132 protein-coding genes (1 of these 132 only partly in view) are annotated in these 113,757 nt (G+C 29.2%); 82 read left to right on the top strand and 50 right to left on the bottom strand.

What is annotated here, in order from left to right:
• From AC5SLT_RS04560 to rpsF, 8 genes are all read right to left on the bottom strand, one after another.
• Positions 1-390, bottom strand: partial view of a glutamate--cysteine ligase gene (locus AC5SLT_RS04560; protein WP_494591346.1) — the 5' end (the start) only. Its footprint begins 906 nt before the window's first position; 390 of the gene's 1,296 nt are visible here — the first part of the coding sequence; it begins with the start codon at positions 388-390; its stop codon lies off the left edge, out of view.
• Between the two features lie 81 nt (positions 391-471).
• Positions 472-1,953: an amidophosphoribosyltransferase gene (purF, locus tag AC5SLT_RS04555; RefSeq protein ID WP_271741427.1), complete on the bottom strand. Its 1,482-nt coding sequence runs from the start codon at positions 1,951-1,953 to the stop codon at positions 472-474.
• Positions 1,907-2,452: a CvpA family protein gene (locus AC5SLT_RS04550; RefSeq protein ID WP_271564321.1), complete on the bottom strand. Its 546-nt coding sequence runs from the start codon at positions 2,450-2,452 to the stop codon at positions 1,907-1,909. The genes purF and AC5SLT_RS04550 overlap by 47 nt, the downstream gene beginning before the upstream one ends.
• Before the next feature lie 7 nt (positions 2,453-2,459).
• Positions 2,460-4,844 (bottom strand): efflux RND transporter permease subunit, encoded by a 2,385-nt coding sequence (locus AC5SLT_RS04545; protein ID WP_494591343.1) that lies wholly within the window; start codon positions 4,842-4,844, stop codon positions 2,460-2,462.
• A gap of 21 nt (positions 4,845-4,865) precedes the next feature.
• The gene (locus tag AC5SLT_RS04540) at positions 4,866-6,284 is read right to left on the bottom strand and encodes a replicative DNA helicase (protein WP_271564279.1); all 1,419 of its coding nucleotides are present in this window, start codon (positions 6,282-6,284) and stop codon (positions 4,866-4,868) included.
• A 67-nt stretch (positions 6,285-6,351) separates the two neighbouring features.
• On the bottom strand, positions 6,352-6,810 hold the full coding sequence (rplI, locus tag AC5SLT_RS04535) for a 50S ribosomal protein L9 (protein WP_006997210.1): 459 nt from the start codon (positions 6,808-6,810) through the stop codon (positions 6,352-6,354).
• Positions 6,811-7,089, bottom strand: a complete 279-nt coding sequence (gene rpsR / locus AC5SLT_RS04530; protein ID WP_006997209.1) for a 30S ribosomal protein S18 — start codon at positions 7,087-7,089, stop codon at positions 6,811-6,813.
• A 2-nt stretch (positions 7,090-7,091) separates the two neighbouring features.
• Positions 7,092-7,457: a 30S ribosomal protein S6 gene (gene rpsF, locus AC5SLT_RS04525; RefSeq protein ID WP_271625803.1), complete on the bottom strand. Its 366-nt coding sequence runs from the start codon at positions 7,455-7,457 to the stop codon at positions 7,092-7,094.
• Between the two features lie 86 nt (positions 7,458-7,543).
• Here rpsF and fabD point away from each other — a divergent pair, with 86 nt between their 5' ends.
• Genes fabD through gmk form a run of 4 tightly spaced genes read left to right on the top strand, consistent with a single transcriptional unit; the run spans position 7,544 to position 10,134 of the window.
• Positions 7,544-8,476, top strand: coding sequence for an ACP S-malonyltransferase (gene fabD / locus AC5SLT_RS04520; RefSeq protein ID WP_494591341.1), 933 nt, complete (start codon positions 7,544-7,546; stop codon positions 8,474-8,476).
• On the top strand, positions 8,469-9,206 hold the full coding sequence (gene fabG, locus AC5SLT_RS04515; protein ID WP_011281882.1) for a 3-oxoacyl-[acyl-carrier-protein] reductase: 738 nt from the start codon (positions 8,469-8,471) through the stop codon (positions 9,204-9,206). Before fabD ends, fabG begins: the two co-directional genes overlap by 8 nt.
• Before the next feature lie 48 nt (positions 9,207-9,254).
• Positions 9,255-9,494 carry an acyl carrier protein gene (locus tag AC5SLT_RS04510; protein WP_006997205.1) on the top strand — a complete coding sequence of 80 codons (240 nt, stop codon included), beginning with the start codon at positions 9,255-9,257 and terminating at the stop codon, positions 9,492-9,494.
• A 7-nt stretch (positions 9,495-9,501) separates the two neighbouring features.
• Positions 9,502-10,134, top strand: a complete 633-nt coding sequence (gmk, locus tag AC5SLT_RS04505; RefSeq protein ID WP_271486705.1) for a guanylate kinase — start codon at positions 9,502-9,504, stop codon at positions 10,132-10,134.
• Here gmk and rsmA read toward each other — a convergent pair.
• The 7 genes from rsmA to AC5SLT_RS04470 form a co-directional block, all read right to left on the bottom strand.
• Entirely contained in the window at positions 10,123-10,911 is a 789-nt protein-coding gene (gene rsmA / locus AC5SLT_RS04500; RefSeq protein ID WP_494591339.1) for a 16S rRNA (adenine(1518)-N(6)/adenine(1519)-N(6))-dimethyltransferase RsmA, read from the bottom strand. The genes gmk and rsmA overlap by 12 nt on opposite strands.
• Entirely contained in the window at positions 10,912-11,877 is a 966-nt protein-coding gene (locus AC5SLT_RS04495) for a 4-hydroxythreonine-4-phosphate dehydrogenase PdxA (RefSeq protein WP_494591338.1), read from the bottom strand. It lies immediately after the preceding gene.
• On the bottom strand, positions 11,867-12,799 hold the full coding sequence (locus AC5SLT_RS04490; RefSeq protein WP_494591336.1) for a peptidylprolyl isomerase: 933 nt from the start codon (positions 12,797-12,799) through the stop codon (positions 11,867-11,869). The genes AC5SLT_RS04495 and AC5SLT_RS04490 overlap by 11 nt, the downstream gene beginning before the upstream one ends.
• Positions 12,799-14,304 (bottom strand): LPS-assembly protein LptD, encoded by a 1,506-nt coding sequence (locus AC5SLT_RS04485; protein ID WP_494591334.1) that lies wholly within the window; start codon positions 14,302-14,304, stop codon positions 12,799-12,801. Before AC5SLT_RS04485 ends, AC5SLT_RS04490 begins: the two co-directional genes overlap by 1 nt.
• 80 nt (positions 14,305-14,384) lie before the next feature.
• Positions 14,385-15,188 (bottom strand): hypothetical protein, encoded by an 804-nt coding sequence (locus tag AC5SLT_RS04480; RefSeq protein ID WP_494591332.1) that lies wholly within the window; start codon positions 15,186-15,188, stop codon positions 14,385-14,387.
• A complete protein-coding gene (locus AC5SLT_RS04475) occupies positions 15,178-16,257 on the bottom strand; it encodes an LptF/LptG family permease (protein WP_494591330.1) in 1,080 nt (359 codons plus the stop codon). Before AC5SLT_RS04475 ends, AC5SLT_RS04480 begins: the two co-directional genes overlap by 11 nt.
• Positions 16,257-17,360, bottom strand: a complete 1,104-nt coding sequence (locus AC5SLT_RS04470; RefSeq protein WP_494592574.1) for an LptF/LptG family permease — start codon at positions 17,358-17,360, stop codon at positions 16,257-16,259. Before AC5SLT_RS04470 ends, AC5SLT_RS04475 begins: the two co-directional genes overlap by 1 nt.
• A 76-nt stretch (positions 17,361-17,436) precedes the next feature.
• Between AC5SLT_RS04470 and AC5SLT_RS04465 the strand changes: the two genes are divergently transcribed.
• Both AC5SLT_RS04465 and ndk read left to right on the top strand, forming a co-directional pair.
• The gene (locus tag AC5SLT_RS04465) at positions 17,437-18,894 is read left to right on the top strand and encodes a leucyl aminopeptidase (RefSeq protein ID WP_494591328.1); all 1,458 of its coding nucleotides are present in this window, start codon (positions 17,437-17,439) and stop codon (positions 18,892-18,894) included.
• Positions 18,887-19,297, top strand: a complete 411-nt coding sequence (ndk, locus tag AC5SLT_RS04460) for a nucleoside-diphosphate kinase (protein ID WP_494591327.1) — start codon at positions 18,887-18,889, stop codon at positions 19,295-19,297. Before AC5SLT_RS04465 ends, ndk begins: the two co-directional genes overlap by 8 nt.
• Here the strand turns inward: ndk and purN are convergent.
• Together purN and purM are read right to left on the bottom strand one after the other, a co-directional pair.
• Positions 19,294-19,872 carry a phosphoribosylglycinamide formyltransferase gene (purN, locus tag AC5SLT_RS04455; protein ID WP_494591325.1) on the bottom strand — a complete coding sequence of 193 codons (579 nt, stop codon included), beginning with the start codon at positions 19,870-19,872 and terminating at the stop codon, positions 19,294-19,296. The genes ndk and purN overlap by 4 nt on opposite strands.
• The gene (purM, locus tag AC5SLT_RS04450; RefSeq protein ID WP_494591323.1) at positions 19,850-20,878 is read right to left on the bottom strand and encodes a phosphoribosylformylglycinamidine cyclo-ligase; all 1,029 of its coding nucleotides are present in this window, start codon (positions 20,876-20,878) and stop codon (positions 19,850-19,852) included. Before purM ends, purN begins: the two co-directional genes overlap by 23 nt.
• A gap of 11 nt (positions 20,879-20,889) precedes the next feature.
• Here purM and AC5SLT_RS04445 point away from each other — a divergent pair, with 11 nt between their 5' ends.
• From AC5SLT_RS04445 to aspS, 3 genes are read left to right on the top strand one after another with little or no spacing between them, the layout of a single operon-like run.
• Positions 20,890-21,969 (top strand): hypothetical protein, encoded by a 1,080-nt coding sequence (locus AC5SLT_RS04445; RefSeq protein WP_494591321.1) that lies wholly within the window; start codon positions 20,890-20,892, stop codon positions 21,967-21,969.
• Positions 21,966-22,628, top strand: coding sequence for a P-loop NTPase family protein (locus AC5SLT_RS04440; protein WP_271487277.1), 663 nt, complete (start codon positions 21,966-21,968; stop codon positions 22,626-22,628). The genes AC5SLT_RS04445 and AC5SLT_RS04440 overlap by 4 nt, the downstream gene beginning before the upstream one ends.
• Positions 22,629-24,413, top strand: coding sequence for an aspartate--tRNA ligase (aspS, locus tag AC5SLT_RS04435; RefSeq protein ID WP_494591320.1), 1,785 nt, complete (start codon positions 22,629-22,631; stop codon positions 24,411-24,413).
• A 2-nt stretch (positions 24,414-24,415) separates the two neighbouring features.
• Here aspS and AC5SLT_RS04430 read toward each other — a convergent pair whose 3' ends face one another.
• Positions 24,416-25,237: a TSCPD domain-containing protein gene (locus AC5SLT_RS04430; protein WP_006997190.1), complete on the bottom strand. Its 822-nt coding sequence runs from the start codon at positions 25,235-25,237 to the stop codon at positions 24,416-24,418.
• A gap of 115 nt (positions 25,238-25,352) precedes the next feature.
• Between AC5SLT_RS04430 and AC5SLT_RS04425 the strand changes: the two genes are divergently transcribed.
• Complete coding sequence (locus AC5SLT_RS04425) at positions 25,353-25,712, top strand: NADH-ubiquinone oxidoreductase subunit NDUFA12 family protein (RefSeq protein ID WP_006997189.1); 360 nt, start codon at positions 25,353-25,355, stop codon at positions 25,710-25,712.
• Complete coding sequence (locus tag AC5SLT_RS04420) at positions 25,672-26,079, top strand: DUF2155 domain-containing protein (protein ID WP_494577636.1); 408 nt, start codon at positions 25,672-25,674, stop codon at positions 26,077-26,079. The genes AC5SLT_RS04425 and AC5SLT_RS04420 overlap by 41 nt, the downstream gene beginning before the upstream one ends.
• Here AC5SLT_RS04420 and accC read toward each other — a convergent pair.
• Genes accC through aroQ form a run of 3 tightly spaced genes read right to left on the bottom strand, consistent with a single transcriptional unit; the run spans position 26,076 to position 28,275 of the window.
• Complete coding sequence (gene accC, locus AC5SLT_RS04415) at positions 26,076-27,413, bottom strand: acetyl-CoA carboxylase biotin carboxylase subunit (protein ID WP_494591318.1); 1,338 nt, start codon at positions 27,411-27,413, stop codon at positions 26,076-26,078. The two genes, AC5SLT_RS04420 and accC, sit on opposite strands and share 4 nt — an antisense overlap.
• Positions 27,413-27,838: an acetyl-CoA carboxylase biotin carboxyl carrier protein gene (locus AC5SLT_RS04410; RefSeq protein WP_020169232.1), complete on the bottom strand. Its 426-nt coding sequence runs from the start codon at positions 27,836-27,838 to the stop codon at positions 27,413-27,415. Before AC5SLT_RS04410 ends, accC begins: the two co-directional genes overlap by 1 nt.
• Positions 27,835-28,275 carry a type II 3-dehydroquinate dehydratase gene (gene aroQ / locus AC5SLT_RS04405; RefSeq protein WP_494576347.1) on the bottom strand — a complete coding sequence of 147 codons (441 nt, stop codon included), beginning with the start codon at positions 28,273-28,275 and terminating at the stop codon, positions 27,835-27,837. Before aroQ ends, AC5SLT_RS04410 begins: the two co-directional genes overlap by 4 nt.
• Positions 28,276-28,291: 16 nt before the next feature.
• On the opposite strand from aroQ, the gene thiS reads away from it, so the two are divergent.
• Both thiS and AC5SLT_RS04395 read left to right on the top strand, forming a co-directional pair.
• Positions 28,292-28,510: a sulfur carrier protein ThiS gene (gene thiS, locus AC5SLT_RS04400; protein WP_494591316.1), complete on the top strand. Its 219-nt coding sequence runs from the start codon at positions 28,292-28,294 to the stop codon at positions 28,508-28,510.
• Between the two features lie 2 nt (positions 28,511-28,512).
• Positions 28,513-29,286: a thiazole synthase gene (locus AC5SLT_RS04395; protein WP_494591315.1), complete on the top strand. Its 774-nt coding sequence runs from the start codon at positions 28,513-28,515 to the stop codon at positions 29,284-29,286.
• Here the strand turns inward: AC5SLT_RS04395 and AC5SLT_RS04390 are convergent.
• Entirely contained in the window at positions 29,283-31,139 is a 1,857-nt protein-coding gene (locus tag AC5SLT_RS04390) for an Rne/Rng family ribonuclease (protein ID WP_494591313.1), read from the bottom strand. The two genes, AC5SLT_RS04395 and AC5SLT_RS04390, sit on opposite strands and share 4 nt — an antisense overlap.
• A gap of 102 nt (positions 31,140-31,241) precedes the next feature.
• On the opposite strand from AC5SLT_RS04390, the gene AC5SLT_RS04385 reads away from it, so the two are divergent.
• From AC5SLT_RS04385 to AC5SLT_RS04375, 3 genes are read left to right on the top strand one after another with little or no spacing between them, the layout of a single operon-like run.
• On the top strand, positions 31,242-33,575 hold the full coding sequence (locus AC5SLT_RS04385) for a penicillin-binding protein 1A (RefSeq protein WP_494591311.1): 2,334 nt from the start codon (positions 31,242-31,244) through the stop codon (positions 33,573-33,575).
• A 45-nt stretch (positions 33,576-33,620) separates the two neighbouring features.
• Positions 33,621-34,670: a peptide chain release factor 2 gene (gene prfB / locus AC5SLT_RS04380; RefSeq protein WP_494592572.1), complete on the top strand. Its 1,050-nt coding sequence runs from the start codon at positions 33,621-33,623 to the stop codon at positions 34,668-34,670.
• The gene (locus tag AC5SLT_RS04375; RefSeq protein WP_494591309.1) at positions 34,670-36,862 is read left to right on the top strand and encodes a hypothetical protein; all 2,193 of its coding nucleotides are present in this window, start codon (positions 34,670-34,672) and stop codon (positions 36,860-36,862) included. The genes prfB and AC5SLT_RS04375 overlap by 1 nt, the downstream gene beginning before the upstream one ends.
• Here AC5SLT_RS04375 and tyrS read toward each other — a convergent pair.
• Positions 36,859-38,088, bottom strand: coding sequence for a tyrosine--tRNA ligase (tyrS, locus tag AC5SLT_RS04370; protein ID WP_494591307.1), 1,230 nt, complete (start codon positions 38,086-38,088; stop codon positions 36,859-36,861). The two genes, AC5SLT_RS04375 and tyrS, sit on opposite strands and share 4 nt — an antisense overlap.
• 44 nt (positions 38,089-38,132) lie before the next feature.
• Between tyrS and AC5SLT_RS04365 the strand changes: the two genes are divergently transcribed.
• Entirely contained in the window at positions 38,133-39,266 is a 1,134-nt protein-coding gene (locus AC5SLT_RS04365) for an anhydro-N-acetylmuramic acid kinase (protein WP_494591305.1), read from the top strand.
• Here the strand turns inward: AC5SLT_RS04365 and AC5SLT_RS04360 are convergent.
• Complete coding sequence (locus AC5SLT_RS04360; RefSeq protein ID WP_420887574.1) at positions 39,263-39,907, bottom strand: alpha/beta hydrolase; 645 nt, start codon at positions 39,905-39,907, stop codon at positions 39,263-39,265. The two genes, AC5SLT_RS04365 and AC5SLT_RS04360, sit on opposite strands and share 4 nt — an antisense overlap.
• Positions 39,908-40,055: 148 nt before the next feature.
• On the opposite strand from AC5SLT_RS04360, the gene AC5SLT_RS04355 reads away from it, so the two are divergent.
• Genes AC5SLT_RS04355 through AC5SLT_RS04315 form a run of 9 tightly spaced genes read left to right on the top strand, consistent with a single transcriptional unit; the run spans position 40,056 to position 46,449 of the window.
• Entirely contained in the window at positions 40,056-40,481 is a 426-nt protein-coding gene (locus AC5SLT_RS04355; protein ID WP_494591303.1) for an RrF2 family transcriptional regulator, read from the top strand.
• 1 nt (position 40,482) lies between these two features.
• Positions 40,483-41,925 (top strand): Fe-S cluster assembly protein SufB, encoded by a 1,443-nt coding sequence (sufB, locus tag AC5SLT_RS04350; RefSeq protein ID WP_006997174.1) that lies wholly within the window; start codon positions 40,483-40,485, stop codon positions 41,923-41,925.
• Positions 41,925-42,659: a Fe-S cluster assembly ATPase SufC gene (sufC, locus tag AC5SLT_RS04345; protein WP_494591301.1), complete on the top strand. Its 735-nt coding sequence runs from the start codon at positions 41,925-41,927 to the stop codon at positions 42,657-42,659. Before sufB ends, sufC begins: the two co-directional genes overlap by 1 nt.
• Positions 42,660-43,904 (top strand): SufB/SufD family protein, encoded by a 1,245-nt coding sequence (locus AC5SLT_RS04340; RefSeq protein WP_494591299.1) that lies wholly within the window; start codon positions 42,660-42,662, stop codon positions 43,902-43,904. It begins immediately after the preceding gene.
• Entirely contained in the window at positions 43,901-45,118 is a 1,218-nt protein-coding gene (locus AC5SLT_RS04335) for an aminotransferase class V-fold PLP-dependent enzyme (RefSeq protein ID WP_494591297.1), read from the top strand. The genes AC5SLT_RS04340 and AC5SLT_RS04335 overlap by 4 nt, the downstream gene beginning before the upstream one ends.
• Positions 45,118-45,588 (top strand): Fe-S cluster assembly sulfur transfer protein SufU, encoded by a 471-nt coding sequence (sufU, locus tag AC5SLT_RS04330; RefSeq protein ID WP_018413975.1) that lies wholly within the window; start codon positions 45,118-45,120, stop codon positions 45,586-45,588. Before AC5SLT_RS04335 ends, sufU begins: the two co-directional genes overlap by 1 nt.
• Positions 45,589-45,591: 3 nt before the next feature.
• Positions 45,592-45,888, top strand: a complete 297-nt coding sequence (locus AC5SLT_RS04325; RefSeq protein ID WP_011281910.1) for an iron-sulfur cluster assembly protein — start codon at positions 45,592-45,594, stop codon at positions 45,886-45,888.
• Positions 45,888-46,220 carry a HesB/IscA family protein gene (locus AC5SLT_RS04320; protein ID WP_006997168.1) on the top strand — a complete coding sequence of 111 codons (333 nt, stop codon included), beginning with the start codon at positions 45,888-45,890 and terminating at the stop codon, positions 46,218-46,220. The genes AC5SLT_RS04325 and AC5SLT_RS04320 overlap by 1 nt, the downstream gene beginning before the upstream one ends.
• 58 nt (positions 46,221-46,278) lie before the next feature.
• Positions 46,279-46,449: a hypothetical protein gene (locus tag AC5SLT_RS04315; protein ID WP_006997167.1), complete on the top strand. Its 171-nt coding sequence runs from the start codon at positions 46,279-46,281 to the stop codon at positions 46,447-46,449.
• Between the two features lie 6 nt (positions 46,450-46,455).
• Here the strand turns inward: AC5SLT_RS04315 and glnA are convergent, their stop codons facing one another.
• Positions 46,456-47,862: a type I glutamate--ammonia ligase gene (glnA, locus tag AC5SLT_RS04310; protein WP_494592570.1), complete on the bottom strand. Its 1,407-nt coding sequence runs from the start codon at positions 47,860-47,862 to the stop codon at positions 46,456-46,458.
• 146 nt (positions 47,863-48,008) lie between these two features.
• Between glnA and AC5SLT_RS04305 the strand changes: the two genes are divergently transcribed.
• Genes AC5SLT_RS04305 through AC5SLT_RS04295 form a run of 3 tightly spaced genes read left to right on the top strand, consistent with a single transcriptional unit; the run spans position 48,009 to position 49,530 of the window.
• Complete coding sequence (locus AC5SLT_RS04305) at positions 48,009-48,488, top strand: YbaK/EbsC family protein (protein ID WP_494591295.1); 480 nt, start codon at positions 48,009-48,011, stop codon at positions 48,486-48,488.
• Positions 48,485-49,369, top strand: a complete 885-nt coding sequence (locus AC5SLT_RS04300; protein WP_271498882.1) for a DMT family transporter — start codon at positions 48,485-48,487, stop codon at positions 49,367-49,369. The genes AC5SLT_RS04305 and AC5SLT_RS04300 overlap by 4 nt, the downstream gene beginning before the upstream one ends.
• Positions 49,366-49,530, top strand: a complete 165-nt coding sequence (locus AC5SLT_RS04295) for a hypothetical protein (protein WP_494576323.1) — start codon at positions 49,366-49,368, stop codon at positions 49,528-49,530. The genes AC5SLT_RS04300 and AC5SLT_RS04295 overlap by 4 nt, the downstream gene beginning before the upstream one ends.
• Here AC5SLT_RS04295 and AC5SLT_RS04290 read toward each other — a convergent pair.
• The 3 genes from AC5SLT_RS04290 to AC5SLT_RS04280 form a co-directional block, all read right to left on the bottom strand.
• Positions 49,527-50,072, bottom strand: coding sequence for a hypothetical protein (locus AC5SLT_RS04290; RefSeq protein ID WP_271498877.1), 546 nt, complete (start codon positions 50,070-50,072; stop codon positions 49,527-49,529). The two genes, AC5SLT_RS04295 and AC5SLT_RS04290, sit on opposite strands and share 4 nt — an antisense overlap.
• A 149-nt stretch (positions 50,073-50,221) precedes the next feature.
• Positions 50,222-51,580, bottom strand: a complete 1,359-nt coding sequence (locus AC5SLT_RS04285; RefSeq protein WP_494591293.1) for a glycine cleavage T C-terminal barrel domain-containing protein — start codon at positions 51,578-51,580, stop codon at positions 50,222-50,224.
• Positions 51,573-52,301, bottom strand: coding sequence for a methylenetetrahydrofolate reductase (locus AC5SLT_RS04280; protein ID WP_494577615.1), 729 nt, complete (start codon positions 52,299-52,301; stop codon positions 51,573-51,575). The genes AC5SLT_RS04285 and AC5SLT_RS04280 overlap by 8 nt, the downstream gene beginning before the upstream one ends.
• A gap of 101 nt (positions 52,302-52,402) precedes the next feature.
• Here AC5SLT_RS04280 and AC5SLT_RS04275 point away from each other — a divergent pair, with 101 nt between their 5' ends.
• From AC5SLT_RS04275 to AC5SLT_RS04245, 7 genes are read left to right on the top strand one after another with little or no spacing between them, the layout of a single operon-like run.
• On the top strand, positions 52,403-53,596 hold the full coding sequence (locus AC5SLT_RS04275; protein ID WP_494591291.1) for an aromatic ring-hydroxylating oxygenase subunit alpha: 1,194 nt from the start codon (positions 52,403-52,405) through the stop codon (positions 53,594-53,596).
• Position 53,597: 1 nt separating this feature from the next.
• Positions 53,598-54,005 carry a P-loop nucleotide/nucleoside kinase family protein gene (locus AC5SLT_RS04270; protein ID WP_494576315.1) on the top strand — a complete coding sequence of 136 codons (408 nt, stop codon included), beginning with the start codon at positions 53,598-53,600 and terminating at the stop codon, positions 54,003-54,005.
• On the top strand, positions 54,005-54,379 hold the full coding sequence (locus AC5SLT_RS04265; protein ID WP_006998022.1) for a hypothetical protein: 375 nt from the start codon (positions 54,005-54,007) through the stop codon (positions 54,377-54,379). Before AC5SLT_RS04270 ends, AC5SLT_RS04265 begins: the two co-directional genes overlap by 1 nt.
• Entirely contained in the window at positions 54,363-55,148 is a 786-nt protein-coding gene (locus AC5SLT_RS04260) for an enoyl-CoA hydratase (protein WP_494591289.1), read from the top strand. The genes AC5SLT_RS04265 and AC5SLT_RS04260 overlap by 17 nt, the downstream gene beginning before the upstream one ends.
• Positions 55,148-55,585: a CoA-binding protein gene (locus AC5SLT_RS04255; RefSeq protein ID WP_494577609.1), complete on the top strand. Its 438-nt coding sequence runs from the start codon at positions 55,148-55,150 to the stop codon at positions 55,583-55,585. Before AC5SLT_RS04260 ends, AC5SLT_RS04255 begins: the two co-directional genes overlap by 1 nt.
• Positions 55,586-56,005 carry a YeeE/YedE family protein gene (locus tag AC5SLT_RS04250; protein ID WP_494591288.1) on the top strand — a complete coding sequence of 140 codons (420 nt, stop codon included), beginning with the start codon at positions 55,586-55,588 and terminating at the stop codon, positions 56,003-56,005. It begins immediately after the preceding gene.
• On the top strand, positions 56,002-56,424 hold the full coding sequence (locus AC5SLT_RS04245; protein WP_271626195.1) for a DUF6691 family protein: 423 nt from the start codon (positions 56,002-56,004) through the stop codon (positions 56,422-56,424). Before AC5SLT_RS04250 ends, AC5SLT_RS04245 begins: the two co-directional genes overlap by 4 nt.
• On the opposite strand, the gene AC5SLT_RS04240 is transcribed toward AC5SLT_RS04245, so the two are convergent.
• Positions 56,382-56,579 (bottom strand): hypothetical protein, encoded by a 198-nt coding sequence (locus AC5SLT_RS04240; RefSeq protein ID WP_006998027.1) that lies wholly within the window; start codon positions 56,577-56,579, stop codon positions 56,382-56,384. The two genes, AC5SLT_RS04245 and AC5SLT_RS04240, sit on opposite strands and share 43 nt — an antisense overlap.
• Positions 56,580-56,617: 38 nt before the next feature.
• Here AC5SLT_RS04240 and AC5SLT_RS04235 point away from each other — a divergent pair, with 38 nt between their 5' ends.
• The 6 genes from AC5SLT_RS04235 to AC5SLT_RS04210 all read left to right on the top strand — a co-directional run bounded on the left by AC5SLT_RS04235 (position 56,618) and on the right by AC5SLT_RS04210 (position 63,469).
• A complete protein-coding gene (locus tag AC5SLT_RS04235) occupies positions 56,618-57,187 on the top strand; it encodes an NAD(P)H-dependent oxidoreductase (RefSeq protein ID WP_494591286.1) in 570 nt (189 codons plus the stop codon).
• A 97-nt stretch (positions 57,188-57,284) separates the two neighbouring features.
• Positions 57,285-57,632, top strand: a complete 348-nt coding sequence (locus AC5SLT_RS04230) for a hypothetical protein (RefSeq protein ID WP_230454324.1) — start codon at positions 57,285-57,287, stop codon at positions 57,630-57,632.
• Positions 57,633-57,691: 59 nt separating this feature from the next.
• On the top strand, positions 57,692-60,124 hold the full coding sequence (locus tag AC5SLT_RS04225) for a GcvT family protein (protein WP_494591284.1): 2,433 nt from the start codon (positions 57,692-57,694) through the stop codon (positions 60,122-60,124).
• Positions 60,124-60,873, top strand: coding sequence for an electron transfer flavoprotein subunit beta/FixA family protein (locus AC5SLT_RS04220; protein WP_018414290.1), 750 nt, complete (start codon positions 60,124-60,126; stop codon positions 60,871-60,873). The genes AC5SLT_RS04225 and AC5SLT_RS04220 overlap by 1 nt, the downstream gene beginning before the upstream one ends.
• Positions 60,873-61,826, top strand: coding sequence for an electron transfer flavoprotein subunit alpha/FixB family protein (locus tag AC5SLT_RS04215; protein WP_494591282.1), 954 nt, complete (start codon positions 60,873-60,875; stop codon positions 61,824-61,826). The genes AC5SLT_RS04220 and AC5SLT_RS04215 overlap by 1 nt, the downstream gene beginning before the upstream one ends.
• Positions 61,827-61,849: 23 nt before the next feature.
• A complete protein-coding gene (locus AC5SLT_RS04210) occupies positions 61,850-63,469 on the top strand; it encodes an electron transfer flavoprotein-ubiquinone oxidoreductase (protein ID WP_494591280.1) in 1,620 nt (539 codons plus the stop codon).
• Here the strand turns inward: AC5SLT_RS04210 and AC5SLT_RS04205 are convergent, their stop codons facing one another.
• The gene (locus AC5SLT_RS04205) at positions 63,470-63,688 is read right to left on the bottom strand and encodes a hypothetical protein (RefSeq protein WP_494587151.1); all 219 of its coding nucleotides are present in this window, start codon (positions 63,686-63,688) and stop codon (positions 63,470-63,472) included.
• Positions 63,689-63,792: 104 nt separating this feature from the next.
• Between AC5SLT_RS04205 and AC5SLT_RS04200 the strand changes: the two genes are divergently transcribed.
• Positions 63,793-64,764 (top strand): hypothetical protein, encoded by a 972-nt coding sequence (locus tag AC5SLT_RS04200; protein WP_494591279.1) that lies wholly within the window; start codon positions 63,793-63,795, stop codon positions 64,762-64,764.
• A gap of 5 nt (positions 64,765-64,769) precedes the next feature.
• Here the strand turns inward: AC5SLT_RS04200 and AC5SLT_RS04195 are convergent, their stop codons facing one another.
• Positions 64,770-65,144, bottom strand: coding sequence for a DUF2237 family protein (locus AC5SLT_RS04195; RefSeq protein WP_011282250.1), 375 nt, complete (start codon positions 65,142-65,144; stop codon positions 64,770-64,772).
• Positions 65,145-65,612 carry a phosphoribosyl-AMP cyclohydrolase gene (gene hisI / locus AC5SLT_RS04190; RefSeq protein ID WP_494591278.1) on the bottom strand — a complete coding sequence of 156 codons (468 nt, stop codon included), beginning with the start codon at positions 65,610-65,612 and terminating at the stop codon, positions 65,145-65,147.
• Positions 65,613-65,689: 77 nt separating this feature from the next.
• On the opposite strand from hisI, the gene folE reads away from it, so the two are divergent.
• Genes folE through AC5SLT_RS04175 form a run of 3 tightly spaced genes read left to right on the top strand, consistent with a single transcriptional unit; the run spans position 65,690 to position 68,210 of the window.
• On the top strand, positions 65,690-66,298 hold the full coding sequence (folE, locus tag AC5SLT_RS04185; protein ID WP_494591277.1) for a GTP cyclohydrolase I FolE: 609 nt from the start codon (positions 65,690-65,692) through the stop codon (positions 66,296-66,298).
• Between the two features lie 20 nt (positions 66,299-66,318).
• Positions 66,319-67,320, top strand: a complete 1,002-nt coding sequence (locus AC5SLT_RS04180) for an oxidoreductase (RefSeq protein ID WP_494591276.1) — start codon at positions 66,319-66,321, stop codon at positions 67,318-67,320.
• On the top strand, positions 67,320-68,210 hold the full coding sequence (locus AC5SLT_RS04175) for a LysR family transcriptional regulator (protein WP_494591275.1): 891 nt from the start codon (positions 67,320-67,322) through the stop codon (positions 68,208-68,210). The genes AC5SLT_RS04180 and AC5SLT_RS04175 overlap by 1 nt, the downstream gene beginning before the upstream one ends.
• On the opposite strand, the gene AC5SLT_RS04170 is transcribed toward AC5SLT_RS04175, so the two are convergent.
• Positions 68,211-69,644, bottom strand: coding sequence for an XRE family transcriptional regulator (locus AC5SLT_RS04170; RefSeq protein ID WP_018414281.1), 1,434 nt, complete (start codon positions 69,642-69,644; stop codon positions 68,211-68,213).
• Positions 69,645-69,755: 111 nt separating this feature from the next.
• Between AC5SLT_RS04170 and AC5SLT_RS04165 the strand changes: the two genes are divergently transcribed.
• From AC5SLT_RS04165 to AC5SLT_RS04120, 10 genes are all read left to right on the top strand, one after another.
• A complete protein-coding gene (locus AC5SLT_RS04165) occupies positions 69,756-69,923 on the top strand; it encodes a hypothetical protein (RefSeq protein ID WP_018414280.1) in 168 nt (55 codons plus the stop codon).
• Positions 69,924-69,988: 65 nt separating this feature from the next.
• Positions 69,989-71,266: an isocitrate lyase gene (aceA, locus tag AC5SLT_RS04160; protein ID WP_494591274.1), complete on the top strand. Its 1,278-nt coding sequence runs from the start codon at positions 69,989-69,991 to the stop codon at positions 71,264-71,266.
• Between the two features lie 436 nt (positions 71,267-71,702).
• Complete coding sequence (locus tag AC5SLT_RS04155) at positions 71,703-72,722, top strand: extracellular solute-binding protein (RefSeq protein WP_494591273.1); 1,020 nt, start codon at positions 71,703-71,705, stop codon at positions 72,720-72,722.
• A gap of 74 nt (positions 72,723-72,796) precedes the next feature.
• The gene (locus AC5SLT_RS04150; RefSeq protein ID WP_494591272.1) at positions 72,797-74,413 is read left to right on the top strand and encodes an ABC transporter permease; all 1,617 of its coding nucleotides are present in this window, start codon (positions 72,797-72,799) and stop codon (positions 74,411-74,413) included.
• A 4-nt stretch (positions 74,414-74,417) separates the two neighbouring features.
• Positions 74,418-75,476 (top strand): ABC transporter ATP-binding protein, encoded by a 1,059-nt coding sequence (locus AC5SLT_RS04145; RefSeq protein WP_020169555.1) that lies wholly within the window; start codon positions 74,418-74,420, stop codon positions 75,474-75,476.
• A gap of 19 nt (positions 75,477-75,495) precedes the next feature.
• The gene (locus AC5SLT_RS04140) at positions 75,496-76,194 is read left to right on the top strand and encodes an AzlC family ABC transporter permease (protein ID WP_027307051.1); all 699 of its coding nucleotides are present in this window, start codon (positions 75,496-75,498) and stop codon (positions 76,192-76,194) included.
• Positions 76,194-76,511 (top strand): AzlD domain-containing protein, encoded by a 318-nt coding sequence (locus AC5SLT_RS04135; protein WP_006996661.1) that lies wholly within the window; start codon positions 76,194-76,196, stop codon positions 76,509-76,511. The genes AC5SLT_RS04140 and AC5SLT_RS04135 overlap by 1 nt, the downstream gene beginning before the upstream one ends.
• Entirely contained in the window at positions 76,481-77,428 is a 948-nt protein-coding gene (locus tag AC5SLT_RS04130) for a DMT family transporter (RefSeq protein ID WP_494591271.1), read from the top strand. The genes AC5SLT_RS04135 and AC5SLT_RS04130 overlap by 31 nt, the downstream gene beginning before the upstream one ends.
• A 44-nt stretch (positions 77,429-77,472) precedes the next feature.
• Positions 77,473-77,841 carry a TlpA family protein disulfide reductase gene (locus AC5SLT_RS04125; RefSeq protein WP_006996663.1) on the top strand — a complete coding sequence of 123 codons (369 nt, stop codon included), beginning with the start codon at positions 77,473-77,475 and terminating at the stop codon, positions 77,839-77,841.
• A 138-nt stretch (positions 77,842-77,979) separates the two neighbouring features.
• Positions 77,980-78,405, top strand: a complete 426-nt coding sequence (locus AC5SLT_RS04120; RefSeq protein ID WP_006996664.1) for a hypothetical protein — start codon at positions 77,980-77,982, stop codon at positions 78,403-78,405.
• A 9-nt stretch (positions 78,406-78,414) separates the two neighbouring features.
• Here the strand turns inward: AC5SLT_RS04120 and AC5SLT_RS04115 are convergent, their stop codons facing one another.
• Genes AC5SLT_RS04115 through AC5SLT_RS04105 form a run of 3 tightly spaced genes read right to left on the bottom strand, consistent with a single transcriptional unit; the run spans position 78,415 to position 81,738 of the window.
• A complete protein-coding gene (locus tag AC5SLT_RS04115; RefSeq protein WP_020169551.1) occupies positions 78,415-79,428 on the bottom strand; it encodes an MBL fold metallo-hydrolase in 1,014 nt (337 codons plus the stop codon).
• 36 nt (positions 79,429-79,464) lie between these two features.
• Complete coding sequence (locus tag AC5SLT_RS04110) at positions 79,465-80,784, bottom strand: MATE family efflux transporter (protein WP_494591270.1); 1,320 nt, start codon at positions 80,782-80,784, stop codon at positions 79,465-79,467.
• Complete coding sequence (locus AC5SLT_RS04105) at positions 80,785-81,738, bottom strand: ADP-ribosylglycohydrolase family protein (RefSeq protein WP_494591269.1); 954 nt, start codon at positions 81,736-81,738, stop codon at positions 80,785-80,787.
• A 51-nt stretch (positions 81,739-81,789) separates the two neighbouring features.
• Between AC5SLT_RS04105 and AC5SLT_RS04100 the strand changes: the two genes are divergently transcribed.
• Both AC5SLT_RS04100 and AC5SLT_RS04095 read left to right on the top strand, forming a co-directional pair.
• Positions 81,790-82,503, top strand: a complete 714-nt coding sequence (locus tag AC5SLT_RS04100; protein WP_494591268.1) for a class I SAM-dependent methyltransferase — start codon at positions 81,790-81,792, stop codon at positions 82,501-82,503.
• On the top strand, positions 82,479-83,183 hold the full coding sequence (locus tag AC5SLT_RS04095; protein WP_494591267.1) for a formylglycine-generating enzyme family protein: 705 nt from the start codon (positions 82,479-82,481) through the stop codon (positions 83,181-83,183). The genes AC5SLT_RS04100 and AC5SLT_RS04095 overlap by 25 nt, the downstream gene beginning before the upstream one ends.
• 3 nt (positions 83,184-83,186) lie before the next feature.
• Here AC5SLT_RS04095 and AC5SLT_RS04090 read toward each other — a convergent pair whose 3' ends face one another.
• Entirely contained in the window at positions 83,187-83,714 is a 528-nt protein-coding gene (locus AC5SLT_RS04090; protein ID WP_494591266.1) for a cytochrome b, read from the bottom strand.
• A gap of 18 nt (positions 83,715-83,732) precedes the next feature.
• Between AC5SLT_RS04090 and AC5SLT_RS04085 the strand changes: the two genes are divergently transcribed.
• Both AC5SLT_RS04085 and AC5SLT_RS04080 read left to right on the top strand, forming a co-directional pair.
• The gene (locus AC5SLT_RS04085; protein ID WP_494591265.1) at positions 83,733-84,176 is read left to right on the top strand and encodes a c-type cytochrome; all 444 of its coding nucleotides are present in this window, start codon (positions 83,733-83,735) and stop codon (positions 84,174-84,176) included.
• Positions 84,177-84,226: 50 nt separating this feature from the next.
• Positions 84,227-86,656, top strand: a complete 2,430-nt coding sequence (locus AC5SLT_RS04080; RefSeq protein WP_494591264.1) for an FAD-dependent oxidoreductase — start codon at positions 84,227-84,229, stop codon at positions 86,654-86,656.
• Here the strand turns inward: AC5SLT_RS04080 and AC5SLT_RS04075 are convergent.
• The gene (locus tag AC5SLT_RS04075; protein WP_271499606.1) at positions 86,653-86,877 is read right to left on the bottom strand and encodes a DUF2798 domain-containing protein; all 225 of its coding nucleotides are present in this window, start codon (positions 86,875-86,877) and stop codon (positions 86,653-86,655) included. The genes AC5SLT_RS04080 and AC5SLT_RS04075 overlap by 4 nt on opposite strands.
• Positions 86,878-86,940: 63 nt before the next feature.
• Here AC5SLT_RS04075 and AC5SLT_RS04070 point away from each other — a divergent pair, with 63 nt between their 5' ends.
• From AC5SLT_RS04070 to AC5SLT_RS04055, 4 genes are all read left to right on the top strand, one after another.
• Entirely contained in the window at positions 86,941-87,456 is a 516-nt protein-coding gene (locus AC5SLT_RS04070) for a hypothetical protein (protein WP_494591263.1), read from the top strand.
• Between the two features lie 108 nt (positions 87,457-87,564).
• On the top strand, positions 87,565-89,013 hold the full coding sequence (locus AC5SLT_RS04065) for a sodium:solute symporter family transporter (protein ID WP_494591262.1): 1,449 nt from the start codon (positions 87,565-87,567) through the stop codon (positions 89,011-89,013).
• A gap of 49 nt (positions 89,014-89,062) precedes the next feature.
• Entirely contained in the window at positions 89,063-89,998 is a 936-nt protein-coding gene (locus AC5SLT_RS04060) for an ABC transporter ATP-binding protein (RefSeq protein ID WP_494591261.1), read from the top strand.
• On the top strand, positions 89,988-90,755 hold the full coding sequence (locus AC5SLT_RS04055) for an ABC transporter permease (protein ID WP_494591260.1): 768 nt from the start codon (positions 89,988-89,990) through the stop codon (positions 90,753-90,755). Before AC5SLT_RS04060 ends, AC5SLT_RS04055 begins: the two co-directional genes overlap by 11 nt.
• Positions 90,756-90,783: 28 nt before the next feature.
• On the opposite strand, the gene AC5SLT_RS04050 is transcribed toward AC5SLT_RS04055, so the two are convergent.
• The gene (locus AC5SLT_RS04050) at positions 90,784-91,188 is read right to left on the bottom strand and encodes a carbonic anhydrase (RefSeq protein WP_494576249.1); all 405 of its coding nucleotides are present in this window, start codon (positions 91,186-91,188) and stop codon (positions 90,784-90,786) included.
• 118 nt (positions 91,189-91,306) lie between these two features.
• Between AC5SLT_RS04050 and rseP the strand changes: the two genes are divergently transcribed.
• From rseP to AC5SLT_RS04035, 3 genes are all read left to right on the top strand, one after another.
• Positions 91,307-92,440, top strand: coding sequence for an RIP metalloprotease RseP (gene rseP, locus AC5SLT_RS04045; protein WP_494591259.1), 1,134 nt, complete (start codon positions 91,307-91,309; stop codon positions 92,438-92,440).
• A 140-nt stretch (positions 92,441-92,580) separates the two neighbouring features.
• The gene (locus tag AC5SLT_RS04040) at positions 92,581-92,856 is read left to right on the top strand and encodes an HU family DNA-binding protein (protein WP_006997102.1); all 276 of its coding nucleotides are present in this window, start codon (positions 92,581-92,583) and stop codon (positions 92,854-92,856) included.
• A gap of 146 nt (positions 92,857-93,002) precedes the next feature.
• The gene (locus AC5SLT_RS04035; RefSeq protein WP_271499448.1) at positions 93,003-94,304 is read left to right on the top strand and encodes an ammonium transporter family protein; all 1,302 of its coding nucleotides are present in this window, start codon (positions 93,003-93,005) and stop codon (positions 94,302-94,304) included.
• A gap of 52 nt (positions 94,305-94,356) precedes the next feature.
• On the opposite strand, the gene bcp is transcribed toward AC5SLT_RS04035, so the two are convergent.
• Together bcp and AC5SLT_RS04025 are read right to left on the bottom strand one after the other, a co-directional pair.
• Positions 94,357-94,824, bottom strand: coding sequence for a thioredoxin-dependent thiol peroxidase (gene bcp / locus AC5SLT_RS04030; protein WP_271499451.1), 468 nt, complete (start codon positions 94,822-94,824; stop codon positions 94,357-94,359).
• Complete coding sequence (locus AC5SLT_RS04025) at positions 94,817-95,818, bottom strand: glycosyltransferase family 2 protein (protein ID WP_494591258.1); 1,002 nt, start codon at positions 95,816-95,818, stop codon at positions 94,817-94,819. Before AC5SLT_RS04025 ends, bcp begins: the two co-directional genes overlap by 8 nt.
• 32 nt (positions 95,819-95,850) lie before the next feature.
• Here AC5SLT_RS04025 and AC5SLT_RS04020 point away from each other — a divergent pair, with 32 nt between their 5' ends.
• Positions 95,851-96,234 (top strand): rhodanese-like domain-containing protein, encoded by a 384-nt coding sequence (locus AC5SLT_RS04020; protein WP_271499457.1) that lies wholly within the window; start codon positions 95,851-95,853, stop codon positions 96,232-96,234.
• 1 nt (position 96,235) lies between these two features.
• Here AC5SLT_RS04020 and AC5SLT_RS04015 read toward each other — a convergent pair whose 3' ends face one another.
• Both AC5SLT_RS04015 and AC5SLT_RS04010 read right to left on the bottom strand, forming a co-directional pair.
• Positions 96,236-96,814: a 2-hydroxychromene-2-carboxylate isomerase gene (locus AC5SLT_RS04015; protein ID WP_494591257.1), complete on the bottom strand. Its 579-nt coding sequence runs from the start codon at positions 96,812-96,814 to the stop codon at positions 96,236-96,238.
• On the bottom strand, positions 96,807-97,280 hold the full coding sequence (locus AC5SLT_RS04010; protein WP_271499464.1) for an ABA4-like family protein: 474 nt from the start codon (positions 97,278-97,280) through the stop codon (positions 96,807-96,809). Before AC5SLT_RS04010 ends, AC5SLT_RS04015 begins: the two co-directional genes overlap by 8 nt.
• Before the next feature lie 37 nt (positions 97,281-97,317).
• Between AC5SLT_RS04010 and AC5SLT_RS04005 the strand changes: the two genes are divergently transcribed.
• Positions 97,318-97,872: a regulatory protein RecX gene (locus AC5SLT_RS04005; RefSeq protein WP_271766274.1), complete on the top strand. Its 555-nt coding sequence runs from the start codon at positions 97,318-97,320 to the stop codon at positions 97,870-97,872.
• On the opposite strand, the gene AC5SLT_RS04000 is transcribed toward AC5SLT_RS04005, so the two are convergent.
• Genes AC5SLT_RS04000 through AC5SLT_RS03990 form a run of 3 tightly spaced genes read right to left on the bottom strand, consistent with a single transcriptional unit; the run spans position 97,864 to position 98,947 of the window.
• Positions 97,864-98,010, bottom strand: coding sequence for a hypothetical protein (locus tag AC5SLT_RS04000; RefSeq protein ID WP_494576238.1), 147 nt, complete (start codon positions 98,008-98,010; stop codon positions 97,864-97,866). The two genes, AC5SLT_RS04005 and AC5SLT_RS04000, sit on opposite strands and share 9 nt — an antisense overlap.
• Positions 98,010-98,780 (bottom strand): 3'(2'),5'-bisphosphate nucleotidase CysQ family protein, encoded by a 771-nt coding sequence (locus AC5SLT_RS03995; RefSeq protein ID WP_271499472.1) that lies wholly within the window; start codon positions 98,778-98,780, stop codon positions 98,010-98,012. Before AC5SLT_RS03995 ends, AC5SLT_RS04000 begins: the two co-directional genes overlap by 1 nt.
• Positions 98,777-98,947 (bottom strand): DUF3553 domain-containing protein, encoded by a 171-nt coding sequence (locus AC5SLT_RS03990; RefSeq protein ID WP_271499474.1) that lies wholly within the window; start codon positions 98,945-98,947, stop codon positions 98,777-98,779. Before AC5SLT_RS03990 ends, AC5SLT_RS03995 begins: the two co-directional genes overlap by 4 nt.
• 42 nt (positions 98,948-98,989) lie before the next feature.
• Here AC5SLT_RS03990 and mnmA point away from each other — a divergent pair, with 42 nt between their 5' ends.
• Positions 98,990-100,105 carry a tRNA 2-thiouridine(34) synthase MnmA gene (gene mnmA, locus AC5SLT_RS03985; RefSeq protein ID WP_494591256.1) on the top strand — a complete coding sequence of 372 codons (1,116 nt, stop codon included), beginning with the start codon at positions 98,990-98,992 and terminating at the stop codon, positions 100,103-100,105.
• Here the strand turns inward: mnmA and AC5SLT_RS03980 are convergent.
• Entirely contained in the window at positions 100,102-100,800 is a 699-nt protein-coding gene (locus AC5SLT_RS03980) for a hypothetical protein (RefSeq protein ID WP_494591255.1), read from the bottom strand. The genes mnmA and AC5SLT_RS03980 overlap by 4 nt on opposite strands.
• Before the next feature lie 166 nt (positions 100,801-100,966).
• Between AC5SLT_RS03980 and AC5SLT_RS03975 the strand changes: the two genes are divergently transcribed.
• From AC5SLT_RS03975 to AC5SLT_RS03920, 12 genes are all read left to right on the top strand, one after another.
• Entirely contained in the window at positions 100,967-102,142 is a 1,176-nt protein-coding gene (locus AC5SLT_RS03975; protein ID WP_271499483.1) for a trans-sulfuration enzyme family protein, read from the top strand.
• On the top strand, positions 102,139-103,359 hold the full coding sequence (locus AC5SLT_RS03970; RefSeq protein WP_494591254.1) for an MFS transporter: 1,221 nt from the start codon (positions 102,139-102,141) through the stop codon (positions 103,357-103,359). Before AC5SLT_RS03975 ends, AC5SLT_RS03970 begins: the two co-directional genes overlap by 4 nt.
• Positions 103,360-103,362: 3 nt before the next feature.
• A complete protein-coding gene (locus AC5SLT_RS03965) occupies positions 103,363-104,526 on the top strand; it encodes a chorismate-binding protein (protein ID WP_494576227.1) in 1,164 nt (387 codons plus the stop codon).
• Positions 104,523-105,080: an aminodeoxychorismate/anthranilate synthase component II gene (locus tag AC5SLT_RS03960; RefSeq protein ID WP_011281980.1), complete on the top strand. Its 558-nt coding sequence runs from the start codon at positions 104,523-104,525 to the stop codon at positions 105,078-105,080. Before AC5SLT_RS03965 ends, AC5SLT_RS03960 begins: the two co-directional genes overlap by 4 nt.
• Positions 105,043-105,813, top strand: a complete 771-nt coding sequence (locus AC5SLT_RS03955) for an aminotransferase class IV (protein WP_494591253.1) — start codon at positions 105,043-105,045, stop codon at positions 105,811-105,813. The genes AC5SLT_RS03960 and AC5SLT_RS03955 overlap by 38 nt, the downstream gene beginning before the upstream one ends.
• On the top strand, positions 105,782-106,216 hold the full coding sequence (locus tag AC5SLT_RS03950) for an HIT family protein (RefSeq protein ID WP_011281982.1): 435 nt from the start codon (positions 105,782-105,784) through the stop codon (positions 106,214-106,216). Before AC5SLT_RS03955 ends, AC5SLT_RS03950 begins: the two co-directional genes overlap by 32 nt.
• A gap of 104 nt (positions 106,217-106,320) precedes the next feature.
• Positions 106,321-107,115: an adenylyl-sulfate reductase gene (locus AC5SLT_RS03945; RefSeq protein ID WP_271564759.1), complete on the top strand. Its 795-nt coding sequence runs from the start codon at positions 106,321-106,323 to the stop codon at positions 107,113-107,115.
• Between the two features lie 21 nt (positions 107,116-107,136).
• Positions 107,137-107,607, top strand: coding sequence for an adenylyl-sulfate reductase subunit beta (gene aprB / locus AC5SLT_RS03940; RefSeq protein WP_494591252.1), 471 nt, complete (start codon positions 107,137-107,139; stop codon positions 107,605-107,607).
• The gene (aprA, locus tag AC5SLT_RS03935; RefSeq protein ID WP_494591251.1) at positions 107,607-109,466 is read left to right on the top strand and encodes an adenylyl-sulfate reductase subunit alpha; all 1,860 of its coding nucleotides are present in this window, start codon (positions 107,607-107,609) and stop codon (positions 109,464-109,466) included. Before aprB ends, aprA begins: the two co-directional genes overlap by 1 nt.
• An 18-nt stretch (positions 109,467-109,484) precedes the next feature.
• Positions 109,485-109,835 (top strand): hypothetical protein, encoded by a 351-nt coding sequence (locus tag AC5SLT_RS03930; protein WP_494591250.1) that lies wholly within the window; start codon positions 109,485-109,487, stop codon positions 109,833-109,835.
• Positions 109,836-109,902: 67 nt separating this feature from the next.
• A complete protein-coding gene (locus tag AC5SLT_RS03925) occupies positions 109,903-110,037 on the top strand; it encodes a hypothetical protein (RefSeq protein WP_494591249.1) in 135 nt (44 codons plus the stop codon).
• Between the two features lie 28 nt (positions 110,038-110,065).
• The gene (locus AC5SLT_RS03920; protein WP_494591248.1) at positions 110,066-111,148 is read left to right on the top strand and encodes a sulfite exporter TauE/SafE family protein; all 1,083 of its coding nucleotides are present in this window, start codon (positions 110,066-110,068) and stop codon (positions 111,146-111,148) included.
• On the opposite strand, the gene AC5SLT_RS03915 is transcribed toward AC5SLT_RS03920, so the two are convergent.
• Genes AC5SLT_RS03915 through AC5SLT_RS03905 form a run of 3 tightly spaced genes read right to left on the bottom strand, consistent with a single transcriptional unit; the run spans position 111,145 to position 113,693 of the window.
• The gene (locus AC5SLT_RS03915; RefSeq protein WP_494591247.1) at positions 111,145-112,218 is read right to left on the bottom strand and encodes a YeiH family protein; all 1,074 of its coding nucleotides are present in this window, start codon (positions 112,216-112,218) and stop codon (positions 111,145-111,147) included. The two genes, AC5SLT_RS03920 and AC5SLT_RS03915, sit on opposite strands and share 4 nt — an antisense overlap.
• 18 nt (positions 112,219-112,236) lie before the next feature.
• Complete coding sequence (locus AC5SLT_RS03910; protein ID WP_006997075.1) at positions 112,237-113,403, bottom strand: UxaA family hydrolase; 1,167 nt, start codon at positions 113,401-113,403, stop codon at positions 112,237-112,239.
• Between the two features lie 5 nt (positions 113,404-113,408).
• Entirely contained in the window at positions 113,409-113,693 is a 285-nt protein-coding gene (locus AC5SLT_RS03905; RefSeq protein ID WP_006997074.1) for a UxaA family hydrolase, read from the bottom strand.
• Positions 113,694-113,757: the final 64 nt, after the last annotated feature.

The following is a 113,757-nucleotide window of genomic DNA, read 5'->3' as shown; positions in this document are numbered from 1 at the left end:
GGATGAAATCGGATCAAAACCAGCACTAACAATTTTTAAATTTAATTTTTTTGTTACTTGCTGTAACTCAAATAAATAATCATGAGATTCAGCGCAAGCTTCATGGATATTATTTAGTTTATCACCTGATAACTCAATTTGATTTCCTGGTTCAAGAGTAATACTTTTTCCTTGTTTCTGTAATCCAATAATATTTTCTTTTTCCATTATTGGCTTCCAACCAAATTCGCTTAGAAGTGAAAACATTTTAAGGACAGTTGGGTAATCTACTCTTTTGTTTGTTTTTTCATCAAATAAAAATTTTTCATGCTCAATGCCAATTTTAAAATTTTTAACATCTTTAATTCCAGACTCAAAATATTTGATTATATGTTCTTTATGAGTGATCATTGATTTATATATAAGGATTTAAAGTTTATTTTAAAGTCTTTATGTTTAACGCTTCTGTTTAAAAGTTTTGTATTGATTGCTTTAGTTGTTCGAAGCGGTGCTTAGTAATGATAATTGAGTAATTTTATCATCCCCTAATTCATCTATAGGTTTAACAGGATATTCACCTGTAAAATAATGATCTGTTAATTGAGGATAATTATTATCTCTTTTGTTAAAACCCATTGCTCTATAAACACCTTCTAAAGATAAAAAATCTAATGATTTAGCACCAATATATTCACAAATTTCGTCATTAGTTTTATTTGCAGCAAGTAACTCTTTTTTAGTAGGAGTATCCACACCATAAAAATCAGGAAACCTAATTTCCGGACAGGCAATTTTTACATGAACTTCTTTGGCTCCTGCATCATATAACATTTTTACAATTTTATGAGAAGTTGTCCCTCTTACAAGCGAGTCATCTATTAAAATAATTATTTTATCTTTAATAGTAGATTGATTTGCATTTAATTTTAATTTCACACCAAGACTTCTAATTTTTTGACTGGGTTCAATAAAAGTTCGACCAACATAATGATTTCTAATCAAACCTAATTCAAAGTTAATTCCTAAGTGTTGAGCAAAACCAAGGGCTGCTGCATTACCAGAGTCTGGTACAGGAACTACAATATCTGCTTTGATTTTGTTTTCTTTTGCAAGTTCAATTCCAAATTGCTTTCTATGTTCATAAGCAGATTTACCATTTAGTAAACTGTCTGGTCTTGCAAAATAAATATACTCAAAAACACACGGACGAACTTCTCTAGCAGGGAAGGGTTTAATGCTTTTTAGTTCATTATTTTCTATATAAACAACCTCACCATTTTCTACATCTCGAATATATTTTGCACCAATTATATCTAGCGCACATGTTTCAGAAGCAAAGACATAGCTATCTTTGATTTTCCCAATCACTAATGGTCTGATACCATGAGGATCTCTTACACCAATTAAAGTATTTTGTGTTAGCATGACAAGCGCGTAACCACCTTGTATTTGGAATATGGCATCTATAACTTTATCAATTGTTTTGTTTCTTTTTGATTTAGCAATTAATTGAACAATTGTTTCTGTGTCAGATGTAGTATGAAATATTGCACCATCTTGAACCAATCTATTTCGAAGAGTTATTGAATTAGTTAAATTTCCATTATGAGCTACACCGATACCTCCAGCATTTGTATCTGCAAAAAAAGGCTGTATATTTCTTAAAGTGTTTTCACCAGTTGTACTATATCTGTTATGACCAATAGCATAATCACCAGGCAAACTATTTAATACTTTCTCTTTATTAAAATTATCTCCAACTAAGCCAAATCTTTTTTCAGAGTAATATTTTTTTCCATCAAATGTAACTATTCCACAACCTTCTTGACCTCTATGTTGTAGAGCATGCAATCCTAAAGCGGTCAGTGCGGCTGAATCTTTATTGTTACTTACACCGAAGACACCACATTCTTCTTTTAATTTGGGATTATAAATCTTGAATTTTTTCTTTAGAATCTTGATAGTTTTTTTCATTTGGAAACTCTTTCAACAAATAATTACTACCTTTTTCAATATATGGGAAGGCGTATGATTTATCAGTATTAATTGGCCATTTACTATAATTATACACAATATCTACAGCTGAAAATAAACAAATGCAGATTACATAACTTCGGATAAATCCAAAAAATAACCCAAATAAGGAATCGAGTCTTCCAAGACCAACAAATTTTACCGTCTTACTAATGGCTTTATTTGTAATAAGAATAACAAAGATCACTAAAATAAAGATAGTTATGCCGAGCGCAATATCTAAAACATATTCACTATCAATTATATTTTTAAAATAAGGCTTAGCTTTTGGAAAAAGAAGTAAAGTTACAACATAAGCCAATACCCATTTTGAAGCTGACAATAAACTTAAAACAAAACCTTTACTATAACACTTGATAACTGAAAAAATTGTAATGATTAGAAATATTAGATCTATTAAAGACACCGCTTGATAAAAATCTTTTAAAGCATCAAGCATAATAATGTTATTTTCCGAATGGTTTACTAATTAGTAGAAGAGAGGGCAGTAAAGTTAATACTGAAATCATTGCAAGTAACATTGCTAAACCAGTAAACACACCAAAGTAAATTGTGGGTATAAATTTAGAGAAAACTAAAATTGAAAAACCAAAGACAATGGTTATTGAAGTATTGAGGATTGCAACACCCACTGTTGAGTGACAAACTTTTAGTGTTTTATTATAGTCTTTAATTTTTAAAAACTCTTCTTTAAACCTATAAATGTAGTGAATACTATTATCTACTGCGATCCCTATTGTGATTGCAGCAATAGTAATAGTCATCATATCAAGGGGTATTCCAAGTAGACCAATAATTCCTAAAATAAAGAAAGCTGCAATAAAATTAGGAACAACACCAATAAGAGATAGTTTAAAATTTCTAAATAAGATCATAAACATTGCAAAAATTCCTACCATTACTAAACCTAATGTGAGTATTTGAGATTTAAAAAGACTTTGGAGTAAATTATTAAATAAGATTAAAACACCCGCTAGTTTAAACTCTTCTTTGCTAAGCTTTAATTCATTTTCAAGGTCATAATTTATTTGGTTTATTAAATCATTTCTTCTTAAACCATCCTGTGAGTCAATAATTCTAAGACTTATCCTAGCTTCATTATCTTTTATGGATATATAAGGATCTATAATATCTTTTTTTATAGTTTCTGGAATTTTTGAATAAAGCACACCCATTTCTAAGGTTCCAAGGGGCTTGTTATTGTTTAACTGTGTAGCAACTTCAATAATTGAACTAAATGATAAAACCTTTCCAACTGCAGGAAGATTATCTAAATAATTATGAACATTTTGAATTTTTTCAATTTTGTCTTTTGTAAACCAGTATTTTTCATCATCTTTACTACCTTCATCATCCCAGCTTTCAAATTCTTCATCTTCGCTAGTCTCTACTATGATATTTTCAGGAAATTTTAATATAACTTCTAAAGGTGTCGTGCCACCTAGTTTTTCATCAATAAGTTTCATACCTTTATAAATCTCAGTATTTTTATTAAAATAATTTATAAAACTATTTTCAACTTCAAGCTTACTTATTCCAACAACACTTAAGGCGATAACCAAACCTGTTACTAAAAAAATTATACTTTTATTGTTAATAGAAATTTTACCAAAAAAAGAAGTAATTTTAGAATCTGTATCTTCTTTAATCTTTACTTTATTGCTAGACATAAAGCTCAGTAGAGTAGGGAGTAAAGTAAATGTGATTATAAAAGAGGTTATTAATCCTAAAGTCATCATCCACCCAAAATCAATAATAGGTTTTATGCCACTAAATACTAAAGATAGAAAAGCACATATAGTTGTAAGAACTGTATAAATAATAGGCCAAAACATCTTGCTAGTTGTCATTATAATAATTTTTAAATTATCTAAATTCGGAAAATCTTCTCTTAATTGTAGAAACCGGGTGCTCATATGAATATTCATTGCCATAGTTAGAATTAACATTAAAGCAATAAAGTTTGAGGATATAACAGTAACCTTCCAGCCTAAAAGACCAAGTAGACCTGTCATAATTAAAACTGAAAAAAAGCAGCTACTAATTGGAACAATAATCCAAATTAGTTTTCTAAATATAAACCACAGAGTAGCAATAATAAATAAAAGAACTCCTAGACCAAAAACAATAATATCACTTTTAATAAATGACATCATGTCATCAGTGATCATTGGAATACCTCCTAAGTATATTTTTCCAACATCTCCATAGGACTTAATAACCTCTCTTATTTGGGTGATATTTTCATGATTTTTCTTTTTTAAAGTATCTTTATATTCTTCAATTTCTTGAGATGATTTATTTTCAATATCTTTTAGTTCATCTTTTTTTATATAAACAATTATGCCGCTTGTTTTACCATCTTCACTTATTACAAAATTTCTAAAAACTGGACTATTTAATATTTCTTTAAATCCTCTTTCAGTATCGACACCTTCATCTTTTAAAGTTTTAAAACTTTCTAGTCTTTCTTGAAGAGGCGCTTCTGAATTATTTAATAAAGGGATATCAAGTAGTGTAATAACGCTATGAACCCAATCTAGACTTTGGATTTTATATTTTAAACTTAAAAGATTATTAATAGAAGATTCAGTAACCATTCCCTCATTGGGGGAATAAGTTAAGATTAAAAACTCTTTAGAGCCATATCTTTCAGTGACTTCTTTTAAATATTCAAGATCAGGATCCCCTTCGATTAACAGAGTATCAGATGAGGCATCTAGTCTAAAATCTTTAGAAAAATACCCAAAACTTAAGAGAGTAATTAACAGTAATATAAAAATTGATTTAGGATTCTTTAAAACAATATTTTGATAAAATAGAGACAGCATTCACAGCTAATATATTGGATATTAGTTAATTTGAGTATCTTTAAATTTGGTAAACATTGCTTCAAATTCTACCATAACATTACCCGTTGGGCCGTGTCTTTGTTTTCCAATAATAAGCTCTGCTAGATTTGACACCTCATTCATTTTTGCTTGCCATTCAGCATGCTCAACAGTTGCGGGTCTAGGTTCTTTTCTCTCTAAGTAATAGGCCTCTCTATATACAAACATTACAACGTCAGCATCTTGTTCAATTGATCCAGATTCTCTTAAATCTGATAACTGAGGTTTATGATCATCTCTTTGTTCTACCGCTCTTGATAGCTGTGATAGAGCTATCACTGGAAGCTTAAGTTCTTTTGCCATTGCCTTAAGGCCTTGAGTGATTTCAGAAATTTCTTGAACTCTACCATCTCTATTATTTCCAGATCCTCTCATCAATTGAATGTAATCTACAACAATCAAGTCTAAACCAAATAATCTTTTAATACGTCTTGCTCTGTTGCTCATAGCAGCGATACTGATAGCTGGTGTTTCGTCTATATACAAAGGAAGTTCAGAAATATTCTTTGATGTCTCAATAAATTTATCAAATTGCTCATCAGAAATTCTTCCACGTCTTATATCGTTTGATTTAATTCTAGATTGTTCTGCTAAAATTCTAGTTGATAATTGTTCAGAAGACATCTCTAATGAGAAGAAAGCTACTGCAGATTTCTTTCCACTTTCTTGTAGTTTTTGAGCAGCATTAAAAGCTATATTTGTTGCTAAAGCAGTTTTACCCATTGAAGGTCTACCTGCAATAATAATTAAATCTGAATTATGAAGCCCACCCAGTCTATCATCTAGGTCTCTTAGACCAGTAGGTACACCAACGATCCCCGCATCATTTTGATAAGCAGCTGAGGCCATCTCAATAGTTTGTTTCATCGCTTCATCAAATTTAATAAGTGATGAATTGAAAGAACCTTTTTCAGCAAGATCAAATAATAACCTTTCTGAATTTTCAATTATATTTTGGCCATTAACATCAAGTGCATTTAGTTTTGCAGCGTCAATAGTATTTTCAGATATCTTAATTAATTCACGTCTCACGAACATATCATAAATTATTCTTGAATATTCTATTGCTTGTCTTGGAGGAGTAGAAAATTTTGTAACTTTTACTAAATACTCAGGAACATTTAATTCGTCCTTTTCATTTTCAAAATAATTTTTTAAAGTTATGGGGTTTGCGAGCATCCCTTTGTAAATTAGGCTTTCAATTGCTGAAAAAATACTTTGATGCATGGGGTCATAAAAGTTAACACTAGAAACAATAGTATTTATTTCATCAAATGTTTCATTTTGAACTAGTATTGATCCAATTACAGCCTGTTCTGCTTCAATATTGTTTGGAAGTTCTTTAAAAGTATCTTTAACTAAGCTGAGGTTATTTTCCATGAAGAAATCTTATCTCAATTAAGATTTAAAAAAATAACAAATATATGCTGGGGAAAAAATTGTATAATTATTGAATAGTATCAGCTGTAACTACATTAATAGTAATTTCAGAATCTACTTCAGAGTGTAGAATAATTTTAACCTTAAATTTACCAATTGATTTAATTTCAGTTATTGGTTGTATCATTGAAGGTTTAATATCTAGTTTGTCATTTTCTAATATCAGTTTTGAAATTTCAGTTGGTTTAACTGATCCATACAATTCTTTATTTTCAGTACTTAATTTTTTAATTTCATATTCTTTATTGTTAATTTGTTCAGAAATTTTTTGAGCTTCTTTTTTCTTTTCAGTATCTTTTTTACTTAGCTCAGATTTAATCTTTTCAACTTCTGCAATATTTTCTTTTGAGGCATAAAGAGCTTTTTTGTTTGATATTAAGAAGTTTCTAGCAAACCCTCTTTTAACATCTATAATTTCTCCAATAGATCCAATTCTTCTTAAATTTTCTAAAAGTATAACTTTCATTTAAATTAACGCTAAATTTCTAGCTCTCTTAATAGATAGAGAAAGCTCTCTTTGTTTTTTTTGTGAAACATTCGTAATTCTTGATGGTAAAATTTTACCATTTTCAGACATATATTTTTTTAACAATCTGATGTTTTTATAATCAACTTCTGGAGCACCCTTTGCAGATAAAGGGCAAGTTTTCTTAAATTTGTATTTATTAGGTTGAAAAATACTTAGTTTTGCAAAGTTACTTTGACTTCCTTTTTTTTTATTTCCTGCTCTTTTTTTTGATGGCATAATTAGTCTCTATTAAATTCTTTTTTATATTCTTTTTTTTCGTATTCATCTTTCTTTGAAAAATATTTAGCCTCTAAATTAAATTTTTTAACCTTAACTGTCATATATCTTAGAAGATTTTTATCAATTGCTTCATTTTTTTCTAATTCATCAATAATTTTTCCAGGACCTTTAATCTTAAAGTGCATATAGATGCCTTTTTTATTTTTTTTAATAATGTAAGCTAAATTTAACAAACCCCAATCTTCAGTTTGCACTATTTCTCCTTCATTTTTTTCAACTATTTTAGAATATTTTTCAGTTAATTGCTTAACTTGCGCTGGGCTTGTATCTTGTCTAGCAACTATTGTGTGTTCGTATAAATTCATAATTGTTCTTTAATAAAAAGTGAGGATATACTATTATAATTATTGAATTACAACACTTAAAACCATAATAAACTTTAGATATTTAAATGTTTTCTGTTATTTTTCCAGGTCAAGGCTCACAATTAGTAGGAATGGGCAAAGACCTACATGCAAAATATAGCTTAGTTCAAGATCTATTCAAGAAAGCAGATGATACTCTTGGTTTCTCACTATCAAACCTTATCTTAAATGGCCCTAAGGAAGAATTAGACTTAACTGAAAATACACAGCCAGCAATATTTTTACTGAGTTATTCAATATTTAAGTTAATCAAAGAAGAGTTTAAAATTGATTTAGATAAAGCAAAATTTTATGCAGGACATTCTTTAGGAGAGTACTCTGCATTGACCGCAGCTGGGTCATTGTCATTTTCAGATACTTTAAAGATATTAAAAATTAGAGGTAGTGCGATGCAAAACTCTGTTCCAAAAGGAGTGGGTGGAATGGTTGCAGTTTTAGGTTCTGAAATTGAAATAATAAAAAAAATTATTGATGAGAATAAAGATAAATACGAATGCTTTATTGCAAATGACAATTCTGTAGGTCAGATCGTTTTAAGTGGAAAAATTGAGGACCTGAAGAAAATTATGGTTGATTTGAAAGCTTCAAATATTAAAAATATTAAATTACCAGTTAGTGCTCCGTTTCATTGTAAATTGATGAATAATGCAACACTTGTGATGAAAGAAGAAATAGCAAAATTAAATTTTAATGAACCTAAAAATATCCTTATTTCAAATGTAACAGGAAAAGAAATATCTAATTCGAATGAACTAAAAGAATTACTAGTTAAACAAATTGAAAGCAGTGTTCGTTGGCGTGAGAGTGTTTTATTAATGATTGAGAAGGGTGTTACAGAGTTTATTGAAATAGGACCAGGCAAAGTTTTATCTGGATTAATAAAGAGAATTGACAAAAATGTTAAAGTTAGTGCAATAAATACAGAAGAGGATATAAAGTTAATTAATATCAATGAGTAGTTTAAAAGATAAAAATATTATAGTCACAGGTGCTTCAGGTGGAATTGGTAATTCAATAGTTGAGAAGCTAAACCAAAATGGTGCAAATATTTTAGCCACAGGGACAAGAATTGAAAAACTAGAAGAGTTAAAAGAAAAATTTAATAATATAAAAATTCTTAAATTTGATATTTCTCAACACGATAAAATCGAAGAATTTATAGAAAATGCCACCAAAGAACTAGGTGGATCTTTAGATTGCATTGTTAATAATGCAGGCATTACAAAAGACAACCTAACTATTAGAATGAGCTTAGAAGAGTGGTCAAAAGTTATAAATATTAATTTAACCTCTACATTTCTAATGTGTAAATATTCGATTAAAAAAATGCTTAAAAATAAATCTGGAAAAATTATCAATATAACCTCTGTTGTTGGTCATACTGGTAATGTTGGACAAGCAAACTATACTGCATCTAAGGCAGGTATAGTTGCAATGTCAAAAAGCTTAGCAATTGAATATGCAAAAAAAAATATTAATGTTAATTGCATATCCCCAGGCTTTATAAGTACTGCTATGACAGACCAAATAGATGAAAAATTTAAAGAAACAATAATTGCTAAAATTCCATCTAATAGACTAGGTAAACCTGAAGATATTGCTAATGCAGTTAATTTCTTAAGCTCAGATCAGTCAGACTATATTAATGGAGAAACATTACATGTTAATGGAGGCATGTATTTGGGTTGACAAAACTACTTTTTGAACTATTAACGAAATATAACAAAAAGGAACATTATGTCAGAAGATATTTCAAGCAAAGTTAAAAAAATTGTAGCAGATCACTTAGGAATTGATGAAGCTAAAGTATTAGACGATTCAAGCTTCATAGATGACCTTGGAGCAGACAGTTTAGATACAGTTGAATTAGTAATGGCTTTTGAGGAGGAATTTGGTTCAGAAATTTCAGATAGTGAAGCTGAAAAAATTCTTACCGTAGGTGACGCTGTTAACTTTATAGCAGGAAAAGCAAACTAGAAATTAAATGTCCATAAAAAAAGATGGGATAATGGTAATTTTATCATCCCCATCTGGGGCAGGTAAAACAACCTTAGTAAAACTCCTATCTAAAAATAAAAATTTTCATATTTCAGTTTCTCATACCACAAGAAAACCTAGACTAAACGAAATTGCAGACAAAGATTACTACTTTGTTGATCATGATAAATTCGAAAATTTAATAAAAAATGAAGAATTTTTAGAGTATGCAAAAGTGTTTAACCACCTTTATGGAACAACTAGAACACCAGTTATTGAAAAATTAGAAAAAAGTGAAAATGTAATATTTGATATTGATTGGCAAGGAGCTGATCAAATCAAGAATAAAAAATTAAATTATAAATTAATTACTTTTTTTATTTTACCTCCTAGCAAAGAGATACTATTTGAAAGATTATCAAATAGAGACATGAAAGATAAACTAATAGTAGAAGAACGCATGAAAGAGTTTAGTAGAGATGTTTTGCATTGGATTAATTATGATTACGTAATTATTAATGACAATCTAGAAGAATGTTATTCTAAAATTAGCAGTTTAATTGATGCTGAAATTAACAATGGTTCGAAAGATTACGATAAAGATTTCATTAGAAAACATGTTGAAAAACTAACCTCTTAAATCTTCATATTCTTTTACAAGTTTAAAATATACTTCTGGCTCAAGGTTTTGTGGTCTAAGATTAAGATCAATACCGAATTTTTCTGCAACTTCTTTTCCATTATCAAAAACTTGGTTAAAGGGTTTTTTTAACATTTTTCTTCTTTGACTGAAGAATATTCTAGTAATTTTTTCAAGGTTTTTAGGATCTTTTAATTCAAAAAAATTTTCTTTAGGAGTAAATAAAAGTAAAGAACTATCTATTTTAGGTCTTGGCGAAAAGCTTTGTGGTTTAATGTCTAATATCTTTTTTACATTTAATTTCCAGCTAGATAAAATTGATAGTCTGCCATAATTAGAGTTATTAAATTCAGATATAATTCTATCAGCAACTTCTTTTTGGAACATTAAAACGAGACTATCGAACCAAAAATTTGAGCCAATATTAAGAATCCATTTAGATAAGATTTCTGTTGATATATTATAAGGTAAGTTACCAAAGACAGATAGTTTTTGTTCCGAGATGTTACTTTCAGATACTTTTAAGATATCATCATTGATAATTTCAATTTCAGTATCAAACTTTTCTTTTAGCAATATAGCTAAATCATCATCTTTTTCTACAACATAGAGTTTCTTTGGTTTTTTTTTTAAAATGTATGTAGTTAGATTTCCACTGCCTGGTCCAATTTCCAAAACTTCCTTGTTGGTAATATCTGTTATGGATACAATTTTTTCAAGCACCTCTCTGTTTATTAAGAAGTTCTGGCCAAGACTTTTTTTTGCTTTTATGAACACTTATTTATCCAAAAATTTTAAAGCTTGAATTAAGCTTTTTGGATCAGATAAATTTTTACCTAGCATTGAATAATTTGGGCCATGATCTGGAGAAATACGAGTAAATGGTAGACCTAAAGTAATATTAATTGCATCAAAACCAAATAAAGCCTTCATAGGAGAAAGTACTTGATCATGATACATACCAATAATTACATCATATTTATTTAAAAATGATTTTGTAAAGATAGTGTCAGCTGGAAATGGACCATTTATTTTATTATTTTTTAATCGCAATTTCTTAATAGCTGGAATTATCACTTTATCTTCTTCAGAATTTTTAAAATTACTCTCACAGTGTGGATTTAAGCCTGTTATTGCTATCCTCGGCAGTTTATTAAATTTTGTTTTATAAAATTTATCAATAAGCTTAACATGTTGAAATATCTTTTGTTTTGAGATTTGTTTGTGAACATCTTTTAAAGGTAAATGTGTTGTAAGTGGACTAACAGATAGTTTATTATTAAATATAAGCATCACAACTTTATTATTATTTTTTGTTTTTTTCGCTAAATACTCAGTAATACCTAAAGCTTTACCTTTTAAAAAAGATTTTTTTGAAATTGGTCCATTAATAAATTTAGATAATTTATTTCGCTTGATAATTTTTAATGCTAACTCAAAAGAGTTTTTTATGTAATCATTAGATTTATTAGAAATTTTTTCAAAGCAACTTTTAAATTTATACTCTACATTAATTAAGTTAATTTTTTTATTATCTAGTAAATTAAATTTTTTAAAATTTTGATCAATAGTATTGATTTCAAAAAAAAATCCTAATTTAATCATTTGTTGCTCAAGTAATTTTTTTGAAGCAATAATTATTAAAGGGCTTTTATAATGATGGGCTTGGATGCTTTTAAAAAATATTTCTAAAAAAATGCTATTTGGCTCACCTGCAACAATTAATATAGGTTTATAATTCATTTATGAAGCTATTAATTTTTATTTTTTCATAAAATATTTTTGAAAATTTATCTAGTTGTTTGCTGGTCTCAAATTGAATCATCTTATTTAACTCTTCATCTTCATTTATTATCGCATTTTCATATTTAATTTCCTCTATTTTTAAAATTAAAAATGAAGAACCTACCTGCACAGGAGATGTGTATTGGCCAACTTCTAGTGCTTTTAATTGTTCTAAAATTTTTGTTGATAATTTCTGTTCCTCTATCCATCCAATTTTACCTCCAAATTTTGAGCTGTCCGATATGCTGTATATATTGGCAGTGTTTTTAAATCCTATCTCGCTTATACTTTGATTAATATTTTCTAATTTTTTTTCAAAATTTGAGTTATTTTCTATGTCAAATAAAATCTCAGATAGAGAGTATTTTTTTTGCTTTTTTGTACTTATTAATTTTTTTACTCTTTCTTTTATTTGATTTCTATCAATATTAATTTGACCAATATATCGATCGTATATCAATTGATTCCATAATATTTCTATTTCAATTTTTTTTTGTATATAGTTTAATGATATTTTGTTACTTTGCAGGTATTCTTCAAATTCTTTTTTATTCTTGATACTTAAATTTCTATAAAAATTTTCTAGATAATTATCAATATTTATATTTATTGTTTTTAAGTCAAAATATTTTATTAATTCTATTTTTTTTATTTTTTCTCGAAGTGCTGACTCTTTTGATAGTTCAATAATTTTTTGTTTTTCTAAATTTTTTAATTGATTATTAAGTGATACTAAATATCGGTATTCTTTTTCTATGTCAGAATTTGTTATAATTTCATTATTGACTTTGTATACGATGTAAAAATTTTCAGCTGTGCTTGATTTAAAACTTATTATTAGCAATAAAAACAAAAATAAAATAAATTTTACCTTAGGCATTATTTTTTAAGATTTGGAGACTTTGTTTCTCCAAATGGGATTATAGTTAATTTTAGATATATACTTTCATTCGCTTTTAAATCTCTATCTGTATAATAATCTTTATTATATTGAATTGCTGCAATTAAGCAGTCATTTCTATATTGATACATTAAATTGTAAAACTCTGTTGCATTGGTCTTCTTGTTTTCTCTTGTTTCAAAAATAAAGCTACTTGCTTCATTAAAATTATATGACGTTTTATTTGATAAATAACTATCTTTATTTATACTATTGTTTTCATTTAGATATTCAAAAGTAGTTACAAAATTATTAATTTTGAATTCATTTTTTAAGATTTGATAATTTGTATCTTTTAAATTTTGATCTTGAGTAAATTTATAGTTAAGACTAAAAAAATCATTGGGGTTATAATTCAGTTCTCCCATTATATCTGAGGTTTTATTGCCCAGTGAACTATTTACAGGTAAATTTTGATCATCCTCTAATTTAAAAACGTTAGCAACTTTTAAGTTAAGAACCTCTCTATTAGAAGAGTCGGTATTATAAAATTCAGTACCAAAGCTTAATGATCCACCTCCCTCAACGGAGTCGCTAGATCCAAGTCTGTTAAGAGCAAAAACATTACTCACATCAATTCTTTTATCTTCATTTCTTGCATTCTTAGAATTGTTAGGACTATATCTAGCTGAAATAATAGGCTTGAGGATGTTTGAGTAATCATTAGTCTTTTTTTTCATTGGATAAGAAGAATTAAACTCAATCAAAGTTGCAATTTTTGAATCAGGGCTATTTTTATAATTTTTTGAATTATCACCGTCTGTATTAATATTTTTGAATAAAATATTATAATTATTTTTTAAGCCCTTATTAGTAAATCTAGGATAAGAACTATAAAGAAAATCATTAACAATAACCTTTTCAAAAACATTAGTATCATAATTTTTAATGAAGCCACTTGACTCTAAATTAAAGCTTCCAGATGTTAACATATCTGTGTAGAGATCTTTTTTAAGATTGTAGCTAGGATAAACATATTCATATTTGTCTCCATCTGGTACATCACTTAGATTTTCGTAGACTATAAAATCAGCCTCCAAACTTAAATCTTCTTTTGAAGCACTAAAATTAATTGTAGAAGTTAAAGTTCCAGTGTCATTGTTTATAAGAGGAGAATCTAATTTATAATTTTTTAGATATGTATCCTTAGAAGTAAACTGTAAATCAGCTGATAAATCTAGATTATCAAAATACTTTGAGTTTAATTTTTTTTGACTATTTGAAAAAAAATGACTTTGAGAAGAATTATCTTTTTCACTTAACATACTTATATCAATTGTATGTTTTGAAGTTGCATTAACTACCCTATATTCAGATTGTGCAAGTATTTTATTCGTTGAATAAAGTCGTGGAGTAAATGTTAAATCTCTATTGTTAGAAAGCACATGAAAATATGGCAGTGTAAATGCTGAGCCAGTAGAATTAGACCCTGTAAAAGAAGGCATCAAAAATCCAGATTGTCTTTTTACAGTTGGGTCAGGATGAAAAAATTTCGGAAAATAAAAAACAGGTTTATCATAAATTTTTAACCATGCATTTTCATAATTAATTGTCTTTTTTTTTTATCATGTGTAATTTTTGAAGCTAAAAATTCCCAGGGTGGACAATCGTCATTTTTTTTACAGGTTGTAAAAACACCTTTTTCTATAATAGTTTTATCATTGTCACTTTTAACAGTTTTACCCTTTATTCTTGGATCATTGTTTTCAGCTAAATTATTAAAATTTAAAAATATGTCCTTTCCAATTAATTTATTGGTTAATAAATTTATATATGCTTTTTCAATATAATATTTGTTATTTTGCACATCTAAAATATTTGCTCCAGATATTTTTAGCAAACTATCATTTAAAGTATAAGTAAACTTTTCTGAAGTAAAATTATTTAAAGCTTTATCATAAAAAGTGGATCTGACATTTGAAAAAATTTTTTCTTCTATTTTGTTATAAGAAACCTCTTTAGATTTAAATGTAACAATGTTTGCAAGGTCTTTAATTTCAACATTTCCTATTGCTTTAATTAATGAAATTTTTTGATCATAAATTAATTTATCCGCATTAATTTCAATATTTTTTTCAGGTAAAATAACCTTTGCTTTATTAGCAATTAATATTGACGTGCTTTTATCAAATTTAAAACTTTGACCATCAATTTTTATATTAGAAGACTTGGAGTATGCAGAACCTATTCCAGCATTTATAATACTTCCATTATTTGTAATATTTAAATCTGAAGTGCTAAAAATAATTTCATTTGCGTAAGCTTTATTATTAATAATTAAGACTACAAAAAAAAATAAAAATATTAAAAATTTTGAGTTATTTTTCATTTAACCTGACAATTCCAATTAAACTAATGAGTATCAATATCATAAATGGAAGATATGTTGATACTATAATTGATATTTTACCATTTTCCCCCATTAGATAAGACAAATAAGACAAATAATAAACAATTACCGAAAATAATATCCCTGACAATAAATGAAAAATAATAGAAGTATTCCTTTTATTATTAAACATTATTATTGAAGAAAGAATTGTCATAATTGAGATAAATAATGGGAGAGAATAAAGCTTATGCAAATGAATATCAACTTCTCTGGTAGAATTTCCTAAAGAACTGTAATCATTTCTTAATTTTAGTAATTGAAAAACATTTAAAGAGGACAAATTATCAAACAAACTATTTATTTTTTTAATATCAAAGTGTGTTTTAATAAAATATTTTTCTTTAAGTTGCGTAGTTTTATTATCTTTAAAAAGTATTGGCTTAGATAAAATCCATTCATAACTGGAAATATCAATTTCTTCAGATTTAATTATATGAATTAATTGAAGATTAGTATTAAACTCATGAATCGAAACATTGATTAATGAATTATTTGATATTTCATCTGCATTAATAATATATATTTTATTATCAATCTCATCTTTAATCCAAAGACCACTTTCTTTAACAACTGCCAAATATTTATCATCATTTGAGTATGAATTTTTTATATCAAAATAAATAAACTGTAATTTAGCCGATATCGTATAAAATATAGTTATTAAAATAAAACCAAATAGAAGTGATGTAATAAATAATGTTTTTAAAATTCTGATATTGCTTAATCCATTAATCTTTAAGATCTCAAGCTCATTTTTATCAATTATATCTAGAAAAAAAAATTGAGTTCCAATCAAAAAAATAAAAGGAAAGATTTCAAAAAGAGTAGCTGGAGCATTTAGACCACTCAATATTATTGGAAAAAAAAAGTTTGTTTGAAGATCTTTAAAAAAATTTATTTCTTCAAATAAATTAAGAATAAAGATCAATGTAAAGAAAATTAAAAAAGTATTCAAAATTTTTTTTGCAAAAAGTAATATCAAATAAAGTTCAAAAGTTTTAATCATCAATAATTTTTTTTTGATCTAACGTATGCAAAAAGATTAAAGCTAAAAATTGAAAAAACTGGAAAGGCTATAAAAAAGTATTGCCCAAAAATATTATAAGATGAGTATCTTAAAGAAATTTCAGAAATAATTATAGCCACAATACCAATAAAAAATATTATATATTTATAAAATGTAAATTTTTTATTTTCTTTTGATATAAATAAAATAAGACATGCTATTGAAGACAGTAGAAGTAGGTATATAGGCTTATAAAACCTTTTGAAAAGTTCTTCTTTAATATTTGTGATGATATCTTTATTACAATTTAAAATTTCACTTTTGAATTGATTTAACTTGTCTTGCTTGTCGTAATTTAAACACTTTATCAAAAGTCTATTGGTTAATTCCTGAATTTTAGGATAAGTGGTACTTTTACTTCCGTACTGAGATAAGTTAAGATCTATTTTATCAAATGAAAAACTATTATTTTTATTGCCTTCTAAATTAATCACGTTTCCATCAGATAGCTCTAAATATTTTTTATTTCCTAACTCTTTTATAAAACCTTTATTTGCATAAATAACTCTAGACTTAGAACCAGTCTCCTTGAGAAAAATATTATTATAAACTCCTTTTGGTTTTTCTCTCTCAATGAATATAGTCAGATTTTTTACCACATCTATGAATTTGCCTTCTTGAAAAAGTGAAGGAAAAAAATCTATATTAGAATTTCTTATAAAATTACGGGCTTTATCTTGGCTATTTGGTGAAATATACGCTCCAATGATTATTTGAAAAATTAAAAAAATTAATGAAAAAGCCATAATTATTTTACTAAATTGAAATCTACTTATTCCTACGGTCCAGAAGATAATTAATTCATTCTTTAATTCATATCTGTTAATTTGATAGAACAAGGAAACAAAGAAAATAAAAGGTAAGATTCTATGAATAATTTTTGGAAAGTTAAATAAAGTATATGAGAGATAAACTTTAAAACTATGTCCGTCCTCTGTTATAAAATCTAGATAGTTAACTGCTTGAATTACCCATACAATTAAACCTAGAGATAGAGTCATTAATAAAAAAAAAAGAAGGTATCTTTTAAAAAATGAGCAAATAATAATTTTTTCATTGTAATATAATAAATTTATTCATATATAGCATTCATCTATCTCAGATTGTATTTAAAAATTTATGTCTATTAAAATTAATTATTTAGAAAAACTTGACAATAAACCATTTGAAAATCTTGTTTTATTTGTTGATGAAAATTTCAATATTAAAGATCTTAAAAAATATATTTCAAATTCTGAATTTTTATACATAGCTGACCTACTAAAAAATAGTGATTTAAAAAAAGATCTTCTTTTATTTAAAGTTAATTCAAAAAGAACAGTATTTTTAGTGTCTATTAAGAAAAATATTAAAATATCAGATATAGAAAATTTGGGAGCTAAATTTAATAGTTACATTAACTATGATAAGAAAAATGAATACTTTGTAAATTCAGATACAATCAATAGTAAAATAAAAAATTTTGTAGGTTATTTTATTCATGGATTAAAACTAAAATCATATGAATTTAATATTTACAAATCTAAAATAAATAAAAAAATTGTTTCTATAAATGTTATAGGAAAGAAGAATAAAATATCTACTCAAGATCATTTAAGATTTAAAGCTATAGAAGAAGGAAGTTTTTTTGCAAGAGACCTTGTGTCTGAACCAGGAAACATTTTACATCCGGATGAATATGTAAAAAGAATAAATGCACTTAAAAAATTTGGATTAAAAATAAATATCTACGATGAAAAAAAATTAAAAAAACTTGGAATGAACGCCTTGCTTGGCGTAGGGCAAGGTAGTATTAGAGGATCATATCTTGTGACAATGGAATGGAATGGAGCAAAAAATAATTCTGAGCCTTTAGCATTTGTTGGAAAAGGTGTTTGTTTTGACACGGGAGGTTACTCTTTAAAACCAGCAAAGTTTATGGAAGATATGACTTATGATATGGCAGGCTCAGCTACCGTTGTGGGTTTAATGAAAAATTTAGCAATAAGAAAAGCAAAAATAAATGCTGTTGGTGTTGTAGGGCTTGTCGAGAATATGATTAGTGGAAATGCTCAAAGACCTGGTGACATTGTAAAATCTTATAGTGGTAAAACAATAGAGGTATTAAATACAGATGCTGAAGGTAGATTAGTTTTGGCTGATGCTTTAACATTTACTGAGAAAAAATTTAAACCTAAGTTTATAGTTGATCTAGCAACTTTAACTGGTGCTATTATAGTTTCATTAGGTTCTGAATATGCGGGTCTATTTTCAAACGATGATAAATTATCAAAACAGTTATTAGAAGCTGGAGATAAAGTTGAAGAAAAATTATGGAGAATGCCATTGCATAAAAACTATGACAAACTCATAGACTCAAAAAATGCGGATATGCAAAATATCAATTATGTAGGTGGTGCAGGATCTACAACTGCAGCACAGTTTTTACAAAGATTTATTTTAAGTAAAACACCCTGGGCTCACTTAGATATAGCTGGTATGGCATTTTCAAAATATGGAGGTGCTTTAAATTCAGGTGGTGCGACTAGCTATGGAGTAAGATTATTAAACCAACTAATAGAGGATAATTATGAGTAATTTAGAACAAACACTATCAATCATTAAACCTGACGCTGTTGAAAGAAATTTAGATAATGAAATCAAAGAAATGTTTACAGATAAAGGTTTTAAAATTGTTAAAGATAAAAAAATTCAGATAACAAAAGCAGAAGCAGAACAATTTTATAAAGTTCATGAAACTAAACCTTTTTATAATGATTTATGTGCTTATTTGTCTTCAGGACCGATACTTGTGATGGTGTTAGAGAAAGAAAATGCAGTTTTAGGAAACAGAGAATTAATGGGTGCAACTAAACCAGAGGAAGCTGCAGAAGGAACTATAAGAAAAAAATATGGAATTTCTATTGATAAAAACTCTGTACATGGTTCCGATAGTGTTGAAAACGCTAAAACTGAAATTAATTTTTTCTTTAAAGATTAATTAAATAATTTTTTTATAGCCGCTGGATAGAGCTTGTGCTCTTGTCTTAGAACTTTCTTAGCCAAAGAAGTAGAGGTATCTTTTTTTGAAATTTTAACTTTCTTTTGTAGAATTATTTTTCCTGAATCAAGTTTTGCTGTTACACAATGAACAGTACAACCAGCTACCTTATCTTTATTTTGTATTGCTTTAAAATGAGTATCAAGCCCCTTATATTTTGGCAGTAAAGAAGGATGTATATTAACTATTTTTCCTCTAAATTTTTTAATAAAATCTTTAGATAAAATTTTCATAAACCCTGCAAGACAAATAAATTTAATTTTTTCTTTATTTAATAAATTTAATATTTTTGCTTCTGCTATTTTTGGATTATTAAAACTAAATACAAATTTTTTGATATTAAATTGATTTGAAAATTTTAAACCTTTGGCTTTTGACGTATTTGAAAAAATTAAATCTATGGATATAGGTGAATTTTTTATTTTAGAAAATTTAATTAAATTTTTTAAATTACTTCCAGTTCCAGATATAAATACTGCTGTTTTAATCTTTTTAGGACCAGTCAATTTTACCATTAAGTTTAACTTTATATTTTCCTGTAGTTATTTTTCCAATTACATAGGGTTTAAATTCCTTTGTAAAATATTTAGTAATTTTATTTAAGTTTTTAGGATTAACGATTAAACAAAAACCAACTCCACAGTTAAATGTTTTTAACATTTCTTCGTCATCAATGTTATTTTGCTTCAACCATTTAAAAATTTTTTTAGTTCTCACTTTATTTAAATCTATATCAGCGACTAATTTATCTGGAATAACTCTCTTAATATTATCTGCTAACCCACCACCAGTAATATTTGCACACCCATTTAAAAGATTGTTATCAATTAAATTTAATACTTCTTCGACATAAATTTTTGTAGGTCTTAGTAATTCTTTTTTTAAAAATGAATTTTTTTTTAAATTAATCTTTTTTTTATTAAGCACATGCCTAACTAAAGAATAACCATTTGAGTGCACACCACTTGATGGTATAGCCAATACCAAGTCATTTTTTTTTATATTCTTCTTTGATAATATTTTTTTTTCATCAACCAAACCTACTGCAAAACCTGCTATATCAAATTTACCTTTTTCATAGGTACCTGGCATTTCTGCTGTTTCGCCACCAACCAATTCACAGTTTGAAATTTTACAGCCTCTTACTATTCCTTTGAGGATTAATTTTAATTTATTTAAATCAATTTTATTAATAGAAATATAATCCAAAAATAAAAGTGGTCTTGCCCCTTGAACAATTAGGTCGTTTACACTCATAGCAACTAAATCAATGCCAATTGTGTCATATTTATTAAGTAAATTCGCAATCTCTACTTTTGTGCCAACACCATCAGTGCAAGCTACAATTTTAGGATTTTTAAGATTTTTTGGAATATTAGTTATAGAGCCGAAGCCACCAATATTATTAAACTTTTTTTTGCCTTTATTATTTGATGATATTAACGATATAAATTTAACAAAATTGTCAGCAGCATTTATGTTTACTCCACTTTTTTCATAGGTAAATTTTTCTTTTTTCATTAGTATAGTATATGCAAATAATTAATAAATTTTATAAATTAGTGAATGTATATATTTCTTTTATTTTATTCTCTCTATTAATAGTATTTTTTTCCACAACTTATTCAAATGCAAATGAATTTAGGGTATCTAACATTGAAATATCCTCTCCATTTGAATTAAATTTTGAAAAAAATAACGTAATTGACAAAGGATTTCAAACTTCCTTTTCTGATTTGATTTCAATGATTACAACCTCCAGTGATAGAAAAAAGATTAAAAATGTTTCTATAAAAGAAATTAAGGGGATGATCGATTCTTTCACCATTAGTGATGAAAAATTTATAAATAATGAGTATTTTGCAAATTTAGAAACAACATTTAATAAGAAAAAAATTCTTAAATTTTTAGAAAATAAAAATATTTTCCCATCAATACCCCAAAGAAATAAGGTCTTATTATTTCCTATCCTTATAGAAACTAAAAATAACAATATATATCTTTTTAATAACAATATTTTTTACGATAAATGGAATGAACAAAAAAACTCATATGATTTGTTAGATTATTTATTACCAAGTGAAGATATTGAAGATTTGATAGAGCTACAAAAAATCTCAAAAGATATTGAAACTTATGATTTTTCAAATCTAATTAATAAATATGATATTAAAGATAGTATAATTTTAATAATATATAAAGAAAGCAACAGAGTAAGAACACTTTCAAAAATTAATTTAAATAACAACTTGAAAATTCAAAATAAGAACTATCCCAAATTAGATATTTTGAATAATAATGACTTTTCTAATATTGTTGAAAATTTAAAACAGCTTTATGAAGATCAATGGAAAAAAAATAATGAAATCAATACATCCATAAAACTTCCGATAACAATATCTATTAATTCCAAAAAAACTAAAAAAATTATAGAGTTGGAACAGGTGCTTTATAGTTTAGATCTAGTTTCTGACTTTAGTATTTTGAATTTTAATAGTGAGATTATTCAATATAAAATTACTTATAATGGCACACCTAATATATTTTTAAACGACATGAAAGAAAAGAACCTTGAATTAGAAATGAAGAATAATATGTGGATATTAAAATGAAAAATTTAAATCAATTATTATTAGATTTTAATTATGAACAAAATTTTAAAGATGATGATTTTTATGTTGGAAAGAGCAATTTTTATGCTTTTGAAATGATTAACAAATGGCCAAAGTGGGAAAAAAATTTTTTAAACATTAATGGTGAAAAATTTTCAGGAAAAAGTCACCTAGTTAATATTTTTTTAAAAAAATTTAATGGCATTAGGATTGATGTTAATTCATTAAATGACGAAAACATTAAATCCATTAAACCTTACCAAAATATTATTTTAGAGGATTTAAATTTAAATATAAATGAGAAGCTGATTTATTCACTTTTTAATATAATAGATCAAGATAATAAGTTTTTGATAGTCACATCAACGAAACCAATATCTGAGATCAATTTTAAACTTGAAGATCTTCGATCTAGAACTAAGAACTGTCTTTTTGCAAATATTCAAAACCCCGATGATGAGCTAATGTTTGCATTAATATTAAAAAATTTATCAGACAGACAAATTACTTTAGATAAAAAGCTGATTAACTTTATTATTAAAAGAATCGAGAGATCGTATGGCAAAATATTTGAATTCATATATAAAATTGACAAGATTAGTTTAAAAAAAAAGAAATCTATCGATTTTAAAATTATTAATGAAGCTCTTGAGGAATAAGTGAATAAATATAGAACACATACATGTAGTGAGTTAACAATAGATAACAGCGGTAAAGATGTTGTTTTATCAGGTTGGATAAACAAAAAAAGAGATCATGGAAATTTACTATTCATAGATTTAAGAGACAATTATGGGATGACTCAATGTATCATAGATAAAAATAACGAAAATTTTAATTCATTAGAAAAAATTCAATTAGAAAGCGTAATTAAGATAAATGGTAAGGTTGTAGAGAGAACAAAAGAAACTATTAACACTGATCTTCAAACTGGAGAGATTGAAGTTAATATAAATTCATTTGAAGTGTTGGGTACTTGCAAAGAGTTACCAATGCCAGTTTTTAGTGATCAAGAGTATGCTGAAGAAATTAGACTCAAGTATAGATTCTTAGATCTAAGAAGAAAAAAAATTCATGACAATATTATCTTAAGGTCAAAGGTTATCTCTTTTATTAGAAGCGAGATGTCTAAACTTGGGTTTTTGGAATTCCAAACACCAATATTAACATCCTCTAGCCCTGAAGGTGCAAGAGATTTTTTAGTACCAAGTAGACTAAATCCTGGAAAATTTTATGCACTGCCTCAAGCACCACAACAATTCAAACAACTTATAATGGTTTCTGGTTTTGATAAATATTTTCAAATAGCTCCATGCTTTAGAGACGAAGATGCAAGGGCAGATAGAAGTCCAGGTGAATTTTATCAACTTGATTTAGAAATGTCTTTTGTTGAACAAGAAGATGTCTTTCAAGTTGTTGAAAAACTAATAGTCAATGTTTTTAAGAAATTTTCTGAAAAAAAATTAATGTATGAAAAATTTCCAAGAATACCTTATGAGGAATCTATGCTTAAGTATGGATCAGATAAGCCAGATTTAAGAAACCCATTAATAATTTCTGATTTATCAAACATTTTTACACGTGATGATGTTACGTTTGAGATATTTAAAAAGCTTGTAAAATCTGGCTCTAAAGTGAGATGTATAGTTACAAAAAATACAAAAGATAAACCTAGAAGTTTTTTTGATAATATTGATAAGTGGGCAAAAGAACAAGGAGCGTCTGGTCTTGCTTATTTTACAATTGAAAAAGAAGAAAATATTTCAGCAAAAGGACCGGTTGGAAAATTTTTTTCTAAAGAAGCCCTAGAGGAAATTATGAAAATCACTGGAGCTGAGATAGGGGACAGTATATTCTTTGCTTGTGGCAAAATAAATGATGTTGAAAAAATAACCTCTCTAGCCAGAGATAAAATTGCTAAAGATTTAAAATTAATTGATGAAAATACTTTCGCATTTTGTTGGGTTGTTGATTATCCAATGTTTGAAAAAAATGAAGTAACTAATAAAATCGAATTTAGTCACAATCCATTTTCAATGCCTCAAGGAGACTTAAAAGATATTGATTTTGATAATCCACTTAATATTAAAGCCTATCAGTACGATATTGTTTGCAATGGGATAGAGCTATCTTCTGGTGCAATTAGAAATCACGTGCCTGAATTGATGTATAAACTTTTCTCGATTGCTGGATATCAAAAAGAACAAGTTGATGAAAAATTTAGTGGAATGATCAATGCTTTGAGTTATGGAGCCCCACCTCATGGTGGTATAGCACCTGGTATTGATAGAATTGTAATGCTATTAGCAAATGAAAAGAATATTAGAGAAGTTACAATGTTCCCAATGAATCAAAATGCTCAAGACTTAATGATGAACGCTCCATCAAACGTTAACGAAGAGCAACTTAAAGAGCTTGGTTTAGCTTTAAAACTGAAAAAGTAATATTACTTTTTACCTTTTAAGCTTATTTTAACATCAGATAAATCAACAAGATTTTTTTTGTAATTATTTCTAACAAAACCTTTGCTAGTAACATCTTTTATAATTTTGAGTAATTGATTTTGATCCTCAGTATTTTCTTCCTCAGGTAAAGATCTATCTGATCCACCAATTGATGGAGTGTGAGCAAGATCTTCTCTATTTTGATATGAAATTGCTAATTCTCTAAAAATATAATCAAGTATTGAAGAAGCACTCATTATTCTGTCATTACCGTGTACTTTTCCAGATGGTTCAAATTTAGTATCAACATAAGCGCTGATGAACTCATCTAAAGGAACGCCATATTGAAGACCAAGTGAAATTGCTATTGCGAAATTGTTCATCAAAGCTTTTACTAGTTCACCCTCTTTACTTGTGTCTATGAAAATTTCTCCAATTTTACCATCTTCATATTCACCAGTATGGAGATAAACTTTATGGTCACCAATTGTCGCTTTTTGGATGTAACCTTTTCTTCTATCAGGCATACTAAATCTTTTGCTGACACCCTCGTTAATTTTTTTAACAAAATTAGTATTATTTTCTTTTGAAATGACCTTAGGTTTGCTTTGTTCAGTAATAATATCTATTTTTTTAGTCTCGGTTACTTTATTATTTGCATCTAAACTTTTTGTTTTTCTTGTATCAAGTTTAACGTCTAAAACTTCAAATTTTCCATCGTCCCGTTTTTCAAGATTTGCCAACTCTGTTTCATTAATATCATCTAGATAATGATTAACTTTAAAGCTACAAGTATAATAAGTTTCTACTAAATATTTTGCCATTTTTCCTTTAATTAATTTTTTATTTTGAATCGTAAGATAATTAATTTATATACAAATCCTTACTTTAGTCTAATTTAAATAATACAATTTAAGATTGAAGAATTAATAAAATAATATGTTGACACTTTTAAAAAAAATTTTCATTTGGTGGAACCAAGAAACACTAGGTACAAAATTAAAAACTATTTTTTACGGAAAACTTGCTGGAAAAGATTCGAGTGGCAACAAATATTACGAAAGTAAATCTGGAAAACGATGGGTGATTTACAATGATGAAATTGATGCATCAAAAATCCCTAATGAATGGTACTCTTGGATGCATTTCACTAATAATAGAATTGAAAACAATCATGAATTGAAAAAATATGATTGGCAAAAACCGCATCAATCAAATCAAACGGGTACTGAGAATGCCTATCATCCTAATAAAAATAATGATCCTATTAAAAAAAAATATACAATCTGGAAAAGTTAGTTTCTTATTTCTTTTAATTTATTTTTTTTTAAAAAGCTTATCATCACCCCTAGTAGCTAGTGAAAATAATGGAGGAAAATTTGTTGAAATAAAAATTTTAGATAAAGTAAGTTCAAAGACCGATCTTTTAAAATTAAAAATAGGAGAGGAGCTAAGATTTAAAAGTTTATTAATAAAAAGTCTCAAATGCAAAAATTCTGAATTTGATGACAGCCCAGAAATTACAGCTTATATTCAGGTTAAAGATACAATTAATAAAGATAACAACGAAGTGTTTATATTTAATGGGTGGACTTTTTCATCTAGTCCTGCAGTAAATCCTTTTGATCACCCAGTATATGATATTTGGTTAACAAGATGTTATTAGAATACTTTTTCATTATCTAGCCAGCTAACATTAAAGTCTGACTCAACAAATTTTTTATGATTTAGTAAAATTTTATGAAGAGGTATTGTTGTTGTTATTCCTTCAATAACAAATTCATCTAAAGATCGATTCATTCTTTGTATTGCTTCAGTTCTATTTCTGCCATGAGTGATGACTTTACAAATCATACTATCGTAAAATGGTGTAACTTTATAACCTTGAAAAATTGCACCATCTACTCTTGTTCTAAAACCTGATGGTTGGTGACACATTCCTATAGTTCCTGGTGAAGGTTGAAAATTTTTACTCGCATCCTCTGCATTAATTCTACATTCTATTGCATGGCCCCTAGGATTAATGTCACTTTGTTTTAAAGCTGTTTCACCAGTGTAAGCTATCCAAATTTGCTCTTTAATAATATCAATACCAGTTACCATTTCAGTTACAGGATGCTCTACTTGAACTCGGGTGTTCATTTCTAGAAAATAAAATTTTCCATCTTCATATATAAATTCAACAGTTCCAGCACCCTCATAACCAATTTTACTAACCATATTTACAGTTCTTTCAAAAAGATCTTTTCTGATCTGATCTGTTAAAACTGGACTAGGAGTTTCTTCTATTAATTTTTGATGTCTTCTTTGAACTGAGCAGTCTCTTTCATGTAAATGTACTGTTCTATTTTTTCCAGATAATACCTGAACTTCAATATGTCTTGGATTTTGGAAAAATTTCTCAATATAAATTTCATCATTGCCAAAATATTTTTGTGCTTCAGATTTTGCTGTTGAAAATAATGTTTCAAATTCTTCTTCTTTACGAACGATTTTCATTCCCTTACCACCACCACCTGCGGATGCTTTAATCAGAACTGGAAAGCCTATTTTTTTACAAAGTTCTTTGGCTGCCTTTATGTCTGTTATTCCGCCTTCAGAACCTTCAATAACAGGTAGACCATATTCTTTTGCAATTTTTTTTGCTTGAATTTTATCTCCCATCATCTCTATGAGTTTTGAAGAAGCACCAATAAATTTAATATTATTTTCCTCTAGTACTTTAGCAAAATTTGCATTTTCAGATAAAAAACCATATCCAGGGTGAACCGCTTCTGCTTTTGTAAGTTCTATTGCTGACATCAAAGCTGGAATATTTAAATAACTATTTGCAGGTTGGTGTGAGCCAATGCATACACTTTCATCCGCCAGTCTTACATGCATACTATCTTTATCAACATCAGAATGAACAGCGACAGTTGCTATACCCCATTCTTTGCAAGCTCTTATAACTCTGACTGCAATTTCCCCTCGGTTTGCAATTAGAATTTTTTTAAACATTACTCTACGATGATAATAGTTTGGCCGTATTCAACAGGTTGGCCATCTTCTACACAGATTTCTTTTATAATTCCATCTGCTGTTGATGGAACATGGTTCATAGTTTTCATAGCCTCAACTATCATAACTGTTTCACCTTTTTTAATTTTTTTTCCAACTTCTACAAATTTTTTACCACCAGGTTCTGCCGCAAGATAAGCTGTACCAATAATAGGAGATTTAACTTCAGTTCCAGAAACAACAGTCGACTTAACGGTATCAAGGGCTGGTGTTGAAGCAGCAACACTTACAGTTTGATTTGAGTTAGCTGGATTCGATTTTGATACTTTTATCTTAGTATCCTTATCAGTGTACTCAATTTCAGTTAAATTGAATTCATTTAAGTAGTCAGTTAATTCTTTAATGATATTTTTATCTATTTTCATTTCTGTAACATGTTTTGCATTGCAATTATGGCTAAAATATAACCATTATCACCTAAACCAAAAATTCCACCAGTAGCAATATCGCTGATTAAAGATTTGTGTCTAAATTCTTCCCTTTTATATATATTTGATATGTGAAGTTCAATAATTGGTTTTTTATAAATATCTAAAGCATCCCTGATAGCTACAGATGTATGTGTAAAACCTGCAGCATTAATAATTATACCATCAAATTTACTTTTAGCCTCTTGGATGGTTGTAACTATTTCACCCTCTATATTTGACTGGGAAAATTCTAAATTAATATTTAAATCTTTAGCTTTACCTAAACAATTTTCTTTTAATTTGTCAAAAGTTATTGATCCATATTGTGATTGTTCTCTTTCACCTAATAGATTAAGATTAGGACCATTAATAATTATAATATTATTACTCATCAAATTCTTATACATTATGAAAAAAATAAAAAAAATAAAAATTAAATTAAATGGTAAATTTTCAACGATAAATGAAAATTTAAGCCTTTCTATTTTTTTAAAAGAACTAAAAATACCTCTTAAAAAAGTAGCAATTGAATTAAATCAAGAAATAATAGATAAAAATAATTTAAAATCTATAAAACTAAAAAATAATGACAAAATAGAAATTGTTCATTTTATTGGAGGTGGATAAAATTGGTTAACGATAAATTAATAATTGATAAAAAAAAATTTAATTCCAGATTAATAGTTGGAACTGGAAAATATAAAAGTATGGCAGAATGTGCAAAAGCTATTAAATTATCTGGAGCAGAAATTGTCACTGTTGCTGTGAGAAGGGTAAACATTTCTGATAAAAAAAAACCTTTATTGATGGACTACATTAATCCAAAAAAAATAACTTACTTGCCAAACACTGCTGGCTGCTTTAATTCTAAAGAGGCTCTTAGAACTTTACGTTTAGCAAGAGAAATTGGTGGATGGAAACTGGTAAAACTTGAGGTCTTAGGAGATAGGAAAAATTTATTTCCAGATATGATTGAAACATTAAAATCTACAGAAGTTTTAACTAGAGAAGGGTTTAGAGTAATGGTTTACTGTAATGATGATCCTTTAATGGCTAAAAGATTAGAGAATGTAGGAGCTTGTGCGATTATGCCTCTCGCAGCACCTATAGGATCTGGACTGGGGATTCAAAATACAACAAACATAAAAATAATAAGAAGCCAAACAAAACTTCCTTTGATAATTGATGCTGGCTTAGGACAAGCGTCAGACGCAGCTATTGCCATGGAGTTAGGTTGTGATGGAGTATTGGCTAATACTGCAATCGCTAAAGCTAAAAAACCATTTCAAATGGCATTGGCATTTAAAAATGGAGTAATTGCAGGAAGACAATCTTATTTAGCAGGTCGTATAGAAAAATCTATTTACGGTAGTGCATCTTCTCCAAAAACTGGAATTATCTAAGCTACAGGTTTTTTAAAAAATTTCTTTTTAAAAAAAGGTTTTTTATAAGGCTTTTTTTTAATAGGACTTTCAAAAGATCTAACCTCTTTTTTTTGCTCTTCTAGATTTTTTAACTTTTCTATATGTTGAACTGTTTCTATTGTTTTTTTAGTTTTGTTTTGAAGATCAATTATGTATTCAGGAATAATAAGACTGTTATCTGCAATTATATCAATCTTAATTAAGTTTTTTTCTTCAAAATACTTTAAATCTTCAATAAAGTTTTCTTTCATAAAGTCTGATATCTTTTCACAAATCTTAAGTTCTACAAATTTTGCTTTTGTTAAAACAGCTTTAACCTCGACTAATTTAAGAATCTTCATTGCAAAAGACTCATCTGTAAGAGTAACTTTCCATTTTACAGCACTTTCCCTCAATCTTTGTCTGGACATTTCTAAAAGTCCAAATGTACTAATTCTTCCAATTTGAATTCTTGCCCTATCAGTTCTACATTGTTCTTTAAGTTTTCTTTCAACCAACCTTCTATTTCCAAAACTCAACATATCAATAAAATCAATAATAATTAGACCAGACAGATCTCTTATTTTTATTTGTCGAGATATCTCTTCTGCTGCCTCAAGATTAGTGTCTAAAGCAGTACTTTCTACATTTTTTTGTTTAATAGAGCTTCCTGAATTTATATCAATTGAAACTAGCGCTTCAGTTGGATTTATAACTAGGTAACCTCCTGATTTTAGTTTTATTTCTGAGTCATAAATTTGATTTAATTTTTCTTCAATGTTCTCTTTAAAAAATAAAGGAACTTTTTCTCTATATTTTTTTATTTTTTTTACATGAGAGGGCATCATTAACTTCATAAAGTTTTGGGCTTTTTTATAACCTTCATTACCTTCAATGACGATACTATTTGTGTTTTCATCATACATATCTCTCAAAGTTCTTTTTATAATATCACTTTCTTGGTGGATTAATGATGGAGCTATGGAGTTTAATGCATTTTCTTTAATTTCATTCCAAGTTTTAATCAAAGTTTGAAGATCATGATCAATATCATTTTTTGTTTTGTTTGATCCTGCAGTTCTTACAATAAGTCCCATTTCTTTTGGAATAACTATATCATTTAAAATAGTTCTAATTTTTTTTCTTTCTCCTGGGTTAAATATTTTACGAGATATGCCACCACCTTTTGGTGTATTGGGCATTAGGACAATATATTTACCTGCTATAGAAATAAATGTACTCAAGGCAGCACCTTTTTGTCCTCTTTCATCTTTTAAAACTTGTATTAAAATTACTTGGTTAGGTTTTATAACTTCTTGAATCTTATACCTTTTAGATCTAAATCTTACTTCAGGTTTTCTACCGTATAATGTGGGCGAAGTTTGTTCTTTATTTTCATCTACTTGAGCAGTATCTGTAATTGGAGCGTCACTCTCTTGTGTTGTCTGATCATCAGTTTCTAATTCAGATTCAGGTTTTACTTCAACTGGATCATTAATATCAAGATTGCCCTCGTTAATATTTTTTTGCTCTTCTAGTTCACTTTTCTTTAATAGTTCTTCTCTAGCTTTCTCCTCCTCTTCTTTTATTTTTGCTAAATCGCTCTGAGGTATTTGATAATAGTCTGATTGAATATCATTAAAAGATAGAAAACCGTGTCTATCTCTTCCAAAATCAATAAATGCAGCTTGTAAAGATGGCTCTACACGGCTTACTTTGCCGAGGTAGATATTATTTTTTATTAAATTGTTTTTTAAGCCTTCGTACTCGTAGTCTTCAATGTTTTCACCTGACTTAAGTACAACTCTTGTTTCATTTGGATGCGAAGCATCAATGTATAAATTTTTTTCCATATATTTTTGATTAATTGTTTCATTTTATATTTAAATAATTTTAAATTTTGTTTGAATTCTGATGCCTTAACTTTAACAAATTCTTGTATATATTAAACTAAAATGCTTCGAATAATTAAAAATATATTTATAGCAGTTTTAAGTGTTGGATTGTTATCTGCATTTTCTATATTAGCTGTTTTGTGGGCTTTTTCTAATAATTTACCAGATTATAAATTCCTCAAAAATTATAAACCATCAGTTTCTAGTAAAGTTTACTCAGGGGAAGGTGAGTTGGTGAATGATTTTTCATCAGAAAAACGAATATTTGTACCCTATAAATCAATATCAGAAAAAGTGATTAATGCTTTTTTATCTGCAGAAGATAAAAATTTCTATTCGCATCCAGGTGTAGATGCCAAAGGAGTGTTAAGAGCAATAATTAATAACATTTCTAATGTAGTTGCATCAAGAAGATTGGAAGGTGCATCAACGATAACTCAACAAGTGGCAAAAAATTTTTTATTAACAAACGAAGTAAGCTTCAATAGAAAAATTAAAGAAGCAATTCTTGCCTTTAGAATAGAAAGAGCCCTTTCAAAAGAAAGAATATTAGAACTATACTTAAATCAAATATATCTGGGTGAAGGTACTTATGGCGTTGCATCTGCTAGCTTAGAATATTTTGATAAATCAATTAGTGAATTGAATTATGAGGAAGCAGCTTTATTAGCAGCTCTGCCAAAGGCTCCAAGTAGATATAACCCGTATAAAAATATAGAACTCGCAAAATTTAGAAGAGATTTAGTTATAAACAATTTGTTTGAAAATAATTATATAAGTAAACAAAATCAAAAAGAGCTTTTGTCAAAAAAAATAATATTAAAAAAAAGAAAAAAAATATTTACAGAAGATACTAGTTACTACGTAGAGGATATTAGAAAAGATGTGGTTGAAAAATTAGGATTTGATAAAGTTTACAAACAAGGATTAAATATAAGTACACCTATTAATATTAGCTTGCAAAAAATTGCAACTGACTCATTAAGACAAGGTCTTATTGAATACGATAAACGAAAAGGGTGGCGTGGTCCATTGACTAATATTAAAAATTTAGAGAAATGGAATAAAGATTTAAATAAATTTAGATTAGAAAGATCGATTAATTGGGATTTAGCAATAATTAAAAGGATTGATAAATTTTCAGTAGAAATTGAAACAGAATATGAAAAAAAAGGAATTATTAAATATGAAAACATCTCTTGGATCAAAAAAGATTTTAAAGAAATATTAGAAATTGGAGATATTATTTATGTTGAAAACATAACAAAAAATATATTTGCCTTAAGGCAACTGCCAGTAGTTAATGGAGGAATTGTTGTTATGGACCCTTTTACTGGACGGGTATTAGCTCTAAGCGGAGGGTTTAGCTTTAAAAAAAGTGAATTTAATAGAGCCACACAAGCACTAAGGCAACCAGGTTCTGCTTTCAAACCTTTTGTTTATGCTTTAGCTCTTGAGAATGGATATACACCATCAACTTTAATTCTAGATGCACCACTAGTTTTAGAGCAAGGATCTGATTTAAAAATGTGGAAACCAGAAAATTATGGAAAAAAATTTTATGGACCATCAACACTAAGAATGGGGTTAGAAAAATCTAGAAACTTGATGACAGTTAGAATTGCACAAGATCTTGGGCTTAAAAAAATTGTTAATTTCTCAAAAAAACTTGGTATTTATGAAAATCCTAGTGAGCTTTTATCAATTTCATTAGGTTCGGCAGAAACGACTTTATTGAAATTAACATCTGCATACTCTTCTTTTGTTAATGGAGGAAAATTAGTTAAACCAATAATGATAGACAGAATTCAAGATAGTGAAGGTAATACAATTTTTAATAATGAAATGAGAGAGTGTATAAATTGTGATCAAATATCTCACTTAAGTGACAATTATCCAAATATAAAGGACAGTTTTGAGCAAATATTTTCCCCAGAAACAGCATATCAAATGACCTCGATATTGGAGGGAACCGTTCAAAATGGAACGGGAAAAAATTTAAAAGATTTAAATTTGGATTTGGCTGGAAAAACAGGCACAACAAATGGAAATACAGATACATGGTTTATAGGATTTACATCAAAATTAGTAATAGGAGCTTATGTAGGTTCAGACAATCCAAGATCACTTGGAAGGTTTGAAACAGGAGCAAAAACAGCATTACCAATTTTTAAAAGCTTTGTAAAAAAAGCTGTAAAAAAAGAAGATGCAAGACCGTTTAAAGTTGCAAAAAATATTTTAATGAAAGTTATTGATCCTATTACAGGAGAAAAAGCTGAAATTGGGACAAGAAGAACAATTATTGAAGCATATAAAGATATGAAAGTAGAAAATTTATTAAATAAAGATATTAATAATAGATTAAAAAATAATAATATATTAAGGTTCTACTAATGGACAATGAATATTTAAATTACAAATCTGAAATAGAAAAAATCAATCAAAGAGTTAAGGAGTACCTTTGAAAAAAATGATATTCATAAAAAATTAGAAAAGAATAACCAAAAAATATTAGAAACTAATTTTTGGCAAGATAAAGCAAACTCTCAGAAAGTTATTAAAGAAAAAAAATTATATGAAGAGTTAATAAATTCATATGAACATTCATCTAAATCAATAGTTGATCTAGATGAATTGAATGAACTTGCTTTAGAAGAAAAAAATCAATCTGTCATAAACGAAGTTCTTGAGAGTATTAAAAATTTAAAAAAATTAGCTAAAAAAAATGAAACTAAATGTTTTTTGTCAAATGAAACTGACAGTTTAGATTGCTATATAGAAATTCATGCCGGTGCTGGTGGAACGGAGAGCCAGGATTGGGCAGAAATGTTAAGAAGAATGTATTTAAAATGGTCAGATATTAAGAATTTTAAATCAGAATTAATTAGCGAACATAAGGGAGAGGAAGCAGGCATAAAATCATCAACTATTAAAATTGAGGGTGATTATGTTTTCGGATGGTTAAAAGCTGAATCTGGAATTCATAGGTTGGTTAGAATATCTCCTTTTGATTCTGGAGCTAGACGACATACCAGTTTTGCAAGTATCTGGATTTATCCAGTCATAGATGAAAATATTGAAATAGAAATTAATGAAAAAGATTTACGTATTGACACCTATCGATCAAGTGGAGCAGGAGGGCAGCATGTGAATACTACAGATAGTGCGGTAAGAATAACCCATCTACCTTCTAAAATAGTAGTTCAATGTCAAAATGAAAGATCTCAACATAAAAATAAAGATACCTGTATGAATATGCTTAAGGCAAGACTATATGATTTTGAATTAAAAAAAAAAGAACAAGAAAGCCAAACAGTAGAGTCTTCCAAGTCAGAAATTGGTTGGGGTCATCAAATTAGATCTTATGTACTTCACCCATACAGAATGGTAAAAGATAATAGAACTAACTTTGAAAGCTCAAATCCTGATAAAATCTTAGATGGTGAGATTGATGATTTTTTAGAAAGTTCGTTATATAAAGTTAAATAATGAAAAAAATAGTTAAAATTCTTGTAATATTAATATTAACGCTTGCAACAATTGTTATTTACTTGAGCCTCTATGGAGTAAAAACTGACAAGTTTAATAAAGAAATTATAAAGAATGTTTCAAAAATTAATAAAAAAATTAACCTTTCATTAAATGAGGTTAATTACCTATTAAACCCACTGAATTTTAGTATCAATATTTCAACAAAAAACCCTAAAATATTATTGGAAGATAAAAGTCTAGATTTAAAAGACATTACTAGCAATATTTCATTAAAATCTTTTATAAGTAATCAGTTTTCTATTGATGATTTAAAAATTTCAACAAAAGAAATTAAAATCAAAGATTTAATCTCATTAACAAGAACAGTTGAAGGATCACCACAACTTTTTGTTTTAGATAACATCACTAAAGAGGGATTAATTTCTACAGATATAAATCTTAAATTTGATTTAAATGGAGAAATAAAAAATAATTATCAAATAACTGGGACTGTCAAAAAAGCAAAATTTAATATTTTTAACAAGGTTGAAATTGATGATTTAAACCTTTTATTTAATATAAGCAACAATCAGCTAACATTAAAAAAGATAGAAACAAATCTTAATAGTATAAAATTAAAATCGCCCTTAATCAAAATTGAAAAAAAGAAAGATATATTTTTTGTTGATGGAGAGGTGGCAAATAAAGAACAAAATTTTGATATAAAAAAATTAAAACCTATATTTGGTGATTTACCAAACAATATAGAGATAGAAAAAATTGACTTTAATTCTGTAAATATTTTTTCTTTCAATGTTAGCAAAAAATTAAAATTAAAAGATTTAAAACTAGAGACCAACTTAAACTTAGAAAATTTTCAAATAATTAAAAATCCCCTTAATTTAAAAACTTTTTTACCTAATTATGCAGAGCAAATTAAATTTAAAGATCATAAAATTAAAATTAAATTAATAAAAGATATATTAGATATTAGCGGTGATGGAGATATCTATATTGGAGACGAGTCTGAACAATTATCTTATAGCGTTATTAAAGATGATAGAAAAATAACTTTTGATACAAACCTTAATATTAAAAATAATCCGCTAACAATAAATTTTTTAGATTATAAGAAGAAAAAAGGAAACAGTTCAGAAATTTTATTAAAAGGTATTTACAAAAAAAATAAAGAATTGATATTAAATGATATTTCTATAACAGAAAAAAATAATCAAATTTTAATTAAAGATTTAATGTTTAGTAAAAATTTTAAAGTTAAAGATTTAAGTTACATTAAACTTAATTATCGAAATAAAAATGATCTTCTTAACAATTTAGAGCTAAAAAAAAATAAATCTAATTTTTCCATAAATGGTAAAAGTTTTGATGCAACACAGTTAATTAGCAACAGCATGAGTGATGATGAAAGTACTTCAATTTTTGAAAATTTTAATTCTAAATTTGATATTAAAATAGACACAACTTTTATAAATAAAGACGATTATACTAAAAACTTAACTGGATACTTCACTTTTAAAAATAATAAATTAGATAAATTAAATCTAGCATCTACTTTTTCTAACAATAAAAAAATGAACTTATCTATTGAAACTAATAACCAAAATGAAACTATTACAAAATTCTTTTCAAACTATCCAAAACCTTTAATTAAAAGATATGATTTCATTAAAGGATTTGAAGAAGGTTATCTAAATTTTAATTCTATAAAAAAAGATGGTGTTTCTAATTCTGTATTAATTATTGATAACTTTAAAGTTAAAGAGGTACCTGTTTTTGCTAAGCTTTTAAGCCTAGCGTCACTTCAGGGTATTGCAGATCTTTTAACGGGTGAGGGAATAAGATTTACCGATTTAGAAATGAGATATTCAAGTCAAAAAGGTCTTACTAATATTGAAGAAATGTATGCAATTGGACCTGCTATTTCTATATTAATGGATGGCTATATTGAATCAAAGAAATTGGTTAGCTTGAGAGGAACATTGGTTCCCGCAACAACTATAAATAGATCTATAGCCTCAATTCCACTACTGGGTAAAATACTAATAGGAGAAAAAACGGGTGAAGGTGTTTTTGGCGTAAGTTTTAAAATAAAAGGACCTCCAAAGAATTTATCCACAACAGTCAATCCAATTAAAACTCTAACACCTAGATTTATAACAAGAACTTTAGAAAAAATTAAAAAGAACTAAATTAACTCAACTTTAATATGTTTTTTTTTACCAAGTGAAAGTTTAATTAAACTATCCTTAAACAAATCCTCAGTAATTAAAAACTTTTCATCAGAAATAGCCTGACCATTTATTTTAATTCCATTCCCTTTAATTAATCTTCGAATTTCACTTTTAGAGTTTTCCAATTTGGATAAGATTACTAAATCTAGAATACTTATATTATCAACTAACATTTTTTTATCAATTTGAGTTGTTGGCAGGTTATCACCTAACGAATTTTCAGAAAATGTTCGTTTGGCTGTTTCTTGGCATTTACTTGCCTCATCTTCTCCATGCAACATAGATGTAGCTTTATTAGCAAGTAAAATTTTTAGCTCATTAATATTATTATCTTTAATATTTTCTATTTCATCAATGTTAATATCTGTAAAAATTTTTAAAAACTTTAAAACATCTCGATCATCAATATTTCTCCAAAACTGCCAGTAGTCATATGATGAAAGAAATTTTTTATCTAGCCAAACAGCTCCAGATTCAGTTTTACCCATTTTTGCACCTGACGCTAATGTAATAAGGGGTGTCGTTAACCCATAAACATGATTATTTGAATATCTTTTTATAAGATCAACTCCATTAACAATATTACCCCATTGATCAGAGCCACCAATTTGAAGCATGCATTTTTCTTTTTTGTTTAATTCTAAAAAATCGTATGCTTGCAAAATCATATAGTTAAATTCCATATAACTCAATGACTGCTCTCTCTCCAATCTAATTTTTACACTATCGAAACTCAACATTTTGTTAATTGTAAAATGTTTTCCAACATCTCTTAGAAAAGAAATATAATTTAAATTTTTAAGCCAAGTATAGTTATTAACAAATATAGGTTTTGTTTCTGTGTTCTTATCATCTAAAAAATTTTTTAGAATTTTTTCAATATTATCTATATTTTTTTCAATTTCTTCTTCAGATAAAATTGTCCTAGTTTTATCTTTTCCAGATGGATCACCTATTCTAGTAGTACCCCCTCCTAATAAAACAATTGGTTGGTGGCCATGTTTTTGTAGCAACCTAAGACACATAATTTGAAGTAAGCTACCAACATGCAGACTTTCGGCCGTACAGTCAAAACCAATATAAGCTCTGATTTTTTCTTTATCTAATAATTGAGATAGATTTTCTTCACCTGTACACTGGTAAAAGAAACCCCGATCTTTAAATTCTTTTAAAAATTTATTCATAAATATGCTATCTAGAATATACAATATTTACTTTAAAAATAAGAATGGAAAAATTTTATACTTCTTTAGGGTTAATGAGTGGCACATCTATGGATGGGGTTGATGCGTCAATTATTAGATCAGATGGCGAAAGTAACTATGAGCCTATATTTGATAAATATTTTGAGTATGATGGGGTAATTTATTCAAACTTACTAAATCTAAGAGATAAAATAAATTCAACAAAAGATTTAAAAGCTAATTCTTATCAAATTAACGAGCTTGAGAGAAAAATTACCTTATTTCATGCAAAAATTAGCAAAGAAATTATAAAGAATGCAGGAGTAGATGTAGATATAGTTGGGTTTCACGGTCAAACAATTTTTCACAATGCTCAGGAAAAAATATCAAAACAAATAGGAGATGGCAATTTACTATCAAGTCTTTTAAAAAAAAATGTAGTTTATAACTTTAGAGAAAATGACATTCATAATGGAGGACAAGGAGCTCCATTAGCTCCAATCTTTCACAACTTACTCATAAACCAGAATAAAATAGAGAAACCTGCTTGTGTTTTAAACATAGGAGGTATCGCAAATATTACTCTTGTTATCTCAAAAAATAATGAAGATTTAAAAAGTTTTGATGTAGGTCCTGGTAATTGTCTTTTAGATGAATGGGTTAGAAGACACACACAAATGAAATATGATGAAAATGGAAAAGCATCAAATATAGGAAAAACAAGTGAAGTTATTCTAAATCAAGCGATTGATAATTTTGATAATATAAGCAATCAAAAAAAACTTTCATTTGATATAAAAGATTTTGATTTAAGTTTTGTAAAAGGTCTCACATATGAGGATGGCTTATCTACATTAGTAGATTTTACAGCAATAATAATTTATCAATCAATTTTAAAATCAATCAACAGTGAAGAAAATAAAAAGTTATTAATAATAGTTTGTGGTGGTGGAAGAAAAAACCTTTCATTAATGGAGAGCATAAGAAAAAGATTATCAAAAAATATTTCTTTAAAAATAATTGATGATTATAAAATTGATGGTGATTTCATCGAGTCCCAAGCTTTTGCTTATCTTGCAATCAGGTCTGCACTAAAAAAAGTAATTTCATACCCTAACACTACGAATGTGCAAAAACCTTCGATAGGTGGAGTTTTAGTTAAAAACTATTCAGATTAAAATAAAGCGGATTCTTTTTTAATATATTTATCTAAACTTTTTACCAATACATCTTCTGTTTTAGTAAAAAAATGATTAGCATCATTTATAGCCTGAAAGTCAACTTTAATACCTTTTTGGGCACTCAATCTTTTATCTAGATCTGTAATATGTTCTAAGGGAACTAACTCATCCTTTTTTCCATAAATCATTAAACCTGAAGTAGGACATGGAGATAAGAATGAAAAGTCATAAACATTTGGTTGTGGTGATATTGCAATAAATCTATTTATTTCTGGTCTTCTCATTAGTAGTTGCATTGCTATTAGTGATCCAAAAGAAAATCCTGAAACCCAACATTGTGAGTTATCAAAATTTTCACGTTCTAACCAATCTAGTGCTGCAGCTGCATCAGCTAGTTCACCTTGTCCATTATCAAATTCACCATCACTTTTTCCAACACCTCTAAAATTTACTCTACATACAGAAAATCCATTTTCCATAAAAGTATGAAATGTATCAACCACAACTTTATTATTCATTGTTCCTCCATATTGAGGATGAGGTTGCAATACCAGTGCTATTGGGGATGTAATTTTTTCACTTTTATAATACTTGGCTTCCATTCTTCCAGCAGGCCCAGGTATAAAAACTTCAACTATTTTATTGTCCATAAATGATATTGATTATTATTCTCAAAAAAAAATACACATATCATAACTAAGCGACAATATGTTATCTTTTTTATGCATTGTATACTTGACTAATTTAGTCAGGTTTGTATAAAAAACCCACTTAAATAAGGATAATATGAAATTAACTTCAAAAGGTAGATACGCAGTAATGGCTTTAGCTGATCTTGCTAAGTTCAATAGTGTTAATCCAGTATCTTTAAGAGATATATCCTTAAGACAAGGTATTTCTTTGGATTTTTTAGAACAAATTTTTTCTAAGTTAAAAAAATATAATATCGTAAAAAGTATTAGGGGTACTAATGGAGGTTATATCTTAAACAAAGAACCAGAAGAAATTAAATTAGCAAACATACTTAGTGCCGTAGATGAAGAAGTTAAAACTGTTCAATGCAAGAAGGAGTCTAAAAAAGGATGCAATAGCAAGACTACAAAATGTATCACTCATAATTTATGGGATGAACTTGAAGTTCATATCAATCATTTCTTCGAACAAAAAAATTTAAAAGATCTTATAAGTAATTCTTTAGAAAGTAGAAATTAAAATGGATGCAAGAGAAAAAGAAATAGAAAAATTAAAAGATTATAAATATGGGTTTTCAACTGATATTGAAAATACTCGAGCACCCAAAGGTTTAAATGAAGAAGTAATTAAGTTTATTTCAAATATTAAAAAAGAACCACAATGGATGCTTGATTGGAGATTGAAAGCCTTTGAAAGATTAAAGCAATTAAAAGAACCTAATTGGCAAAAACCTAAATATCCCAAAATAGATTATCAAGATCTTTATTATTATTCAGCACCAAAAAGTATGGATGATAAACCAAAAAGTTTAGATGAGCTAGATCCAAAATTATTAGAAACTTATAATAAACTTGGAATACCTCTTCAAGAACAAGCAAGACTTAATGGAATAGCAGTTGATGCTGTATTTGATTCTGTTTCTGTTGCAACCACGTTTAAGGGTGAGTTAAATAAAAAGGGAATTATTTTTTGTTCTATGTCTGAAGCTATACAAGATCATCCTGAATTAGTAAAAAAATATTTAGGGTCTGTAATTCCAATATCAGATCATTATTTTGCAACACTTAATTCTGCAGTATTTACTGATGGGTCATTTGTATATATTCCTGAAGGTGTAAGATGCCCGATGGAACTCTCAACTTATTTTAGAATTAATGCTACTGAAACAGGTCAATTTGAAAGAACTTTAATCATAGCAGATAAAGGAAGTTATGTAAGTTATCTAGAAGGATGCACAGCACCAATGAGAGATGAAAATCAATTACATGCAGCAAATGTAGAATTAGTTGCACTAGATGATGCTGAAATAAAATATTCAACTGTACAAAATTGGTATCCTGGAGACAAAGATGGAAAAGGTGGAATTTATAATTTTGTAACTAAAAGAGGTTTGTGCAAAGGAAAAAATTCAAAAATATCTTGGACACAAGTTGAAACAGGTTCAGCAATTACATGGAAATATCCAAGCTGTATATTGATGGGTGATAATTCTGTAGGAGAATTTTACTCAATAGCAATAACAAACAATCATCAAAAAGCAGATACAGGTACTAAAATGATTCATTTGGGTAAAAATACAAAAAGCAAAATAATATCAAAAGGTATTTCAGCTGGATTTGCAGATAATACTTATAGAGGCTTAGTGGATATTGCAAAAAATGCTGATAATGCAAGGAATTTTACTCAATGTGACTCTCTTTTGATGGGTAATAAGTGTGGAGCGCATACTGTTCCATACATAAAAAATAAAAATTCTAGCTCAAATATTGAGCATGAAGCAACCACATCTAAAATTAGTGATGAACAATTGTTCTATTGTAATCAAAGAGGTTTAAATCAAGAAGAGGCTGTGAGTTTAATCGTTAATGGTTTTTGTAAAGAGGTTCTGCAACAATTGCCAATGGAATTTGCTGTTGAAGCTCAAAAATTAGTAGGAATTAGTTTAGAAGGGAGTGTTGGTTAATGTTAACAATTAAAGATCTTAAAGTGAATATTGATAATAAAGAAATTTTAAAAGGTTTAAATTTAGAAATTAAACCGGGAGAGGTACATGCAATCATGGGGCCTAATGGATCTGGAAAAAGCACTCTATCAAATGTTCTTTCAGGGAAAAAAGGATACACTGTAACTGGTGAAGTAAAGTATTTTAATGAAAATCTTTTAGATTTAGAAATTGAAGAAAGAGCTCATAAAGGAATATTTTTAGCATTCCAATATCCATTAGAAATACCAGGGGTTAATACCAATATATTCTTAAAAACATCTTTAAATGCAATTAAAAAAGCTAAAGGTGAAAAAGAATTAGATGCTATTGAATTCTTAAAGTTAGTTAAACAAAAAGCCGGAGAATTAAAGTTTGATGAAAAAATATTAAGTAGACAATTGAATGTGGGGTTTTCTGGTGGAGAAAAGAAAAAAAATGAAATACTTCAAATGTCCATACTAAATCCTAAGCTATCTATTTTAGATGAAACAGATTCAGGACTTGATATTGATGCTTTAAAAATAGTATCTGAAGGTGTGAATGCATTAAGAAGTAAAGACAGTTCTTTTTTAATTATTACCCACTATCAAAGATTACTTGATTATATTAAACCAGATTTTGTTCATGTTTTAATTGATGGTCAAATTGTTAAATCTGGAGGATCTGAATTGGCAATGGAATTAGAAAGCAAAGGTTACGAAACTCTTAGTTAAATGATTGAACAATTAAAATCAGATTTCAATAAGATGACAGAAAATTTAAAATTTTCTAAAAATAATGTTGAGTTTAGAAAAAAAAATTTAAAAAATTTTATTGATAAAGGCTTTCCAAATAAAAGAATTGAAGATTGGAAATTTTCTGATTTAAGTCAAATTATCTCATCTAATATTGAAAATTTAAGTTTTTATGATGATAAGACTTACGAACCTAAAGATCAAATATCATTAATTAATAAGTTTGAACATAATAAGATAATTTTTATTAATGGAGTTATTTCAAAAGTAGACATCAAGTATGAGGATGACACTAAAGTTTTAATTAATAATGATTTAGATTTAAGCAACAATACTAATGAAATTAATCCATTAGTATCCTTAAATCATGCTCTAGCTAGTGCACATATTGGTATTATTGTTAAGGAGAATTATTCATTAAATAAGCCATTAATTTTATACAATATTACTACTGAGGATGTTAATTCAACAGCACTCAATTTAAGAACAGATATTAAGTTAGAAAAAAATAGTAGCTTGAAATTAGTTACTATATTTGATGATCACTCTCAAAATAATTTCATTAATATTAATCAAAATTTTGATATTGCTCAAGATGCAATTCTTAAAAACTACAAAATTGATTATAAAACTAATTCTAATATTAAATATTTTTATAATAATATTAACCTTGAAAAAAATAGTATCTCTGAAAATTTTATTTTTTCAACAGGATCTAAATTTATCAAAAATGAAGTAAATTGTAATTTAAATGATCAATACAGTTCAGCATTTATTAATGGTGTGATAAATTTAAAAAACTCACAACATCATGAAATTAAAACGAACATAAATCATTTGGCAGAAAATACAAAAAGCTATCAATTAATCAAAACGGTTTTAAATGATAAATCCAAAGGTATTTATCAAGGTAAAATTTTTGTTGATCAAAAAGCACAGAAAACAAATGGGTACCAACTAAGTAAAGCTTTACTTTTAAATGAAAATACAGAATTCGATGGTAAACCTGAACTTGAAATTTATGCAGATGATGTAAAATGCTCGCATGGATCAACTTCGGGTAACTTAGACGAAGACTCAATATTTTATCTAATGTCTCGAGGTCTAAGTCATCAGCAATCAAAAGAATTATTGATTAATGGTTTTCTAATGGATGCAGTTGAAACAATTACAGATTTAGAAATCAAAAATTTAATCAAAGATATGATGGGAGTTGCAGAGTGAGTATAGAAAATATTAAAAAAGAATTTCCAATATTTAATAATAAAGTTCATAATAATGATCTTGTATATCTTGATAGTGCTAACTCATCTCAAAAACCACAATCTGTAATTGATAGAGTTAATGATTTTTATACAAATGAATTTTCAAACACAGGTAGAAGCGTTCATTACTTAGCAGTAGCTGCAACTAATCTTTATGAAAATACAAGATCTTCTGTTCAAAAATATATTAACGCTAAAGATAAAAATGAAATTGTATTCACTAAAGGTGCAACTGAGGCAATTAATCTTGTAGCTAATACCTATGGTCAAAAATTTTTAAAAGAAGGGGATGAAATACTTATAACAGAACTTGAACATCATTCTAATTACGTACCTTGGCATTTTTTGAGGCAATCTAAAGGTATAAAGATTGAGTTTGCTGAAATTAATGATGATGGAGAAATTACTTTAGAAAGTATTGAAAAAAAAATTACATCAAAAACAAAATTAATTGCTATTACACACTTATCAAATGTAACAGGATCAGTTTTACCAGTTAAAGAAATAACAGAATTTGCTCATTCAAAAGGTATTGCGGTTTTAGTTGATGGATGCCAAGGTGCTCCTCATTTAAAACTTGATATGCAAGACATAGACTGTGATTTTTATGCTATTTCTTGTCACAAAATGTATGGGCCTACCGGTCTTGGTGTTTTATATGCAAAGAAAAAGTGGTTAGAAGAATTACCACCCTATCAAGGTGGAGGTGGAATGATTCAAGATGTAAAAAAAGATTGCATTTCATATGGTGATTTACCTAATAAATATGAAGCTGGCACGATGGCTACAGCACAAGTCATAGCATTTGATCAATCTATAAAATTTTTAGAAAAAATCGGAATTGAAAACATGATTAAACATGAGCAAGAATTAATCCAGTATGGTCAAGAAATTTTAAGAAAAAATAATTCAGTTAAATTAATTGGTAACCCAAAACATAGATCAGCAGTTTTATCTTTTACTATAGAGGGTGTTCATCCACATGATATAGCTACAATATTGGATGAAGATGGTGTCGCTATTAGAGCGGGTCATCATTGTTGTCAAATCCTACATGACAAATTAGGTATACCTGCAAGCGCTCGTGCCTCATTAGGTGTTTACAATACAAAAGATGATTTAGATCAACTTAATAATTCTATCAATAACTGTAAGAAAATTTTTAATATCTAATGAATATAAAAGAACTTTATCAAGAAATAATTTTAGAGCATGGTAAAAACCCGCGCAACTTAAGAAAAACAGAAAATTTTAATAAAGATGCAATGGGCAAGAATCCATTATGTGGTGATAATGTACATGTATTTTTAAAACTTGATGAAAATAAAAAAGTAGAAGATATTTCATTTGAAGGTAGTGGCTGTGCAATTTCAATGGCCTCAGCATCAATTATGACTGATTTAATTAAAGGAAAAGAAGAAGTTGAAGTTAAAGAAATTGTAAATGACTTCTTAGGTATGATTAAGGAAAATCCTGAATTAAAATCAAAAAACCTAGAAGAAGATGAAAAAACTAAATTAATGTGCTTGTCTGGAGTAAAACAATATCCAATGAGAGTAAAATGTGCGACTTTATCATGGCATACTTTAATTTCTGCAATTGACAATACTCAAGAAGAAATTAATACTGAAAAATTAGATTAAATTATGGATTTAAGAGAACAAGTAATAGCTGAAATTAGAAAAATTTATGACCCAGAGATACCGGTCAATATTTATGAATTAGGTTTAATTTATGATGTTAAGGTAAACGAGTCTAAAGCTAAAATAATAATGACCTTGACTACACCAAATTGTCCTGTTGCAGAAAGTTTACCTCAGGAAGTTAAGGATAGTGCAATGCAAGTAGAAGGCATTGAAGAGGTTGATCTAGATTTAGTTTTTGAACCGCCTTGGGAAAAATCAATGATGTCGGAAGCTGCTAAATTGGAGTTAAATCTATAATGAGTCCTATCATTAAATTAAGTGATAATGCTGCAAGTCGTATTAAAGAAATTATGTCTGGAGTTGAGTCGAATTCAATTGGCGTTAGAGTTGCAGTTAAGTCTGGTGGTTGTGCTGGCATGTCTTATGTAATGGAATATGCAAAAGAAATAAATCCTTCAGACGAAATAATAGAAGACAAAGGTGTTAAGGTTTTTGTTGATGCTGCAGCTGTTATGTACTTATTAGGCACTGAAATGGACTATAAAAAAGAGGAATTTTCATCATCATTTGTATTCAATAACCCCAATGAATCTGAACGTTGTGGTTGTGGTGAGTCGTTTAAAGTATAACATTACTTAAACGCATATCAGTATTGCAAATATCACATATCTATGGTATTAAATAGTTATGAATAAATTTGAATTTAAAAATCTTGTTAAATCTTTAGAAAAGTCACTTAAAGAAAGAACTTTTTTCAAGACTCTTAGAAAAGAAGTAAACACTGGTGCTAATGGCACACAGGATTACGTTGTTAAAAAAGGAATTAACAAAGATACAATCGCAACAACTAGACAGTAATTAGTCTTAGCTGCTGTAATACATCTCAAACTCTACAGGATGAGGTGCGTGCTCAAATTTATGTATCTCTTCAAATTTTAATGCAATGTAAGCATCAATTTGATCATCAGTAAATACACCACCTTCAGTTAAAAATTCTCTATCTTTATCTAAACTTTCCATTGCTTCTCTTAAGGATCCACAAACAGTTGGAATGTTTTTAACTTCTTCGGGAGGCAATTCATAAAGATCTTTATCAAAAGATTCACCTGGGTGTATTTTATTTTTAATTCCGTCTAAACCAGCCATAAGCATAGCAGCAAAAGTTAAATATGGATTTCCTGAAGCATCAGGAAATCTTATTTCACATCTTGCACCATTTTTACTTAATGAAATTGGTATACGACATGAAGCAGATCTATTTCTTGCAGAGTAAGCAAGTAGAACAGGGGCTTCAAAACCTGGAATTAATCTTTTGTAACTATTTGTTGTAGCATTCGAAAAAGCATTAATTGCTTTTGCATGTTTTAAAATACCACCAATATAGTGAAGTGCTGTTTCAGATAACCCTGCATAAGCATCACCAGAAAAAACTGGTTTGTCGTCTTTCCAAATTGATTGATGAATGTGCATACCTGAACCGTTATCTCCCGCAATCGGCTTTGGCATAAAAGTTGCTGTTTTTCCAAATGAATGTGTAACCATTTGAACTACATATTTATATAATTGAACATTATCAGCTTGATCAACAAGCGTTCCAAAGTACATACCAAGCTCATGTTGACTTGGTGCTACTTCGTGGTGATGTTTTTCAACTTTAATACCTACTTCTTTTAAACTTTTTAAATATTCACTTCTCATGTCTTGTTCGCTATCAACTGGAGGAACTGGAAAGTAACCACCTTTTACTGGAGGTCTATGACCCATATTTCCATTTGCATACTCCGTTCCAGAATTATAAGGACCTTCTTTACTATCTATTTTAAAACCAGTATTGTTTGGGTCATTATTAATTCTAACATCGTCAAAAACAAAAAATTCAGGTTCAGGACCAAAAAAAGCTTTATCACCAATGCCAGATTTTTTTAAATATGCCTCTGCCTTTTTAGCTGTTCCTCTTGGGTCTCTCTCATAAGGAGATCTTTTAACGGCATCTAGAATATCACAAAAAAGGATTAGGGTATTATGAGATGTAAAAGGGTCCATAATCATTCTAGAAGTATCAGGTATTAAAATCATGTCAGACTCGTTAATTGCCTTCCAACCGGCAATAGATGAACCATCAAAAAATACTCCTTCATTTAACATATCTTCATCAACAATAGTGTGATCCATTGTTAAATGTTGAAGTTTTCCTCGAGGGTCAGTAAACCTTAAATCAACAAACTCAACTTCTTTTTCCTTCATGAATTTTAAAACATTGGCAGCAGTCATAGTTTCTCCTTTTTTAAATTTTGTGGTCAATTAATAACAAATGTTTCTTTAATAATATTGCTTGAATAATAAATATCACCTATGCGTTTTTTACATATGAATTACAACATTATTTGTTAAATTATCAATCAATTATTAGTTGAAATATGAGCTTATTAGATAAAGAACCCGTTAAAAGAGCTGAAAAATTTCTTAAAAACTTTGACCAATCCCTAGAGGTTATAGTTTTAAAAAATTCAGCAAGAACTGCACAGGATGCAGCAACAGCTTTAGCTTGTGATGTAGGTGCAATTGTCAAAAGCTTATTATTTAGAACAGAAAATACCTTCATACTATGTTTAGTGGCAGGTGATAAGAGGTGCTCATTAAATAAATTAAAGAAGATTAAAGATAAAAAAGACATTTCAATGGCATCACCAGAAGAAGTTAAGACACAAACTGGCTATACAATAGGTGGTGTATCGCCCGTTGGTCATTTAGAGAAAATTGAAATTATAATAGACAATTCTTTAGAAAGGTTTAATGAATTGTTTGCAGCAGCAGGACATCCAAACTGTGTATTTAAAACAAACTATAACGATATTCAAAAGATTACGAATGGAAAAGTTGAAGATATAATTGAATGAGACAACCTAGATTAATTGATTATACATTATTAGTAATCTTAGCTTTAATATGGGCATCAGCTTTTTTTAATATCAAAATTGCAACTGAGTCTTTTGGACCAATTACAATAGCATTCTTGAGAGTTTTTTTCGGATCTATTCCAGTATTGTTATTATGTTTTTACAAAAAAATAAAAATAGAAGCATTTTCTAAAGATTGGTATTGGTTTGCTATAATAGGATTTGTCAATTTGGTATTACCTTTTTTCTTAATAGCTTACGGTGTAAAATCTGTACAAAGTAATTTAGCTGCAATATTAATGTCTACAACACCATTAAGCTCAACTGTATTAGGTCATTTTTACACAAAAAATGAAAAATTTAATGCCCTTAAAACATTTGGAATTTTAATTGGTTTTTCAGGAATTATTTATCTGTTTTCAGATAATATATTAATCAATGACAATAATTTTATTTCTGCGTTATTAATATTACTTGGGTCAACTTGTTATGTTGTTGGTGGTGTTTTAACTCTTAAAATTAGTAAGAAAAAAAATGAAAACGTAACAGGATCTATATTAATTTGGGCTGTTATAATTTTATTACCATTAGTTTGTTTTATTGAAAAACCATGGAACTCAACTCCTAGTATTCAATCTTCAATCTCTGTTGTATATTTAGGAATGGTTTCAACTGGTATCGCTTGGTTGTTAAGGTTTAAAATTTTAAAAGATAATGGGTTAATATTTCAATCACAAGTTTCTTACTTGATACCTATTTTTGGAATTATTTTAAGTTATATATTTTTAGATGAACTAATCACAGACAAAGTTTTAGTTTCATTATTTGCAGTACTAGTTGGACTTTATTTTGTAAAAAAAGCTGGATTAAAAAAGTCATGAATGAAGATGACCTGAGTAAAATCAAAGAAAATTTTGAAGAAATTGATAATTTCTGTGAAGAATGTAAAAAAGAAGATGAAAGTGTTTCTCAAAATTTAATTTTAACAGGATTTAAAACCTGTAACTCTTGTAAACTTTCAAAAACTATATTTCCAATTTAACTAATATTGCTAATGGGTAGAGCATTCATTTTACTCATCACAAATGATATTGAAAGAAAAGCAATTATTAAAAAAGCTAAAAAGACTATTCCAAAAGATTTAAAATTAGACTTTAGATTTAAAACTTGTTTTGTTGAAATGATTAATCCAGCAAATATCCAAAACTGAGTTAAAAATATTATTGGGATCATTAAATCTGGTGTGACAGCAAAAAATCTTAAAAGCCCCGGTGCATGAGCAAACCCAACAGCTGTTAATACTTTTTTAAATGAAACTTTAGTGTCTTTATCTGGAAATAATTTTACACCGATCACATAAATAAATAATCCCCATACAAACCAAGTAAGAATGGCAGTTAAACCAGACATTGCAATAGCAGTTTTAATAACAGTGTTTGCAGCAACTGCTCCTGCTAACCCGTCTAATATCATGATAAGCCCTGCAAAATATATTGCAGCTTCACCAAAGTTTTTATTATCTTTGTAAAGAGATTTATCTAATTTAATAGACCGAACAACTATATTTAAAAATTGACCAAACATTATTTATTTTTTTTACTATTTTTCTGTGCTTTGTAAGAAACAAATAGTGGAAAGAGTATTAAAGCAATTACTATTATTATGCAAATTACGATTAGGAATGATTTTGTCATTATTAGTGGGGGAGAATTAACCTCCCCCAAATAATTAATTTAACCTTTAACGACTTCTCTTGTGTTTGCGTTAAACGATTCTGTAAATGGAATATCTACTACCACAGCATCAACAGGCGTTCCTGGTGTGTCAGAATATTTAGCGGGTAAGTGAACTTTGTACTTAGTTCCAACTTTACCTTTAGGGAAACCATTAGCATTTAATGTTCCATCAAATGGCACATATCCCATTGCTATATTTTGACCTTTTTCAGGGTGATACCAAGGTGATGTGATAAATCCTACAGGATCTCCACCACTCTCAGGTGACACTAACCAAAAGTCAGGAGCATATTCTTCAATTGGTTTTCCACCCAACTCAAGACCTACTAACTGAAGTTTGTAAGGTTTTTGACCAGCCTTAAGATCCGCACCCATTTTCTCTAATGCAGCTTTTCCAACATAGTCAGCTTTTTTATTCCACTCACCTTTGCCAGATAGTGAAACTTGGTAACCAAGGTTACACTGGAAAGGATTGTGTTGATGATCCATATCTTGTCCCCAAGAAAGAATTCCAGCTTGAATTCTTCTGTGGTGAGCAGGGGCGATAACCATTAGGCTATGTTTTTTTCCAGCTTCAAGAACAGCATTCCACATATCATCAGCGTATTTAGTTGCTTCTCTTAAGTAGATTTCATACCCAGCTTCACCTGAGAAACCAGATTGTGAAATAACACAACTTCTGCCACCAACTTTTGCTTCAGCTAAACCATAGAAAGGCATGTTATCTAGATCCACTTGATCTCCAATAAGATCCTTCATTAAAGCTTTTGATTTAGGTCCTTGAATTTGCACTGGGCAAACATCAATTTCCTCAATAGCACAATCAAATCTTCTATCAGCGTTAACACCTTGAAGATACATTCCAATATCAGAGTCCGATAGTGAGAACCAAAATTCATCTTTTGAAATTCTAAGAAGAATAGGATCATTTAAAACACCACCATAAGCATTACATAAAATTACATATCTTGCTCTCATGGGTGAGATTTTAGTTGCATCTCTAGTTATAACGTAGTCAGTAAACTTTTCTGCATCCGGACCTTTAACTCTAATTTGTCTTTCAACAGCAACGTTCCACATTGTAACGTGATTTTTAATTGCCTCATATTCAACCATCGCTCCACCATCTTCGGGTTTTACATATCCTCTTGGGTGATAAATACGATTGTATACAGTTGCTCTCCAACAACCTGCTTGCATTGATAAATGCCAATACGGAGATTTTCTTACTCTTGTTGAAATTAACATTTCAACTTTTGTAGGCCCACTCTGTCTTAAGTTGTATGGTACTTCACGATCTGATTGATCAACTGAAGTTACATGATTTAGTTTAGTATAGTCAAATTCATTAGACATAACCGTTCTCCTTCAACCACTTGTTTGTTTCCTTCAAGCCGCCGAATGTATAAATGTGGAAGTTACCAGTAAACTCTTTCACTTTCCCAATTAATTCATTAGGGTCTTTAGGTTTCAATAAATCTAATGCCTTACTAAAATTAGACTTAAGAAAATTTATAGAATTTTTCGCCCCGACAATATTAGCAAATTTAATTAAGCTAGTTATTTTCATTGGCCCAGTAATTCCTACATGCACTGGTACTGACTGCTTAGAAATGAAATCTACGATAGGTTGACTTTCTAATAACCACTGGGTCACTATATAGTCGGCGTAAGGTTTTTTATCTATCATAGCCTTTTCTAATTCTTTATCAGAAATATCCTGACTTCCCTCTGGATGTCCTGCTATTCCTATTTTAATTCCATCAAAAAATCCTGTTTCTAAAATTTGAATTGAACTATCAAATTTTCCAACTGGCTCTCTACTTCCTCCAATAACTAAAGCTTGTTTAGCACCCACATCTTTACATCTTGCAATGTAATCTTTAAGCTGAGCATCATCCGTAATTGATCTTGCTGGAAAATGTGGAACTGGATTAAATCCTTTTTTAACTAACGCCGCTGTTTGGTTAGCTGTCTCTTTATAGTCTCCTCCTGGGAGCATAGTTACATAAACATCCTTAACAGGTGGCAGTGTATCAAGATCTGTTTGAGGCCCAACCTCAAGTGAAAAATTCATTTTTTCTGATGATTATCTTTTTTGTATATGCTGTCAAAGAAATTCATCTTGTGGATAAAAATATTTGTTGCCAAAAATTGTGCTGGTGATAATTTTTTTTAATGTCTGAAAATCTTAAAAATCCTGAACTTTCAAAAATCTTGGACTTGGAAAAAATTAGAGTGGTTGGGAACCCCATCGATAAAGCCCATGGCCTACCAAATGAGTGCTACACTAGCTTCGACTATCTAAACATTGAAAGAGAGAGGATTTTCAAGGATAAATGGACGGTGATTGGCGTTGGAAGTTCTGTACCAAATGTAGGAGACGCTCAACCTTATAATTTACTAGGCATCCCTCTTATTATTTTAAGAGATAAAGAGAAAAAAATAAGGGTATTTCACAATGTCTGCAGCCATAGAGGCTTCAAGCTTTTAGATGAGCCTTGTGCTTTGAAAAATGTCTTAAGATGTCCATACCACTCCTGGTCCTACGATTTTGATGGAAAGTTAGTTGCGACACCTCACATAGGAGGCCTAAATATTCATGAGACAGAAAAATTCGATAAATCATCAAGTAATTTAAAAGAGGTTAAAACCAAAATTTGGATGGATATAATATTTATCAATATAAATGGTAATGAATTAGAGTTTGATGAATATATTAAGCCTCTCGAAGAAAGATGGTCAAAATTTATATCTAAGGAAGATCAAAAATTACTTAAGCACTCAAAAGATCATGGATACTTCAGTCTTGATGTTAAGTGTAATTGGAAGTTTGCAATAGAGAATTACTGTGAAAGTTATCACTTGCCTTGGATACATCCTGAATTAAATAAAGTTTCAAATATTAGTGATCATTACCATATTCAAGGTTTACCAAATAGATTTGCTGGCCAAGGAACAAATAAATATGATCAACCTGTTAAAGGAAATCAAAGTTTCAATAATTTTCCAAATTGGCCTAAAGACTTATTCAAAAAGGCTGAGTATATTGCTTTATTTCCAAACGTAATGATTGGTCTTCATGTAGACCATTTTTATGTTTTTTGGTTAGAACCAAAGTCTATTAGTGAGACTAAAGAGCATTTAATGATGTATTATGTTGGCGATGATAGTGCAAATGGATCTGAGTTTGCTGAGATGAGAAAAAAAAATTCAGAATTTTGGAAAGAAGTAATGATTGAGGATATAAAAGCTATTGAGGGTATGCAAGAAGGTAGAAATTCACCAGTATATAATGGCGGGAATTTTTCACCCATAATGGATAACCCTACACATGAATTTCATAAATGGGTTGCAACAAACTTAGTTTAAAATGAAAATAATATTAATTATGGGTCTTCCAGGATCTGGCAAAACAACTTTAGCAAATGAAATTGCTCCATTACTAAATGCTAAAAGACTTAATGCTGATGAAGTTAGAAAAGAAGCTAATGATTGGGATTTTTCAGAAGAAGGCAGAACAAGACAAGCAAGTAGAATGGCAGATTTTGCAAAAAAATTAAAAGATGATGGAAATTATGTTGTAGCAGACTTTGTTTGCCCAACACCAGAAGCAAGAAACTTGTTTCCTGCAGATTATATAGTTTGGGTAAATACAATAAAAGAAGGACGTTTTGACGATACTAACAAGATGTTTGTAAAGCCTGAAAAATTTGATTGTCAGGTTACAACTCAAGATGCTAAACATTGGGCACCAATAATAATAAAGGAGATAAAATAATGGCTTACGAATGGGATAATAAAAAACCAACAGCACAAATGCTTGGCAGATGGCAACCATTTCATGATGGTCACTATGCTTTATTTCAAGAAATTATTAAAAAAACAGGTCAAGTTTGCATTCAAATAAGAGACGTTCAAGGTGTTGACGATAATCCATTTGATTTTGACACAGTTAAAAAAAATATTGAAGAAAAGTTAAACCCAGAATTTGAAGGAAGATTTAAAATAATGATGGTTCCTAATATTACTAATATTTGTTACGGAAGAGGAGTTGGTTACAAAATAGAAGAAGTTGTTTTGTCAGAAGAAATTCAACAAATCTCTGCAACAAAAATTAGAGCCAAAATGAGAGAAGATGGCAAACTTAAGTAATATTAAAATTAAACTTTTAAATAAAGATATTGCTTCAATCATCCTAAATGAGCCAAAAACATATAACGCTCTTTCATTAAAAAATTTAAGAGATTTAATTAAAGCTTTTAAAAAATTAGATGAAGACAAAAATATTAAGGTAATAATTATCGAAGGGTCTGGAAAAGGTTTTAGTGCGGGTCACAATTTAAAAGAAGTAAGTGGATTAAAGAAAAGAGAAAAATATCAAAAACTTTTTAATCTTTGCTCAAAGTTGATGCTTCAAATAGTTGAAGGAAAAAAGCCAGTTATTGCAAAAGTTCATGGAGCAGCATTTGCAGCAGGTTGCCAGTTAGTTGCAAGTTGTGATCTAGCTTACAGTACTAATGATGCAATTTTTGCAACACCAGGTGTAAATATAGGCTTATTTTGTAGCACACCGATGGTTGCTGTTAGTAGAAAGGTTAATAGAAAAAGAATGATGCATATGCTGTTAACGGGAGAGCCTATTAAAGCAAATTATGCAAAAAAAATTGGACTAGTTAATAATCATTTTTCTAAATCAAAATTAAACAAAGAAGTGCTAAAAGTTGCAAAAACTATTGCTTCAAAATCAAGTCTTACAATTAAAATTGGAAAACAAACTTTTTATAATCAATTAGAAATGCCATTGAGAAAAGCTTACGCGTACACTAGTAAAATGATGACTAAAAATATGATGGCAATGGATGCTAAAGAAGGCATATCAGCGTTTCTACAAAAGAGAAAACCTAAGTGGAAACATAAGTAGTGAACGATAAAATAAAAGAAATTCTCTCAAAGTATAAAACGATAGCGATGGTGGGTGTTAGTAAAGATGATAAAAAGCCATCAACAATAGTGATGAAGTACATGCAAAAGTATGGCTTTAAAGTTATTCCAGTTAATCCAAGTGCAAAAGGTCAAAAGATTTTAGGAGAAGAAGTTTTTGAAAAACTTGAAGATATTAATATACCTATTGATATTGTAGATGTATTTAGACCATCTGCAGAAGCTAACAAGTATGCAGAAGAGAGTGTTAAAATTGGAGCTAAAGTTCTTTGGTTACAACTTGGAATTAGAAGCATTGATGCTAAAGAATTAGTGGAGAGTAATGATATTGAGTATATTGAAAATAGATGCACGAAAATGGAATATCAAAAGCTTTTTTTAAATATAAACCCAGCTTTTCCAGTGTTACAAAGTTAAATGAATATAGTTAATTTTACTCCAATCTCTGCATTTCTAGGTGGATCCTTAATTGGTTTAGCAGTAGTTATTTTTTTTGTATTTAATGGTCGATTAATCGGAATAAGTGGAATTGCCAGTAATTTTTTAACCTCTAAAGATAATAGATTTGATAATTTTTTATTTTTAATTGGATTAATTATCGGACCTATTGTTTATAAAATATTTACTCAACAGGAAATCAATATCACAATTTCAAACTCATTTTATTTATTAGCAGTTGCAGGTTTATTGGTTGGAGCTGGTACAAGAATAGGGGGAGGCTGTACTAGTGGACACGGCATCAGTGGTATTGGAAGATTTTCTTTAAGATCAATTATTGCAACAGTAACATTTATGATTGTTGGAATTTTAACTGTTTTGCTAAAAAATTTAATATGAATAAGATTATGTCTTTAATTTGTGGAATAATTTTTGGAATAGGTCTTACTGTTTCACAGATGATAGATCCCGCTAAAGTCTTAGGTTTTTTAAATATTTTTGGAGAATGGGACCCATCACTAGCATTTGTTATGATTGGAGCTTTAATAATATCTTCACCATTTTTTCATTTATTTAAAAATAATAAGAAACCAATTTTTGCTGATAAATTTTCTTATTCAGATAATAAAGAACTAAATAAGAAATTAATTATAGGTTCATCACTTTTTGGTGCAGGCTGGGGCTTAGCTGGATTATGTCCAGGACCTGCAATAGCTTCACTGGCTTTATTAAATTTAAATTCTGTAAGTTTTGTAATCTTTATGTTTGTTGGGTTTTATTTGGTTAAATTATTAGATTTAACAACCCAAGCACGATGATAAAAATCATCTATATTTTTTTGAATTAAACTCTTAGCTAAATTATTAGCTTCAATCTCCTCAAAAGGTCCAAATTTTTTTTCTGTATCTTTAATGATAGTTTCAATTTTATTTGGATCTTTATGAATACCAGCAACTACGTAAAAATTTTTCATAGATTTTTAATTTTTCTAGTCTATACACCCTTAATGTAATGAAAAAAATATTTCTTTTATATGGGCACTATAATGAAAAGTCTTTTAATGCAGCTATTAGAGATACATTTATTAAAACAGCAGAAAAAAACGGTAATACAGTTGATTGTGTAGATTTATATAAAGATAGATTCAACCCAGTTTTTGCTGGTGAACAAGCTGGAGAAGACGTTCTAGATCATAGAAGACGTATTGAGAAATGTGATACTATTGTTCTAATTGCACCTATTTGGAACTTTAGAATGCCAGCTATTGTAGAAGGCTGGATAGATAAAGTTTTGTCACCCCCATGGGCTTACACATTTAAAAAATTAGTTGGAAATTATGGTTATCCAATGGGAAACTTAAAAGATAAAAAAGCTATAATCTTTTGTACCTATGGATCCCCAAGGTTAGCGGTTACAACATTTTTTTTAAATTTACCTATTAGAAGGCTAAAAAGAGGTGTGTTTCATATGTGTGGCATTTATAATATTGTATACAGAAGATATTTTGCAGTACCGTTTGTAACAGATGAAAAACGAAAAGAATTTCTTGAGGACGTTAAAAAGACAGCAAATAATATATAAAACCTTATTAATTTACTTTCTAAGTCTTACAATTTCACAAGCAGAATTAATAAAGCCTAATAGTAATATTGAGCCATACCAGGTTGTGGAAATTCAGTTGAAAAGTTTACAAAAAAACAACTCTCCCACCATAGATAATGGCATTGAACAAACCTGGGAATTTGCTCATCCTAGTAATAGAAAAAGCACAGGACCTTTAGATAGATTTAAGACCATGCTGAAGGGCAAGTCATATAAAATATTATTAGATCATTTAGATCATGAAATTGTTCAAGAAAACCTTAACAATTCAGTAGCCTTGTTTGAAGTTAGTGTTCTTGGAAAAGACAAATCCTATTACAAATTTAAATGGCAGGTTGAAAAGTATAAAATAGATGGTCCCTTCAAAGATTGCTGGTTGACCACAATGGTGTCCGCTCCAATGCCCCTAGGATCTTCAATTTAATTTAGAGGGTAAACGAATTTTGTTTCGTTCGTAATGAAAATTTAGTAGGAATCGTGTTAATGAAATCTAAAGCTAAAGTTGTTGTAGTTGGTGGTGGTGTAGTAGGAGTTAGTGCTCTTTATCACTTAGCAAAAAAAGGCTGGTCTGATGTTGTTTTAATTGAGAGAAAAGAATTAACATCTGGATCTACTTGGCATGCAGCAGGTCTACTTCCATTATTTAATATGAGTTATTCGGTTGGACAGCTTCATAAGTATGCAGTGGATCTTTATAAAAAATTAGAAGAAGAGACAGGACAAAATGTTGGTTTCAGTGTCGTATCAAATATTCGTTTAGCAAGCACTAAAGATAGAATGGATGAGTATCATCAATATGCAGGTGTTGCTCAAACAATTGGTGTGGATGTAAAATTTTTAACACCAGATCAAGTAAAAGAAATTTGGCCATTGTGCCGTACAGAAGATTTACTTGGAGCAATCCAACACCCTGAAGATGGATACATTCAGCCAGCTGACTTAACACAAGCAATGGCAACAGGTGCTAGAAATTTAGGTGCAGAGATTTATAGAAACACAGCTGTAGTTGGAATGAAACAAACTAAAGATGGCTGGATTGTTGAAACAGATAAAGGTGCTATTGAATGCGAACATGTAATTTCTTGTTCTGGAAACTTTGCTAGACAAACTGGAAAAATGGTTGGATTAGATATTCCAGTAATACCAGTTGAACACCAATATATTGTAACAGAACCTCATCCAGATATCGTAAAAAGAAAAAAAGATGGCTTACCTGAAATGGGAGTTTTAAGAGATAGCGACAGCAGATGGTATATGAGAGAAGAAGCAGGTGGATTAATATTAGGACCATACGAAGATGGTGCACCAGCTTGTTATGTTGATGGGCCATCAAAAGATTCAGAGTATGAATTATTTCAAGAAGATTTAGATAGATTAGCACCGCATATAGAAGGAGCTATTCACCGTGTACCAGCTTTTGGAGAAGTTGGAGTTAAGAAAGTTTATAATGGTGCAATTTGTTATACACCAGATGGAAACCCAATTGTTGGACCTGCATGGGGATTGAAAAATTTTTGGATTAATGAAGGACACAGTTTTGGAATAACTGCAGCAGGAGGAGCGGGTTGGCAACTTGCAGAATGGATAATTGATGGTGAGCCAACAATAGATATGCTTGGAGTTGAACCAAGAAGGTTTGGTGATTATGCAACAAAATCTTATTTAAAAGAAAAAAATGAAGAAGCTTACAATCATGTATTTAAAGTTCACTACCCAGATGAAGAAAGAGAGGCTGCTAGAGAATTAAGAACATCACCTTGTTATGACAGAATGAAAGCATTAGGTGCAGTATTTGGTCAAAAATTTGGTTGGGAAAGACCTAACTTCTTCGCAATTGACGGGATGGAGCAAAAAGATGACTGGTCATTTAGAAGATCAAAATGGTTTAAAGCAATTGAGCAAGAATGCAAAAATGTAAAAGAGAATGTTGGTCTTTTAGATATGACGGCATTTGCTAAATGTAGAATTAAAGGACCTGGTGCTGAAGAGTTTTTAGATTATTTAGTTGCAAACAAACTTCCTAAAAAAATTGGAAGAATTGGATTATGTCATGCACTTAATACTAAGGGTGGAGTGCACTCTGAATTTACAATCATGAAAGAAGCTGAGGGAAGTTACTATTTAGTTTCTGCAGGAGCAAACCAAAGATTAGATCATGACTGGATTCAAAAGTGGATGCCAACTGATGGTAGTGTTCAATTTGAAAATTTAACAAACAGTATGGGAGTTCTAGTTGTATCTGGTCCTAAAGCTAGAGAACTAATGAAAAGAGTTTCAAGAGATGATTTTTCAAATGAAAATTTTAAATGGTTGAGTGCAAAAAATATTGATGTTGGTAATGCACCAGTTAACGCTATGAGAGTAAACTTTGTAGGTGAGCTTGGCTGGGAATTGCATCATCCAATTGAATATCAAAATCACATCTTTGATAGATTAATGGAAGCTGGAAAAGATTTAGGTCTTAAGCCTTATGGAATTAGAGCAATGAATAGTTTGAGACTTGAAAAATCTTATAAACTTGTTGGCACAGAATTATCAATTGAATATTCACCTTACGAATCTGGGTTAGATAGATTTATTCATCCCAACAAAGGAAATTTTATAGGACTAGATGCTTTGAATAAATGGAGAGAAAAAGGATTTTCAAATCAATTGGTTACCTTAGAAGTTCACAATATAGAAGATGCAGATGTTTTAGGAAATAATCCAATTTATAATAGTGGAAAAGTTATAGGACGTGCAACTGGTGGAGATTTTGGATTTAGACTTGGAAAATCAATCGCATTAGGAATGGTCAAACCAGAGATTGCGACACCAGGGCAAAAATTGAAAATTGATATTCTTGGTAAAATGTACGATTGTACAATTTTAGAAGAAAGCCCATATGATCCTGAAAACAACTTATTAAGAGCATAATGAAAATATTAGTCGCTGTAAAAAGAGTTATTGATTACAATGTTCAAATCAGAGTTAAAGAAGATGGCACAGGAATTGTTACGGATAATGTTAAGATGTCAACCAACCCACCTGATGATAATGCAATTGAAGAGGCTGTAAAAATTAAAGAAGCAGGTAAAGCAACAGAAATAGTTGCGGTTACTATTGGTGAAGAAAAAGCACAAGAAACAGTTAGAAAAGCATTAGCTGTTGGTGCTGATCGAGGAATTCATGTTAAAGTAGATGGCGTAGTCGAACCCTTAGCAGTAGCTAAAATATTACAAAAAATTGTTGATAAAGAAAAACCTGATCTAGTATTTATGGGTAAACAAGCAATTGATGATGATTGCAACCAAACAGGACAAATGTTGAGTGCTTTATTGAACTGGCCTCAAGCAACTTTTGCATCAAAAATTGACATTAAAGACAATAAATTAGAAATAATTAGAGAAATTGATGAAGGCTTAGAAACTATTGAAGTTAATGTTCCAGCGGTAGTTACTTGTGATTTAAGATTAAATGAACCGCGTTATGCATCTCTACCAAATATTATGAAAGCTAAGAAGAAACCAATAGATCAAATGACAGCTGCAGATTTAGGTGTTGATGCAACACCAAGAGTTCAACAAATTAAAGTTGAAGAGCCACCAAAAAGAAAAGCTGGAATTAAAGTATCAAGTGTAGCTGAACTTGTGCAAAAGCTTAAAAATGAGGCGAAAGTTATATAATGTCAATTTTATTAATTGCTGAACATAATAATAAAGAATTAAGACCTTTTACTCTTAACGCTATTACAGCCGCATCACAAATTGATGGTGATGTTCATGCATTACTAATAGGAAACAATTGCTCTGATGTTGCAAAAGTTTTATCTGAAATACCCTTGGTTAAAAAAGTAATACAAGTTGAAGCCACTCATTATGAAAATTTTCTACCCGAAAATTTTGCACCATTGATTGTTAAAGTTTCTGAAAATTATTCACATGTAATTAGTTCGGCTAATACATTTGGTAAAAACTTAATGCCAAGAATAGCAGCTTTAATGGACACATCACAAGTTAGTGACATAATCAAAGTGGTATCTCCAGATACATTTATCAGACCTATTTATGCGGGAAATGCATTTGCAACTGTAAAAAGCACTGATAAAAAAAAATGTGTAACTATTAGACCAACTTCATTTGAACCTTGTGAAACTTCAGGTGGATCAGCACCCATTGAAGAAATGGATTCGATAAAAGAGTTTACGTTATCTAAATTTATTAAAAGAGAAGAAGTTAAATCAGACAGACCAGAACTTGGAACTGCAAGAATTGTGATCTCAGGTGGAAGAGGTATGCAAAATGGTGACAATTTTAAATTAATTACTGATATTGCAGATAAATTAAATGCTGCAATAGGAGCTTCGCGTGCAGCAGTGGATGCAGGTTACATAAGTAACGAACATCAAGTTGGTCAAACGGGTAAAGTTGTAGTGCCAGATCTATATATTGCAGTTGGTATTTCTGGAGCAATTCAACATTTAGCTGGTATGAAAGAAAGTAAAATTATTGTCGCAATAAACAAAGATGGAGAGGCACCTATTTTTAGTGTTGCTGATTACGGTTTAGAAGCTGATTTGTTTGAAGCCCTTCCTCAATTCCTAGAAGAATTGAATAAATTAAACACTATACAAAAATAACAAATAATATAAAAAATTACCATATGCCTAGAGAAGCAATGGAGTATGACGTGGTAATTGTTGGTGGTGGCCCATCAGGACTATCGACTGCTATTAAACTCAAACAATTAGATCCAGAATTAAATATTTGCCTACTAGAAAAAGCATCCGAAATAGGAGCTCATATTTTAAGTGGCAATGTTTTTGAAACTAGAGCATTAGATGAGTTATTACCAAACTGGAAAGAACTTAATTCACCTATAAAAACTAAGGTTTCTAAAGAAAAATTCTTATTTTTAGGAAAATCTAAATCATTAAGCTGGCCAACATGGCTACTGCCATCAGTTCAACAAAATCATAATAATTACATAATTAGTTTAGCAAATCTATGCAGATGGCTAGCAGAACAAGCAGAAGCTTTAGGTGTTGAAATATTTCCAGGTTTTCCCGCAAGTGAAATTTTATACAATGAAGATGGATCTGTTAAGGGAGTTGCAACTCAAGACATGGGAGTTGATAAAAATGGAAATAAAAAAGATGGCTTTGAACCAGGCATAGAACTATTAGGAAAAGTTACGGTTTTTGCAGAAGGATGTAGAGGGCATCTTGGAAAACAATTAATAGAAAAATATAATTTATCAGAAGGTAAAGATCCTCAACAATATGGAATAGGTTTTAAAGAAATCTGGGAAATCAGTGAAAAAAATCATGAAGAGGGAATGGTCATGCATACTGCAGGTTGGCCACTTGATAACAATACTTATGGTGGTAGCTTTATGTATTATGCAGAAAATAAACAAGTTTTTTTAGGATATGTAATTGGTCTTGATTATAAAAACCCACATCTTTCACCGTTTGATGAATTTCAAAGATTTAAAACTCACCCTGCAATTAAAAAGATAATTGAAGGTGGAAAACGTATTTCATATGGAGCAAGGGCTTTAATTGAAGGTGGACTTCAGAGTTTACCAAAAATGTTTATGCCTGGAGCTTTATTAATTGGTTGTGATGCGGGAACTTTGAATATGCCTAAGATTAAAGGATCACATACTGCAATGAAAAGTGGAATGATTGCTGCAGAAACAATAAACGAACATTTAAAAGAAAATAAAGATTTATCAATTTATGAGGATAAATTTAAAAAAAGTTGGATTTATGAGGAGCTCCACCAAGCTCGAAATGTTAAACCAAGTTTTAGCTGGGGTTTAATTCTTGGAATAATATTTACAGGAATTGATCAAATATTATTTAGAGGAAAATTACCTTTTACCTTAAGACATAAGCATGCTGACCATGAAACATTAAAACCAGCAAATGAAATGCCAAAAATTGATTACCCTAAACCAGATAATGTGATTACATTTGATAAAACAAGTTCTGTTTATTTAACAGGAACCAATCACACTGATAATCAACCTGTACACTTACAATTAAAAGATCCGAACTTACCGATAAATTATACTTTAGAAAAATTTGATGAACCTGCTCAAAGATATTGCCCCGCTGGCGTTTATGAAGTTCAAAATGAAAATGGTGTAAATAAATTTGTTATAAATTCTCAAAATTGTATTCATTGCAAAACTTGTGATATTAAAGAACCTTCTCAAAATATTACTTGGGTAACACCCGAAGGAAGTGGTGGGCCTAAATATGGAAATATGTAGTTAAAAGGATAAGATAATACCGGCAACAATAATTAAGCAAGACGTTAATCCAACAAAAACTAGGTTTGTTAGATTTTCTTTTTCTTTTTCTTTTCTAGCTCTATTTAAAAGAATATTAATATCTACTCTTCCAGATGATGAAACTTCCTCACTCTTTTCAGGGGTTGCTAAAGGAGGAAGATCATTTAGCTCTGTAGAACTTATTTTTTCAGCACTCATGCAGATAACAAACCATCAAAATACAAACAACACAAATCACTAGATGTTCATTTTGGGTTGACTCTTGCTTAAATCATGTCCATTTTGGGTGGAAATATAATTTTATGAAGAAATTATTACCCGAAGTATCAAAGCAAATCCACAGTGAGAATATAAGAGAAGTAATTGAGAAAAACTTTGTTTCGATAATGCCTGTTTGGGTACCACTACAATTAGCTTGGGTTAATAATGTTTACAGAACTTTTCATGATTATGAAAAATTTATGATCATTATGGATTTATTAATGAACACATTTGAAGCTTATTCAAAGAATTTTGTGAAGTTAAATTATGAGGAGTATTTTGATCAAAATGAGGTTGAAATAGAAACAATAAATGTAATAGAGATATCCAAATCACTTAATATACCAAAAGAAACTACTAGAAGAAAAATTAATGAATTAGAAGAAATCGGTGTAATAAAAAGAGTAAATAGAAAGATTATAATTGATAGAAACACTTGGCCAAGCATTAAACCTGAAGAAACAATAAAAAGAATGACGAGATTTTTATCAACTCTTTCAAATATATGTGTTGAAGAAGGGATAATATCAGAACCATTCAGCAGTGAACGTTTAACAGAAACAAGCAAGGAATATTTTTCATTTGTTTGGAAACTTTATTATGAAATGCAAATGCCTATGTTATTAGGATATAAAAAAGTTTATGGCGATCTAGAATCCTTTCATATTCATGGCATTTGTTTAGTCAATCACGCTTTGCACTCAAAAAAAAATGATAATAGTGAAATGAATAAAGAATTTTACTTAGAAAAGTACTTCTTTGCTGAGCAAAAGGAGGAAGTAGGTGTTAACGCAATGTCTATCTCAGATATTACAGGCATTCCAAGAGCTACAGTTATTAGAAAATTAAATATATTATTAAAAGAAAAATTTTTAACAATAGATAGTAAAAAACATTATTCTATAACAGGAGTTCACCAAAAAAAAATATTAAACGTACAAAAAAATACCCTAAACAACTTATCTAAATTTTCTGCACGTATTTATAATTTAAGTTTAATGAAAGATAATTAAATTAATTAAGATAAATCAATAGCATTTTTCTTTAAAACCTCCATTGAAACAAGCTTTAAAGTTTTTTCATGTGTTCTTTTTAAATAAACAGGGCATGGTTTTCCAGCATCGGCAGCTCTTGCATACCAACTAGCACATACACACCAACCATCTCCAGCTTTTAGACCTGGAAACCCAAATTCAGGATGAGGAGTTATTAAATCATTCCCAGCTTCTTTACACCACTCTAAAAATTCTGTTGTAACTTTTGCACAAACTGTATGCACACCGTGATCATTTTCATCAGTACTACAACAACCATCTCTATGCCATCCAGTTAAAGGGTCGTTAGAACACTCTTCTAGATCTTCACCAAGAACATTTTTTTGATTGTCACTCATTTAAATTTTTGTAGGATTAGGTTGGCCTTTGTAGACAACCTCTGGATCAAATGATTTTTCTTTTTCTTCAAATTTCATTTCAATTTCTCTACCATTTTCAATTGGGCCCAGTGGAATTGATCTATAAAAACATGATCTAAACCCAACATGACAGCTTGAACCATCTCCAATATCAACCGTTAACCAAATAGAGTCTTGATCATCATCAATTCTAATTTCAGTTACTTTTTGAGTAAAGCCACTAGTTTTGCCTTTGTGCCAAATTTGCTGTCTAGATCTACTAAAATAATGAGCTTCTTTAGTCTCAATGGTTTTTTTAAAAGCTTCAACATTCATGTAACCATGCATCAAAACATCTTTAGTTTTTGAACACATTGTAATAACTGGAATTAATCCATCATTATCAAATTTTGGTGAAAGGAGTTTGCCCTCTTCGATTTCAACTATATTTTCTCTTTTTTTAAACATAATTAGGTAATTATGTAGCATATTGTTAGATATATTAAATATTTTAAAAACAATGATTTACTGTATAAAGTTGCCTTATGAAATTAGTCGAAGACACAGATAGCAAGATTTTAGATACCAAAAAAGTTTCTGACAAAGAAGCTGAAGAGGCTTTTAAAACTATTTTAACTTGGATGGGTGAAGACCCTAATAGAGAAGGGTTATTAGAAACTCCAAAAAGAGTTGTTAAAGCATTTAAAGAATATTTTGGTGGATACACTGAGGATGCAAATAAAATTTTAGAGAAAACTTTTGGTGATGTTGAAGGTTATGATGACATGGTTGTTGAAAAAAATATTTCAGTATCAAGTCATTGTGAGCACCACATGGCACCAATAGTTGGGACAGCACATGTTGCTTATATTCCAAATGAAAGAGTTGTAGGTTTAAGTAAACTTGCAAGAGTAGTAGAAGTTTTTTCAAAAAGATTACAGACACAAGAAAGATTAACAATGCAGGTTGCTCAAGCTTTAATGACCTCATTAGATGCAAAAGGAGTTGCTGTTACAATTGATGCAGCACACCAATGTATGACAATGAGAGGTATTAAAAAAGAAAATGCAACAACCGTTACAAATTATTTCTTAGGAGAATTTAAAAAAGATTTAAGTATTCAGAATAGATATTTAAGATTTATTAGTAAGTAACCTTCCTAAGGGGGAAAAGCATGTCGGATAATTTTAAAGCACTAATTGTTAATCAAGAAGGTGAAAATTTTACACGAGAAGTAAAATCAATTGATAAATCATTTTTAAAACATGGTGATGTACTTGTTCAAGTAGATTATTCAGATTTAAATTATAAAGATGCACTTATTTTAAACAATGGTGCAAAATTAGTAAAAGAATTTCCACATATTCCAGGTATTGATTTTGCAGGAACTGTTTTAGAAAGTGATAATTCTAAATTTGTAAAAGGGGATGAAGTGATCCTTACAGGTTGGAGAGTTGGCGAAATTTACTTTGGTGGGTATTCTCAGTTAGCAAAAGTTAATGGAGATTACTTAGTTAAAAAACCAAAAGACATTACATCTAAACAGGCAATGATCTTAGGGACTGCTGGACTAACAGCATTATTATGCTCTTTTGCAATCAAAGCACGAGAAGAACTTCTATTAGGTGAAAAAGTTAAAGATGTTTTAGTTACTGGTGCATCTGGCGGTGTTGGAAGTATAGCAGTGATGATTTTAAATAAATTTGGTTATGATGTAACAGCTGTTACAGGAAAAGCAGAAAATGAAGATTACTTAAGGTCATTAGGCGCTAAAAACATAATAAATAAAACAGATTTAGATAAAGACGCTAGACCATTAGACAAAGGTTTGTGGGACGGTGTTGTTGATACAGTTGGTGGAAAGATACTTGCTAATGCACTTGCTCAAACTAGAGATAATGGAATTGTTGCAGCTTGTGGAAACGCTTCTGATTATAAATTAAATACAACAGTTATGCCTTTTATTATTAGAGGTGTTAAACTTTGGGGAATTAATTCTGTTACAGCATCTATTAAAAGAAGAGAGTTTGTTTGGGGTGAAGTTAAAAGTCTTATTGATTTTGAACAATTAGAAAAATCAATAAAGACAGTAAGCTTAGAAGATTTAATAGATATATTTCCAAAAATGTTAAAAGGTGAAACATCTGGAAGATATATAGTCGATCTTAATAAATAATGGATTGGGATAAATTAAAAATATTTCATGCAGTTGCAGAAGCGGGAAGCTTCACTAACGCAACAATAAACCTAAACTTAAGTCAATCAGCAATTAGTAGACAAATTCAATCTTTAGAACAAGATCTTAAAGTGCAACTCTTTGAAAGGCACGCTAGAGGTCTTACATTAACTGAAAATGGTGAATATTTATTTAAAACAGCCCATGATGTAATTAGTAAATTAAAAGAAGTTGAGTCAACCTTAGGAGATCAAAAAAATAAACCAACAGGTAAATTAACCATTACAACAGTTAGAAGTTTTGGTACCCACTGGTTAACACCTCGTATTCAAGAATTTATGACTTTAAACCCTGAAATAGAAATTGAATTAATTTTTGAAGATAAGGAATTGGATTTAAGTACGAGACAAGCAGATATAGGTATTTTCATGAGAAGACCTAAGCAGCTCAATTATATTCAAAAAAAATTAGTGGATTTAAAATATTATATTTATGGCTCTAATAAATATTTAGAAAAACATGGTATGCCGAAAACCATTTCAGATCTTAATAAACATAAATTTATTTCATTTGGAAAAGGAGCACCATCTCCCGTCTATGATCCAGATTGGGCTTTAAAACTTGGAATTAAAGATGGTAAAAAAAGAAAACCAGTAATGAAAGTTAATAGTGTTATGGGTTTACTTTTGGCTGTTGAATCTGACGTAGGTCTTGCAGCACTTCCAGAGTATTTAGTTTCAAATTCAAATAATATAATAAAAGTACTTCCCAATTCAGAAGGACCTATAACAGAGGCTCACTTTGTCTATCCTCAATCACTTAAAAATACTGCAAGAATTACTGCCTTTAGGAACTTTTTGTTTAGTAAAATTGGTGATTGGAAGTCTTAATTAACTAGACTTATCATTAACATAAACTGAAACACCTCTAGAATTGATATCTACATCAAACTTTTTGTGTAAAGGTGGAAAGGCTCTTTGGGAACAGTCTAGTCTATCACAAGTTCTACAAGACACACCAATAGGGATCTCTGACGTTTTATCACTTACATTAATGTTTTCAGTATAGACAAAGTCTTTTGCATATTTTGCGTCACAACCAAGACCAATTGATAGTATGCTTTTTGATCGACCAAAACGTCCTACACCTTTCTCCACAGTTCTTGCTATACAAACATATTTTTCACCGTTAGTCATTTTACTAACAGCTGCTTGAATTACCCCAGGTCTTGTAAAAGCTGAATAAACATTCCATCTAGGACATGCACCTCCATACCTTGGTATATCAATTCCTGATAATGAAAATCTTTTTGAGATATTTCCTGCCATGTCAACTCTTAGCATATGAAAAGGAATTCCAGGTAATTTTGGATCTTGTAAGCATGTCACACGGTGAGCAACTTGTTCAAAAGAAGTTGCAAATGTATTTTGTAATAACTCTAAGTCATATTTTAATTTTTTACATTCAGCATGAAAAGATTTGTAGGGCATTAAAATTGCTGCACCACAATAATTTAATAAAGCAACCTTAGTTAACTTTTTAGACTCTTCTGAGGGAAAAGAAAATTTTGATAGATAATTATCAATATCTTTCATTGCACCTTCTTGTGCTATTTGTGCAGCTGCATGCAGCTTTTTTGTTTCTAAAGAACTATAATCACTTAATAAAAGTTCTTTTTTATTTTTATTATAGATTTTAGAAAAAGGCTTTCCTTCTTCTGGTAAAATATCTTTAACTGTAATTGAATATTCTTTATCTAAATATTCACATAAGGCAATATATCTTGTTCTATTATTTTTTTGAATTTTATCAAAAACTTTATCTGCAAACTCTTCTAATTTTGGAAAATAGTTTTTGTGTTCTTGAAGAAAGTCAGATATTACCTCACCAGGAAAAGAGTTTTTTCTATTATCGACTATTTTCCCTGAAATTTTTTCTATTTTATTAATTAGTTCGTGATCTTTCTTTTTAAGAATATCTCCCAATCTCACAAGAGCTCTACCGATCTTAGGATTTGTACCAACAAGGTCTTTAACTTCGGGACCAAGAATATCCAGATCTTCAAATAATTTATCATCTAGAATTTCTGAAATAGTATTTTCTAAGTTAACATCAGATTTTGATGTTAAGTCTGAGAGTTGGATATTTAATTTTTCACAAACCTTAAGTAGCAAATCACCATCTATTTTTCTTTTTCCACTTTCAATTAAGTTTAAATAACTTGGAGAAATACCAAGATCCTCTGAAAGTTTGTTTGCTTGTAGTCCTAACTGTCTTCTAAAAGCCTTTATTTTAGGACCAATTTTTAAATCAATTTGACTCATAAGCTCTGTTTGTAAATTTTGTAAATTTAAATTTACAATAAGTTTCTTTGTTTTACAAGGTTTTTAACGATTTAATTAGATTTTGTAAATTTAGTAAATTATAAAGTTTACATGAACAATAAAAATACAAATAAAAATCAAGAAAATCAAAGAGAAATTAACGAAAACAACAATCAGAATCAATTTAGTCAATCAGGTATTTACCTAAGAGACGATCATTGTGATTGGGGTTCAAGTGGGATGAATGAATTCACTCAAGAATTTAGTGAAAAAAAATAAGTCCTCTTACCGTTAATTTATACACGATTTAATTTTCTTAATACATAACCTAGAAAGAACTACCTATGAGCTCAGAAGCTAAAGTTTCATACGATTTAAAAAGATTTTCGGGAATTAAAAAAGACTACACTCCAGAAGAAGTAGAGCGATTAAGAGGTTCTATCAAAATTGAATATTCGATGTGTAAGCATCAATCTAAAAAATTATGGGATCTGTTAAATTCAGAAAATTATATTAATACATTAGGATCACTTTCTGGAAATCACGCTATTCAACATGCTAAAGCTGGATTAAAAGCAATTTATTTAAGTGGATGGCAAGTAGCAGCTGATGCAAATACTGCTGGTGAAATGTATCCTGATCAATCTTTATATCCATATGATAGTGCCCCAAAATTAGTTGAGTCAATGAACAATGCTTTAATCAGAGCAGATCAAATTCAACATATGGAATTACAAGATGGTGATATGAAATCAAAAGATAGAACAGATTATATGTTACCTATTATTGCAGATGGAGAAGCAGGATTTGGTGGCCCATTAAATGTTTTTGAATTAACAAAAAAATTTATTAAAGCTGGAGCTGCTGGAGTTCACTTTGAAGATCAATTAGCTAGTGAAAAAAAATGTGGTCACATGGGTGGAAAAGTTTTAGTTCCAACTAGTACAATGATTAAAAATTTAAAAGCAGCAAGACTTGCTGCAGATATTGCAGATGTACCTTTAATAATTTTAGCAAGAACAGACGCAAATGCTGCAAAATTAATTACAAATGATTTTGATGAAAATGATAAACTATTTTTAACTGGAGAAAGATCTCCTGAAGGTTTTTATTATGTTAAGCATGGAATTGAGCAGGCTATCTCAAGAGGTTTAGCTTACGCACCTTATTCAGATTTAATTTGGTGTGAAACTGCAACGCCAAACCTTGAAGAAGCAAAAAAGTTTGCCGATGCAATTCATGAAAAGTTTCCTGGTAAATTATTAGCTTACAACTGTTCTCCCTCGTTCAATTGGAAGAAGCATTTATCAGATGCTGAGATCTCAACATTTCAACAAAAAATTAGTGAGATGGGTTATAAGTTTCAATTTATTACGCTTGCAGGATTTCATACGCAAAATATTGCAATTTTTGAACTTGCAGAAAAATATAAAACTGAAGGCATGACTGCTTACTCTAAAATCCAAGAGCTTGAATTTGCTAGAGAGAAGGATGGTTACACAAGTGTTAAACATCAAAGAGAAGTAGGAACTTCTTACTTTGATGCAGTTTCAAATACTATAAGTAGTGGAAAAAGCTCTACAACAGCTATGGCAGGTTCCACAGAATCTGAACAGTTTTAATTAGTCTTTAATAAGCTTCCTAAATATGATTATATATTTAGATGCTTATAAGTAGTTTACTTCTAATTATTCTTTATTTTTCTCACAGATATATTGTTGCTTGGATAATATTCTACAATAATCAAGATGAACGTTTTGGTAGCTCTATATGGCGTTGGTCATATGATTATCAAGTAATTGGAGAAAGAGACGTTTCAGATCTTGATGACAAGCCTTTTGTAAGAAAAAGAAGAGTTAGAAACCGCACTGTTTCAATAATGTACTGCAATTTCTTTATAGGGTTCCTTGTATTCATGTCTTTTCTTAGTAATTTGCTTATCCTGATATTAACGTAATTAATCGTTGTAAAATGCGTCAATAAATGCGATTGATAATCATTCGCAATGTTAATAATAAGCATTCTAAACTAATCAAGGGTAAAAAAATAAAGGAAAAAATGAAAAAAATTATACTTATTATATTAACCTTGAGTTTTTTTAAAAGCATGACTTTAGCTAATGAAGTTAATGTTTTTAGTGCAAGACATTACGATTCAGATATCCAGCTTTACAATAAATTTACATCTCAAACTGGAATTAAAGTGAATGTCATATCCGGCAAAGATAAATCTCTTCAAAAAAGAATTATAGAAGAAGGAAAAGACTCCAAAGCCGATCTTTATATTACAGCTGATGCTGGAAAGTTAGGACTTTTCGATTTAAAAGGGATGTTTCAAAACTCTATGTCGCCAGCAATTAAATCTGCAGTACCGGCAAACTTTAGATCTAAAAATTGGACAGGAATAGCTAAAAGAGCACGAATAATTTATTACTCTCCAGAGAGAGTAAGTGACAATGAGCTTAATGGATTGACTTATGAAGGTCTTGCTGATCCTAAGTGGAAAGGTAGAATTGTTATAAGACAATCTAATAATATTTATAATCAATCTCTAGTAGCTTCATTAATAGATAATAATGGAAAAGAGAGCACTACTATTTGGGCAGAAAATTTAGTTAAGAATATGGCTAGAGACTCAAAGGGAAATGATAGAGCTCAGATTTTAGCTGTAGCAGCTGGCGAAGCTGATCTTGCTGTTGCAAATACTTATTATTACGCACTTATGCTTTCTGGTAGTAAAGGTGCAGAGCAACAAGAGGCTGCAAAAAAAGTATTACCATTTTTCCCAAATCAGGGTGATAGAGGAACACATATGAATATTAGTGGAGGTGGAATATTAAAATATGCTCCAAATAAAGATAACGCAATTAAACTGTTAGAGTTTTTATTAACTAAAGATGCTCAACAACATATTATTAATAATACGTATGAATATCCAATGATTGAAGGTGTTGAGCCTCATGGATTAATTACACAAATGGGGTTTAATTTTAAACAAGACCTTAAAACTAAAGTAGCTAATTACGGAAAAAATCAAGCTAGCGCATTAGAGATAATGCTTAACGCGAAGTGGAAATAAAGAGGTTATAACACAGCGCGCTTTTAATATTAAGTTAATTACCCTGCTTGATGTTATTAGTGCGTTGTTAAAAAATGGGTAATAAGATTAACATTTGGTATTTTAGTTCTTTTGTCATCTCCATAATTGTAGCTGTACCTATTATAACTGTATTCAGTAGTTTCTTTGAAACAACCGGAGACTATGTTTCAGTTTTAAAAAATACTTTTCTTTTAGATTATATCTACAATTCATTAATACTTTTGATGGGTGTTTTAACCTTAACATTTATTATAGGAGTTGGTTGTGCTTATTTAGTTTCATTTTACAAATTTCCAGGTGTTAATTTTTTTAAATGGGCTTTAATCCTATCTTTTGCTGTACCAGCATATATTTATGCATACTCATTAACTGCTTTTTTTGAAAACTATGGAACTGCTTTTTCAATTTTAAAAAACTTATTGGGTGAGGGAAATTATAATACTCATATCCCTAAGTTTGATGGAATGTTAGGTGCGATAATTTCAATATCATTTTCGTTATTTGGTTATGTTTATGTATTAACTAGAGCATCATTTCATTATCAGTCACAAAACTTACTAGAACTTGGTAAAAACCTTGGCTTTTCTAAACAAAAATCCTTTTTTAAGATAATTTTGCCTTCAGCAAGACCTGCAATAGTTGCTGGCCTTTCGTTGGTTGCGATGGAGACCTTATCAGATTTTGGTTCTGTTTCATTTTTTGGAGTGTCGACTCTAACAACAGGTATTTATAATGCATGGATATCTTTTGACGATCTTACTTTAGCAAACAGGTTATCATCTTACCTGTTAATTTTTATACTTGGACTTTTTGTTATAGAAAATCTATCTAGAAAAAAAGCTCAATATCACACATCATCAAAAGGAGGATTTAAATCAAAATCTGTAGTTCATTTATATAATTATAAATCAATTTTAGCGTTTTTATTTTGTACGTTAGTATTTTTCTTAAGCTTTTTATTTCCAGTTTTTCAAATGTTATATTGGACAATTATTTTTCCAAAACACTTTTTAGATTTAAATTTAATTGAATTATTCTCAAATACAATGTTGTTAGTTTTTTTATCGTGTTGCTTATTAATATTATTAGCCTTTATTTCAAACTATGGAAACAGAGTTTCAAAAAGTAAATTTTTAGAAGCATTAAATACATTTTCTATTTCTGGATATGCAATACCTGGAATTATTTTAGCAGTTGCTTTTATAACATTTGTTTCATGGCTAGATCTTAATATGATTAATTACCTTGGAACAGAATCGATAAAATCTATTTTCATTGGATCTATTTTAGGATTGGTTATAATTTATTTTATAAGATTTTATTCCTTAGCTAATAACGGAATTAAATCTGGCTATCTAAAAATTAATTATTCTATAGATGAGAGCGCATATCTTCTTGGTTATTCAAAATTTAAAACATTTAGAAATATTCACCTTCCTTATTTAAAGAATTCAGTTTTATTAATAGGTATTTTGTTAACAATTGAAATAATCAAGGAATTACCGATTACCTTGATTATGAGACCATTTAACTTTGAAACCTTTGCAACAAAAGCGTATATTTATGCTTCCCAAGATTTACTTGAAGCTGCAGCAGCGCCATCATTACTGCTTATACTTATTGCAAGTTGCTTTATTTTAATTACATCTAGATATATCCTTAAAGATTAAACTTATGACAAAAAATTTCTTAGAAATAAATAATGTAACATTTGCAGCAAGTGCACAAAGTAAAGTGAACAATGTTTCTCTAACGATTGAAAATCAAGGAGACATTGTTTGTTTGTTAGGACCATCTGGTATTGGTAAAACTACTATACTTAGAACAATTGCAGGTTTAGAAAAAGTACAGTCTGGGAAAATTATCTTAAAAAATAAAATTTTGTCATCTGATAATACTCATATTGAACCTGAAAATAGAAATATTTCTATGGGGTTTCAGGACAATTCCCTTTTTCCCCATTATACAGTTTTAGAAAATATAAAATTTGGTGCAGATAGAAATAAAAAGAAGAAGAAAGGTTTAAATTTAAATGAAATAAATAAGCTTCTTCATATCGAGCACATTGTTGATAAATACCCACACCAGATAAGTTCTGGAGAAGCTCAAAGAGCCTCATTAGCAAGGTCTTTGTTATCTAATCCTGATTTATTGTTATTAGACGAGCCTCTTTCAAATGTAGATCAGAACTTTAAAGAAGAAATACAGGTTAAATTAAAGCAAATTTTAACAGAGCATAAGATTACAACAATTATTGTAACACACGACTCTTATGAGGCTTTTTATTTGGGAACTAAATGTGGAATAATTTTAGATGGTCAACTCAAACAATATGATGATCCATATAATGTTTATCATTTTCCAAACTCAATAGAGGTGGTGAATTTTTTAAATCGAGGGATTTTAATTCCAGCAAAAGTTACTGGTGAAAATAGTTTAGAAAATGATGATCTTGGAACAATAACTGGAGATTTTATAAAACATTATCCAAAAGGATCTGAAGTTCAGCTTTTATTACAGCCTGAGGATCTTGAGCATGATGACAAAAGTAATTTAAAATTAGAAGTTGTGGATAGAAAATTTAGAGGAACAAATTTTATCTATACTCTTAAAACTGCAAGTAATAGATTAGTACCTGTTTTTGTTCATTCACATCATATTCATCAGCATGAAGTTGACGAAAAATTTGGTATAAAGAGACCAATTAATATTGATCATATAGTTTGTTTCTAATACAAAATCCTAAATTAAAATGAATAAAAGATTTAAAACATTGTCCAAGGGGATTATTGATGTAAGCCCTTTAATGATACCGGTAGTTCCGTTTGGAATTATATACGGCGTTATTGGAATGGAAGTGGGTTTGAGTGCCTATATGACATTTGGTATGTCTATTATAATTTTTGGTGGAGCTTCTCAAATTGTTTTATTACAATTATTCTCTGGCGGTGCATCATCATTAGTTACAATCACATCAGTTACCGCAGTAAACTCTAGACATTTACTATATGGTGCGGTTTTTTCTGAATATCTTTCTCACTTAAAACTGAGATGGAAAATTATATTATCCTATGTATTAATTGATCAAGCATTTGCTGTTTCAAATATTTATTTTAAAAAAAATAAAGAAAATAAATTTAAACACTACCATTTATTAGGAGCTGGTTTTACCTGTTGGACTATTTGGCAGATATCAACAATTTTAGGTATAGTTCTTGGATCGGTAGTACCTGAAGAGTTAGGTTTAAGTTTTACTATTTCTTTAACATTTTTAGCTTTGTTAATTGATGATTTTAGAAAGTATAAAAATATTATTGTAATGTTAGTCTCAGGAATTGTTGCAACTGTTGGGTATAATACAATACCATTTCAAGCTTACATTATTATAGCAACACTGTCAGCTTTATCGGTTGCTACTATAATCACATTAATTGACCGGAAGAAAAAGTAATGCATTGGACGACAATTATTTATTGTGGAATTTTGACTTACCTAACTAGATTTTCTATGATTTTTTTCTTAAAAAAAGATATTCTAAACGAAAAGACAAAAAAAGTTTTGTCTTACGTTCCATCAGCCATTTTTCCGGCAATAATATTCCCTCCTATATTTCTTGATGCCACAGGATCTATAGATATTGATAGTAATCCCAAGATACTAGCAGCTATAATTGCGATAATTATTGGATATTTTAGTAGAAGTATTATTGTAACTATTCTTGTTGGACTTGCCTCATATTGGTTCTTAATTTTTGTATATTACCAATAAAAAAGCCTATATTTACTCACAAAATGTTTCCTAAAGTTAAAATTAACAATGAGTTATTGGGCATACTTTATATGCTTTTATGTCAGTTTTCATTTGCAACAAATGATGCTTTTGTAAAAAACATATATGAACATTTCGATGAAATATTTGTTTTAAATCAAATAATTTTTATAAGAGGGATTTTTACACTACTATTTATAGTATTATTTCTTTACATAAAAAAACAATTAAATTTTAAGTTAATTTTTTCTTCGACAGAACTAAAGATAAGAGGGCTTCTTGAATCTTTAGCCGCATTATTTTTTTTTATTGGTATTGCCTTACTACCGTTTGCAAAAGTTTATATTCTATTAAGTATGGCACCAATTATCTTAACTGCATTTGGGGCAATCTTTATGAATGAAAAAGTAAGATGGAGAAGATGGAGTGCTGTAATTTTAGGTTTTATTGGAGTGGTAGTAGTTGTTAATCCAGGGAAATTAGAGTTTGGTTATTATTTTATATTTCCAATCTTAGCAGCAATCATGCTTTCAATTAGAGACATGTACACAAAAAATTTTAAAAAAGATTATCACAGTCTTCAAACTGCATTTATGACATGTTTTGTTGTGACTATTTTTTTTGGAATATTAAGTATTTACAAATTTTATGATTTTACGTTAAAAGATATTTTTATTTTATTTATTTCTGCTTTTTTTTTAGCAATGGGTTATATTTTTTCAATTGCAACTATCAAGATTGCACTTGTGTCTGTTACATCAACTTTTAGATATTCAGTGATTTTATGGGGCATTATTTATGGATATTTTTTATTTGATGAAGTTCCTTCGACTAATAGTTATATTGGAGCATTAATTATTATAATTAGTGGTTTAATTATCATATCGAGACAGAAACAAATTGGGGTTATAAAATAAAACAATGAGTTGTTAATTAACCATGTATCTTATACATTAAGACTATGAAAAAAATATTCATCATAATTTTTACACTGATTTCATTTAACTCATTTGCTGTAGATAAAAGTACTACTTTTAATAATGAAATTTTTGAAAAAGCGCAACTTGATGGAAAAATAGTTGTTATAAATTCTTGGAATGAAACATGCACAACCTGTAAGGCTCAAATTAAGATCCTGAATCAAGCCGAAAAAGACTTTGAGGACATCCTCTTTTTAAGCTTTGAGCAAGAAAAGCATAAGACTATTGCAAAACAGCTAGGAATTGACTATTGGACAACAATTGTAATTTACCAAAATAACAAAGAGGTCTATAGAAGCATTGGTCAAATGAATAAAGACAAAATTTATTCTGCTATAAAATCTCTTTAATTTTTAAACAACATCATCATAGTAAAGTTAAAAATAATCGTATTTTAAAGATTTTATTATCTTGTATATTACAGTTTTAGTAGTAGATAATCAGAAATTATACCCATTTAATAACACTTTTTTACACACTCTATAAAAATGAAAAAAAAGAAAATTGTTAAAGATAGCTACATTGTGAGAACAAAAAAAAGAATACTTAGAGACACAATAGAAACAGAAAAAAAATATACTACTAATTTTAAAGACATTAGAAATTACTTTAAGATTTTTAATAAATCTTTATTTAATAATAAACTCAACCCTTTTAACGATGTAATGATTAAAAGAATAGTAAGAGGATCAGGGCAATGTGTTGAATATATCTCTTATAGAAAAGGTACAAATAAATTTGTACTTGAGATGATGCCTAAGTATAAAAATAAAATGGAGTTTTTAAATACTTTATCTCATGAAATGGTTCACTTATGGCAACAAACAATTAAAAAAGATACTGGTAATCATAATAAATTATTTTTTAGTTTTAGAAATAAATTTAAAAGATTAAATTTAAAGTTAAGTTATTAAATTCTAATTTTATAAATCTAAACCTTCTTTTTTCCAATTCTTAAGGCCACCAATTAAGTGAAAACAATTGGTAAATTGATAAGATTTTGATAATTGAACTGCTAGAGTTGATCTATGACCATGTGCGCAATAAAATAAAATTCTTTTATCTTTTAAAGTATTTTTGTTTTGTTGTAGATACTCGTTAATTTCTGGAAAACGAACCACTGTACTATTTTTAATCATACCATCTTTATCTATTTCATTTTGCTCTCTAAGATCAATTAAAATTGACTGAGCATCATTTTTAATTTCATTAAATTTTTCTGGTTCGACACCGTTATTTACTTTTTGTCTATTAAAATCTATTCCTAATTGTAAATTACTAGGAACTGCAACATCCATCATACTTGGATTAGGCAAATTTAAATTATTCATAATTTCGATATATTGATCTGCAGAACTTACCTGCAGTCTTGGGTTGAATTTTTTTTCTTCTATTATGGTACTGACCATCTCTCCTTTATAATCATGAGCAGGGTAAACTAATGTTTCATCTGGAAGTTTTAAAAGTTTATTAAAAATAGAATTATACGAATCTCTTGCATTTCCATTTTGAAAATCTGTTCTACCGGTTCCTCTAATTAATAATGCATCTCCAGTGAAAACCCTATCATTCATTAAGAAGCTAAAACTTTCTATGGTGTGACCTGGGGTATAAATTGCCTGTAATTCTAAGCCATCAATTTTAATTGTCTCTTCATCGGCAACTTGCATTGCAACCACATCAGCAGGGGTTTTGTCACCCATTACTGTAACGCAATTCGTTTTATCTCTTAGTTCGGCAATACCTGAGATATGGTCAGCATGGATATGAGTATCAATAACTTTTACTAACTTTAAATCTAGTTCTTTAAGAAGCTTAATATATTGTTCAACATTTTCTAACACTGGATCAATGATTAAGGCCTCTCTTCCTTTTGCAGAAGCTATTAGGTATGTAAATGTACTTGAGACTTTATCAAAGAGTTGTCGAAATAACATTGATTTAGAATATCATCATATTGGTGCTAGTTAAATTTATTTAACTTTACGAAATCTTAAATAAATTCTGTCTAAGTAATAAAATAAAGATAAAGCCCTTAGCACCATAAACAAGCATAAAGATATCCAGATACCTGTATTACCCATTAATTTTGTTAAATATAAAGACATTAATAGATAAGAAAATACAGAAAAAATCATGGCATTTCTAAGCTCTTTTGTTTGTGATGCACCAATAAATATTCCATCAAATTGATAACAAAATGATGAAATTAAAGGCATTAGTATTAGCCATACTGCATAAGAAGAACTTAGATTTCTAATAGTTTCAATATCAGACATTAGTGTAATGACGTGTTTGTTAATAAAAAAATAAATTATCGAAATAATTAATCCAGTAAGGGTGCTTAAAATAAAAGAGTTTTTAACAATTTTTTTAAACAAGCTTATATCTTTTTTACCTAAAGAATAACCAACCATACCTTCGGTTGAAAATGCATAAGCATCAAGAATGAAAGCAGACAAAAAGACCAGGTTAATAAGAATTGCATTTGCTGCAATGTAATCTTCACCTATTTGACTGCCAAGGTAAGTAAACCAAAAAAATGAAAAGGTTAATAATATAGTTCTAACAAATATATTTAGATTAATATTAAAAATGTTTTTAAGTTTATTTAGATCTATTAATTCATTAATATTGATATTGATTTTAGACATTTTATTTAGATACCAAAATGTATAAATTAAAAAAGTTGCAGCTATCAAAAGTGCAGAGACTAAGGTCCCATAAGCAACCCCTTTAATATTCAAATCAAATTTTGAAACTAAAATAATACTTAAAATAATATTTAGAATTGAAAAAAGACCAACCGCTAAACTTGAAATTTTAGTCTTCTGTAATCCGACAAATAAACCAGTTATAATATAAAGGGTTAGTTCACCAGGTGCTGAATAAATTCTTATTTGAAAGTAATCCTGATAAAATTGCCTAGTAGTATCTGATAAATTAAAAATACCCACACTTAGATTAAATATATAACTTTGTAATAAAATTAAGATCAATGAAATTAGTAAAACAAAGAATAAATTTCGAATAACAATATTAAATACTTCTGTATAATCTCCTTTACCATACGCTTGTGAAACCAGACCCACAGTTCCCATCCTTAAAAACCCAAAGCTCCAAAAAATCATAGAAAATAAATTAGCAGCAACAGAAGTTGCTGATAAGTATGACAAGTTACCAAGATTACCCATTAAACCAGTATCAATAATACCAACTAATGGAATAGCCAAATTTGCAAAGAAAATTGGAATAGATAATTTTAAAATGTATTTAATGGAGGGGTTTTGCATTTAAGCAATAAATTTCAGTATAGATTTTGCAGGATTTGTTTTTTTAATCCAATCTTGAGGAATACCTTTTAAACCTTTATAGGCTGCAAAATAAGCACCGACAAAATTAGCACGTGAACAATTGCATCCACCAGCTTTAATTGTTTTAATAACTGCAGTTTTAAAACTTTTAGAGGTTATGATTGCATGTATTCCTCCATTAAAAGTACCTGGATAACTACAAGCTTTACCAAATTTCTTTACAACGAAATTATGGGGTTTTGACTTTACCTTTTTAACTTTTTTGATGTTTTCAATGACATTTTTAAAGTATTTATTTTTTATATTTTTTCTTAAAAAGCTATTAACTGGATCCTTGTCCCCCTTATCAGCTAAATCAATAATCTTAAGTTTTGCCAATGCAAATTGTTCGTTAATTTTGCCATTAGCAACCGTTTTTATAACTTGTTTTGTTTTCTGCTCTGAATTATTTGAAAAATAAAAGGGTAGGCTTGCACAATACCCATCAGACTCGTTAACTTTAGTCCCACCTGTGATAGTTTTCTTTAATTTAATATTTTTGATAGTTTCTAAAATATTTTGATGGATCCATGGACCTTTCATGGCTGTTTTCCACTTAATTTTTTTGTATTTTTTTCTTAAAGATAAATTTTTCCAATATCTTGACCTTGGTCCAAAATTTTTGACAATATTATTTTTAAAAAGTTTAATAACCTCTTTATGATTAGTGGTCTTAGTTAATGTTTTAAACATTACTTGACCTACATCATTGTAACCAGAAACTTCTCCTGTTTTTATAGAATAGAATGGAGATCTATTTTGTTTAAAGAATGCAATATTCTTTTTTCCTTTAATATAAGATTTTAGTTTTTTTTCATCATAGACCCAATGCAAAGGTCGGGCTGCTGCATCTGCAACAGTTGCGCCAAGAAATATATGTAACTTTTTAAACATGAGTTACTAATACTTTATTTAAATATAAGTTAAAATGTTTTAAATTAGGTAATGTTAAGTATAAAAAATTGGGATAACAAAACTTGGATTTCATCAGCTAAATATATCCAATCATTCAATAATTTTTTATTAAAACAAAAAAAACTAACCAAATACTCAAAAATTCTAGATATTGGTTGTGGCCGAGGTAAGATAATGGGTTCGTTATCCTCTAAACTCAAATTAATTAATAAGCCTGTTGGACTTGATATTGAAAATCACAAAGATTTTGACAAAAGAATCATTTTTAGAAAAACAAATGCAATCAAATATCTCAAAAATAATAAAAAAAAATTTGATTTAATACTGATCAAGCAAACTATTCATTTATTTAATTTAAAGGATATTAAGAAGATTTTAGCCCACTCATATTCTAGTTTGAACATTGGAGGAATTATTTTAATCTTAACCTTAGATACAAAAGATAATGAAATACCTACATTTTTTCTAATGAAACAAAAACTTACTCAATCATTTAAAAGAGATAATCTAATTTGGAAAAAACTACTTCAACTTAATATAAAAAAAACTATCTCCAAATTTAATTTTAAAGTTAAAATCAAAAAAAATATTTACTTAAAGATGATAAGACAACGTTATATATCAACTTTATTAAAGTTTAGTTCACTTCAAATTTTAAATGGCATTAATGAAATTAACCTAAAATATAAAAAAGATATTTTATTCAACGATAAGCTCAAATGTATAATATTTACAAAAGTATAAAGTATTTCTCGATATTTTTATTAATCTTACCAATTAAAGTATTTAGTTTTGAAAATGAGAAAATTAACTTTGGAAAATTTTCACTAAATAAATATGAAGTAACAATTATGGAGTTTAATAATTATACAATTAAAAACCAAGTCATTACCGAAGCTGAAAAAAATGGTGGAGGTTACGAATGGGGTGCTGGTTGGGTTAAACGTGATAATTGGAATTTTAAAACACCTTATGGAAAAAAACCTGATAGTGAATTAGAGCCTGCTGTTCATTTAAGTAGATTTGAAGTTGAAAATTATTGTAAATTTATGAATGGCCGATTACCTACATTTGAGGAGTGGTCTTATGCTGCTTACACTCAAATATTTAATTCTGATAAATTTATTAAAGATAAAACTTATAGATACCCTAGTGGAGATATAGCTAAAGAAATGAACTCCCAAGGTTTATTAAATTATGACAAGCATGTAGATGTCACAATATTACCAGAAGGCATAAATGGATTAGTTGCTATGGGTGGTAATGTTTGGGAGTGGGTGGATGATCAAGAAAAAAATAATTCTTTAACAGCGGGGGCCTCCTGGTGGTATGGAGGTTCAAAGACCAGTATTAATGGAGCTCAATATAAACCCTCAAACTTTTATGCAATCTATGTTGGTTTTAGATGTGCATTTGATAATTAAAAATTATAAAATTCTCTTTAAAATATTCCCTTTTAATAAAAATTTATGAAACAGTACTGCTAAAATATGAAGACTTATTAAACCAATTAGAATGTAGTTTGCTAATATGTGAATTGAATAAAACTGTTCTGAGAGCTCAAAATTATAAGTTAGATTAACTTTTTTGAAAAAAATAACTAAGCTTTCACCATTAAATAATTTCTTAAAAATACCCGATATAGTTATTGTTAATAAAGCTAAATATAAAAAAAAGTGGTTTAACTTTGCTAGAAGTTTTTGACCAGGAAAAGCATTGTCATTGAAATTTGGTGTAGGAGATAATAGTTTAAAAGTCAGCCTTATTAGAGTTGTATAAAATAGGATTAATCCAAATAATATATGATAATTTTCTATATCAACCCTAGTTTGATCAAAGTCTAAATCTACCAAGTAAAAGCCTAGTGGTATTTGAATTAGTAATCCTGCGGCAGTTAGCCAATGGATTAATTTGGCAAGTAATCCATGTTTTGATATGTTATTAAATATAGACATGTTTAAATTAAACATATTATGACATTAATTAAAAATACTTTATTTTTTATCTTTATATTATTTTATACTTTCAGTGCTTTTTCTGAGCAAACAGCAGAAGAGATTATTAAAGAAAGACAATCTATTTTTAGTAAAAATTACAAAACGGCAAAAAGAATTAATAGTCTTGCATCTAATGGAAGTTTAGATGAAGCAAAAATATTAATGATTGAAATGAGTGATAATTATAAAAGATTATTAGATCTCTTCCCTGAAAATTCAAAAACTGGATTTGAAACAGAAGCACTACCTTCTATTTGGGAAAATAAAGATGAATTTAATTTATTAATGACAAAAGCTTCAAGTAATATGATTGAGTTAACATCTGCTATTGATGAAACAGAAGATATGAAGGCAACTCTTGGAAAATATATGTGGAGTAGTTGTAAATCTTGTCATTCGAAATTTAGAGCTGAGCACTAAATAAAATTTAAATAGTAAATCCATTTCTTGAATGATATCTTTTATTAATCATGGATAAAATTCAGTCTCATGCAAAATTAGCCATTATTGGTGGTGGTATAATGGGTGTTAGTCTCTTATATCATTTAACTAATGAAGGTTGGACAGACATTGTTTTAATTGAGAAGAGTGAACTTACGTCGGGATCAACTTGGCATGCAGCTGGGCAATGTCCTCATATGTTAAGCAGTTTAAGCCTCGCAAAAATCCATTTACATTCAACAAACTTATATAAATCTTTAGAAAAAGAAACTGGTCAAGCAACAGGTTTTCATGAAACGGGTAGTTTAAGGCTTGCTTATAAGAAAGAAGACCTTGAATGGTTCCATCACACAAAAGGTATATTAGACGTAGTAGGCTCTCCTTGTGAAATTATTACCACAAATGAAATTAAAAAATATCATCCATTTATTAAATTAGATGGAATCGTTGGTGCATTTTACACACCAGAAGATGGATATACAGACCCCACAAGCACAACGAACGCAATGGCAAAAGGTGCAAGAGATGCTGGTGCTAAAATTTATCGTAACAATAGAGTAACAAACATTAAACAATTACCATCAAAGGAATGGAAGTTAATTACTGAAAAAGGTGAAATTACTTGTGAGCACGTTGTAAATGCTGCGGGAAGTTTTTGTCCTGAAGTGGGTGAAATGGCTGGACTAAAAAACATTCCAAGTATTAATATGGTTCACCAATATTTAGTAACTGAGTCTCATCCAGCAATTGAAAAATTAGAAAAAGAACTTCCTGTTGTAAGAGATCCAGATTCCTCATCTTATTTAAGACAAGAAGGAAAAGGATTATTAATTGGTCCTTACGAACAAGATGTAGAAGCTTGGGCCTTAGATGGAATGGATTGGAAATTTGACATGGAATTACTTGAGCCTGATCTAGATAGAATTGAAAAACATCTTGAAAAAGGGATGGATAGAATTCCTGAATTTAAAGATGTGGGTATTAAAAAAATAATTTGTGGACCGATCACACACACACCAGATGACAATTTTTTAGCAGGACCTGCACCGGGTCTTAAAAATTTTTGGATGTTTTGTGCAGCTAGTATCGGAATAGCTCATGGTGGGGGAGCTGGAAAATATATGGCACAACAAATTGTTCATGGAGACTCTGAAATTAATATGCTTGAATTTGAACCCCGTAGATACATGAGTTGGGTTAATAAAAATTATTCAATTGAGAAATCAAAAGAGCAATACAGAAGAATGTATGTAACGCCTATGCCTCACGAGACAGTTGAAGCTGGAAGACCAATGAAAACATCAGGTATTTATAAAAAATTAAAAGATCAAGGAGCGGAATATTACGATTTATATGGCTGGGAAAAACCTGCTTGGTTTAATAAAGAAAATATAACAGAAGAGTTAAGCTATAGTAGAAACAACATACATTCTATAATTCAAAAAGAATGTGAACATGTTTCAGAACATGTTGGAATTATAGATTTAAGCACTTTTTCTAAGTATGAAATAACAGGGGAGGATAGCTCCACTTTTCTAGATAGACTTTGCTCAAATATTATTCCAAAAAAAAATGGCAGTATAGCCTTAACACATATACATAATAAAATTGGCCGAATTCAAAGTGAGCTAACTATCACTAAAGTAAAAGATAATCATTACTATGGCTTATCTGCAGCATTATCTGAAATAAGAGATTTAGATTGGTTTAATCAAAATAAATTAAAAAATGAAAAAGTTGATATTAAAAATATTACTAATGAATATGGTGTTCTTGGATTAATTGGTCCAAAATCAAGAGAATTACTAGCAAAAACCACAAAAGAAAATATTGAAAATGAAAATTTCCCTTGGTTAAAAGCAAAAGAAATTGAAATTAATAATATAAAAGTTTTAGCTTTAAGAGTGAATTACATGGGAGAATTAGGTTGGGAACTTCACGTTTCAATGAATAAATTAGAAGAACTTTATGATTTATTAATGGATGCAGGTCAAAATTTAAAAATAATAAATTTTGGATCTCATGCCATGAATTCAATGAGAATGGAAAAAGGATATCGTGGTTGGGGAACTGAATTAACTCCTGAAATTAGTATAGTTGAAGCAGGTTTAGATCGGTTTTTTAACTTAGATAAAAAAAGTGAATTTATTGGATCAAAAGTAATTGATAAAAAATTAAAAGAAGGAATTAAAATAAAGCTAGTTTATTTAGAGGTAGAGGCAAATACAGCAGATGTTTTGGGTAATGAGCCAGTGTACCATAACAATGAAAGAGTTGGCTTAACTACTTCTGGTGCTTATGGATTTAGGGTAAACAAAAGTTTAGCCTTTGCATATGTGAATTCTAATTTAGTAAAAGTTGGAACTGAATTTCTAATAGATATTCAGGGACAAAAAATAAAATCAAAAATTATTGAAGAACCAGCATTTGATCCTAAAAATTTAAGATTGAAAAGTTAAGATTTAGTTAGTTTATCGGTAAGCTTTCTCGAGATTGGTGAAAAAAAATTTCCAGCTAAGAAAGCAAGTGGAAAAGCAAATAGCCAAGCAGTTCCCCACCGATGAAGAAAATCTCCTTCAAGACCAGTGTTAACAATAGTGATTACACAAGACATAAACACAGACATTCCCAAACTAATAAAAAATACAAAAATAATTGAATAATATTTTTTTGAAATCATTAATGCTTGTCTATATTATTCGATGAATTATACAATTAAGCTTATTAAATAAAAATTTATAAAATGCTATCTGATAAAATTAAAGAGTATCTAAATGAGTATATTAGTCAGGAAGTTTACGTTCAAGTAGCCATTGCTAAGGGTAAAAATAAAATTTCAACCAATGCTGCAATCAACAAATACTTTGAAAGTAATCACTTTCAAGGTTTAGCTGAAGGTAAACCCTACAATACTTTTTTAGATGATCTTAAAGATAAATGTTTAGGAAAATTAGTTAACTCTCCAATGAAAGATAGTAAAACGGAAGATGAGATTATTATTGAACTTCAGAATAAACTTAATACTTCAGATATTGGTGAATTAAATGATACTTACTGGGAAGTTGAAACTGGTGAATATTTAAGAGGAGCAGATATTAAAGAAATTGAACTAGAGAGAGACACCTTAATTAAATTTTTAACTTCAAAAGATGAAGCACATGAAACAGTAAGTACTCTTTGCAAAAATTATGAAAAATTGTGTAAGGAAAAGTACCCTGAAGCACCATTACCTTTAGAAATATTAGATACTAAGCAATAAGTTTCTCTTTAATATTCTAAATTATAGTCTATAAAAATTGTTAGGGGTGTCGTAACTGACTGAGAATAAACCCTAATAACCTGTCCGGTAATTCAGAAAGGGAGAACAATGGATAAAGCATACTTTATAAGTCAATCAACATCATTAACACTCGTCATAACTATAAGCTTAATCTTTACAATAGTTGGATTAATTTACTCTAAAAAATATCAAGGAATTAACAATTATCTAACTGCGAATAGAAACATTGGTTTCTTTTCACTAACCACAAGCCTAATTGCATCAGCACTTGGGGCTTGGATTTTATTTGGTCCAGCTTCTGCTGCAACATGGGGTGGAATAGGGGCTGTGATTGGTTATGCCTTAGGTACAGCTTTTCCAATGATTTTTTTAATTTCACTTGGAAAAAAAATAAGAACTGAATTTCCAAAAGGCTCAACGCTAATTGAATTTTTAAGAAAAAGATTTGGTAAGAGTTTATTTAAACTTATTTTACTGATGACGGTATTTTATATGTTCGTCTTTTTATGTGCAGAAGTAACAGCTGTTGCCATATTAATAAACTATATTTCAGGAACTGAGCTTTGGATCACCTCTTTAATTATTCTGATCGCAACGCTTGCTTATACTTTATATGGTGGCTTAAGAGCTTCAATTTTTACAGATAATATTCAAATGATCGTAATTGTAGCTTTATTGTTAATTTCAGTTTTTTATCTAACTTCATTTATAGGTGATCAGTTTTCTTTTTCATTTATTAAAGAAAAAAGTCCTCATTTATTAAGTGCGAGTTATATTCCAAACTATACTGCAGGATTAACGTTCTTTATCGCGGTTGCTGCAACTAATCTTTTTCACCAAGGAAATTGGCAAAGAGTTTATGCAGCAAAAAATAACGAAGTTTTAAAGAAAAGTTTAATAGTTGCATTTATTGTAATTATTCCAATAGTCTTTTTTATGGGCTTTAGTGGTTTGGTTGCGGTATCAGTTAACCCAAAAGTTATTCCTGATCTTGGTTTTTTTTCTCTATTGTTAAGTGAACAGACAGAATTTTTATCATTAATAATTGTAATACTTGGTCTATCTTTAACAATTAGTACGGTTGATACTTTAGTTAACGCTATTTCAAGCTTAATTGTAGTTGATGGTAAAGCGACTTTAAATTTAGATAAAAAAACTAATTACTTAACATTATCAAAATATTTTATAGTAGCACTTTCAATTGTAGCTTTTGCAATTGCTTCAAAAGGGTTTAGTGTTTTATATTTATTCCTACTTGCTGATTTATTTTGTTGTGCGTTTGTGCTTACTGTTTTCTACAGTTTCTATAACAAGAAGTTGAATGAACAAACAGCATATATTTCAATTATTATTGGATTAATTGGAGGGTTTCTTTTATTTCCAGCGCCTGATTTTTCAAAGAGCTTACTAGTTGGTATAATTTTACCGAGTGATACTTTTCCAGCTTTTGTCTCTCAATCATTGTTGTTTTTATCTTTTATTATTGCAACATTTCTACCAATAGTATTTTGGAAAATAAAAGGCTCTAAAAAATAGACCTAATAATTTGTAAAAGGTGTATTAATAACTATATACACCTTAACAAATGTCTGAGATTCAAATATCCATTAACAACTTATCAAAAGTTTATGATAATGGCTTTAAAGCCCTCAATAATGTTAGCCTTAAAGTAAAACAAGGTGAAATCCTTGCTATGCTTGGACCTAATGGTGCTGGCAAAACTAGTTTAATTAGTATTATTTGTGGAATTGTTAAACCTTCTTCAGGCACAGTTACAATTGATAATTTTGATATTATAAAAGATTATAGAGAGACAAGATCAAGAATAGGTCTTGTTCCTCAAGAATTAAATTTAGAATCCTTTGAAACAGTTTTTGATACTGTATCCTATTCTAGAGGATTATATGGCAAAGCCCCTAAACCGGAGCATATTGAGAAAATTTTAAAAGATTTAAGTTTATGGGATAAAAAAGATCAAAGATTAAGACAATTATCAGGTGGAATGAAAAGAAGAGTTTTAATTGCAAAAGCCTTATCTCATGAACCTAAAATACTATTCCTTGATGAACCAACAGCTGGAGTTGATGTTGAGCTTAGAAGGGATATGTGGATGGTTGTTGATGACCTTAGAAAAAAAGGGGTTACAATTATTTTAACCACTCATTACATTGAAGAAGCTGAGGCTATAGCTGATCGTGTAGCTGTAATTAATCAAGGTGAAATTATTGTAGTTGAGGATAAAAAAGAATTAATTAAGAAAATGGGACACAAAAAACTAACCATTGAATTGCAGAAAAAAATTACAGAAATTCCAGAAGATTTATCTAAGTATAATCTTGAAATAAGTGAAGAGCAGATGTCATTAATTTATACTTATAATGTTCAGGCTGAAAAAACGGGTATTACGGATTTATTGCAAGATATAAAAGATACTGGCTTAAAGTTAAAAGATTTAAAAACAGAACAAAGTACATTAGAGAAAATATTTGTTGATTTAGTAAAGGAGAATAATGAAATTTAACTATTACGGCTTTAAAGCTATTTATGTTCATGAGATGAATAGATTTATAAGAACTATAGGTCAATCTCTTCTATCCCCCGTAATATCTACATCATTATATTTTGTTGTTTTTGGTTCAGTTATTGGAAATTATATTCAAAAAATTGATGGGGTTAGTTATGGGTCTTACATTGTACCAGGTTTATTAATGTTAACACTCCTTACTCAATCAATAAGTAACACTTCGTTTGGAATCTTTTTTCCAAAATTTAATGGAACTATTAATGAAATTTTAGCAGCACCCATTTCAACACTTGAAACCGTTCTAGCTTTTGTAGGGGCAGGAGCCACTAAAACTTTAGTTGTTGGTGCTGTAATTTATGCAACCGCCTCGTTTTTTGCTGATGTGAGTGTTATGCATCCAATGTTAATGATATTTTTATTAGTGTTAGTTTCTTTTACTTTTGCTTTATTTGGATTTTTAATTGGAGTGGTTAGTAAAAACTTTGAGCAGATGTCAATTATTCCATCATTAGTCATTACTCCAATGGTATTTTTAGGAGGCAGTTTATACTCTCTTGATATGCTGCCACCATTTTGGCAAACAATTTCATATTTTAATCCAGTAGTTTATCTAATAGATGGCTTAAGATTTTCTTTCTACGGCGTCTCTGATTTTGATATTTGGATTAGTATTAGTTCGATGGTTTTCTTTTTAATGGTTTGTATTACCCTTGTGACTATCCTGCTTAAAAAAGGCTACAATATTAAAAGTTAACTCACTTTCATTTTAAGATTAATAATTACTAAAGTTTTATAATTTTTTGATTTAATTTCATGATATGAAATTCTAAACGAAGCTTAGGAAATTTTTTATTTAATAGTTGTTTTAGTTTTTGATAAGAAGTTTTGTGAATTTCATTCTCATCTAAATCTTTTTTACCTTCGGCAATTTTAATCGCCCCACAGTCTTCATGGTTTATAACAATGAGTTTACTTATTTTATGAAGTTCAATTGAAGCTGATAAATTATCAATAAATGTTTGATGCCATTTTTTAAATTTATTATGAGTAACCCCGATAGCTCCACCTGCAATAGTAAATGAGCTATACTTTCCAGTTAAGTTCTTTTTTTTAGTAAATTTATAGACTAGGGATTGGAACCTTGGATCCATACAAGAAAGAACCATTGCTTTAAATTTTTTTTGCATAAAAATTAATTAATAAAATTTAAATACAAAATTTTTTTTTATTTGTCATTAATTTGTTTATTTTTTAAATGAATTGACTATTGAGAACAGCCTTAAAGTCAGTTAGAGTGTAATTATTATGCTATCTTATATATTGCCTTTTATTGCTTTAATTGTTGTGGTGGTGTTTATCCATGAGTATGGGCATTATTATTTTGCTAAACGATACGGTGTAGGAGTTACTGATTTTTCAATTGGTTTTGGTAAAGAAATTTTTGGTTGGAATGATAAATCGGGAACTCGTTGGAAGGTTTGCGTCATACCTCTTGGGGGATATGTTAAGTTTTTTGGTGATAGAAACGTTTATAGCCAAGCAGATAATGACAAAATTATAAAAGAATATAGTAAAGAAGATCAAGATAAACTGTTTGTACTAAAGCCTTTATATCAAAGAGCTTTAATTGTATTTGGTGGCCCTTTAGCTAACTTTTTATTAGCAATCCTAATATTTTTCTCAGTTTATACCTTTGCTGGAAAAGATTTTACACCAGCTGTAATTAACGAAGTTCAAAAGGATAGTCCTGCAATGGTAGCTGGTCTTAAAGACAATGATATTGTGGTCTCTATTGATGGCAATGAGGTTACAAGTATTATGGAAGTTTCAAAATATATCATGATGTCTACTGATGAATTTATCAATTTTACAGTAAACAGATATGATCAAGACTTAACCTTTAGAGTAAAACCGAATATTGTTGAAGGAGAAGATAATCTTGGAAATAAAATCAGTAAACGTATGGTTGGTATTAAACTTGGTGCTTATAATAATGAGGTAAATCACGTTAAACTCGGTCCTACGAAAGCATTGTTTTATGCGGTTAATGAAGTTTATTATGTAAGCTCTTCTTCTCTTAAATATATTGGAAGCATGCTCACTGGAAATGGTGACACTTCACAGTTAGGTGGTCCAATTCGAATAGCAAAAATTAGCGGACAAGTTGCAGAATTTGGAATTTTACCTTTTATAAGCCTTATGGCGTATATTTCTATTAGTTTAGGGTTAATAAACTTGTTCCCAATTCCAATGTTAGATGGTGGGCACTTAATGTTTTACGGAATTGAAAAGGTATTAGGGCGTCCATTATCACAAAAAACTCAAGAAGGTTTTTTTCGAATCGGCATGTTTTTATTGCTATCATTGATGTTTTTTACAACGTTTAATGACCTAAAAGACGTTGGTTTATTTAAGTTTTTTAATAATTATATTTCTTAAATAATCCTTTAAAATCAACATTTATTTAACAAATCACTATATATTGGGGTTTTTATTTTAGTAGACACTAATAAAAAGCTTGATTTATGAGGTTTAATGTAAATTATGTGAAAATAACCAATAAAACCGGAGCTAAATAAATGAACAAAAAACAATTAATAGCACAACTTTCAGGTTCTTTAAACCTAAGTAAAGCTGATGCTGAGCGTACTTTTGATACTATTACAAACACTATTCTAGATGCTTTAAAAGGTGACGATACAGTGAAAATTGCTGGATTTGGAACTTACAAAGTAGCAAAAAGAAAAGCTAGAGTTGGAAGAAATCCTAGAACTGGAGAGCAAATTCAAATCGGTGCTTCTCAAAAAGTTAAGTTCTTACCAGCTAAAGCACTTAAAGAAATATTTAATAAGTAATTAAATACCAAATTCATTAACAGCCTTTTACAGAAATGTAACAAGGCTGTTACTATATGCAATCACTGCATACCTAAATTTCCCAATCAACATTAGTTTTCAAGTTCATCCAAAATATAAGTGGAAACTTAAACATGGAGGTCTTAATGATAAAAATAATAAAAAAAATATCAGTTCCACTTATTAGTTTATTTTTTTTAATAAACATGAGTAGTGCTGGAATAGCAGAAACAACTATTTCTGCTGAAGTAGGGTTTGTATTTAATACACTCCTATTTTTAATTTGTGGTTTTTTAGTAATGTTCATGGCGGCAGGCTTTGCAATGCTTGAGTCAGGAATGGTTACTTCTAAAAGTGTTTCTGTAATTTGTGCAAAAAATATTGGTTTGTATGCAATTTCAGGAATTATGTTTTGGTTAGTTGGTTACAATTTAGCATACGGTATACCAGAAGGTGGATATATAGGTACATTTGCACCTTGGTCAGATTCAAGTTCACTAGAGACAGGCTATTCAGCTGGATCAGATTGGTTTTTCCAAATGGTATTTTGTGCAACAACAGTTTCAATTTGCTCAGGAGCAATGGCTGAAAGAATTAAGTTATGGCCATTCTTTTTATTTGCAGCAATTTTATCTGGTGTTATTTATCCTATAGTAATGGGATGGCAATGGGGTGGAGGCTGGTTAGCAACTATTGGATTTTCTGATTTTGCTGGATCAACTCTAGTTCACTCAACTGGGGGTGCTGCTGCACTTGCTGGAATTATAATACTTGGTCCAAGATTTGGAAGATTTGATAGTAAAGGCAATCCAAAGGCTATTCAACCATTTGCAGCATCATCAATTCCATTAGTAACTATTGGTGTGTTTGTATTATGGTTAGGTTGGTTTGGATTTAATGGTGGTTCTCAATTAGCATTAGGTTCATTTGCTGATGCAGTGGCTATTTCAACAATCTTTATTAATACTAATTTAGCAGCTTGCGGAGGTGTATTAGCTGCAGCCGTAGTTACAAGATTATTGTTTGGTAAAACTGATGTAATACAAATGTTAAACGGTGCAATTGGTGGGTTAGTTGCAATAACAGCTGAACCATTAGCACCATCTCCATTAGCAGCAATATTAATTGGTGCTGTGGGTGGTGTGATAGTTGTATTTGGAACTAAACTACTATTTTCATTTAAACTTGATGATGTAGTAGGTGCAATTCCAGCTCACATGTTTGCGGGTATTTTTGGAACTTTAATAGTACCGATCACAAATGCAGACGCAACATTCGGAGCACAGTTAATTGGTGTCTTATCAATTAATATTTTTGTTTTTGTAGTGGCTTACATAGTCTGGTCGATTATGAATAGTCTCTTTGGAATTAGATTGAGTAAAGAAGCTCAAGCCAAAGGTACAGATGTTACTGAAACAGGAGTAATTGCTTACGCAATCAGAGACTAATAAATAATATCTCTCTTATAGTTAGAAAATAGGCCCCTTAATTGGGGCCTTTTTAATTTCTAGAGTTTTTTAGGGTATCAAGCACTTCTTTAGCATGATCCTTAACTTTTACATTATCCCAAATTTTTACTATTTTACCATTTGGATCAATTAAGAAAGTTGTTCTCACTATTCCCATAAACTCTCTACCCATAAATTTCTTCTTAGCCCAAACTTTGTATTTTTTTAAAATATTAAGCTCTACATCAGATAAAAGATCAAATTTGATCTTAAATTTTTCTTTAAATTTATGGTGGCTTTTTAGATCATCCTTGGAAATACCAAAAATATCACAATTCAGTTTTTTAAATTTAGGTAATAATTTATTAAAATCATTAGTCTCAATTGTGCATCCTGGAGTGTCATCTTTAGGGTAAAAATAAAGAACCACATATTTACCAAGTGAATCTTTTAAAGAATAAATCTCACCATCTGTTGAGTTTAGTTTAAACAAAGGTGCTTTAGAATTAATTTTAAGCATTAGTTATATCGTTTTCATCCCATAATTTTTTATAATCAATAAATGGTGATAATCCATAACTAGAATTAACATTAGTTAAATGTAAAGATAAACTTTTTATAGGTGAAATACAAAATTCTTTTTTATAAATATTATTTAAATATTTTTCAAAGGGCTCATGTCTATCTAAACAAGTGTTATAAAAATTTTCCCAATATTTATTGAGCAAACTTTTTGTTGTCATGAATGTACATAAAGTTTGATTAACCGTTCGCCAGTGACGTTTATTACCAATTAAAATATTAGTTTTTTCATTATTCATGTAAAGGTATGGATAATCCGCAGGACACATAAAGATATCCCTATTTAATTGTGAAGCAATTCTTTCATAAGATGCAATCATTTCTTCCATCATAGGTTCAAAATGTAAGTAATCATCTTCAACAAAGAAAACTAAATCCTCACTATATTCTTTTGCTAACTCAAAAGACTGAAGTAGGCTCGCTAAATTAGAAAAAGTTTGATCATTTTTTTGTTGTTTGATTATATCTTTGTATTTTTCATGGTTTAAAGGAGTAAAACTTATATCTAAACTACTTTGATCTATAAGCTTCTTTAATTTATTTAGATTTTCTTCTTTAGAATTATCATCAACAATTATTGTCTTAAATTTAATGTTTGGGTATTTTTTTATAGAAAAGTTAACTGACTTTATTAATGAATTTAAAGCTTTTAAAGCATATTCAATTTTTGGTTGTTCAAATAATCTTCTTTTATTCTGATCCCATATTTCCACATCAGTATTAGTTCTAAATATAATTAATACAGAGCTAACTTTTTTAGTAATTTTTACCTCACCAAGCGGTAAAATAATTGAGTTTTCATTAATAATTGAAAGATTTTCATTTAATTGTTTCTCGAGTGTAGGTGAGCTAAAGTCACTTTGATCAATTATCTCGTAACCAAGAATTTTTGAAAGTTTAATAAATAATTTTTTAAGGATGTTTTTTTTCATGTAATTGTTTATAGTTATTTCTTTATAATATTATGACTATTAAATCATCACAAACTCTAGTCTCTGAAGCTTTAAGTAAGGTTAAAACTATTACTGCCGACGAAGCATTAAAGTTATCGAATGAGGATAAATGCACTTTAATTGATATTAGAGAAAAAGGTGAACTGGACAAAACAGGTAGAATTGAAAATTCAAATCATATACCTCGTGGAATGTTAGAGTTTTGGTTAGATCCAGAAGGTCCTTATTTTAAAAGTGGAAAAATTGACATGAATAAAGAAATGGTTTTGTTTTGTGCTGGTGGCCTAAGATCTGCTCTTGCAGCCAAATCTTTAAAAGAAATGGGTTTTGAAAATGTATCCCACATTGATGGGGGCTTTGCAGCAATAAGCCAAAGTGATTTTAAAATAGTTTAAACTATTTATTATATTCGTCTAAAGCAAATTCTAGACGATCTTGTCCCCAAAATATTTTATTATTAACAATAAAAGTGGGTGCTCCAAAAACTTCTTTTTCATGAGCATTTTTAGTGGCATCTTTTAATTTTTCTTTAATAATAGGATCTTTAATTGTTTCAAAAAAAATATCTTTATCAATTTTATACTGTTCAAGTATCTGTATTAAAATTTCTTCATTAGAGATATCCAAATCATCCTTCCAGTAAGCATCAAACATTGTTTTAATATATTGATCTTTCTTTGATGAATTAAAATTAAAATATCCACGCATGATATTTAATGAGTTTATAGGAAATTTAGAATTCCACTTAAAGTCAAAATTATTTTTTTTTGCAATTAATAGGCAGTCATTAATCATATGTTTTAACTTATGTTTGTTAAATGCTGGAGCTGTTATTCCTTCTAAATTATGAAGACCACCTAATAAAATTGGTTTATAATTTATTCTAATATCTTTTGGTAACGACTGGATCTTTTTGTAAGCTAAATATGCATAAGGACTTATGAAATCAAAATAGAAATCTATTTCTTTAGTCATATAGATTAATTCTTTTTGCGTAAAAAATTCTTATAATCCAATAAAGAGTAAGTCCAATAGGACCAATAAAATATGTTATTAATAATGGAAAAGACATTATTATTTTATTGATACCAAATTTTTGTGAGTCCTTAACAATCCATCCACCACAAAATAAATTGATAGATAAAAAATGAGTCCAAAATAAAATTAAGAAGGATTTATCATTGAATAAATAACCAATTGAATCTAAGCCCAAATATAATTCAAAGTTTTTAATAAAGTCATAGCCCTCGTTAAACAGCACATAAGTTAAATAGCCGTACGCAAAACTTAAAATAATAAAAGGAAAAATTGACGTAATAAAAACTCTACATATCTGTGACTGTGGAAAGAAGACTAATATCAACCAAAAAGGCAAGACACCTAGATTTAACCAAAGAAAAATCATTTCAATTGTAAAGTATGTATAAATTTGATCGATCATTTTTTAGTGTATTATATAATAAGCTATTGAGATTCATATGAGAAATAGAAAAAAAACATTAAAAGCTACGGTAGAGGAGATGAGAAATTTCTCGTTTGCATATATTGAAAGATATGCCCCGTCAAAACAACAGCTTAGAACCTATCTATTAAAGAAGTATCTAAAAGCTAATTTAGAAAATATTAAAAAACAAGATATTACAGATTTAATTGATGTTGTTTTACAAGATCTTGAAAAAAGTAAGTTTATTAATGACAAATTCTATTCTGAAAGCAAGTCTAGAAGTTTAATTCAAAGAGGTAGTTCGGTTAATAAAATCAGAAACTATCTAATGACCAAAGGAATTAATGATCGTTACATTAAAGAAACAATAGATAAGATTAAAGAGGATAACTCTGACCAAGATTTTTTTTCTGGAATAAAAATATGTAAAAAAAAGAGAATTGGACCAGCGAGAGTAGAGGATAATCGAGTATTATTTTACAAAAAGGATATTGCTTTACTAGCAAGAAATGGTTTTGATTTTGAAACCTCTAAAAGGATCATGGATATTGATCAAGCTGACTATATTAAAATAATTAGATTACTTTAATTTTTTTTCTTTTTCTTCTTCTTCAACAAGAGACTGAATTCTATTTTTAATAACATTTTTAACAAATACAAAAACTAATAAACCAAAGATCGAAACTGATACTATAATTATTAAAATTATTCTTAATTGCTCATCCATTATAATACGTTTTTACTTTTTAAAATTAAACTTGGGTTTTTAAATTCAGTTTTTCCATAGAGTATTTCATTATAATTAAAATCAGTCACTTTCCCCCCTGAGTGATCAAGGATCGCATGACCAGCTGCAATATCCCACTCACAAGCTCTTGGTTCAGCTACATACATATCAAATTCACCAGCAGCAATTACACAAAATTTTAATGAACTCTTCATTTTTTGAAAAGATTGTATCTTATATTTTTTATGAATTTCTAAAATTTCAGGTTTAAGTTCACTTGAATAGCTTACTGCCGTATACCCCTCAAAGTCTTTTTTTTTATTCATTAAAGAAATTTCTTGATTGTCAATTAGTTCATAACTATGAGATAGGCCATAAGAATAAAATACTCTTTTCTTTGCTGGAGCTGTTATAATTCCAATTGCAGGTTTTTTGTCTAAAATTAATGCTGCATTTAAAGTAAACTCATCACGATTATTAATGTAATCCCTAGTGCCATCTATCGGATCGATTAACCAAAAATTATTTAGATTAATATCCATTTTGTGGTTTGCACTTTCTTCTGAAACAATTGAAATGTTAGGAGTTATTTCTTTTATTTTATTTGTTAATATTTTATTAACCTCAATATCACCATTACTCACTGGGGTATTATCTGACTTAATTTCTTTTTTTAAGCCAGCCTTTCTTAAATCTAAAGCTACCTGACTTGCTTTATTAAAAGTATCTATAAGTGAAAGGGTAATTTTCTTTTTTTCTTCAAGGTTCATTTATATAATTTTTCTAATTGAATTACTTTTGAGTTGATCACTTTTTTTCCAGCATTTTCAAAATTTACAGTAACTTTACCATTTATTATTGATTGTACCTGACCTATGCCCCAATCTTTGTTATTTTTGTTGGTAACCTTGTCACCTGGCTCATAATCTAAAATCATTTAATTTACTTATAGTGAATATACTAATAAATATCACTAAATATGACAAAATTGAATTCAATTGGAATAGCAAAAGAACCCAATGATACTTTAATTGTTGTTGCAATGTCAGGAGGAGTAGATTCTTCGACAGTAGCAGCAATGATGAAAAATGAAGGTTATAAAGTCATAGGCATAACTTTAAAACTTTATAACGATAGTAAAGAAACAGCATCCTCAAAACAATGTTGTGCAGGACAAGACATCATGGATGCCAAAAGAGTGGCTGACAAATTAAAGATAGAACATAAAATTTTATATTATCAAAACAAATTTAAAGAGGGCGTAATTGATAATTTTATAGATAGTTATTTAAATGGAGAAACACCAATACCTTGTGTACAATGTAATAAAACAGTTAAATTTACTGATTTGTTTGAAGAAGCTAAGAGATTAAAAGCTGATGCTTTAGTTACTGGTCATTATGTAAAAAGTATCACAGATGAAAATAACACAGATATGTACAGAGGAATTGATTTAAATAGAGATCAAAGTTATTTCTTATTTAACACAACAAAAGATCAATTAAATTTTTTAAGATTTCCACTTGGCAACCTTCTTAAAGATGAAACAAGAAATATAGCAAGAGATCTAGATCTCAATGTTGCAGACAAACCCGACAGCCAAGATATTTGTTTTGTACCAAATGGAGATTACGCCTCAGTTATAGAAAAATTTAGACCAAATTCTTTTAGCAAAGGTAATATTAAAAACATGAATGGTGAAGTAATAGGAGTTCATGATGGTATTATTAACTATACAATTGGTCAAAGAAAAGGAATTCGTGTCTCTGACAAAAACCCATTGTATGTAGTAAAAATCATTGCAGATAAAAATGAAATTATTGTTGGAACTAAAGAATATCTTGTTAAAACAAAAATAAATTTAAAAGATTTAAATATTATTACGAACGACCGAAAAGATTTTGAAAAAGAATTATTTGTGAAAGTTAGATCTACCGGTAGATTAATCAAGGCTAAGATAAATATAGACAATACCTCAGCTAATGTTAATTTATTGGAAGAAGAACATGGCATTGCACCAGGTCAAGCATGTGTTTTTTATTCAAAAAATAATAAAGGTTATAAAGTTCTTGGTGGTGGATGGATTACAAACTAATTTTTCTTTTTCCACATGAAATAAGTTAATAAATAAAAAGTTATAACACCTAAAAAATAATCCCACTCCAGTGCATGTTTGACAAACTTAAATGTGTTTCCTGGCCAACTAATTATTGGAATAGCAATTACAGCAACAACAATTAATGTTGAAACTAAAATTAATTTTAATTTTAGAACTTTAATATTTATAAATTTAGATAATTTTTCTTTAACTGAATATAGTGCGACAACTAGATAAGCTTGCGCTGTAATTTCGAATATAATGAATACTAGCATTATTATTCTTCTGAATAATTTATATAAATTATTATCAAATTCAATTCCAAGAAATATTGAATGAATAGTCAGAGCCACAGCTGAGCCCACACCAAAAAAAATTATTTTCTTAAGATGTTTAAAGTCTTTGTTAAAGTTTAATATTATGTCTCGGTTAAAATACCAGTATTTGATAAGTAAAAATGATGTCAAAAACATTGCTGGTTTAAATATCAACCAGCTTGGGTAAGGCCTAGCCGCTCGACTAATAGAAAGACCACCATCTATATAAGGCCATAACGAATTATGGACTATGTGTTCTTGGTTAGGGAATAAAGCATGAAACTGCGTAATTAATACTAGACAGGTATTTATTGCAACGAATGGAACAATGAACACCCAAATGCTTATGGATTTAACTTTTTTAATCTCGTCCATTACAAAGAGCTATTTTTTCTTATTTTTTCTCTTTGCTCTTCTTTTTTTAGAACCCTGTTTTCTTCGGCCTCTATGTTTTTTTGGGTAACCCATATTATCCTATTATTAATTTTATTGACGTAATTCGAGGGATATAGCATTGTCCCCTTAACTTATCAAATTTTTTATGACTAAATCATTCAAGACTTTCCTTAAACATACTGCAAAAGATTACCACAATCAGTCAGTTAACCCTCCTGTAGTCAGAGCCTCAACTATTATCTTCAAATCCATGCAAGATATTAGAAAAATGCAGGATAAGAGCAAAAAAGATCCAACGGGTGGACATTTTGATTATGGAAGACAGGGAACATCAACAACCCATGTTTTGTCACAGATACTTAAAGAAATGGAAGAGTGCTATCATGTATTTTTAACACCAACTGGATTTGGATCAGTTTTCTTATCTATATTTAGTATTGTTCGTCCTGGTGATGAGATTATTGTGGCAGATCCAACATATTCACCTACGAGAATTTTAACTCAAGATTTTCTAAAAGAATTTAATATAAAATCTGTTTTTTATGACCCACATGATTTGAAAACTTTAGAAAAAGCAATTACAAAAAAAACAAAATTAATTTTTGTTGAAAATCCTGGAAGCAATACGTTTGATTTTCAAGATTTAGGTAAAATAGTATCAATTGCAAAAAAGAATAAAATTTTTTCAGCAATTGATAATACATGGGGAACCCCTTATTTTCTAAAACCAATTAAACTTGGTTTTGATATGTCAATTGTATCGGCTACCAAATATTATTCAGGTCATTCAGATGTTATGGGTGGAAGTTTAGCTGTTAATAAAAAAGTTTTTAAACAAGTTGATAAAGCGAATAAGATAACTGGTTTAAGGCTTGGTCCTGATGATGCGTATTTAATAACAAGAGGACTTAGAACTTTAGATGTTAGATTAGACAAACATGAAAAAAGTGCAAAACAAGTAGCTGAGTTTTTATCTAATTACAAAAACATAAAACTTTTATATCCTCATAAAAAAGATTCCTTTAATTTTAGAATGTGGAAGAAATATTATTCTGGTGCCTCAGGATTGATGGGTCTAAAAATTAAATCAAAAAACAAAAACTCTGTAATTAAGTTTGTTAATTCTTTAAAATTATTTGGTTATGGATATAGTTGGGGTGGATTTGAAAGCCTTGCGTTATATCAAGATAAACGTGAACAAGGTAATAGAGAATATCTAAAATTAGCAAAAGATGAACATTTAGTTAGATTACATATTGGTTTAGAGGATCCAAAAGACCTCATAGATGATTTAAAAAAATCTCTTAAATACGTTAAATGAATTCAGAAAAATTTATTCAAAATAAAACAGCTTTAATAACGCTGATTGCAGCCTGTGTTGTTGTTTTAATTTCTCTTGGAGTTAGACAAACTTTTGGTCTGTTTTTCATAGATTTTAAAAATGACCTAGATATTTCAATAACTCAATCTGGATTAGCAATTGGTATTCAAATGTTAATGTGGGGTTTAACAGGTCCTATATTTGGAGCTATTGCAGATAAATATGGTGGACATAAAGCAATTTGCTTAGCTTTTGTTTTTTATATTTTAGGGATTTACTTTTTATACGCTGGTCCAAATACTGGAATTTTTTTTCAAATCGATTTAGGACTTTTAGTTGGAATTGGTTTGGGCGGAACTGCAATTAGTATTCCAATGTCAATTGTTGGAAAGCATTTTCCATTATCAAACAGAACAATAGCAATGAGTATTGTGACTGCCGTTGGTTCTTTGGGGTATTTTATCTCTCCTCTTTATACGAGTTATTCTTTAATTAAAAATGGATGGGTCGATACACTTTTTGTATTCACAATATTCCTGGTTATTGGACTTATAATAGCTTTTTTTGTGAGATCTCCATCTGCTGCTCAGTCTATTGAAAAACCTAACGATCAAAGTACTTTTGATGCTTTAAAAGAAGCTTTTAAAAACAAAAGCTACATATTGCTGACATCTGGCTTTTTTGTGTGTGGTTTTCACATAACTTTAGTTGGAACCCATGTCCCAAAATATGTAATTGATAGAGGTTTAGAAAGTTGGACTGCTGCTGCAATTTTATCATTAATTGGTCTCTTTAATATATTTGGTTCTTTATTAAGTGGATATCTTTCTACAAAAATTAGTAAAAAAATTATCTTAAGCTCTATTTATGCATTGAGAGGAGTTTCAATTATATTATTTATATTTCTACCAGCGAGTAACATTAATGCATTTATCTTTGGTGCAAGTTTTGGTTTTCTATGGCTATCAACAGTGCCTGCAACAAGTGGTATAGTTGCTCATATTTTTGGAACAAAATATTTAGGTGTATTATATGGAATAGTTTTTTTAAGCCATCAAGTAGGCTCATTTTTTGGAGCTTTCCTTGGAGGATTATTTCATGATTTATATGGCTCTTATGATTATGCTTGGTATTTAGCAATTGTTTTATCTGTTTTTGCAGCAATAATACATCTACCAATTAAAGAACAAGCAGTTCTAAGACTAAAAACAGAATAGAAATTGAATAAGAAAAACTACTTACTGGATTTAAATAAATCAAAGAAACCCTTTATAATCTATAAATCTGATAAAGGGTTTGATCTTTATACAGACTTTTCGAAAAAGATCATATTAAACAATAATAACATTGAAAAATTTATTAACAAAAATAATAGATTGAGATTTCCTCATAAAGAAACAGATCTATTTATTGGTTTTTTTGGCTATGAAATATTAAATAATCTAATTGACGTAAAAATAAAAAAACAAAAAACAATAAATTTCCCTAAAGGAATATTTTACAAACCTGAAACAAAAATAAAACTTCCAAACAACCTTGAGTATAAAAAAACAAGATCATTAAATTCTAATGATTTATTCAAAATAAATATTAATAAAAAATCCTATAAGGTAATATTTGATAAATTTAAAAAGAAAATAAAATCTGGAGAAACATATCAGATTAAAATTTGCACTAAATATAGTAATAAATCAGAAATAGATGCTTTAGATTTTTTTAGTAGACTTGTAAAAAGCAATATGGCTCCTGAAGCCTTTATGATTAAGGATAAAAATTATTCAATAATAAGTTGTTCACCTGAAAATTTGATAACAAAAAAAAATAATTTTATAACCACAAAACCAATTGCAGGCACTTTAAAGAAAACTAAAAAATTAAATAAAAATAAAGCCCTTACTTTTTTTAGAAAAAACTTAAAAGAATCCAAAGAACACAACATGATTGTTGACATGGAAAGAAATGACTTATCTAAAATTTGTAAACCAGGTTCAGTAAAAATTTTAAAAAAGAAGATAGTTGAAGAATATAAAGATCTTTATCATTATGTGAGTTTAATTGGAGGACAACTCAAGAGTAGAGTTACCTCATTAGAAATTATAAAGGCAATGATGCCTGGAGGATCTGTAATAGGATGTCCTAAAATTAGTACATTAAATTTGTTAAACAAACAGGAAAAACAAAATAGAAATATTTATACAGGTAGTTTTGGTTACTTAAAGTTCAATGGAGATATGAGGTTTAATATTATTATTAGATCAATATTAAATTTTAAAGGTAAATCAGAAATTTCTGTGGCCTCTGGAGTTGTAATTGACAGTAATGCGGCTCATGAATTTAATGAAAACTATATTAAAGCAAAGTCATTAATGGATCTTTACAAATGATATACATTATTGATCATCATGACTCTTTTACTCAAAACGTAGTACATCAATTTCAAAATTTTGATGAAGTTGTTTGCACTAATTTTAATGAAATAAATCAAAATAAATTAAAAAAAGCAGATATTATTGTTTTTTCACCAGGTCCAGGTGCTCCAAAAGATTATCCAATTAGTTCTGAGATTTATAAAAAATTTAAAGGTAAAAAAAAAATTATTGGAATTTGTCTTGGGTTTCAACAAATTCTTCATTGTGAAAATGGAAAAATAGTTGAACAAAAAAAGATTTACCATGGTTTCCAATCTAAAATAAAAGTAACTAGCAAAAATTCATTGTTTAAAAAAAATAGTCAATTTACTGTAGGTAGATATCACTCTCTAAAATTAAAAGAGCCGTTTGCTGCAAAAAATTTTGAAATTACAATGAGGTGTGCTATTTCAAATACAGCAATGACAATAGAAAATAATAAAGAGAAAATATTTGGCTTTCAATTTCATCCTGAATCTTTTTTAACTGAAAATGGTAACTTACTTATTAAAAAAATCTTATCAGCATAAAACTTACAAAGAGATTAATTTTAAAGATCTTTGGGGGGATAATGGTGTATTCACTACAATGTGGATTTTTGGAAAACCTGCTAAAATACTTTTTTTTAAAAAACATATTAAAAATTTAATAAAATCTTTAAAAGTTTATAAATTAAATAACCCAAATCTTGAAAAAAATATTCTTAAATTAATCAAACTGAATATTGATAAAAAAAGATCTTATAATCATCTTCTTAGAGTTGCAGTGAATAAAAAGATGATATCAATTTCTTTGAGAAACAGAAAAACTCCTAAATTAAATTTTAATTTAAAGCTTATCCGTCACAAACGATTTGACCCTAAATTCAAAAATCTTAAATATAACTTTATATTAAAATATTTATCTAAAATGGATAATACCAATTCAGATGTTGGTCTTTGTTACAAGAATACGATTTTAGAAAGTGGAACTTCAAATATACTGTTTATAAAAGATGATAAAGTATACTCTCCAATAAATAATATTTATAAGGGCATTACCTATAAATTTTTTAATAAAAAATTAGGTAAAATTATTAACAAAGATATATTGATAAAAACTTTATCTGAATTTAGTGAAATTCTTCTCATTGGTTCTGGAAAAGGTGTTGCTTCAATAAAAAATATTAATGAAATCAAGTGGAAGAGAAAAAGTTTTAAATTTTATAAAATACTATCTAATTTTTATAAAAATGAAGTTAACAAATGCTCTATCTATAGATAAAATTATGTTTGACCCAAATAATCCTTGTTTATTCTGCAACTCCAAACAAAGTGGACTAGCTGCTGAAAATGATTTGGCTTATGCTAGTTATGACACATATCCAGTGTCCGAATTCCATTGTTTAATTATTCCAAAACGGCATGTTGTGGATTATTTTGATTTAAATGACGATGAAGTGATTGCTTGCAATAACTTAATCAAACAAATTAAAGAGGAAATATTGTTAAAAGATCCGGCAGTTAAAGGATTTAATATTGGAACAAATGCTGGAGTTATTGCTGGACAATCAATCTTGCATTGTCATATTCATCTAATTCCTCGTAGAGAAGGCGATGTTGATAACCCACAAGGAGGAGTTCGGTCGGTTATACCAAAGAAACAGCATTACAAGCGTAAGGTGTAAAATCTTATATGGTAAAATAACCCATACAAAACGGTTGATCTATTATTTCATCTGTACTAAATAATCACAATCAACATAGATTCTAAATAAAGGTATTACTAATTATGATGTCAATTAACCCTTTTTCAGTTTTAGCTGAAACAATATCTCCTGCAGCCATACAATTTTTTGTTTTAGCTATGATTGCTTTAATTATTATTGGAACAATAGTTCAGATGATCCATCATAAAAATGTAACTTACTTTTTTAATAACGCAAAAAAAGCAAAATTAGCAGCTGAAAGAGAACTAGGAGTTGGAGAAAAAACATCAATTATTTTAAAAACTGTAGCTCATGATATCGCAACTACGGCAGAGCTTGGAGCTGGTAAAAGAAGAGTTGCACACGTTATGGGAATGTATGGAACTATTTTATTTTGGGTTGCATCAGTCGTATTAATTTTTGGTTACACTGGAACAGGAACTACTGCACCAACAATTTGGCCTATGATTTGGCATGTTGGAGCAATTATGACTTGTGTGGGTGGATACTGGTTTTGGTTATTTTTAAGAGTGGATGTGTTAGCCGAAGCTCATCCATGGTATAGAATTATTAAAGCTGACTTATTTGTATTGGCACTTCTTGCATGCGCTACTACTGGACTAGCTTGGTCATACTTTCAATCTTCTGGATCAGCTGGATTAGGATATTTATTTTTAATTTTATTTATTACCTCAAACATTGTTTTATTTGGGGGAGTTTATTGGTCAAAATTTGCGCACATGATTTACAAGCCTGGTGCAGCAATCCAAAAAAACTTAGCAGAAGCAGATGGATCAAGAGACAATCTTCCTCCACTTGCAGATGCACCAAAACAATTTGGACTAGGAATTAAAAGAGAACAACCAAAACATTATTAAAAAAGAGAGAGGTAAAATAATATGTCAACTTTTGTATACATGACGAGATGTGATGGATGTGGTCACTGTGTGGATATTTGTCCATCAGATATAATGCACATCGATGAAAATATTAGAAGAGCAGTAAATATTGAACCAAACTTTTGTTGGGAATGTTATTCTTGTGTAAAAGCTTGTCCTAATCATGCAATTGATGTTCGTGGTTATGCTGACTTTGCTCCTATGGGTCACAGTGTAAGAGTTAGACGTGAAGAAGAAAAAGGAACTATCTCTTGGAAAATTAAATTTAGAAATGGAACTACAAAAGATTTTGTATCTCCAATTACAACAAAGCCTTGGGGAGAATTTATTCCTAAATTAGCTGATGGTGAAAAGCCTAACCAAGGTGAGATCAACTCTCAAATGCTTTATACTGAGCCTAATGGGTTAAATATTGATGGTAAATTACCAGCAGTACCAAAAGATTCATTTAAAAAAGGAGTTTACTACTAATGGCTAAGCATAAAACACATTTTGAGGATTGTGATGTTCTAGTTGTTGGTGGGGGTATGGCTGGAACTGGTGCTACTTTTGAAGCAAGGCACTGGGGAAGAGACATGAAAATCATTTGTGTTGAAAAAGCAAATATCGATAGAAGTGGAGCGGTTGCTCAAGGTTTATACGCTATTAACTGTTACATGGGTATGCAGTGGGGTGAAAACCAACCTGAAGATCACGTAAGATATGCACGTAATGATTTGATGGGTATGGTTAGAGAAGATTTAGGTTATGACATGGCTCGTCACGTTGATTCAACAGTTCATATGTTTGATGAGTGGGGCCTACCAATGATGAAAAATGAAAAAACAGGTCGTTACCTTAGAGAAGGTAAATGGCAGATCATGATTCATGGTGAAAGTTACAAACCAATTGTTGCAGAAGCTGCAAAAAAATCAGCTGATAAAATTTATAATAGAATAATGATTACTCATCTTTTAATGGATGAAGCTCAAGAAAATAGAGTTGGTGGAGCTGTTGGTTTTAACATGAGAACTGGTGACTACCATGTATTTAGAGCAAAAACTGTAATCGTTGCAGCAGGTGGAGCATCTCACATTTTCAAACCAAGAGCAGTTGGTGAAGGAATGGGAAGAACTTGGTATGCACCATGGAGTAATGGTTCTGCTTATGCATTACCTATCGCTGTTGGAGCTAAAATGACACAAATGGAAAATAGAATTGTGTTATGTAGATTTAAAGATGGTTATGGTCCAGTTGGAGCATATTTCTTACACCTTAAAACATATACTCAAAATGCAAATGGAGAGAATTATGAGAAGAAATGGTATGACCAAACTAAAGAATTAGTTGGTGAATATATTGATCACCATCCAACACCAACTTGCTTGAGAAATCATGCATTTATTCAAGAAACTATTGCAGGTGGTGGACCCATTCATATGGTAACTACTGAAGCATTCCAAGACCCACACTTAGAAACAGTTGGTTGGGAAAATTTTTTAGGTATGACCGTTGGTCAAGCTGTTGTTTGGGCTTCTCAAAATATTGATCCTAAATATACAAATCCTGAATTAACTACATCTGAGCCTTATGTTATGGGCTCTCATGCAACCTGTTCTGGAGCTTGGGTTAGTGGACCTGAAGATTTATCTCCACCAGAATATTTCTGGGGTTATAACAGAATGTTAACAATTGATGGTCTTTTTGGTGCAGGTGATACTGTAGGTGGAAGTGCTCATAAGTTTTCTTCAGGATCATTTACTGAAGGTCGTTTAGCTGCCAAAGCTGCTGTTAAATATATAGAAGATAAAAAAGCAGAGGGTATTAAGGTTACAGATAAACAATGTGAAGACTTTAAAGCTGCTATATTTAAACCCCTTGAGACATATCAAGTAGCACAAAATGAAATTACAGGTGGAACAGTTTCACCAAGCTACATTTCACCTATTCAAGGTCTTCAACGTCTACAAAGAATTATGGATGAGTATGTTGGGGGAATTGCAACTAACTACATGACTAATGGTAATATGCTTAAGAGAGGCTTAGAATTACTTGCTTGGTTAGAGGAAGATTTAGAAAAAGTAGGTGCTGAAGATTTACACCAACTTATGAGAGCTTGGGAATTAAAACACAGAGCTTTGACTTCTCAATGTGTAACTGAACACACAATGTTTAGAGAAGAAACTAGATGGCCTGGTTACTATTATAGAGGTGACCATATGAAACTTGATGATGACAATTGGCATTGTTTAACAGTTTCTAGACGTGATCCCAAAACTGGTAAATTCTCTCTTGAGAAAGTGCCCGTTTACCACATAGTTGACGAGAACGAGAAGAAAAAAGCTTCTTAAAATAGTTAAACCTAAATTATGAATTTTTTAGAGAAATCTGATGATGAGATTATAGCCATTGCTAACCCTATTTGGGATAATCTCGTTAAGACGTCAAATATGAAAGATTATGGTGGATTTACTAAAGATTTTGGAACTCAAATGTTATTTGGAGCAAATGAAGTAGAGCTTGGAAAACAGTGGGCTAACAATAAGCTTTTAACAAGCTTAAAAGAGGACTACACGGCATTTGGCTGTTTAAGACGAGGTCAAAATATTACCGTTCTATTTAAACAGAAGAGCAAGGAAATAGAAGGTGAATTCCTTGGAAGGTTAGTTCTTGGTGTTGAGGGTGATGATGTGAAGGTCTTTGGAGCAACCATCTACTAATAAAAAAAATCACTTTATATTAAATATTTATTTGACAAATAATCAACTGGGTGTATTGACGGTTGTAATGTCAATTTTCAACGTAAAAATAATAAATAAACTTTCAAATTTTAAAGCAACTTTTATAAAAACAGGGATCTTTGTTAGCTTAGCTGCTTATTGGGGTGTTATTTTAGTTGGAACTTTTATCACATTTAATTAGTTTGTTTTTTAACAACTATTAATTTTTTATGGATGTATTTTTACCAATAGCTCAAGTATTTGTTAACCCAATTGAAATACTTTTATTGAGTGCAATCGTTGGAGTACTTTCTGGTTTATTTGGTGTTGGGGGTGGTTTTTTAATGACGCCATTCTTAATTTTTTTAGGCGTGCCACCTGCATATGCGGTTGCAAATGAAGCTAACAATATTCTTGCAACATCGGTATCAGGATCAACAACTCATTATTTAAAAAATACTTTAGATTATAAAATGGGTCTTATGATTGTTATTGGTGGAACTATTGGAACTGCATTAGGTATTTATACTTTTACATATTTTAAAGGTATTGGAAAAATTGATACAGTTATTTCTTTAGCCTACATGTATATACTTGCAATAATTGGCACATTAATGTTAGTCGAAAGTCTTGGAGAAATAGACAGAGCAAAAAGAAATCTTATTATTAAAAAAAAATTACATGTTCATTATTGGATACATGGTCTTCCATTAAGAATGCGATTTCCAAAATCAAAATTATACGAAAGTATATTTACCCCAATTATAATTGGTTTAATTGTAGGATTTATTGCAGCTATTATGGGTATAGGAGGTGCTTTTATATTGGTACCTGCAATGATTTATATAATTAAAATGCCGACAAAATTAGTTCCAGGAACTTCTTTGTTTGTAACAATTTTTGTGAGTGTCATAGTTACTTTTTTGCACTCATTTAATTTTGGATCTATAGATTTAATGCTAGTACTAATGTTAGTTATTGGATCGATTATAGGTGTTCAAATAGGACAAAAACTTGGTGAAAAAATTGATAGTTCTGGTTTAAAAGCACTACTGGCAATTTTATTATTGTTAGTTGGTATAGCTATTGCTTATGATACTTTTTTTGCTGAGCAAACTGAAAAAGAAATAATACAAGTATTAACTTCAGATTTAAACTTTTTCTCATTATTTATTTTAGAATTTTCAGAAGACATGCCATTTTTTTATGGATTATTTTCAATTATGTTTGCAATTATTTTAGGAGTTGGAACCGCTCTTATTAGACGTGTTTTTTCTAATTTTAAAAAAAAGATGTTACTGAAGAAATCTTAGTTTAAGAAATTAATATAAAATTCTATACTTAAAATACTAACCAAGCCTACTGTCGCCATCCCTATAAACCCCACTAAAAATGGTTTGTAACCCATACTTTTAAGATCTTTCAGATTAGTAGACAAACCAATAGCAGCCATCGCCATTGTTAAGAATATTTTTGATGATGATTTGATAATGTCAACTGCTTCTAGCCACAAATTATTATAAGTGTTTAAAAAAAATTGATCTCCAATATTCCTTAAAATTATCATAGCCACAAAACCTAGTACAAAATATGGGAAAATAGCTAATATTGAGTAATCTTTTTTAACAACATTGTTTCTATTATAAAGAAATGCAAATAATGGAATCATTATTACCAAAAAAGTATTTCTTATTAATTTTGTCACTGTTGCAATATTCAATGTTTCTGGGCTATTAAATTGTTGATCATAAATAAGTCCAGCCGCAGCTACTTGTGATGTTTCATGAATTGATGTACCTAAAAATAAACCAACAAACATTGGTTCAGCATCAAAGTAATAATTAGCAAAATAAGGATATATAAGCATCGATAAAATTCCAAACAAAGTGATGTTAGCAATTGCATATGATACTTCATTTTTTTTTGCACCAATTACTGGAGCAGTTGCCATAATTGCTGTTGTTCCACATACCGTGCTACCAATAGATATTAAGTAAGCCATTCTTGTTGGGATTTTAAGTTTTTTAATTAAGAATTTTATAACTATTAGTACTGATACAATACAAATTATGATTAAAGGTATTGCTACTGCTCCAAATTCTAAAAACTCAAAAGGTTTCAATTGAATTCCTAAACAAATTATTCCAAGTTTGAGAATATATGATTGAGTAAAGTCCAAACCTTTTACAAAGTTGTCTCTCATTTTGAATATATTTCCAAAAAGCATTCCAAGTAAAATAGCAATCATGGCTGTCGATATTGGACTTTTATCGTAACCTAATAATTCAATACCAATAATATTATTAAATCCTTGAGATAAACTGTAGAGAACAAACGCTAAAACAATACCTGGCAAAATGACCAGATATTTTTTAAATAACATTACTTTATAGATAAATTTTTAAGCACTTCTGTAAAGTTTAGTCATAACAAACTCTTTATGACCTAAAGCTTCAGCACAAGTTAATCTACCGTTAGCAACTCTAATCATTGATTTGATTAATTCATCACCAGCTTGTGATAAATTCATTTCACGAGATAGAATTTTCGATACATCACAATCAATATGCTCACCCATACCTTTTACAGTTAATGGGTTGGCAGTTAATTTTACAACAGGTTCAATTGGATTACCTACTATATTTCCTTGACCTGTTGGGAATAAGTGAATGTTAAATCCAGCAGCTGCTTGAAGTGTAATACACTCTGCTGCAGCAGATGAAGTATCCATAAAGTATAATCCTTTTCCTTTAGTAGGCTCTTCAGCTGGTTCTAAAACATCAATAAATTTACAATTTCCAATTTTTTGGAAATTTCCAAATGCCTTTTCTTCAATTGTAGTTAATCCACCTGCAATATTTCCCGCAGTTGGTTGACTTTCAGAAAGATCATCTGTTGCTTCTTTTAAAATAAAGTCGTTGTAATCACTCCAAGTTTTCATGAATTTTTCTGAAGCTTCTGGAGTGGCACCACGTGTAGCACAAACTTTTTCAGCACCAGTTAACTCTGAGGTTTCACCAAAACATAAATGAACTCCCAATGGCTCCAATTTATCCATTAAGTTTCCAACTGTTGGGTTAGCAGCAAGACCTGATGTTGTATCGGATTCACCACATTTAACCGAAATCCATAAATCACTTAAAGGACACTCTTCTCTTTGTTTTTCAGAAGCCCACATTGCAAATTCTTGAGCTTTTTTAGAAGCCTTCATGATTGTTCCAATATCACCAGTTCTTTCAATATGAAATCCTTCAACTGGTTTTCCAGTTTTAGCAATTTCATCAACAATTCTTTTTGTCCATTTAGGTTCAATTCCAATAACAATTACAGCAGCAACGTTAGGGTTTTTTCCAGTCCCAATCATTGTTCTAAAGTGTAGATCTAAATCAGCACCAAATTGAAGTCTTCCATAAGAGTGAGGAAGGGCAATCGTACCCTTAATATTATTTGCTACAGCTTCAGCACAAGCATTAGAGATATCATCTACAGGTAAGATGATTACGTGATTTCTAGTACCAACTCTGCCATTTTCTCTTTTATAACCTAAAAAACTTTTTGGAATTTCCATATTTTTTACCACTTCTTCGTTTTTACATTGTGAACATGAACATGCTCACCTTTTTTGATTGATTTAACTACTTTTCCAATATCATGACCATATTTCAAAATAGTATCACCTTCATTAAGGTCAACCATTGCAATTTTATGTCCTAATTGAATTTCATCTACTGATTGAATTTGAACTGTTTTATCATTCTCCATAATCCAACATGCGCAATCTTGTTTTGGAGTAATTTTATCAATAACAACTACTCCTACGTTGTCTTTTTCGTCGTGTATAATAATATCTGTAGCCATAATTGTGTCGATTTGTTTGTTTGAAATTTTTTAAATCTTATATATTAATCTTAAAAATTAACAA

The sequence above is a fragment of the Candidatus Pelagibacter sp. PS_11 genome (assembly GCF_059417975.1).
The sequence above is the reverse complement of the archived record's forward strand: the minus strand, read 5'-3'. Positions and strand labels throughout refer to the sequence as shown.

Coding starts and splice junctions, on each gene's coding strand:
- aprA (WP_494591251.1), top strand. CDS start 107,607: ATGGCTAAGCATAAAACACATTTTGAGGATTGTGATGTTCTAGTTGTT.
- fabD (WP_494591341.1), top strand. CDS start 7,544: ATGTTTTCTGTTATTTTTCCAGGTCAAGGCTCACAATTAGTAGGAATG.
- mnmA (WP_494591256.1), top strand. CDS start 98,990: ATGACAAAATTGAATTCAATTGGAATAGCAAAAGAACCCAATGATACT.
- AC5SLT_RS04325 (WP_011281910.1), top strand. CDS start 45,592: ATGGATTTAAGAGAACAAGTAATAGCTGAAATTAGAAAAATTTATGAC.
- AC5SLT_RS04035 (WP_271499448.1), top strand. CDS start 93,003: ATGATAAAAATAATAAAAAAAATATCAGTTCCACTTATTAGTTTATTT.
- AC5SLT_RS04070 (WP_494591263.1), top strand. CDS start 86,941: ATGCTATCTGATAAAATTAAAGAGTATCTAAATGAGTATATTAGTCAG.
- gmk (WP_271486705.1), top strand. CDS start 9,502: ATGTCCATAAAAAAAGATGGGATAATGGTAATTTTATCATCCCCATCT.
- thiS (WP_494591316.1), top strand. CDS start 28,292: ATGAAAAAAATAAAAAAAATAAAAATTAAATTAAATGGTAAATTTTCA.
- AC5SLT_RS04355 (WP_494591303.1), top strand. CDS start 40,056: ATGAAATTAACTTCAAAAGGTAGATACGCAGTAATGGCTTTAGCTGAT.
- AC5SLT_RS04010 (WP_271499464.1), bottom strand. CDS start 97,280: ATGATCGATCAAATTTATACATACTTTACAATTGAAATGATTTTTCTT.
- AC5SLT_RS03905 (WP_006997074.1), bottom strand. CDS start 113,693: ATGGCTACAGATATTATTATACACGACGAAAAAGACAACGTAGGAGTA.
- AC5SLT_RS03925 (WP_494591249.1), top strand. CDS start 109,903: ATGTCAATTTTCAACGTAAAAATAATAAATAAACTTTCAAATTTTAAA.
- AC5SLT_RS04020 (WP_271499457.1), top strand. CDS start 95,851: ATGACTATTAAATCATCACAAACTCTAGTCTCTGAAGCTTTAAGTAAG.
- bcp (WP_271499451.1), bottom strand. CDS start 94,824: ATGCTTAAAATTAATTCTAAAGCACCTTTGTTTAAACTAAACTCAACA.
- AC5SLT_RS04510 (WP_006997205.1), top strand. CDS start 9,255: ATGTCAGAAGATATTTCAAGCAAAGTTAAAAAAATTGTAGCAGATCAC.
- AC5SLT_RS03950 (WP_011281982.1), top strand. CDS start 105,782: ATGAAGTTAACAAATGCTCTATCTATAGATAAAATTATGTTTGACCCA.
- folE (WP_494591277.1), top strand. CDS start 65,690: ATGAAATTAGTCGAAGACACAGATAGCAAGATTTTAGATACCAAAAAA.
- AC5SLT_RS04270 (WP_494576315.1), top strand. CDS start 53,598: ATGAAAATAATATTAATTATGGGTCTTCCAGGATCTGGCAAAACAACT.
- aroQ (WP_494576347.1), bottom strand. CDS start 28,275: ATGAGTAATAATATTATAATTATTAATGGTCCTAATCTTAATCTATTA.
- AC5SLT_RS04250 (WP_494591288.1), top strand. CDS start 55,586: ATGAATATAGTTAATTTTACTCCAATCTCTGCATTTCTAGGTGGATCC.
- sufB (WP_006997174.1), top strand. CDS start 40,483: ATGGATGCAAGAGAAAAAGAAATAGAAAAATTAAAAGATTATAAATAT.
- AC5SLT_RS04475 (WP_494591330.1), bottom strand. CDS start 16,257: ATGATTAAAACTTTTGAACTTTATTTGATATTACTTTTTGCAAAAAAA.
- AC5SLT_RS04200 (WP_494591279.1), top strand. CDS start 63,793: ATGAAGAAATTATTACCCGAAGTATCAAAGCAAATCCACAGTGAGAAT.
- AC5SLT_RS04440 (WP_271487277.1), top strand. CDS start 21,966: ATGAAAAATTTAAATCAATTATTATTAGATTTTAATTATGAACAAAAT.
- AC5SLT_RS04105 (WP_494591269.1), bottom strand. CDS start 81,738: ATGTTTAAAAAGTTACATATATTTCTTGGCGCAACTGTTGCAGATGCA.
- AC5SLT_RS04305 (WP_494591295.1), top strand. CDS start 48,009: ATGAGCTTATTAGATAAAGAACCCGTTAAAAGAGCTGAAAAATTTCTT.
- AC5SLT_RS04205 (WP_494587151.1), bottom strand. CDS start 63,688: ATGAGTGCTGAAAAAATAAGTTCTACAGAGCTAAATGATCTTCCTCCT.
- AC5SLT_RS04485 (WP_494591334.1), bottom strand. CDS start 14,304: ATGCCTTCTTTTACAGGGTCTAATTCTACTGGCTCAGCATTTACACTG.
- ndk (WP_494591327.1), top strand. CDS start 18,887: ATGAGTAATTTAGAACAAACACTATCAATCATTAAACCTGACGCTGTT.
- AC5SLT_RS03970 (WP_494591254.1), top strand. CDS start 102,139: ATGAATTCAGAAAAATTTATTCAAAATAAAACAGCTTTAATAACGCTG.
- AC5SLT_RS04125 (WP_006996663.1), top strand. CDS start 77,473: ATGAAAAAAATATTCATCATAATTTTTACACTGATTTCATTTAACTCA.
- fabG (WP_011281882.1), top strand. CDS start 8,469: ATGAGTAGTTTAAAAGATAAAAATATTATAGTCACAGGTGCTTCAGGT.
- AC5SLT_RS04110 (WP_494591270.1), bottom strand. CDS start 80,784: ATGCAAAACCCCTCCATTAAATACATTTTAAAATTATCTATTCCAATT.
- AC5SLT_RS04100 (WP_494591268.1), top strand. CDS start 81,790: ATGTTAAGTATAAAAAATTGGGATAACAAAACTTGGATTTCATCAGCT.
- AC5SLT_RS04300 (WP_271498882.1), top strand. CDS start 48,485: ATGAGACAACCTAGATTAATTGATTATACATTATTAGTAATCTTAGCT.
- accC (WP_494591318.1), bottom strand. CDS start 27,413: ATGTTTAAAAAAATTCTAATTGCAAACCGAGGGGAAATTGCAGTCAGA.
- AC5SLT_RS04195 (WP_011282250.1), bottom strand. CDS start 65,144: ATGAGTGACAATCAAAAAAATGTTCTTGGTGAAGATCTAGAAGAGTGT.
- tyrS (WP_494591307.1), bottom strand. CDS start 38,088: ATGAATAAATTTTTAAAAGAATTTAAAGATCGGGGTTTCTTTTACCAG.
- AC5SLT_RS04075 (WP_271499606.1), bottom strand. CDS start 86,877: ATGATTTCAAAAAAATATTATTCAATTATTTTTGTATTTTTTATTAGT.
- AC5SLT_RS04090 (WP_494591266.1), bottom strand. CDS start 83,714: ATGTCTATATTTAATAACATATCAAAACATGGATTACTTGCCAAATTA.
- AC5SLT_RS04375 (WP_494591309.1), top strand. CDS start 34,670: ATGAAAAAAATAGTTAAAATTCTTGTAATATTAATATTAACGCTTGCA.
- AC5SLT_RS04055 (WP_494591260.1), top strand. CDS start 89,988: ATGAAATTTAACTATTACGGCTTTAAAGCTATTTATGTTCATGAGATG.
- AC5SLT_RS04550 (WP_271564321.1), bottom strand. CDS start 2,452: ATGCTTGATGCTTTAAAAGATTTTTATCAAGCGGTGTCTTTAATAGAT.
- AC5SLT_RS04240 (WP_006998027.1), bottom strand. CDS start 56,579: ATGAAAAATTTTTACGTAGTTGCTGGTATTCATAAAGATCCAAATAAA.
- AC5SLT_RS04225 (WP_494591284.1), top strand. CDS start 57,692: ATGAAATCTAAAGCTAAAGTTGTTGTAGTTGGTGGTGGTGTAGTAGGA.
- AC5SLT_RS04215 (WP_494591282.1), top strand. CDS start 60,873: ATGTCAATTTTATTAATTGCTGAACATAATAATAAAGAATTAAGACCT.
- AC5SLT_RS04260 (WP_494591289.1), top strand. CDS start 54,363: ATGGCAAACTTAAGTAATATTAAAATTAAACTTTTAAATAAAGATATT.
- AC5SLT_RS03945 (WP_271564759.1), top strand. CDS start 106,321: ATGATGTCAATTAACCCTTTTTCAGTTTTAGCTGAAACAATATCTCCT.
- AC5SLT_RS04320 (WP_006997168.1), top strand. CDS start 45,888: ATGAGTCCTATCATTAAATTAAGTGATAATGCTGCAAGTCGTATTAAA.
- AC5SLT_RS03930 (WP_494591250.1), top strand. CDS start 109,485: ATGAATTTTTTAGAGAAATCTGATGATGAGATTATAGCCATTGCTAAC.
- AC5SLT_RS04050 (WP_494576249.1), bottom strand. CDS start 91,188: ATGCAAAAAAAATTTAAAGCAATGGTTCTTTCTTGTATGGATCCAAGG.
- sufU (WP_018413975.1), top strand. CDS start 45,118: ATGAATATAAAAGAACTTTATCAAGAAATAATTTTAGAGCATGGTAAA.
- rpsF (WP_271625803.1), bottom strand. CDS start 7,457: ATGAATTTATACGAACACACAATAGTTGCTAGACAAGATACAAGCCCA.
- AC5SLT_RS04065 (WP_494591262.1), top strand. CDS start 87,565: ATGGATAAAGCATACTTTATAAGTCAATCAACATCATTAACACTCGTC.
- AC5SLT_RS04005 (WP_271766274.1), top strand. CDS start 97,318: ATGAGAAATAGAAAAAAAACATTAAAAGCTACGGTAGAGGAGATGAGA.
- AC5SLT_RS03910 (WP_006997075.1), bottom strand. CDS start 113,403: ATGGAAATTCCAAAAAGTTTTTTAGGTTATAAAAGAGAAAATGGCAGA.
- AC5SLT_RS04340 (WP_494591299.1), top strand. CDS start 42,660: ATGATTGAACAATTAAAATCAGATTTCAATAAGATGACAGAAAATTTA.
- AC5SLT_RS04120 (WP_006996664.1), top strand. CDS start 77,980: ATGAAAAAAAAGAAAATTGTTAAAGATAGCTACATTGTGAGAACAAAA.
- AC5SLT_RS04480 (WP_494591332.1), bottom strand. CDS start 15,188: ATGAAAAATAACTCAAAATTTTTAATATTTTTATTTTTTTTTGTAGTC.
- AC5SLT_RS03960 (WP_011281980.1), top strand. CDS start 104,523: ATGATATACATTATTGATCATCATGACTCTTTTACTCAAAACGTAGTA.
- AC5SLT_RS04245 (WP_271626195.1), top strand. CDS start 56,002: ATGAATAAGATTATGTCTTTAATTTGTGGAATAATTTTTGGAATAGGT.
- rseP (WP_494591259.1), top strand. CDS start 91,307: ATGCTATCTTATATATTGCCTTTTATTGCTTTAATTGTTGTGGTGGTG.
- AC5SLT_RS03955 (WP_494591253.1), top strand. CDS start 105,043: ATGGTAACTTACTTATTAAAAAAATCTTATCAGCATAAAACTTACAAA.
- AC5SLT_RS03995 (WP_271499472.1), bottom strand. CDS start 98,780: ATGAACCTTGAAGAAAAAAAGAAAATTACCCTTTCACTTATAGATACT.
- AC5SLT_RS04140 (WP_027307051.1), top strand. CDS start 75,496: ATGAATAAAAGATTTAAAACATTGTCCAAGGGGATTATTGATGTAAGC.
- AC5SLT_RS04495 (WP_494591338.1), bottom strand. CDS start 11,877: ATGAATTATAAACCTATATTAATTGTTGCAGGTGAGCCAAATAGCATT.
- AC5SLT_RS04170 (WP_018414281.1), bottom strand. CDS start 69,644: ATGAGTCAAATTGATTTAAAAATTGGTCCTAAAATAAAGGCTTTTAGA.
- AC5SLT_RS04285 (WP_494591293.1), bottom strand. CDS start 51,580: ATGTCTAATGAATTTGACTATACTAAACTAAATCATGTAACTTCAGTT.
- AC5SLT_RS04295 (WP_494576323.1), top strand. CDS start 49,366: ATGAATGAAGATGACCTGAGTAAAATCAAAGAAAATTTTGAAGAAATT.
- AC5SLT_RS04385 (WP_494591311.1), top strand. CDS start 31,242: ATGCTTCGAATAATTAAAAATATATTTATAGCAGTTTTAAGTGTTGGA.
- AC5SLT_RS04150 (WP_494591272.1), top strand. CDS start 72,797: ATGGGTAATAAGATTAACATTTGGTATTTTAGTTCTTTTGTCATCTCC.
- AC5SLT_RS04210 (WP_494591280.1), top strand. CDS start 61,850: ATGCCTAGAGAAGCAATGGAGTATGACGTGGTAATTGTTGGTGGTGGC.
- AC5SLT_RS04115 (WP_020169551.1), bottom strand. CDS start 79,428: ATGTTATTTCGACAACTCTTTGATAAAGTCTCAAGTACATTTACATAC.
- AC5SLT_RS03975 (WP_271499483.1), top strand. CDS start 100,967: ATGACTAAATCATTCAAGACTTTCCTTAAACATACTGCAAAAGATTAC.
- aceA (WP_494591274.1), top strand. CDS start 69,989: ATGAGCTCAGAAGCTAAAGTTTCATACGATTTAAAAAGATTTTCGGGA.
- AC5SLT_RS04135 (WP_006996661.1), top strand. CDS start 76,194: ATGCATTGGACGACAATTATTTATTGTGGAATTTTGACTTACCTAACT.
- AC5SLT_RS04490 (WP_494591336.1), bottom strand. CDS start 12,799: ATGCCTAAGGTAAAATTTATTTTATTTTTGTTTTTATTGCTAATAATA.
- AC5SLT_RS04165 (WP_018414280.1), top strand. CDS start 69,756: ATGAACAATAAAAATACAAATAAAAATCAAGAAAATCAAAGAGAAATT.
- sufC (WP_494591301.1), top strand. CDS start 41,925: ATGTTAACAATTAAAGATCTTAAAGTGAATATTGATAATAAAGAAATT.
- AC5SLT_RS04220 (WP_018414290.1), top strand. CDS start 60,124: ATGAAAATATTAGTCGCTGTAAAAAGAGTTATTGATTACAATGTTCAA.
- AC5SLT_RS04315 (WP_006997167.1), top strand. CDS start 46,279: ATGAATAAATTTGAATTTAAAAATCTTGTTAAATCTTTAGAAAAGTCA.
- purM (WP_494591323.1), bottom strand. CDS start 20,878: ATGAAAAAAGAAAAATTTACCTATGAAAAAAGTGGAGTAAACATAAAT.
- AC5SLT_RS03990 (WP_271499474.1), bottom strand. CDS start 98,947: ATGATTTTAGATTATGAGCCAGGTGACAAGGTTACCAACAAAAATAAC.
- AC5SLT_RS04430 (WP_006997190.1), bottom strand. CDS start 25,237: ATGGCAAAATATTTAGTAGAAACTTATTATACTTGTAGCTTTAAAGTT.
- purF (WP_271741427.1), bottom strand. CDS start 1,953: ATGAAAAAAACTATCAAGATTCTAAAGAAAAAATTCAAGATTTATAAT.
- AC5SLT_RS03920 (WP_494591248.1), top strand. CDS start 110,066: ATGGATGTATTTTTACCAATAGCTCAAGTATTTGTTAACCCAATTGAA.
- glnA (WP_494592570.1), bottom strand. CDS start 47,862: ATGACTGCTGCCAATGTTTTAAAATTCATGAAGGAAAAAGAAGTTGAG.
- AC5SLT_RS04155 (WP_494591273.1), top strand. CDS start 71,703: ATGAAAAAAATTATACTTATTATATTAACCTTGAGTTTTTTTAAAAGC.
- AC5SLT_RS04280 (WP_494577615.1), bottom strand. CDS start 52,301: ATGAATTTTTCACTTGAGGTTGGGCCTCAAACAGATCTTGATACACTG.
- AC5SLT_RS04040 (WP_006997102.1), top strand. CDS start 92,581: ATGAACAAAAAACAATTAATAGCACAACTTTCAGGTTCTTTAAACCTA.
- AC5SLT_RS04425 (WP_006997189.1), top strand. CDS start 25,353: ATGTTGACACTTTTAAAAAAAATTTTCATTTGGTGGAACCAAGAAACA.
- rplI (WP_006997210.1), bottom strand. CDS start 6,810: ATGAAAGTTATACTTTTAGAAAATTTAAGAAGAATTGGATCTATTGGA.
- rpsR (WP_006997209.1), bottom strand. CDS start 7,089: ATGCCATCAAAAAAAAGAGCAGGAAATAAAAAAAAAGGAAGTCAAAGT.
- AC5SLT_RS04080 (WP_494591264.1), top strand. CDS start 84,227: ATGGATAAAATTCAGTCTCATGCAAAATTAGCCATTATTGGTGGTGGT.
- AC5SLT_RS04175 (WP_494591275.1), top strand. CDS start 67,320: ATGGATTGGGATAAATTAAAAATATTTCATGCAGTTGCAGAAGCGGGA.
- AC5SLT_RS04540 (WP_271564279.1), bottom strand. CDS start 6,284: ATGGAAAATAACCTCAGCTTAGTTAAAGATACTTTTAAAGAACTTCCA.
- AC5SLT_RS04095 (WP_494591267.1), top strand. CDS start 82,479: ATGTATAATATTTACAAAAGTATAAAGTATTTCTCGATATTTTTATTA.
- AC5SLT_RS04410 (WP_020169232.1), bottom strand. CDS start 27,838: ATGAAAATAGATAAAAATATCATTAAAGAATTAACTGACTACTTAAAT.
- purN (WP_494591325.1), bottom strand. CDS start 19,872: ATGGTAAAATTGACTGGTCCTAAAAAGATTAAAACAGCAGTATTTATA.
- AC5SLT_RS04235 (WP_494591286.1), top strand. CDS start 56,618: ATGAAAAAAATATTTCTTTTATATGGGCACTATAATGAAAAGTCTTTT.
- AC5SLT_RS04275 (WP_494591291.1), top strand. CDS start 52,403: ATGTCTGAAAATCTTAAAAATCCTGAACTTTCAAAAATCTTGGACTTG.
- AC5SLT_RS04465 (WP_494591328.1), top strand. CDS start 17,437: ATGTCTATTAAAATTAATTATTTAGAAAAACTTGACAATAAACCATTT.
- AC5SLT_RS04545 (WP_494591343.1), bottom strand. CDS start 4,844: ATGCTGTCTCTATTTTATCAAAATATTGTTTTAAAGAATCCTAAATCA.
- AC5SLT_RS04000 (WP_494576238.1), bottom strand. CDS start 98,010: ATGGATGAGCAATTAAGAATAATTTTAATAATTATAGTATCAGTTTCG.
- aprB (WP_494591252.1), top strand. CDS start 107,137: ATGTCAACTTTTGTATACATGACGAGATGTGATGGATGTGGTCACTGT.
- hisI (WP_494591278.1), bottom strand. CDS start 65,612: ATGTTTAAAAAAAGAGAAAATATAGTTGAAATCGAAGAGGGCAAACTC.
- AC5SLT_RS04145 (WP_020169555.1), top strand. CDS start 74,418: ATGACAAAAAATTTCTTAGAAATAAATAATGTAACATTTGCAGCAAGT.
- AC5SLT_RS04365 (WP_494591305.1), top strand. CDS start 38,133: ATGGAAAAATTTTATACTTCTTTAGGGTTAATGAGTGGCACATCTATG.
- AC5SLT_RS04085 (WP_494591265.1), top strand. CDS start 83,733: ATGACATTAATTAAAAATACTTTATTTTTTATCTTTATATTATTTTAT.
- AC5SLT_RS04180 (WP_494591276.1), top strand. CDS start 66,319: ATGTCGGATAATTTTAAAGCACTAATTGTTAATCAAGAAGGTGAAAAT.
- AC5SLT_RS04060 (WP_494591261.1), top strand. CDS start 89,063: ATGTCTGAGATTCAAATATCCATTAACAACTTATCAAAAGTTTATGAT.
- AC5SLT_RS03980 (WP_494591255.1), bottom strand. CDS start 100,800: ATGGACGAGATTAAAAAAGTTAAATCCATAAGCATTTGGGTGTTCATT.
- AC5SLT_RS04290 (WP_271498877.1), bottom strand. CDS start 50,072: ATGTTTGGTCAATTTTTAAATATAGTTGTTCGGTCTATTAAATTAGAT.
- AC5SLT_RS03915 (WP_494591247.1), bottom strand. CDS start 112,218: ATGTTATTTAAAAAATATCTGGTCATTTTGCCAGGTATTGTTTTAGCG.
- AC5SLT_RS04420 (WP_494577636.1), top strand. CDS start 25,672: ATGATCCTATTAAAAAAAAATATACAATCTGGAAAAGTTAGTTTCTTA.
- AC5SLT_RS04015 (WP_494591257.1), bottom strand. CDS start 96,814: ATGACTAAAGAAATAGATTTCTATTTTGATTTCATAAGTCCTTATGCA.
- AC5SLT_RS04445 (WP_494591321.1), top strand. CDS start 20,890: ATGCAAATAATTAATAAATTTTATAAATTAGTGAATGTATATATTTCT.
- AC5SLT_RS04390 (WP_494591313.1), bottom strand. CDS start 31,139: ATGGAAAAAAATTTATACATTGATGCTTCGCATCCAAATGAAACAAGA.
- AC5SLT_RS04265 (WP_006998022.1), top strand. CDS start 54,005: ATGGCTTACGAATGGGATAATAAAAAACCAACAGCACAAATGCTTGGC.
- AC5SLT_RS04025 (WP_494591258.1), bottom strand. CDS start 95,818: ATGAAAAAAAACATCCTTAAAAAATTATTTATTAAACTTTCAAAAATT.